The 111,405-nt window shown below is 73.3% G+C and carries 112 protein-coding genes and 1 pseudogene (1 of these 113 only partly in view); 48 read left to right on the top strand and 65 right to left on the bottom strand.

The window, feature by feature from the left end:
• Positions 1–1,381, top strand: partial view of a M6 family metalloprotease domain-containing protein gene (locus AB0N76_RS04080; RefSeq protein ID WP_363552896.1) — the 3' portion only. 32 nt of this gene lie to the left of the window's left edge; 1,381 of the gene's 1,413 nt are visible here — the last part of the coding sequence; its start codon lies off the left edge, out of view; the stop codon is at positions 1,379–1,381.
• A gap of 142 nt (positions 1,382–1,523) precedes the next feature.
• Here AB0N76_RS04080 and AB0N76_RS04075 read toward each other — a convergent pair whose 3' ends face one another.
• The gene (locus AB0N76_RS04075) at positions 1,524–2,450 is read right to left on the bottom strand and encodes an oxidoreductase (RefSeq protein WP_363552894.1); all 927 of its coding nucleotides are present in this window, start codon (positions 2,448–2,450) and stop codon (positions 1,524–1,526) included.
• A gap of 80 nt (positions 2,451–2,530) precedes the next feature.
• Between AB0N76_RS04075 and AB0N76_RS04070 the strand changes: the two genes are divergently transcribed.
• Positions 2,531–3,220, top strand: coding sequence for a TetR family transcriptional regulator (locus AB0N76_RS04070; protein WP_363552892.1), 690 nt, complete (start codon positions 2,531–2,533; stop codon positions 3,218–3,220).
• A 3-nt stretch (positions 3,221–3,223) separates the two neighbouring features.
• On the opposite strand, the gene AB0N76_RS04065 is transcribed toward AB0N76_RS04070, so the two are convergent.
• Positions 3,224–3,844 (bottom strand): TetR/AcrR family transcriptional regulator, encoded by a 621-nt coding sequence (locus AB0N76_RS04065; RefSeq protein ID WP_363552890.1) that lies wholly within the window; start codon positions 3,842–3,844, stop codon positions 3,224–3,226.
• A 115-nt stretch (positions 3,845–3,959) separates the two neighbouring features.
• Between AB0N76_RS04065 and AB0N76_RS04060 the strand changes: the two genes are divergently transcribed.
• Positions 3,960–5,180 (top strand): FAD-dependent monooxygenase, encoded by a 1,221-nt coding sequence (locus tag AB0N76_RS04060; protein WP_363552888.1) that lies wholly within the window; start codon positions 3,960–3,962, stop codon positions 5,178–5,180.
• Between the two features lie 68 nt (positions 5,181–5,248).
• Here AB0N76_RS04060 and AB0N76_RS04055 read toward each other — a convergent pair whose 3' ends face one another.
• The gene (locus AB0N76_RS04055) at positions 5,249–6,253 is read right to left on the bottom strand and encodes a hypothetical protein (RefSeq protein ID WP_363552886.1); all 1,005 of its coding nucleotides are present in this window, start codon (positions 6,251–6,253) and stop codon (positions 5,249–5,251) included.
• A 503-nt stretch (positions 6,254–6,756) separates the two neighbouring features.
• Here AB0N76_RS04055 and AB0N76_RS04050 point away from each other — a divergent pair.
• Both AB0N76_RS04050 and AB0N76_RS04045 read left to right on the top strand, forming a co-directional pair.
• On the top strand, positions 6,757–7,569 hold the full coding sequence (locus AB0N76_RS04050; protein WP_363552884.1) for an arylamine N-acetyltransferase: 813 nt from the start codon (positions 6,757–6,759) through the stop codon (positions 7,567–7,569).
• A gap of 178 nt (positions 7,570–7,747) precedes the next feature.
• The gene (locus AB0N76_RS04045; RefSeq protein WP_363552882.1) at positions 7,748–7,909 is read left to right on the top strand and encodes a hypothetical protein; all 162 of its coding nucleotides are present in this window, start codon (positions 7,748–7,750) and stop codon (positions 7,907–7,909) included.
• 25 nt (positions 7,910–7,934) lie between these two features.
• On the opposite strand, the pseudogene AB0N76_RS04040 reads toward AB0N76_RS04045, so the two are convergent.
• From AB0N76_RS04040 to AB0N76_RS04000, 9 genes and pseudogenes are all read right to left on the bottom strand, one after another.
• Positions 7,935–8,162, bottom strand: a pseudogene (locus AB0N76_RS04040) (transposase family protein); the annotation flags it as partial.
• Positions 8,163–8,179: 17 nt separating this feature from the next.
• The gene (locus AB0N76_RS04035) at positions 8,180–9,574 is read right to left on the bottom strand and encodes a HAMP domain-containing sensor histidine kinase (protein ID WP_363552880.1); all 1,395 of its coding nucleotides are present in this window, start codon (positions 9,572–9,574) and stop codon (positions 8,180–8,182) included.
• Positions 9,571–10,314 carry a two-component system response regulator CseB gene (gene cseB / locus AB0N76_RS04030; protein WP_363552878.1) on the bottom strand — a complete coding sequence of 248 codons (744 nt, stop codon included), beginning with the start codon at positions 10,312–10,314 and terminating at the stop codon, positions 9,571–9,573. Before cseB ends, AB0N76_RS04035 begins: the two co-directional genes overlap by 4 nt.
• A complete protein-coding gene (locus AB0N76_RS04025) occupies positions 10,311–11,282 on the bottom strand; it encodes a hypothetical protein (protein WP_363552876.1) in 972 nt (323 codons plus the stop codon). Before AB0N76_RS04025 ends, cseB begins: the two co-directional genes overlap by 4 nt.
• A 155-nt stretch (positions 11,283–11,437) precedes the next feature.
• Positions 11,438–12,238: a class F sortase gene (locus AB0N76_RS04020; protein ID WP_363552874.1), complete on the bottom strand. Its 801-nt coding sequence runs from the start codon at positions 12,236–12,238 to the stop codon at positions 11,438–11,440.
• Positions 12,231–12,770, bottom strand: a complete 540-nt coding sequence (locus AB0N76_RS04015; protein WP_363552872.1) for a hypothetical protein — start codon at positions 12,768–12,770, stop codon at positions 12,231–12,233. Before AB0N76_RS04015 ends, AB0N76_RS04020 begins: the two co-directional genes overlap by 8 nt.
• Before the next feature lie 145 nt (positions 12,771–12,915).
• Positions 12,916–13,281 (bottom strand): hypothetical protein, encoded by a 366-nt coding sequence (locus tag AB0N76_RS04010; protein ID WP_363552870.1) that lies wholly within the window; start codon positions 13,279–13,281, stop codon positions 12,916–12,918.
• Positions 13,282–14,615: 1,334 nt separating this feature from the next.
• Positions 14,616–15,104 carry an NUDIX hydrolase gene (locus tag AB0N76_RS04005; protein ID WP_363552868.1) on the bottom strand — a complete coding sequence of 163 codons (489 nt, stop codon included), beginning with the start codon at positions 15,102–15,104 and terminating at the stop codon, positions 14,616–14,618.
• 222 nt (positions 15,105–15,326) lie between these two features.
• Entirely contained in the window at positions 15,327–15,581 is a 255-nt protein-coding gene (locus AB0N76_RS04000; protein ID WP_363552866.1) for a hypothetical protein, read from the bottom strand.
• 136 nt (positions 15,582–15,717) lie between these two features.
• Here AB0N76_RS04000 and AB0N76_RS03995 point away from each other — a divergent pair, with 136 nt between their 5' ends.
• From AB0N76_RS03995 to AB0N76_RS03985, 3 genes are all read left to right on the top strand, one after another.
• Positions 15,718–16,548 (top strand): helix-turn-helix transcriptional regulator, encoded by an 831-nt coding sequence (locus AB0N76_RS03995; RefSeq protein ID WP_363552864.1) that lies wholly within the window; start codon positions 15,718–15,720, stop codon positions 16,546–16,548.
• On the top strand, positions 16,545–16,757 hold the full coding sequence (locus tag AB0N76_RS03990) for a DUF397 domain-containing protein (protein WP_363552862.1): 213 nt from the start codon (positions 16,545–16,547) through the stop codon (positions 16,755–16,757). Before AB0N76_RS03995 ends, AB0N76_RS03990 begins: the two co-directional genes overlap by 4 nt.
• 135 nt (positions 16,758–16,892) lie before the next feature.
• Positions 16,893–17,174, top strand: coding sequence for a DUF397 domain-containing protein (locus AB0N76_RS03985; protein ID WP_363552860.1), 282 nt, complete (start codon positions 16,893–16,895; stop codon positions 17,172–17,174).
• Between the two features lie 65 nt (positions 17,175–17,239).
• Here the strand turns inward: AB0N76_RS03985 and AB0N76_RS03980 are convergent, their stop codons facing one another.
• The 4 genes from AB0N76_RS03980 to AB0N76_RS03965 all read right to left on the bottom strand — a co-directional run bounded on the left by AB0N76_RS03980 (position 17,240) and on the right by AB0N76_RS03965 (position 21,725).
• On the bottom strand, positions 17,240–17,782 hold the full coding sequence (locus AB0N76_RS03980) for an NUDIX hydrolase (RefSeq protein ID WP_363552858.1): 543 nt from the start codon (positions 17,780–17,782) through the stop codon (positions 17,240–17,242).
• A 93-nt stretch (positions 17,783–17,875) separates the two neighbouring features.
• A complete protein-coding gene (locus AB0N76_RS03975; protein WP_363552856.1) occupies positions 17,876–19,528 on the bottom strand; it encodes a hypothetical protein in 1,653 nt (550 codons plus the stop codon).
• Complete coding sequence (locus tag AB0N76_RS03970) at positions 19,525–21,009, bottom strand: hypothetical protein (RefSeq protein WP_363552854.1); 1,485 nt, start codon at positions 21,007–21,009, stop codon at positions 19,525–19,527. Before AB0N76_RS03970 ends, AB0N76_RS03975 begins: the two co-directional genes overlap by 4 nt.
• Positions 21,006–21,725, bottom strand: a complete 720-nt coding sequence (locus AB0N76_RS03965; RefSeq protein ID WP_363553048.1) for a hypothetical protein — start codon at positions 21,723–21,725, stop codon at positions 21,006–21,008. Before AB0N76_RS03965 ends, AB0N76_RS03970 begins: the two co-directional genes overlap by 4 nt.
• Before the next feature lie 134 nt (positions 21,726–21,859).
• On the opposite strand from AB0N76_RS03965, the gene AB0N76_RS03960 reads away from it, so the two are divergent.
• The gene (locus AB0N76_RS03960) at positions 21,860–23,101 is read left to right on the top strand and encodes a helix-turn-helix domain-containing protein (RefSeq protein ID WP_363552852.1); all 1,242 of its coding nucleotides are present in this window, start codon (positions 21,860–21,862) and stop codon (positions 23,099–23,101) included.
• A gap of 4 nt (positions 23,102–23,105) precedes the next feature.
• Here the strand turns inward: AB0N76_RS03960 and cutA are convergent, their stop codons facing one another.
• The 5 genes from cutA to AB0N76_RS03935 all read right to left on the bottom strand — a co-directional run bounded on the left by cutA (position 23,106) and on the right by AB0N76_RS03935 (position 27,843).
• Positions 23,106–23,432, bottom strand: a complete 327-nt coding sequence (gene cutA, locus AB0N76_RS03955) for a divalent-cation tolerance protein CutA (RefSeq protein ID WP_363552850.1) — start codon at positions 23,430–23,432, stop codon at positions 23,106–23,108.
• A 70-nt stretch (positions 23,433–23,502) separates the two neighbouring features.
• Positions 23,503–24,093, bottom strand: coding sequence for a hypothetical protein (locus AB0N76_RS03950; RefSeq protein WP_363552848.1), 591 nt, complete (start codon positions 24,091–24,093; stop codon positions 23,503–23,505).
• Between the two features lie 292 nt (positions 24,094–24,385).
• Entirely contained in the window at positions 24,386–25,051 is a 666-nt protein-coding gene (locus tag AB0N76_RS03945) for a VC0807 family protein (RefSeq protein ID WP_363552846.1), read from the bottom strand.
• Positions 25,052–25,198: 147 nt separating this feature from the next.
• Positions 25,199–25,861 carry a response regulator transcription factor gene (locus AB0N76_RS03940; RefSeq protein ID WP_363552844.1) on the bottom strand — a complete coding sequence of 221 codons (663 nt, stop codon included), beginning with the start codon at positions 25,859–25,861 and terminating at the stop codon, positions 25,199–25,201.
• Positions 25,825–27,843, bottom strand: coding sequence for a sensor domain-containing protein (locus tag AB0N76_RS03935; RefSeq protein WP_363552842.1), 2,019 nt, complete (start codon positions 27,841–27,843; stop codon positions 25,825–25,827). Before AB0N76_RS03935 ends, AB0N76_RS03940 begins: the two co-directional genes overlap by 37 nt.
• Positions 27,844–28,373: 530 nt before the next feature.
• Here AB0N76_RS03935 and AB0N76_RS03930 point away from each other — a divergent pair.
• The 5 genes from AB0N76_RS03930 to AB0N76_RS03910 all read left to right on the top strand — a co-directional run bounded on the left by AB0N76_RS03930 (position 28,374) and on the right by AB0N76_RS03910 (position 33,223).
• A complete protein-coding gene (locus AB0N76_RS03930; RefSeq protein WP_363552840.1) occupies positions 28,374–30,155 on the top strand; it encodes a hypothetical protein in 1,782 nt (593 codons plus the stop codon).
• Positions 30,156–30,286: 131 nt separating this feature from the next.
• Positions 30,287–30,484, top strand: a complete 198-nt coding sequence (locus AB0N76_RS03925) for a DUF397 domain-containing protein (RefSeq protein ID WP_363552838.1) — start codon at positions 30,287–30,289, stop codon at positions 30,482–30,484.
• Positions 30,485–30,600: 116 nt separating this feature from the next.
• Positions 30,601–31,182 carry a hypothetical protein gene (locus tag AB0N76_RS03920; protein ID WP_363552836.1) on the top strand — a complete coding sequence of 194 codons (582 nt, stop codon included), beginning with the start codon at positions 30,601–30,603 and terminating at the stop codon, positions 31,180–31,182.
• Between the two features lie 35 nt (positions 31,183–31,217).
• On the top strand, positions 31,218–31,961 hold the full coding sequence (locus AB0N76_RS03915) for an NUDIX hydrolase (protein WP_363552834.1): 744 nt from the start codon (positions 31,218–31,220) through the stop codon (positions 31,959–31,961).
• Between the two features lie 131 nt (positions 31,962–32,092).
• Positions 32,093–33,223 carry a hypothetical protein gene (locus AB0N76_RS03910; RefSeq protein ID WP_363552832.1) on the top strand — a complete coding sequence of 377 codons (1,131 nt, stop codon included), beginning with the start codon at positions 32,093–32,095 and terminating at the stop codon, positions 33,221–33,223.
• Positions 33,224–33,270: 47 nt separating this feature from the next.
• Here the strand turns inward: AB0N76_RS03910 and AB0N76_RS03905 are convergent, their stop codons facing one another.
• The 7 genes from AB0N76_RS03905 to AB0N76_RS03875 form a co-directional block, all read right to left on the bottom strand.
• Positions 33,271–33,789, bottom strand: coding sequence for a hypothetical protein (locus AB0N76_RS03905; protein WP_363552830.1), 519 nt, complete (start codon positions 33,787–33,789; stop codon positions 33,271–33,273).
• A gap of 98 nt (positions 33,790–33,887) precedes the next feature.
• On the bottom strand, positions 33,888–34,661 hold the full coding sequence (locus tag AB0N76_RS03900) for a hypothetical protein (protein ID WP_363552828.1): 774 nt from the start codon (positions 34,659–34,661) through the stop codon (positions 33,888–33,890).
• Between the two features lie 48 nt (positions 34,662–34,709).
• Complete coding sequence (locus tag AB0N76_RS03895) at positions 34,710–35,258, bottom strand: Uma2 family endonuclease (protein WP_363552826.1); 549 nt, start codon at positions 35,256–35,258, stop codon at positions 34,710–34,712.
• A gap of 31 nt (positions 35,259–35,289) precedes the next feature.
• Positions 35,290–36,066, bottom strand: a complete 777-nt coding sequence (locus tag AB0N76_RS03890; RefSeq protein ID WP_363552824.1) for a hypothetical protein — start codon at positions 36,064–36,066, stop codon at positions 35,290–35,292.
• 166 nt (positions 36,067–36,232) lie between these two features.
• Positions 36,233–37,270, bottom strand: coding sequence for a TolB-like translocation protein (locus tag AB0N76_RS03885; RefSeq protein WP_363552822.1), 1,038 nt, complete (start codon positions 37,268–37,270; stop codon positions 36,233–36,235).
• On the bottom strand, positions 37,267–38,691 hold the full coding sequence (locus AB0N76_RS03880; protein ID WP_363552820.1) for an MFS transporter: 1,425 nt from the start codon (positions 38,689–38,691) through the stop codon (positions 37,267–37,269). Before AB0N76_RS03880 ends, AB0N76_RS03885 begins: the two co-directional genes overlap by 4 nt.
• Positions 38,692–38,696: 5 nt before the next feature.
• Positions 38,697–39,611: an alkaline phosphatase family protein gene (locus tag AB0N76_RS03875; RefSeq protein WP_363552818.1), complete on the bottom strand. Its 915-nt coding sequence runs from the start codon at positions 39,609–39,611 to the stop codon at positions 38,697–38,699.
• A 659-nt stretch (positions 39,612–40,270) separates the two neighbouring features.
• Between AB0N76_RS03875 and AB0N76_RS03870 the strand changes: the two genes are divergently transcribed.
• Both AB0N76_RS03870 and cobC read left to right on the top strand, forming a co-directional pair.
• On the top strand, positions 40,271–40,690 hold the full coding sequence (locus tag AB0N76_RS03870; protein ID WP_363552816.1) for a cobalamin biosynthesis protein: 420 nt from the start codon (positions 40,271–40,273) through the stop codon (positions 40,688–40,690).
• The gene (cobC, locus tag AB0N76_RS03865) at positions 40,687–41,763 is read left to right on the top strand and encodes an Rv2231c family pyridoxal phosphate-dependent protein CobC (protein WP_363552814.1); all 1,077 of its coding nucleotides are present in this window, start codon (positions 40,687–40,689) and stop codon (positions 41,761–41,763) included. Before AB0N76_RS03870 ends, cobC begins: the two co-directional genes overlap by 4 nt.
• 188 nt (positions 41,764–41,951) lie before the next feature.
• Here the strand turns inward: cobC and AB0N76_RS03860 are convergent, their stop codons facing one another.
• The 3 genes from AB0N76_RS03860 to AB0N76_RS03850 form a co-directional block, all read right to left on the bottom strand.
• Positions 41,952–42,554, bottom strand: a complete 603-nt coding sequence (locus tag AB0N76_RS03860) for a hypothetical protein (RefSeq protein ID WP_363552812.1) — start codon at positions 42,552–42,554, stop codon at positions 41,952–41,954.
• 82 nt (positions 42,555–42,636) lie between these two features.
• Positions 42,637–43,527 (bottom strand): MOSC N-terminal beta barrel domain-containing protein, encoded by an 891-nt coding sequence (locus AB0N76_RS03855; RefSeq protein ID WP_363552810.1) that lies wholly within the window; start codon positions 43,525–43,527, stop codon positions 42,637–42,639.
• Complete coding sequence (locus tag AB0N76_RS03850; protein WP_363552808.1) at positions 43,524–44,063, bottom strand: hypothetical protein; 540 nt, start codon at positions 44,061–44,063, stop codon at positions 43,524–43,526. Before AB0N76_RS03850 ends, AB0N76_RS03855 begins: the two co-directional genes overlap by 4 nt.
• 161 nt (positions 44,064–44,224) lie before the next feature.
• Between AB0N76_RS03850 and AB0N76_RS03845 the strand changes: the two genes are divergently transcribed.
• The 3 genes from AB0N76_RS03845 to AB0N76_RS03835 all read left to right on the top strand — a co-directional run bounded on the left by AB0N76_RS03845 (position 44,225) and on the right by AB0N76_RS03835 (position 46,762).
• On the top strand, positions 44,225–44,860 hold the full coding sequence (locus tag AB0N76_RS03845) for a DUF4232 domain-containing protein (RefSeq protein ID WP_363552806.1): 636 nt from the start codon (positions 44,225–44,227) through the stop codon (positions 44,858–44,860).
• A gap of 183 nt (positions 44,861–45,043) precedes the next feature.
• Complete coding sequence (locus AB0N76_RS03840; RefSeq protein WP_363552804.1) at positions 45,044–46,255, top strand: hypothetical protein; 1,212 nt, start codon at positions 45,044–45,046, stop codon at positions 46,253–46,255.
• 75 nt (positions 46,256–46,330) lie between these two features.
• The gene (locus AB0N76_RS03835; protein WP_363552802.1) at positions 46,331–46,762 is read left to right on the top strand and encodes a GNAT family N-acetyltransferase; all 432 of its coding nucleotides are present in this window, start codon (positions 46,331–46,333) and stop codon (positions 46,760–46,762) included.
• 92 nt (positions 46,763–46,854) lie between these two features.
• Here AB0N76_RS03835 and AB0N76_RS03830 read toward each other — a convergent pair whose 3' ends face one another.
• The 6 genes from AB0N76_RS03830 to AB0N76_RS03805 form a co-directional block, all read right to left on the bottom strand.
• Positions 46,855–48,456, bottom strand: coding sequence for an alpha/beta hydrolase (locus tag AB0N76_RS03830; protein ID WP_363552800.1), 1,602 nt, complete (start codon positions 48,454–48,456; stop codon positions 46,855–46,857).
• A 105-nt stretch (positions 48,457–48,561) separates the two neighbouring features.
• Complete coding sequence (locus AB0N76_RS03825) at positions 48,562–49,659, bottom strand: LLM class flavin-dependent oxidoreductase (RefSeq protein ID WP_363552799.1); 1,098 nt, start codon at positions 49,657–49,659, stop codon at positions 48,562–48,564.
• Between the two features lie 292 nt (positions 49,660–49,951).
• Positions 49,952–50,974 (bottom strand): glutamine synthetase, encoded by a 1,023-nt coding sequence (gene glnII / locus AB0N76_RS03820; protein ID WP_363552797.1) that lies wholly within the window; start codon positions 50,972–50,974, stop codon positions 49,952–49,954.
• Positions 50,975–51,153: 179 nt separating this feature from the next.
• The gene (locus AB0N76_RS03815) at positions 51,154–52,242 is read right to left on the bottom strand and encodes an SCO1860 family LAETG-anchored protein (RefSeq protein WP_363552795.1); all 1,089 of its coding nucleotides are present in this window, start codon (positions 52,240–52,242) and stop codon (positions 51,154–51,156) included.
• Positions 52,243–52,371: 129 nt separating this feature from the next.
• Entirely contained in the window at positions 52,372–53,049 is a 678-nt protein-coding gene (locus tag AB0N76_RS03810; protein ID WP_363552793.1) for a uracil-DNA glycosylase, read from the bottom strand.
• 74 nt (positions 53,050–53,123) lie between these two features.
• Positions 53,124–54,227, bottom strand: coding sequence for an amidohydrolase family protein (locus AB0N76_RS03805; RefSeq protein WP_363552791.1), 1,104 nt, complete (start codon positions 54,225–54,227; stop codon positions 53,124–53,126).
• Positions 54,228–54,350: 123 nt separating this feature from the next.
• Here AB0N76_RS03805 and AB0N76_RS03800 point away from each other — a divergent pair, with 123 nt between their 5' ends.
• Positions 54,351–55,451 carry an aminotransferase class V-fold PLP-dependent enzyme gene (locus AB0N76_RS03800; protein ID WP_363552789.1) on the top strand — a complete coding sequence of 367 codons (1,101 nt, stop codon included), beginning with the start codon at positions 54,351–54,353 and terminating at the stop codon, positions 55,449–55,451.
• Positions 55,452–55,576: 125 nt separating this feature from the next.
• Here the strand turns inward: AB0N76_RS03800 and AB0N76_RS03795 are convergent, their stop codons facing one another.
• Positions 55,577–56,173, bottom strand: coding sequence for a hypothetical protein (locus AB0N76_RS03795; protein WP_363552787.1), 597 nt, complete (start codon positions 56,171–56,173; stop codon positions 55,577–55,579).
• Positions 56,174–56,375: 202 nt separating this feature from the next.
• Between AB0N76_RS03795 and AB0N76_RS03790 the strand changes: the two genes are divergently transcribed.
• Positions 56,376–57,983 (top strand): phosphonate degradation HD-domain oxygenase, encoded by a 1,608-nt coding sequence (locus tag AB0N76_RS03790; RefSeq protein WP_363552785.1) that lies wholly within the window; start codon positions 56,376–56,378, stop codon positions 57,981–57,983.
• Positions 57,984–58,025: 42 nt separating this feature from the next.
• Here the strand turns inward: AB0N76_RS03790 and AB0N76_RS03785 are convergent, their stop codons facing one another.
• Positions 58,026–58,808 carry a GntR family transcriptional regulator gene (locus AB0N76_RS03785; protein ID WP_363552783.1) on the bottom strand — a complete coding sequence of 261 codons (783 nt, stop codon included), beginning with the start codon at positions 58,806–58,808 and terminating at the stop codon, positions 58,026–58,028.
• A 344-nt stretch (positions 58,809–59,152) separates the two neighbouring features.
• Here AB0N76_RS03785 and AB0N76_RS03780 point away from each other — a divergent pair, with 344 nt between their 5' ends.
• Genes AB0N76_RS03780 through AB0N76_RS03755 form a run of 6 tightly spaced genes read left to right on the top strand, consistent with a single transcriptional unit; the run spans position 59,153 to position 64,343 of the window.
• Complete coding sequence (locus AB0N76_RS03780) at positions 59,153–60,322, top strand: ABC transporter substrate-binding protein (protein WP_363552781.1); 1,170 nt, start codon at positions 59,153–59,155, stop codon at positions 60,320–60,322.
• A 41-nt stretch (positions 60,323–60,363) separates the two neighbouring features.
• Positions 60,364–61,338 (top strand): ABC transporter permease subunit, encoded by a 975-nt coding sequence (locus AB0N76_RS03775; RefSeq protein WP_363552779.1) that lies wholly within the window; start codon positions 60,364–60,366, stop codon positions 61,336–61,338.
• Positions 61,326–62,171 (top strand): ABC transporter permease subunit, encoded by an 846-nt coding sequence (locus tag AB0N76_RS03770; RefSeq protein WP_363552777.1) that lies wholly within the window; start codon positions 61,326–61,328, stop codon positions 62,169–62,171. The genes AB0N76_RS03775 and AB0N76_RS03770 overlap by 13 nt, the downstream gene beginning before the upstream one ends.
• Positions 62,172–62,218: 47 nt before the next feature.
• Entirely contained in the window at positions 62,219–63,298 is a 1,080-nt protein-coding gene (locus tag AB0N76_RS03765) for an ABC transporter ATP-binding protein (protein WP_363552775.1), read from the top strand.
• 31 nt (positions 63,299–63,329) lie between these two features.
• A complete protein-coding gene (locus AB0N76_RS03760; protein WP_363552774.1) occupies positions 63,330–64,016 on the top strand; it encodes an HAD family phosphatase in 687 nt (228 codons plus the stop codon).
• Positions 64,017–64,022: 6 nt separating this feature from the next.
• The gene (locus AB0N76_RS03755; protein WP_363552772.1) at positions 64,023–64,343 is read left to right on the top strand and encodes a multidrug efflux SMR transporter; all 321 of its coding nucleotides are present in this window, start codon (positions 64,023–64,025) and stop codon (positions 64,341–64,343) included.
• Positions 64,344–64,402: 59 nt separating this feature from the next.
• On the opposite strand, the gene AB0N76_RS03750 is transcribed toward AB0N76_RS03755, so the two are convergent.
• Entirely contained in the window at positions 64,403–65,164 is a 762-nt protein-coding gene (locus AB0N76_RS03750) for an XRE family transcriptional regulator (protein ID WP_363552770.1), read from the bottom strand.
• A 185-nt stretch (positions 65,165–65,349) separates the two neighbouring features.
• Here AB0N76_RS03750 and AB0N76_RS03745 point away from each other — a divergent pair, with 185 nt between their 5' ends.
• From AB0N76_RS03745 to AB0N76_RS03735, 3 genes are read left to right on the top strand one after another with little or no spacing between them, the layout of a single operon-like run.
• Positions 65,350–65,577: a hypothetical protein gene (locus AB0N76_RS03745; RefSeq protein ID WP_363552768.1), complete on the top strand. Its 228-nt coding sequence runs from the start codon at positions 65,350–65,352 to the stop codon at positions 65,575–65,577.
• A complete protein-coding gene (locus AB0N76_RS03740) occupies positions 65,574–65,783 on the top strand; it encodes a hypothetical protein (RefSeq protein ID WP_363552766.1) in 210 nt (69 codons plus the stop codon). Before AB0N76_RS03745 ends, AB0N76_RS03740 begins: the two co-directional genes overlap by 4 nt.
• A gap of 24 nt (positions 65,784–65,807) precedes the next feature.
• Positions 65,808–66,014, top strand: coding sequence for a hypothetical protein (locus tag AB0N76_RS03735; RefSeq protein ID WP_363552764.1), 207 nt, complete (start codon positions 65,808–65,810; stop codon positions 66,012–66,014).
• 145 nt (positions 66,015–66,159) lie between these two features.
• Here AB0N76_RS03735 and AB0N76_RS03730 read toward each other — a convergent pair whose 3' ends face one another.
• On the bottom strand, positions 66,160–67,146 hold the full coding sequence (locus AB0N76_RS03730; RefSeq protein ID WP_363552762.1) for a formylglycine-generating enzyme family protein: 987 nt from the start codon (positions 67,144–67,146) through the stop codon (positions 66,160–66,162).
• Positions 67,147–67,215: 69 nt separating this feature from the next.
• Positions 67,216–68,658, bottom strand: coding sequence for a sulfatase (locus AB0N76_RS03725; RefSeq protein WP_363552760.1), 1,443 nt, complete (start codon positions 68,656–68,658; stop codon positions 67,216–67,218).
• A gap of 557 nt (positions 68,659–69,215) precedes the next feature.
• Here AB0N76_RS03725 and AB0N76_RS03720 point away from each other — a divergent pair.
• A complete protein-coding gene (locus tag AB0N76_RS03720; RefSeq protein ID WP_363553046.1) occupies positions 69,216–69,860 on the top strand; it encodes an HAD family hydrolase in 645 nt (214 codons plus the stop codon).
• Positions 69,861–69,904: 44 nt separating this feature from the next.
• Here the strand turns inward: AB0N76_RS03720 and AB0N76_RS03715 are convergent, their stop codons facing one another.
• The 6 genes from AB0N76_RS03715 to AB0N76_RS03690 form a co-directional block, all read right to left on the bottom strand.
• Complete coding sequence (locus tag AB0N76_RS03715) at positions 69,905–70,690, bottom strand: alpha/beta fold hydrolase (protein WP_363552758.1); 786 nt, start codon at positions 70,688–70,690, stop codon at positions 69,905–69,907.
• 133 nt (positions 70,691–70,823) lie between these two features.
• Positions 70,824–71,498 (bottom strand): phosphonatase-like hydrolase, encoded by a 675-nt coding sequence (locus AB0N76_RS03710; protein ID WP_363552756.1) that lies wholly within the window; start codon positions 71,496–71,498, stop codon positions 70,824–70,826.
• Positions 71,499–71,509: 11 nt separating this feature from the next.
• Positions 71,510–72,631 (bottom strand): TIGR03364 family FAD-dependent oxidoreductase, encoded by a 1,122-nt coding sequence (locus AB0N76_RS03705; RefSeq protein ID WP_363552754.1) that lies wholly within the window; start codon positions 72,629–72,631, stop codon positions 71,510–71,512.
• Between the two features lie 152 nt (positions 72,632–72,783).
• Complete coding sequence (locus AB0N76_RS03700; RefSeq protein ID WP_363552752.1) at positions 72,784–73,296, bottom strand: pyridoxamine 5'-phosphate oxidase family protein; 513 nt, start codon at positions 73,294–73,296, stop codon at positions 72,784–72,786.
• Between the two features lie 214 nt (positions 73,297–73,510).
• Entirely contained in the window at positions 73,511–74,215 is a 705-nt protein-coding gene (locus AB0N76_RS03695) for a phosphatase PAP2 family protein (protein ID WP_363552750.1), read from the bottom strand.
• The gene (locus AB0N76_RS03690) at positions 74,212–74,835 is read right to left on the bottom strand and encodes a DedA family protein (protein ID WP_363553044.1); all 624 of its coding nucleotides are present in this window, start codon (positions 74,833–74,835) and stop codon (positions 74,212–74,214) included. Before AB0N76_RS03690 ends, AB0N76_RS03695 begins: the two co-directional genes overlap by 4 nt.
• Before the next feature lie 233 nt (positions 74,836–75,068).
• Between AB0N76_RS03690 and AB0N76_RS03685 the strand changes: the two genes are divergently transcribed.
• From AB0N76_RS03685 to AB0N76_RS03675, 3 genes are all read left to right on the top strand, one after another.
• Positions 75,069–75,539 carry a BlaI/MecI/CopY family transcriptional regulator gene (locus AB0N76_RS03685; RefSeq protein WP_363552748.1) on the top strand — a complete coding sequence of 157 codons (471 nt, stop codon included), beginning with the start codon at positions 75,069–75,071 and terminating at the stop codon, positions 75,537–75,539.
• Positions 75,536–76,651: a M56 family metallopeptidase gene (locus tag AB0N76_RS03680; protein WP_363552746.1), complete on the top strand. Its 1,116-nt coding sequence runs from the start codon at positions 75,536–75,538 to the stop codon at positions 76,649–76,651. The genes AB0N76_RS03685 and AB0N76_RS03680 overlap by 4 nt, the downstream gene beginning before the upstream one ends.
• 446 nt (positions 76,652–77,097) lie before the next feature.
• Positions 77,098–78,672, top strand: a complete 1,575-nt coding sequence (locus AB0N76_RS03675) for a GAF domain-containing protein (RefSeq protein WP_363552744.1) — start codon at positions 77,098–77,100, stop codon at positions 78,670–78,672.
• Positions 78,673–78,730: 58 nt separating this feature from the next.
• Here AB0N76_RS03675 and AB0N76_RS03670 read toward each other — a convergent pair whose 3' ends face one another.
• A complete protein-coding gene (locus AB0N76_RS03670) occupies positions 78,731–79,138 on the bottom strand; it encodes an SsgA family sporulation/cell division regulator (RefSeq protein WP_363552742.1) in 408 nt (135 codons plus the stop codon).
• A 501-nt stretch (positions 79,139–79,639) separates the two neighbouring features.
• On the opposite strand from AB0N76_RS03670, the gene AB0N76_RS03665 reads away from it, so the two are divergent.
• The 3 genes from AB0N76_RS03665 (at position 79,640) to AB0N76_RS03655 (ending at position 83,237) form a co-directional block, all read left to right on the top strand.
• Complete coding sequence (locus tag AB0N76_RS03665; protein ID WP_363552740.1) at positions 79,640–81,175, top strand: hypothetical protein; 1,536 nt, start codon at positions 79,640–79,642, stop codon at positions 81,173–81,175.
• A 245-nt stretch (positions 81,176–81,420) separates the two neighbouring features.
• Positions 81,421–82,674: a TerD family protein gene (locus AB0N76_RS03660; RefSeq protein ID WP_363553042.1), complete on the top strand. Its 1,254-nt coding sequence runs from the start codon at positions 81,421–81,423 to the stop codon at positions 82,672–82,674.
• Positions 82,675–82,745: 71 nt separating this feature from the next.
• Positions 82,746–83,237 (top strand): GNAT family N-acetyltransferase, encoded by a 492-nt coding sequence (locus AB0N76_RS03655; RefSeq protein ID WP_363552738.1) that lies wholly within the window; start codon positions 82,746–82,748, stop codon positions 83,235–83,237.
• A gap of 18 nt (positions 83,238–83,255) precedes the next feature.
• Here AB0N76_RS03655 and AB0N76_RS03650 read toward each other — a convergent pair whose 3' ends face one another.
• The 6 genes from AB0N76_RS03650 to AB0N76_RS03625 all read right to left on the bottom strand — a co-directional run bounded on the left by AB0N76_RS03650 (position 83,256) and on the right by AB0N76_RS03625 (position 87,127).
• Entirely contained in the window at positions 83,256–83,951 is a 696-nt protein-coding gene (locus AB0N76_RS03650) for an RraA family protein (RefSeq protein ID WP_363552736.1), read from the bottom strand.
• An 83-nt stretch (positions 83,952–84,034) separates the two neighbouring features.
• Positions 84,035–84,754, bottom strand: a complete 720-nt coding sequence (locus AB0N76_RS03645) for a hypothetical protein (protein WP_363552734.1) — start codon at positions 84,752–84,754, stop codon at positions 84,035–84,037.
• A gap of 23 nt (positions 84,755–84,777) precedes the next feature.
• A complete protein-coding gene (locus tag AB0N76_RS03640) occupies positions 84,778–85,470 on the bottom strand; it encodes a pentapeptide repeat-containing protein (RefSeq protein WP_363552732.1) in 693 nt (230 codons plus the stop codon).
• A 70-nt stretch (positions 85,471–85,540) separates the two neighbouring features.
• Positions 85,541–85,720 carry a multiple cyclophane-containing RiPP AmcA gene (amcA, locus tag AB0N76_RS03635; RefSeq protein WP_363552730.1) on the bottom strand — a complete coding sequence of 60 codons (180 nt, stop codon included), beginning with the start codon at positions 85,718–85,720 and terminating at the stop codon, positions 85,541–85,543.
• The gene (gene amcB, locus AB0N76_RS03630) at positions 85,717–86,862 is read right to left on the bottom strand and encodes a cyclophane-forming radical SAM peptide maturase AmcB (RefSeq protein ID WP_363552728.1); all 1,146 of its coding nucleotides are present in this window, start codon (positions 86,860–86,862) and stop codon (positions 85,717–85,719) included. Before amcB ends, amcA begins: the two co-directional genes overlap by 4 nt.
• A gap of 37 nt (positions 86,863–86,899) precedes the next feature.
• Positions 86,900–87,127, bottom strand: coding sequence for a hypothetical protein (locus tag AB0N76_RS03625; protein WP_363552726.1), 228 nt, complete (start codon positions 87,125–87,127; stop codon positions 86,900–86,902).
• Between the two features lie 614 nt (positions 87,128–87,741).
• Between AB0N76_RS03625 and AB0N76_RS03620 the strand changes: the two genes are divergently transcribed.
• Positions 87,742–89,007 carry a transcriptional regulator gene (locus tag AB0N76_RS03620; RefSeq protein WP_363552724.1) on the top strand — a complete coding sequence of 422 codons (1,266 nt, stop codon included), beginning with the start codon at positions 87,742–87,744 and terminating at the stop codon, positions 89,005–89,007.
• On the opposite strand, the gene AB0N76_RS03615 is transcribed toward AB0N76_RS03620, so the two are convergent.
• The 3 genes from AB0N76_RS03615 to pruA all read right to left on the bottom strand — a co-directional run bounded on the left by AB0N76_RS03615 (position 88,988) and on the right by pruA (position 92,662).
• Entirely contained in the window at positions 88,988–89,647 is a 660-nt protein-coding gene (locus tag AB0N76_RS03615) for an HAD family hydrolase (protein ID WP_363552722.1), read from the bottom strand. The genes AB0N76_RS03620 and AB0N76_RS03615 overlap by 20 nt on opposite strands.
• Before the next feature lie 326 nt (positions 89,648–89,973).
• Entirely contained in the window at positions 89,974–90,903 is a 930-nt protein-coding gene (locus AB0N76_RS03610; protein WP_363552720.1) for a proline dehydrogenase family protein, read from the bottom strand.
• Between the two features lie 130 nt (positions 90,904–91,033).
• On the bottom strand, positions 91,034–92,662 hold the full coding sequence (pruA, locus tag AB0N76_RS03605) for an L-glutamate gamma-semialdehyde dehydrogenase (protein WP_363552718.1): 1,629 nt from the start codon (positions 92,660–92,662) through the stop codon (positions 91,034–91,036).
• 187 nt (positions 92,663–92,849) lie between these two features.
• Between pruA and AB0N76_RS03600 the strand changes: the two genes are divergently transcribed.
• Entirely contained in the window at positions 92,850–94,487 is a 1,638-nt protein-coding gene (locus tag AB0N76_RS03600) for a helix-turn-helix domain-containing protein (protein ID WP_363552716.1), read from the top strand.
• Positions 94,488–94,598: 111 nt separating this feature from the next.
• Here the strand turns inward: AB0N76_RS03600 and AB0N76_RS03595 are convergent, their stop codons facing one another.
• Positions 94,599–96,080: an alkaline phosphatase PhoX gene (locus AB0N76_RS03595; RefSeq protein ID WP_363552714.1), complete on the bottom strand. Its 1,482-nt coding sequence runs from the start codon at positions 96,078–96,080 to the stop codon at positions 94,599–94,601.
• A gap of 242 nt (positions 96,081–96,322) precedes the next feature.
• Positions 96,323–97,723, bottom strand: a complete 1,401-nt coding sequence (locus tag AB0N76_RS03590; protein ID WP_363552712.1) for a hypothetical protein — start codon at positions 97,721–97,723, stop codon at positions 96,323–96,325.
• A 191-nt stretch (positions 97,724–97,914) separates the two neighbouring features.
• Between AB0N76_RS03590 and AB0N76_RS03585 the strand changes: the two genes are divergently transcribed.
• The gene (locus AB0N76_RS03585; RefSeq protein WP_363552710.1) at positions 97,915–98,358 is read left to right on the top strand and encodes a VOC family protein; all 444 of its coding nucleotides are present in this window, start codon (positions 97,915–97,917) and stop codon (positions 98,356–98,358) included.
• Positions 98,359–98,407: 49 nt separating this feature from the next.
• Here AB0N76_RS03585 and AB0N76_RS03580 read toward each other — a convergent pair whose 3' ends face one another.
• The gene (locus AB0N76_RS03580; protein ID WP_363552708.1) at positions 98,408–100,048 is read right to left on the bottom strand and encodes a hypothetical protein; all 1,641 of its coding nucleotides are present in this window, start codon (positions 100,046–100,048) and stop codon (positions 98,408–98,410) included.
• A 327-nt stretch (positions 100,049–100,375) separates the two neighbouring features.
• On the opposite strand from AB0N76_RS03580, the gene AB0N76_RS03575 reads away from it, so the two are divergent.
• Complete coding sequence (locus AB0N76_RS03575; RefSeq protein ID WP_363552706.1) at positions 100,376–101,710, top strand: MFS transporter; 1,335 nt, start codon at positions 100,376–100,378, stop codon at positions 101,708–101,710.
• Positions 101,711–101,970: 260 nt separating this feature from the next.
• Positions 101,971–102,696, top strand: a complete 726-nt coding sequence (locus AB0N76_RS03570; protein WP_363552704.1) for a dienelactone hydrolase family protein — start codon at positions 101,971–101,973, stop codon at positions 102,694–102,696.
• 122 nt (positions 102,697–102,818) lie between these two features.
• On the opposite strand, the gene AB0N76_RS03565 is transcribed toward AB0N76_RS03570, so the two are convergent.
• From AB0N76_RS03565 to AB0N76_RS03555, 3 genes are read right to left on the bottom strand one after another with little or no spacing between them, the layout of a single operon-like run.
• On the bottom strand, positions 102,819–103,250 hold the full coding sequence (locus tag AB0N76_RS03565; RefSeq protein ID WP_363552702.1) for a VOC family protein: 432 nt from the start codon (positions 103,248–103,250) through the stop codon (positions 102,819–102,821).
• 59 nt (positions 103,251–103,309) lie between these two features.
• Positions 103,310–104,128 (bottom strand): class I SAM-dependent methyltransferase, encoded by an 819-nt coding sequence (locus AB0N76_RS03560; RefSeq protein ID WP_363552700.1) that lies wholly within the window; start codon positions 104,126–104,128, stop codon positions 103,310–103,312.
• A 32-nt stretch (positions 104,129–104,160) separates the two neighbouring features.
• Positions 104,161–105,438 carry a helix-turn-helix transcriptional regulator gene (locus AB0N76_RS03555; RefSeq protein WP_363552698.1) on the bottom strand — a complete coding sequence of 426 codons (1,278 nt, stop codon included), beginning with the start codon at positions 105,436–105,438 and terminating at the stop codon, positions 104,161–104,163.
• A 202-nt stretch (positions 105,439–105,640) separates the two neighbouring features.
• On the opposite strand from AB0N76_RS03555, the gene AB0N76_RS03550 reads away from it, so the two are divergent.
• From AB0N76_RS03550 to AB0N76_RS03525, 6 genes are all read left to right on the top strand, one after another.
• Complete coding sequence (locus AB0N76_RS03550) at positions 105,641–106,135, top strand: ATP-binding protein (RefSeq protein WP_363552696.1); 495 nt, start codon at positions 105,641–105,643, stop codon at positions 106,133–106,135.
• Positions 106,136–106,315: 180 nt separating this feature from the next.
• Positions 106,316–106,456, top strand: a complete 141-nt coding sequence (locus AB0N76_RS03545; protein ID WP_363552694.1) for a hypothetical protein — start codon at positions 106,316–106,318, stop codon at positions 106,454–106,456.
• 13 nt (positions 106,457–106,469) lie between these two features.
• On the top strand, positions 106,470–107,657 hold the full coding sequence (locus tag AB0N76_RS03540) for a cupin domain-containing protein (RefSeq protein WP_363552692.1): 1,188 nt from the start codon (positions 106,470–106,472) through the stop codon (positions 107,655–107,657).
• Entirely contained in the window at positions 107,654–108,550 is an 897-nt protein-coding gene (locus tag AB0N76_RS03535; RefSeq protein WP_363552690.1) for an aldo/keto reductase, read from the top strand. The genes AB0N76_RS03540 and AB0N76_RS03535 overlap by 4 nt, the downstream gene beginning before the upstream one ends.
• A gap of 220 nt (positions 108,551–108,770) precedes the next feature.
• Positions 108,771–109,367, top strand: coding sequence for a hypothetical protein (locus AB0N76_RS03530; RefSeq protein WP_363552688.1), 597 nt, complete (start codon positions 108,771–108,773; stop codon positions 109,365–109,367).
• Positions 109,368–109,607: 240 nt separating this feature from the next.
• Positions 109,608–110,039 (top strand): NUDIX domain-containing protein, encoded by a 432-nt coding sequence (locus AB0N76_RS03525; protein ID WP_363552686.1) that lies wholly within the window; start codon positions 109,608–109,610, stop codon positions 110,037–110,039.
• A 640-nt stretch (positions 110,040–110,679) separates the two neighbouring features.
• On the opposite strand, the gene AB0N76_RS03520 is transcribed toward AB0N76_RS03525, so the two are convergent.
• A complete protein-coding gene (locus AB0N76_RS03520; protein WP_363552684.1) occupies positions 110,680–111,213 on the bottom strand; it encodes an NUDIX domain-containing protein in 534 nt (177 codons plus the stop codon).
• Positions 111,214–111,405: the final 192 nt, after the last annotated feature.

Here is a 111,405-nt window from a genome sequence, read left to right as displayed (position 1 = left end):
CGAGTACGAGAGACTGATCGAGACCGGGCGGCTACCGAAGGACATCACCTTCGCGCAGTACTACCACGTCTGGCGTTCCCGGCGGCTCGGGGAGAACATCGTCGGACTCGACGACGGGGCCATCGTGCCCGGTCCCCGCACCGACGCCCAGCTGATCTCCCATCCGTCCCGGAAGCTCAAGGGCGTGGTCCGCACCCTGGTGCTGCTGGTCGACTTCCCCGACCTTCCGCACGACCCCGCCCACACCGCCGAGCACTTCGAGCAGCTGCTGTTCAGCACCAGCACCTTCCCGACCGGCTCGATGCGCGACTACTACCGGCAGATCAGCGGCTTCGACCCCGCCGCCCCGGACGACGGCGGGATCGACGTCCAGGGCGAGGTGTTCGGCTGGTTCCGGATGCCGAAGCCGATCTCGTTCTACGCCAACAACGAGTCCGGCAAGAACCCGAGTTCGTTCCCCAACAACGAGGTGAGCCTCGGTCTCGACACCCTGAAGGCCGCGAAGGACGCGAAGGTCCCCTTCCCCGAGGAGCTCGACGTCCTCGGCGAGGGCATCGTCACCGCGCTGTTCGTCGTCCACGCGGGCTCCGGCGCCGAGTCGATCGAGGACCCGGTCGACCAGCTGGCCGCCCTGTGGAGCGCCAAGTGGAGCTTCAAGCCGAGCGTCCCGGTCACACCGGGCCTGGCCGTGCAGACCTTCCTGACCGTTCCCGAGGACTGCGCGGTCGGTGTCTGCTGTCACGAGTGGGGCCATCTGGCCGCCCGTTGGGCCGACTTCTACGACACGGGGAAGGCGTTCGAGCGCATCTCCTCGGGCCTCGGCAGCTACTGCCTGATGGCCGCCGGCAACTGGGGCGGCCCGGACGACGCCCCGGGCAGCAGGCCGGTCTACCCGAACGGCATGCTGCGGATGTTCCAGGGCTGGACCGCGCCCCAGACGATCACCGAGACCACCGAGGACATCTCCCTGCGCCCCGTCTCCGAGGGCGGCGACATCCTCGTCATCACCAGCCCGCGGATGAAGCCGAAGCAGTACATCGTCGTCGAATACCGCCGCCGGACCGGCCTGGACGAGTTCCTGCCGTCCCAGGGCATCGCCGCCTACGTGGTGGACGAGGGCATCGACAACGTCAACGACGAACAGCACCTCGCCATCGAGCTGATGCAGGCCGACGGCAAGCGCCAACTGGCCGCCAGCATCGGCGGCAACCGCGGCGACAAGAACGACCTCTACCCGGCGCTCGGCAACAACCGCATCGGCGAGCACACCAAGCCGGCGCTGAACGAGCCCGACGACGGCCGCTGGAGCGGCGTCACCATCGAGGTCGGCGGCACCCCGGGGGACGACCACATGCAAGTGAGCGTGACCATCGAGGCGTGAGCACGCTCCCCTCAAGCTGATCGCCGCCCTGCCCGCCGCGCCGCGCGGCTCCGACGGTGGCTCCGGCGGAGCCGCGCCCGGCGCGGATGGTGAGGCCGGACCGGGCAGTGGCGGCGATCGGGACTTGCCGTCCGAGGTGGCGTCACCCCAGGCCGTACCGGACGCCGGTCAGCTCCTCCGACAGCGCCCAGAGGCGGCGGCCGGCCTCCACGTCGGTCGCCGTCGCGGCGAGCCGGACCGGGGTCGGCGCGCCGCGCAGTTCGCCACGGCCGTCCGGGCCGATGAACTCCCCGCCGCGCGCGGCCGGTTCGGTCGCCGCGTACAGCTGCGGCAGCGCGCCGTCTGCCGGGCGCTGGGCGAGCGGCCGCAGCAGGCCGCCGAAGAGCAGCCGGACCAGGCCGGTCGGCCCGTCGGTCTGCAGATCGGTGGCGGTGTACCCCGGGTGGGCGAGCAGACTGCGGACCCGGCTGCCGGACGCGGTCAGCCGGAGGTGGAGCTCGCGGCCGAAGAGCGCGTTGGCGAGCTTCGACTGGTCGTAGAAGGCCATCGGCTTGTACCCGCGCGCGCCGGTGAGGTCGTCGAAGCGGATCCGGCCCTTGCGGTGGTTGAGCGAGCTGACGGTGACCACGCGCGGGTCGCGGCCGGCCGCGAGGGCGTCCAGCAGGAGCCCGGTGAGCGCGAAGTGGCCGAGGTGGTTGACGGCGAACTGGAGTTCGTGGCCCTGCGGGCTGAGCGTACGGGGCGGGGCGAGCACGCCCGCGTTGTTGACCAGCACGTCCAGCCGGGGGTGGTCGGCGCGCAGCCGTCCGGCGAAGGCGCGGACGGAGTCCAGGTCGGCGAGGTCGAGGCGGCGGACGTCGAGGCGGGCGCCGGGGTGTTCGGCCTTGATCGCGGCGGCGGCCCGGCGGCCGCGCTCCTCGTCGCGGACGGCGAGGACCACGTGCGCGCCGCGCCGGGCGAGCGCCCGGGCGGTGGCGAGCCCGAGGCCGCTGTTCGCGCCGGTGACGACGCACACCCGGCCGGTCTGGTCGGGGATCCGGTCCGTGCTCCATTGCTCCGAAGGCTTCATGTGGCAGATGCTGCCGTCGGTGTCACTCGGTGTCAAGATGCCATCTGGTGTCGTGACCGGCATGGCGTTACCATCGACGGGTGACCTCCCGCCCCGCGCCCCGCCCTGCGCCCCGACCCGCCGTCAGCCTGGCCCAGCGCAAGCGCCAACTCGTCGTGGACGAGCTGACCGAGGCGGCGTTCCGGCTGCTCACCGCCCAGGGGTTCGACGCGGTCACGGTGGACGAGATCGCCGCCGACGCGGGCGTGTCCAAGCGGACCTTCTTCCGCTACTTCGCGTCCAAGGAGGACGTGATCGTCCGCTTCCTGGCCGAGCTGGGCACCGGCATCAGCGCCGAACTGGCCGCCCGCCCGGCCGCCGAGCCGCCGTCGACCGCCCTGCGGCACGCCGTCCTGGTCCCGCTCGTCGCCTGCGGCGAGCACGGCGACCGCGCGCTGCGCGCCGTCCAGCTGATCCTGCGCACGCCGGCGCTGCACGCCCGCCTGCTGGAGCGGCAGGCGCAGTGGTGCGAGGAGTTGGCGGCGGAGCTGGCACGCCGGACCGGGCGCGACGCGGGCCCCGGTTCCGACTCCGGCTCCGGTTCCGGCTCCAGCTCGGGCTCCGGCTCCGGTTCGGGCTCCGACCTCTACCCGCGGCTCGCCGCCGGGATGGCGCTCACCGCCTTCGGCGCGGTGCTGGAGCGCTGGAGCGACAGCGACGGCGCCGCCGACCCGGTGGCGCTCACCGGGCAGGCGTTCGCCGTCCTGGCCCCGGCGCTCGACGCGGCCTGACCGCTACTCGCCGGCGCCGTCCAGCAGGACGGTGAGGTAGCGCGCCACCTCCGCGCGCAGTTCGGCCGGTTCGGGGACGCGGCCGTAGCCGCTGCCGGCCGCGACGTTGAACAGCACCCCGTCCGCCCAGCGGACCAGCCGGCGGGCGTCCGCCTCGGGCGCGCGGGAGCCGCAACCGGTCAGCACGGTGACCGCGAAGTCGACGAAGCCCGCGCCCAACCGGTCGTAGACGGCGCGCAGTTCGGGGCGCCGGGTGGCTTCGAGCGCCAGCTCGAAGCGGGCCACGGTGAGCGCCCGTCCGGCGGTGAGCGCCTGGTGGACGGCGTCGGCCGCCACCTGGGCGAGCAGTTCGCGCGCCGCGCCGATGTCGGACGGCGCGGCGATCTCGGCCACCGCCCGGAACCCCGGCGCCTCCAGTTCCGCGATCCGGGTGATCGTCAGCTCCAGCAGGGCGGCCCGGGTGCGGGCGAGGTTGGAGGTGGAGCCGGTGGGCAGGCCGGCCGCCTCGTCGACCGCGCGGTGGGTGAGCCCGCGCAGGCCGCGTTCGGCGATCAGCGCGACGGCGGTGTCGGCGATCAGGGTCTGGCGCTGGGGGGCGGCGGGGGCGGCACTGGCGCTGGTCATGGCTCCGATCATCCAGGTTCTCGCGGACTGCTCCCAATCCACACTACAGCTGTAGTACGGTGGTGCACGAGGCCGAAACTACAGGTGTAGTTCGCAGCGTTCGAGAGGAACTCTCATGGACCGTCCCGTGCACCGTCCCGAGCAGCGCCCGCACCGCGCCGTCGTCATCGGCGGCGGCGTCGGCGGCCTGACCGCCGCCCTCGCCCTCCACCGCCAGGGCGTCCCGGTGACCGTCCACGAACGCGCCGCCTCGCTCGAACCCGTCGGCGCCGGCCTCGCCCTCGCCCCCAACGCCCTGCGCGCCCTCGACCGGCTCGGCATCGGCGACCGGCTGCGCGCCCTCGCCTCCCCGCACCCCGCCATCGGCGTCCGCCGCCCCTCCGGCCGCTGGCTCGCCCGCACCGGCAGCGACGCCGTCGAGGCCTACTTCGGCGACCCGGTGATCGCCGTCGCCCGCGCCGCCCTCATCGACGCCCTGGTCGACGCCCTGCCCGCCGGCACCGTCCACACCGACTCCCCCGCCGCACTGGTCGACCCGGGCAGCGCCGGCCAAGGCGGCGCCGACCGTCCGGCCGTGGTCAGCACCCCCGACGGCGAGCAGCCCGCCGACCTGGTGGTCGCCGCCGACGGCATCCGCTCCGCCACCCGGGCCGCCCTCTTCCCGTACCACCCCGGCCCGCGCTACTCCGGCTTCACCACCTGGCGCACCATCGTCGCCGACCCGCCCCGCCCGCCGTTCGCCGCCGGCGAGGTCTGGGGCCGCGGCCGGCTCGCGGGCGTCGTCCCGCTCTCCGACGGCCGGGTGTACGTGTACGGCGCCGCCCTCGCCCCGGCCGGCGCCCGGGCCGCCGACGGCGACGAGCGCGCCGAACTCCTCCGGCGCTACGGCGACTGGTGCGCGCCCGTCCCCGAACTGCTCGCCTCCGCCGACCCGGCCAAGGTGCTCCGCCACGACGTCTGGGAGATCGCCGACCCGCTCCCCGCCTACCACCACGGCCGGGTCGCCCTGCTCGGCGACGCCGCCCACGCGATGGTCCCGTTCCAGGGCCAGGGCGCCTGCCAGGCCATCGAGGACGCGGTCGTCCTCGCCGCCGCCGTCCCGTCCGCCGGCCTCCCCGCCTACACCACCGCCCGCCTCCCCCGCACCACCGCCATCGTCGCCGGCTCCCGCGCCGTCGGCACCCTGGTCGCCCGCCGCTCCCCCGCCGCCGTCCTCGCCCGCGACCTCGCCCTCACCGCCGCCGGCCTCCTCCCCACCCACCTCCTCCTCCACCGCGCCGCCCCCACCTACGCGTGGCAGCCCCCGCAGCTCACCGCCCTCGCCACGGCTACCTGACCGGGGCGAACGACGGCAAGGGCGGCTCCGGCCGCCGCCGGAACCGCCCTCCACTACCGCTGTCAGGCCTACTTGCCGGCCGTGCTGCCCTTGGTGCCGGGCACCGTCTTCACGGGCGGCTGCCCGTTCGTGCCCTTGGTGCCCTTGGCGCCCGGCGCGACGATCTGCACGGTGGCACCGGCGCCACAGCTGGTCGTCCCACGGAACGGGGTGGTCGGGCTCTCGTTGACGAACAGGCACTGCCCGAGCTTCGTCTGTCCGAGCGGGGTGGTGGTGTCGTACGACACCCGGACCCGGACGGTGGTCGTCGAGTTGGCACGGAGGCTGGAGTCACGCCCCTGCAGGTACACCCCCGGATTGTCGCCGGGAATACCGTCGTAGACCTTCTTCAGCGTGGTCCAGGTGCCATTCGGCTTGCGGACCTGAACGGTGGCGTGCGGGTCGACGAAGAGGACGTTGCCGACGTTGACGTAGTTCGACGGAGTGGAGTTCTTCACGACGGCGTCGAACTCGATGGGCGCACCACCGGCGACGGCGGTGGCCGGGACGCGGGACACCGAGGGCGAGGGGCTCTGGACCTTGATCGTCTTGCTCACCCGGTCCGCCGGGACCCCGTGGGCACCGCCTGCCACACCCGAGTCGAGGACCAGCGACGGGATCCCGCCGTTGGTGGCACCGGCGTGCGGGCGACCCATCGGCAGGCCGATCCGCAGCTTCACCGCCACACTGCGGTGCGCCGGAATCGCCAAGGCCTTGGGCAGCTCAGCCCCGTAGCCGGCGCCCCTCCCCTCGCCGAAACGCGACAGCTTGAGGGACTTCCACCCGCCGCCGGCCGGGTCACGGTAGTCGATGACGATGGCGTCCGAGGCCGGCAGGCCTTCACCAGTGATGGCATGCACGTAGAGGCGGTAATTCGTCTCCTTGGAGCCGGTGTTGGTGACGGTCTCGGTGAACTCGACCGGCTGCCCGGCGCTTCCGATCACAGCCGGGGCGTCGAGCTTCAGCTTCACCCGCGGCACGTCGTCCGCCGCGAAGGCCGCAGGCGCCGACAGCAGGGCGCTTCCGCCCGCCACCGCGGTCACGAGGACGGTGGCGGCGGCAGCCCGAGCGACCGTGCGGCTCGAACGGTTCCGACGGCCGGAAATTGTCGTGCGCATAGAAACTTACCCCCCATGTTTTTGCTGCGGACAGGCGGCGACAGCAAATGGTGACTGGAATGGACTATCCACGGACGTGCGGGCAAAACCCGACCGGCCCGGGAGTGACGTTTCGCCGGGCCTGAACCCCTCCTGGCCCGCGCAGTGGAGGCGTTCTCGCGCCTCACAGACAGTCAGACACGCGATCCGAGCGAACGGTTGCACACCCACTGAGAATTTTTTTCGGAGCTCCGAAGCTGGCCGTTCCACCCCTCCCGGAGGCCGACGAAAAGGGTGATTCGCCCCCTGACTCCCCACCGGGGGAAGGGACGACTCATGGGCGCCCGCGCATGACCGGGGCGGTCCTAGGACTCAAGGTCCAGGGCGTGCCGAACCGGGGGCGGAGGACCGGGGTGGGGGTAGGTCCGTACGGTGGCGGTATGAGTGTCGATCTCGACAAGTACTTCGCGCGGATCGGGTGGGGCGGGGAGCGGGGGCCCACCCTGGGGACGCTGCGGGGGTTGCAGCACGCGCATGTGCTGGGCATCCCGTTCGAGAACCTCGATGTGGTGGTGGGGGCGGTGCCGTCGCTGGAGCTCGCCGATCTGGAGGCGAAGCTGGTCCTGGGATCGCGCGGGGGGTACTGCTTCGAGCACAACACGCTGTTCGCGGACGTGCTGGAGCAGCTGGGCTTCGGGGTGACCCGGCTGACCGGGCGGGTGCGGGTGGGGGCGCGGCCCGGAGAGGTGCGGCCGCGTACGCATCTGGTGCTGGCCGTCCGGGTGCCGGGCTCGGACGGGGTGCCGCATCTCGTGGACGTCGGGTTCGGGTCGCCGGACGCGTTGCTGGAGCCGCTGCCGATGATCCCCGGGGTGGTCCGGGAGGGCCGGGGCCGCCGGCACCGGCTGGTGGTCGAGGAGCCGGACGGGCCCGCGCCCGTCCGGGTGCTCCAGGCGTGGTCCGGCGGGGGCTGGCTGGACCTGGTCGCCTTCACCCTCGCGCCGACCCTCGCCATCGACATCAAGGTGGCCAACTGGTACGTGGCCACCCACCCGCGCTCCCCGTTCCGCCGCCTCTTCGTGCAGCGCACCCTCCCAGCCGGCCACCTGCTCCTGGACGGGGCGACCCTCACCCGCACCGCCGCCGACGGCACGGCGACGGTGGAGGAGCTCGGCGGCGACGCGGAGATCGCGGCGCTGCTGGAGGCCGAGTTCGGGATCGCCCCGCCGCCCGGGACCCGCGCGGCGCGCTAGAGCTTGATGCAGAAGGCCTGGTGCGGGGCACTTCTCCGGTACGGGTGGGGTGCTTCGGACTGAGCCGGTCTGGGTGGAGGCGTTCACGGGTCTACGGCAACGCCTGTCCTTGCCCGGGCGGACGAGCTCAACGCCCACATCGCTCGGTTCCTCGAAAACTACGGCTAGGCTCGCAGGCATGGGAATTGACTGGGAGAACATACTCGACGCAAGCGGTAACGGCCTCGACGATGCCTACGACGGCGCGGTGTCCGCGGTCATGTACAGCGATGACCCGATGGAGGACCGTCGGCCATTCCCCATCGGCGAAGAGCACGACGACACAGACGGCTTGCGCTGAGCTGAGGAACGGCCCCGGCAAGGACCGTGGCCGTCGAGGCCCCGAACAGCGGGGCGAGCCGGCGCATCGTGAGGTTGATCCGGTAGTACACGGCGACCAGCAGGACCCGGTCGGGCAGCGGCAGGCACCAAGGCCTGCCGCCGCCCGCACCATTGCCGCCCCGCTCACGCACCACGCGCACCAAGCCCTCGAACTGCCGCGTCCGCAACCCCGTGAACGCCTCCACCCAGACCGGAGAAAAGCCCCGCTCCAGGCCTTCCGCAACAAGCTTCAGTCCGGGCGCCGTTCCGGGCTCTGGTCCGGGCTCTGGTCCGGGAGGACGAGGGTGGCGACGGCGCCGCCGTCGGGGTGGTTGGCGAAGCCGAGGGTGGCGCCGATGACGCGGGCGTGGCCCCGGGCGATGGTGAGGCCGAGGCCGTGGCCCTTGCCGCGTTCGCGGACGCTGGTGCGGAAACGCTGGGGCCCGTCGCGCAGGAGCTCCTCGGGGAAGCCGGGACCGTGGTCGCGGACGGTGATCCGGCGGCCGTCGACGTGCAGCCGGACGGTGCCGCCGCCGTCACCGCCGCCGTGGCGGTCGGCGTTGAGGAGGAGGTTGCCGAGGATCCGGTCGAGTCGGCGCAGGTCCGTGCGGACCGAGGTGTCGGCGAGGACGGTGACGTCGACGTCCAGGCCGGTGAGCGTCACGGTCCGGCGGACCGCGCGTTCCAGCGGCACCGCCGCGAGGTCCGGCGTCTCGACGTCCGCGTCCAGCCGGGACACCTCCAGCAGGTCCTCGACCAGCGAGCGCAGCGCCTGCACCCGGTTCTGCACGAGCTGGGTGGGCCGACCGGGCGGCAGCAGCTCGGCCGCCGTGACCAGCCCGGTGAGCGGGGTGCGCAGCTCGTGGGCGACGTCGGCGGTGAACCGCTGCTCGTCCTCCAGCCGCCGGTGCAGCGCGCGCGACATCTGGTCGACGGCCGCCGCGAGGTCGGCGACCTCGTCCCGGCCGTCGACCAGTTCGCCGATCCGGGCGTCGGTGCGCCCGGCCGCGATGCCCCGGGCGGCCGTCGCCGCTGTCCGCAGCCGCCGGCTGATCCGGTCCGCGACCAGCACTCCGACCAGCACGGTGATGAAGACCGACGCGACGACGGCGATCAGGATGATCCGGTCGAGGTCGGCGATCGCCGCGCGGTCCTGGGTGAAGTCGACCCGGACGGAGAGCACCCCGTCCTGGACGGCGCCGGCCGCCCACATCGACTCGCCGTCGCCCTGCGGGCCCGCCCCTGCCCCCGTCCCCGCCCCTGCCCCCGTCCCCGGTCCCAGCAGGGATCCGCGCCGTCCGGCCGCCGCGAGGGTGTGCAGTGCGGCGGGCAGCGCCGGGTCGTCCACGGCGGCGGTGCCGCCGGCGGGCTCGCCGCGCGCATAGGCGGCGAGGGCGGAGTCGAGCGCGGTGAGGGCGGAGCGGCGGGCCTGGTCGACGTGCTGGCGGACCATCGCCTGGTGGACCAGCAGGCCGACGGCCACCGCGACCAGGACGGAGATGGCGGCGACGGCGGTCGCGATCTGCCGGCGCAGGGTCAGGCGGCGCAGGGTCGGGCGGGGGAACTTCAGGCGGGAGAGCTTCAGGCGGGAGAACCTCGGACGGGAGAGCTTCAGGCGCGGGAGCTTCCCGCGGCGCGGCGTCATTCGGGGCGCCGCAGCTTGTAGCCGAAGCCGCGGACGGTCTCGATCCGGCCGCCGCCGATCTTGGCGCGCAGCCGCTGCACATGGACGTCGACGACCCGGGTGTCGGCGCCCCACTCGTAGTCCCACACCCGCTCCAGCAAGGTGGAACGTTCCAGCACGATGCCGGGCGCGGCGGTGAACTCCAGCAGCAGCCGCAGTTCGGTCGGGGTCAGCGGGACGAGCCGGCCGTGCACCCGGACCTCCATGGAGTCGGTGTCCACGTCCAGGCCGTCGAAGCTGCGCACGGTCGTCGCCGCCCGCGGCTCGGGGGGAGCCGGAGGGACGGGCGGGGCCTCGGCGGCCGGGACGACGCGGACCCGGCGCAGCACCGTCCGGATCCGGGCGACCAGCACCGCGCTCTCGAACGGCTTGACCACGTAGTCGTCCGCCCCCGCCTCCAGCCCGGACACCACGTCGACCGGGTCGGTGCGCGCCGACATCATCAGGATTGGCAGCTGGCTCTCCTCCCGGATCCGCCGGCAGAGCCCGACCCCGTCGAGCAGCGGCAGCATCACGTCGAGCAGCAGCAGGTCGGGCCGGACGGCGTGGAACACCTCCAGCCCCTCCAGCCCGTCGGCGGCCGTGGAGACGGGGAAGCCGTAACGTTCCAGGGCCATCCGGGTGGCCTCCCGGATCACCTCGTCGTCCTCGACGATCAGGATGTGCGGGTGGGTGGGGGCCGGTGCGGCGTGGTCGTTCAAGGCGTGGTCTCCGGGGGAACCGCGGTCGGGCGGACGGGCTGCGGGACGGGCGTGGCGGTGGGCGCGGCGGTACGGCCCGGGGCGGCGGGGAGGACGGGGGCGCCGGGGGCGGGAGGGGCGACGGGCGAGGCGCCGGTCTTCGGGCGGGCCGGCTCCGGCGACACCGAGGGGCGGCCGGCGGACGGCTTCGCCGTGGGGGCGGCCGGCGCCTCCGGGTCCGCGGTCGGCGTCTGGCTCGGGCCGGGGAGCGGGCCGACGTCCTGCGCCTTCCGTTCGAGCAGGCCGAGCCGCACGCCGTCCCAGCCGTAGTGACTGCTCGTGCGGGCCCAGACGCCGGTCGACTCGTGCAACCACAGGTCCGTGCCGACGGTCTCGGCGCTGAACGCGTTGAGCAGTGGGACGCGCAGGACGGGTATCAGGCGGTCGCCGGACAGGGTGTAGACGTGCAGCACGACCGGTCCGGCGCTGCCCGCGGTGCCGAGGGCGGTGATCAGTTCGGGGCGGCCGTCGCCGGTGAGGTCGCGGAACTCCGGGGCGCGGAGGGCGCAGGCCGTCGGGGTCCCCGGGGCCGCCGGGGCCGCCGGGGTCCCCGGGCACGAGTCGAGGGCGCGCCGCTCGTCCGGGCTGGTGTCCGGGTCCTTCGCCAGCAGGGCGCGGACGTCGACGGCGGTGATGTCCTGCCCAGGGGCGGTCACCTCGGGGACCGGTTGCGGCGACGCCTCCGGGGCGCGGCCGGACGCGGACGCGGGCGGGGTGGGCGCCGGGGCGGCGGCGAGGTCCGGCCAGAGCGGCTGGGGCTTCGGCGAGGGCGTCACGGGCGCGGCCGGACCGTGGTCGCTCAGCCCGCCGGAGGACGCGCAGCCGCTCAGCAGGGCGGCGGCGAGGACGGCGAGGACGGCGGCCGGTGCGAGGAGGGCGGCCGACGCGGGGCGGGCGGGGCGGGGGCGGGCTGGTGGTCGTGGTGCCACGGTCGGTGCTCGTCCTCCTGGTCTGCGGCTGCGGTGCTGCGCTGGTTCGTTCGTCCCCGGTGGTAGGTCGCCGGGAGGGTGGTCGGCGGTTCCGCCTGCCCGGTTCCGCCTAACGGGCCTGACCCGGGCAGGCGGAACCGCCTCACGCCCCCGCCTCAGGCCAGGTCCGCCAGGACGATGATGTTGTCGGTCCAGTGGCCGTCCGCGCCGATCCGCCCGCCGCAGGTGATCAGCCGCAGTTCGGGCGCCGCCGTGTCCCCGTAGACCGTGGCGGTCGGGAACTGGTCCTTGGCCGCCTGGAGCGAGGTGCGGACCCGGAAGTCCACCGTGCTGCCGTCCGCCCGCCGGACCTGGATCCGGTCGCCGGGCCGCAGCTTCGGCACGCCGCGGAAGACGGCCGGGCCGCGCGCGGTGTCGTAGTGCCCGATCAGGACGGCCGGGCCGGTCTCCCCCGGGGTCGGACCATTGCGGTACCAGCCGACCTCGTCGGCCCGTTCGGCCGTCGGCACCTCGACCGTGCCGTCCGGGTTCAGGCCGAGGCTGCCCACCGGGGCGTCGACGCCCGCCGCCGGGATCAGCAGGCGGGTCGGCGGCGAGGCCGCGAAGGGGCGGGGGGCGGTGGGGGTGGCGGCGCTGGTCGGGGCGGCGGCCGCCTGCGTCCCGGTGGTTCCGGCCTCGCGCGCGGAGGTCTCCACCCGGACCACCGGCGTCCGGGTGCCGGACAGCGCGACGGTGGTGCCGAGCACCAGGCAGAGCAGGCCCGCCGCGCCGAACGCCGTCCGGCGCAGCCCGTCGGCCAGCGGGTCTCGGGGGCGGCGGTGCCCCCGGGCGCCCCGGGCTCCCCGGCGGCCGTCGGCCGGCTCCCCGCCCCCGCCCCGTACCGACGACGCGGACGGGGCGGGGGCGGGGGCGGGGCCGGCGGAACCCGTGGAGGGCCCGGAGCCGGTGTCAGCCACGCGCACCGGAACGGCGGCGCAGCAGCGCGAAGCCGATCGCACCGGCGCCGACGGCCGCGACGGTGCCGCCACCGGCCAGCATGAGGCCGGAGTTGCCGGTCGAGCCGGACCCGTCACCGGCCTTGGCGGCACCCTTGGGGACCTCCCGGACCTGCGGCGCGCCCGTGCCCGTGGCCGGAGCCGGCGCCACGGCCGGGCTCCGCTCCGGGGCGACCGACGGCATCGCACCGCCCTTGGGGGCGACGGCCGGAGCGCCCGACGGGGTGGCGGTCGGCGGCACGACGACCTTCGCCGAGGGGTCCCCGGGCTGGGCCGGGGCGGCGGTCGGCTTCTGCGGGTCGGTCGGCTTCTGCGGCGCCGGCTCGGCGGCCCGGCTGACGCTCGGGTTCGGGGAGGCCGACGCGGGGGCGGCCGGGGCTCCGTCGGCCCACGCCTGCCCGCCGGACATCGCGGTCAGCAGGGCGGCACCGGACAGGGCGCAGACGGCCAGCACCCGACGGGCGGGCGAGCGGTGGGTACGGCGCGTGCTCATACGGGGTGTCTCCTTCGTCGCGACGCGGGGTCCGGCCGGTGCGGCCGGTGCGTCGGAAGTGACGCTAGGAGGGGCGTGTCGCGGTACCCGGCCGGCCGTGTCACGGTCGTCCGGCGGCTGTGTAACGGCCCTTCCGGGTCCGGGACTACGCGCCGAAATCGTCGATGAACTGCTCCAGCGGTAGGGACAGTTCCAGCGGTTCCAGGGTGCCGTCGAAGTCGATCCACCACACGGCGGGCACGCCGGGGGCGAGTTCGCCGAGGACGGTGTGCAACACGGTGAGCGCCGCCGACCACGGCTCGCGGTCGGCGAAGGAGAAGACCTTGTGCTCCTTGTGGAAGGACAGTTCGGCGACCTGGCCCGGCGCCACCTCGGCGTGGATCTCGACGAAGCGCTCGAAGACGTCGGACACGGTCGCTCCCGGCCAGTGCCGGGCGAGGGCGTCCGCCAACTGCTCCCGGGAGAACGCCCAGGGCGCCCCGGCGGCGCTGACGTAGAAGCTCGATCCCACGGGCGGTGTCTCCTTCTGCGGTTGCGGTGGCGGGTGCCATTCTGCGCCGCGGCCTGGGCCTGGCCAGTCGGAGCAATGGACGAGCGGGGTGCCGCGGGCCCTGGTGAGACTGGGCGCGAGGGTGCCCGAGCGCTCCGAACGGTTCCAGGGAAAGGCTTGCACCGTGTGTGGGAAAGACAGGCGGCTGATCGGTGCCGCGAGCGTGCTGACACTGGGCTTGAGCACGCTCTGCGGGTCACTGCCGGCGGCGGCGGCTCCTGCCGCGCCTTCGCTCGCGGCGAGCGGCTCCCAGGTCTTCGACCAGCCGCGGTTCTGGCGCTTCACGATCCCGGCGGGCGTGACGTCGCTGACGATCTCCGCCTGGGGCGCGGGCGGGTCCGGCGGGGGTGGCGGAGGCGGCGGGGGCGCGGGCGGGGGCGGCGGCGGGGAGGACGGCGGAACCTTCACGGGCGGGGCCAGCGGTGCGGGCGGCGGAGGGGGTGGGGGCGGAGGCGGCGGAGGGGGTGGCGGGGCCGGTTCGTTCGTCAGCTGTCAGGTCGACATCGGACGTCTGGGCCTCGGCGCCGGCGACGTCCTGGACCTCACCGTCGGTCGACCGGTGGGCGCGGTCGCCGGAGGGTCGGGCGGCACGGGTGGCACGGGTGGCGCGGGGGACAACGGCGACGGCGGGCGGGGCGGCAACGGCACTAACGGCCAGGAGAGGCTCTTTGCTCTGTTAGGGCCTGTAACTTCCGTGACCGCCAGGAAGCTTCTATTCCAGCAACTCGTGGAAGCAGGTGGGGGTAACGGCGGCCGGGCGGGCGGGCTCGGTCGCGGGGGCGCGGGTGGCCAGGGCTCGGGCGGCACCTTCGAGAGCTACGGTTCGGGTGGGTCGGGAGGGGGCGCGGGCAGCGGGGGCTCCGGTGCTCTCCCCTCTAGCCACTACAACTGCTTCGGCACGGTCATCCAGCAGACCACTGGGGCGAGCGGCGGCGAGGGCGGAACGGCGAACCCCGGCGGGGCCGGCGCCAACGGCGAGGGGCGGCTGAACGGTGGCGTCGGGAGACCCGGCGGCAAGGGCGGAAGCCCTGGCATCTCGGGCGGCGGCGGTGAGGGCGGCGCGGCCGTCACCTCCGGCGGCTACGCGTTCGGCGCCGGAGGCCGGGGCGGCGGCGGGTTCGGCGGCCGGGGCGGGACGGGAGGGGACGGCGGGACGGACGGGACCAACGGTGGCGCCGGATACGGTGGCGACGTCGGCGCGAGTGGTGAGAGCGGTACGGGCGGAGCCGCCGGCGGGGGCGGGGGCGTCCTCGTGGCGTGGTGACCGCACCGCTCACACAGGCGCGGACGCCCTTCTACTCGGCGGGGATGCCGCGGAGGAGGAAGGGGAGATGGGCGCCGCGGGCGAGGGCGTCGAGGGCCTGGGTGGTGCGGCGGTGCTGGACGGTGTCCATGGCGTCGCGGAGTTGGGCCTGGTGGAGCCAGTGGACGCCGGTGATGGTGTGCGGCGGGCGGTGGCGGGCGACGGTGGTCTCCTGGGCGGAGGTCAGGCGGCCGCCCCAGTAGACGAAGTTGACGCCCTCGGGGAGGAGCTGGGCGTCGACGTAGTCGGTGGCGAGGATTCTGCGGAGCGGGAGGACGAGGCCCGTCTCGGTCTCGGTGTGACGGCGCGCGGCGAGGTGGGGGAGCTCGTTGGCCTCGGCGCTGCCGCCGGGCATCATCAGCCCGGACTTGTAGGCGGTGCCGACGAGCAGGATCGCGCCGTCACGGTTGAGGATGAGCGCCTGGTGACCGAGTCGGCGGCGCGGCGGGTTGGTGAGGATCTCGGGCAGCTGGTTCAGCAAGGTGGGCTCCTTGGTTGGGAGTTGGGGTGGGTGGCGATGGCGGCGAGAGCCAGGTGAAGCAGGCTGGGAGCCCAGCGGAGATTCCGGTCGCCAGGATCAGCCCGAAGATGAGGAGTTGGGGCCCGAGCGGCCCGTTGCGGATCGGCCAGCAGACGAGCGCGGCCGCGAGGGCACTCAGGGTGGGGACGGCGAGGGCCGTGACGAGGAGCGAGAGCGAACGGCTCACGCCGCGTCGCCGGCGCGCGGCCGGCTGGGCTTCTGGACGGGGATGAAGCGGGGCTTGGGGAGAGCCTGGACGTGCTCGGGCTTGGTGGTCCACTCGCAGCCGCCGGCTTCGTGCCGGAGGTAGGCGAGCCCGGCGAGGTTGTCCATGTAGACCGCCTCGGTGGGCTGCCCGGAGGGGTTGCGGTGGCCGAGGTCGCGCACGACCTCGCCGACGGCGGGGGTGTAGATGGGCATACGGGGGCGCTTGGACATGGGGGCTCCATTGGTCGCGCAGGGTCCCCGATCTCTCACGGGGTGTAGCCATGGTGGACCTTGGCGCCCTACTATCGGAAGGCACCCCCACTCGACAGAATCCGCCGTGGGATTCAGTGATCGAAGAGGTCCGAGCATGCGCGAGACCGAACTTGACCCGTCGACATCTCCGGTGGCGGCCTTCGGTGTTCAACTCCGCAGGTCACGCAAGGCCGCCGGGTTGAACCAGGTTCAGCTCGGCGAGCTGACGAACTTGAGCGACAGCCAGGTTTCCAACCTCGAAAGAGGTACGCGCACTCCCACACTCGACTGGGTTCGGGCAACTGACCGAGTGTTGGCGACCGGTGGGACGCTAGAACTGATGTACTGGAGCCTCAGCGGCTCCTCCCTGCTGGAGGGATTTCCGGAGTACGTGGCGCATGAGGCCAAGGCCATTGAGCTGCGGATGTTCGAACTTGGTTTGATCCCCGGCCTGTTCCAGACGAAGGCCTACGCTCAGGCGTTGGCTGCGGCAGCCGTGCGACGCGGCACCATCACGGAGGAAGACGCCGAGGAGCGGGTCTCCTATCTCCTCGTCCGCCAACAGCGGCTGAGTCAGCCGACCGCGCCACTCGTTCACGCCGTGCTGGACGAGAGCTGCATTCTTCGGCAGGTCGGAGGCGCCGCCGTTATGCGGGAGCAACTTGACCACTTGGCGCAGCTGGCGGATCGCCCAAGGACGATCGTCCAGATCGCGCCCTTCTCCATGGGTGAGCGAAGGCCCTTTGTCGCGATGGTCTACCTGTTGACCATGGCTGACCGAAGCTACCGTGGATACACGGAGTCGCAGGAACGGGGCTTCCTCGCACGGGAATCCGAGCTGGTCACGAGATGGGCCAGGGAATACGATCGGCTTCAGGTGGGAGCCAGTTCGGAGGTGGCATCCCTCGAACGGATCCGCGCGGCTCGGAAGGAAGTCCGATCATGACTCGCTCGCTGCACCTCGCCGGGGCAAGGTGGTTCAAGTCGAGCCACAGCGACAACGGTGGGGCCTGCGTGGAGGTTGCCGCCGACTACCCCGGCCTCGTCCCCGTTCGTGACTCCAAGTACCCCGAGGGACCGGCGCTCGTCTTCCCCACCGACGCGTGGCGCTCCTTCGTCACCGCCGTCCAGGCCGGCGAGTTCGGCACCGTCTGAACCACCGCCGCCCGATGGCCCCGACCGCACGCCGGTCGGGGCCGTCGACATCTTCGCCAGGCTTTCTCCGCCATCCAACGGCGGAGCACCTACCGTGGACAGGGAACGGATCCACTCCCCACGGAAGGGTTCCCGATGCCGAACATCGACCTCACCACCACCCGCTGGCACAGGAGCACATACAGCCAGCAGGGCGGCAACTGCGTCGAAGTGGCACTCGACCTCACCTCAGCCCGCTGGCGCAAGAGCACCCACAGCCAGCAGGGCGGGGACTGCATCGAAATCGCGCCCGACTTCCCAGCCCTCGTCCCCGTCCGCGACTCCAAGGACCCCGCCGGACCCGCCCTCCTCTTCCCCTCCGCCGCCTGGCACTCCTTCGTCACCGCCATCCAAGCCGGCGAGTTCGGCACCGTCTGAACCCGTTGGCACGCCCGCATCGCGAGGGCGGCCCCGCAGCACAGCGCGGGGCCGCCCAGCACCTGTCAGATCCAGGTGTAGTTTTCGTTCGTGATCGCAGCCAACTCGAAACCGGTCACCGGGGCGTCCGGGGACGCGAGCTGCGACAGAGCCTCGCCGATCGGCGGGAACAGCGGCAGGTCGGCGGTCTTGCGGTAGTCGACCCACTCGACGTGCCCGACTTCGTGGCCGCCGTCGGGCAGCTCGTCGTACTCCTCGGTGGCGAGCTGTGCGCGGATCTCCGGGGTGATGTGCATCCGGTAGATCAGGTGCAGCTTGCGCGGGGACGGGGTCGGGCCGGGCCGCTCCAGCCGGGCATCCATCAGCCACAGCAACTCGGCGCCGGCCACGTGCTCGGGGTCGAGGTTGAGTTCCTCCTTCAGCTCGCGGGTGAGAGCGTCCGGGAGCGCCTCGCCGGGCAGCACGTTGCCGCCGACGGTGGTGTAGTGCACGGAGTTCGGGCGCTCGCGACGCAGCAGCGCGACCTCGGTGCCGCAGAAGACCAGGCCGCTGGTGCGGATCTTGATCTTGTCGAACGGCTTGGTGGTCGTCGCTTCGGTGGTGCTCATCGGGTGTTTCTCCTCGGCGGGTGGTGACGGCTGGGACTTTCCCAGCGTGGCCTCCCGGCCGGACGGCCGGGAGGAGTCGGCGAGTTGGCGTCTCTAGCGTGCCCCGGGGAAGCCGTGGTGGCTGCGGGCCTCGGCCTGGGGGACGTGCTCGATCTCGACGCCGGTGAGGGTGAAGCGACGCAGGCGGCACCCGGTGGCGCGCATGACCGGGGCGAGGTGACAGGGGTCCATCTCCTCGATGAGGACGGTGGGCCGGCCGGTGGTGGGGTTCTTCCGGCCGGTTGCTCCGCGCGGCAGGGGCACGGTGGCGTGCGGCAGGGGCGTGATGCGCCAGATCGGGCCCCGGATGGTGGAGAGGCTGGCCTGCCCGAACCCCCGCTCTTCGCGCAGGGTCATCGGCTCGCCGCTGGTGGCCGCGAGGCCGCGGAAGAGCTGCTGCGCGCGGCCCTGGTTGACGATCTGGCCGGTGTCAACGGTGAAGTCCCGGGAGAAGAACGTGGCGGGCGGGTACCCGGCCTTGAGCAGGGCGCGGGCGTGGACGCTGACCATGGGGAGGATCTGGCCGCGCAGGTGGGCGGCGGCGGCCTTGTCGACGTCATCGAGGTGGTGCGCGCGGACCCGGAGAGTGGCGAGGACGGCGTCGATGTCGGCGGCGGTGGCGTCCGGGAAGGGGTCGCGCCGGCCGAGTCCGCGGTCGGCCTTGTGGGCGAGGAGCGCGCCGAGGAAGTGCCGGGTGGCGTCGGTGTAGCCGGACACCTTGCGGAGGTCGGTGGCCGGGTACAAGTTGAGCGCGGTGAACCGGCCGTCGGGGTGGAAGTCCGGGTCGGCGCTGAAGTAGTCGCCATCGGCGTTGCGGAAGCGGTGGAGGCGGACGGCGGTGGCCGTGTGCGGTACGGCGAGGACGCCGTGCAGCGTGTCCCGGACGGTGCTCGGGCTGGGCGTGGCGCGGTCGCTGACCACATGCAGGTAGGGCGTGCCGGGCTGGTCGAGGACGGGCTGGCGTCGCTCGTCCAGCCGCTCGATCGCGGTGTACGGCAGCGGGGAGGTGCCGGGCTGCTGGGCGATCAGCAGGTGCGGCCCGCAGGCGAGGACGTGGTGGCCGTCGACGTGGGTATCGGTCAGCTCGGCGATGCCGACCAGCGGGGCGAACCGCATCTCGACGGCAGCGGTGGCGGCGCCGTGGCCGATCCGGTCGAGGAGCGGCCGGTAGGTGGCGAGGGCGTGCGCGAGGTCGTCGGTGTACTGGTCGCGTGAGGTGCCCGGGGCCTTGCCGACGAAGCCGGTCGCGTAAGGGGTGAGGGAGAAGCGGATGCCGTCGAAGACATCGCCGTACTCGGCGACCAGGCGCTCGTGCATCTGCGTCAACTCGGCGGAGCGGGAGGAGAACCCGACGGAGGACATGCGCATCTTGACGCCGAGGACGTCACGGGCGAGCGCCGCGTAGAGGTCCAGGTGCGGGTACGAGCCGATGTCGTTGTCCAAGTAAGGGAACACGACGCCGGGGCGGTGGATGCGGCCTTCTCCGATGCGCAGTCCCCGGGCGGTGGCCTCGTCGGCGAGCGCGTGCGCGAGGTCGGTGAGGCCGCGGCGGGTGAACCGCCACAGGTCACTGCCGGCGAACTGGCTGCACATCGCGCAGCGGTTGACGCATCCGACCTCGGGGGCGAGGTACTGGAGGCGGGTGAGGGCTTCGTCCGGCAGGGCGGCGAGCTGTTCGCGCAAGGGGCTGAGCGTCTCCGTGGTCACGGGGTGGTCCCTTCCGGTCGGGTGGCGGGGGTCAGGTGGTGGTCGAGGGCGGCGAGCAGCCTGCGGCCGGTCGCGCTGAGGGTGTGCGGGTCGGCGAACGGGCCGTCGTCAGCGGTGGTGATGGCCTCGGCGGTGCCGAGTTCCGCGCCGGGCAGGCACAGCACGTCGGGCGCGGGCAGGTTCGCGAGGAGTACCTGGCCGGGTCCTGCCTCGGCCGGGTGTGAGCCGGGCCCGACCCAGTGGAGTGAGCCGGCCGCCGGGCGGTAGATGCCGGGGCCGTGGAGACCGGTCAGGGTCACGGGGTGGGGGCCGCGGTGACGGAGCTTGAGGTAGTACGGGCCCGGGGCGCTGCTGGTGGCGGCATCGATCGTGGCCGTGTTGAACGCCTCGGGGTCGGGCAGCCACTCGGCCCGGCCGCCGAGCAGCACGACCAGGTGGGCGACGGCGAAGGGTGGCACTCCGCGGAGCTGCTGGTTGACGCCGGACACTTCGGTCGTGCCCTGGTTGCGGCAGTTGATCTCGTTGAGGACCACACGGCCGTCCTCGGTGAGCAGCGCGTCCACGCCGAACAGGCCGGCCATGCGGTGCTCGGCCCACGCCCACTCGGCGATGCGCACCGCGGCGTCGACCACGGCCTCGGCGGCCGGGCGGGGCCACGGGATGGACCAGATGTTGCCCGCGCTCTTGGCCGGGGCGATGCCCGCCTCGGGCACCCCGACGGCCTTGTGCGAGGGCCGGTCGACGTACACGCGCAGGGTGCCCTCCGGCCGGGGCGCGGACAGGATCGTGATGTTGGAGGACCAGCCGGTGACGAACGGGGTGACCCGGTACGGGCCTGGCATCGCGGCGGCCTGGGCGAGGTCGGCGTCGGTGTCGACGAACACGGTCCCCCGGCCCCCGGAGTCGGCCCCGGACTGCACGACGACCCTGTCCGAGGACACCGCCCGGCGCAGCTCCGCGAGCGAGGGCAGGGGCCCGTCGATGCGCACGCCCGCGAGGCGGACCGCTTCGGGGACTTCGGCGAGACGGAGGATCTGCCCGAACGCGGCTTTGTCCTCCAGGCGCTTGCGCAGGTCGGCGTCGATCGCGGAGACCAGACCGTCGGGGCCGGCCCAGGACCGGAGCTGCCTGGTGGAGTACCAGGCGGTGATCACTGGTCGGCGCCCAAGCCCGGCGACTGCGACCCGGGCGGCCTGGGCGATCTCGTTGGTCCAGGACCGCCGCTGCCCCACGCCGCGCACCGGGGCCGCGTCCTCGGCCGCGAGGGTGCGGCGGGCACTCGCGGACTCCCACGCGCGGTACGCGCCGATCGCGAGATCGGGCCGCAGGGCGGGCAGCGCGGCCGGCCCCGAGTAGGAGGTGCGCCCGGAGCTCGCGAACCGCTCGATGCTCACCAGCGCCCGCCCCGCGAGCAGCACCGCGACCTCTACCGAGGCGGCCTCGCCAACCGCTGCGTCGACCTTCACCGACGGCCCGCTCACGCGATCCTCCCGAACTCGGAGGCCCGTACGGCTTCGGCGCCCAGTGCGGCGGCGACCACGATCTCGGTCATGTGCTCCGGGCTGTGTTCGGAGGTGTCGAACACGATCAGGTTCCGGTGCCGCAGCCCCATCCCGTGTAGCAGGAAGGCGTTGAACCGGTGGGCGAACGCGGGGTCTTCGACACTGCGCCGGTCGACGGCGTCGATCTTCTCGCGGCCGGCCATCCGCTCCGCCCGGGTCTCCACGGGTGCATGCAGGTACACCGCGAGGTCGAACCGGGCGAACAGGTGCGCACACCGCAGCGCGAGAGCGGCAGAGAGGTACGGGCCGCCCGCCATGCCGAACGCCACCGTGCGGTCCACGTAGCCGTCCTGGACCAGGATCACGCCGGTGGGCTGCGGCGGATCCAGTCGGACGAGGGCAGCGTCCACGGCGTATCCGCCGAGCAGGTAGGCGGTGGTGATGAACGCACTGTCGGGCTGGCGGACGAGCTTGAGCCGCTTGAGGGCCTTCTTGACGGGGTGGTGCCCAGCGAGGAACCCGCGGTGGCGGGCGGCGGGATGGCCGAGTGCCTCGAAGGTGTCGACCAGGCTGGTGACGAGGGTGGTCTTGCCGGACATATCGAGTCCGTCAACGAGAATCCGCACAACAGGGCCTTCTCTGGCCGAGAAGGGGACCGGACCGCCCACAGGACCCCAAGACCCATTCGGGGCCATTTCCTGCGGACGGCGTGACCAGTAAGACACCGTCAGCTACGGTCTCCCAGAGCGGAGTTGAGGCGTCAATCAGGCATCTCCTGCGCACTCCCGCACGTGACCTGGGGAAACGCCATCCACGGACCGGGGGCAGCATGACGTCCAAGCGTGCACGGCTGGCGGAGCGCCGCGTGGTGCTGGGCTACAGTCAGGAACAGCTCGCCGAGGCGACCGGCGTGTCCGTGTCGACGGTCGTCCGCTGGGAGGCCGGCCGAGCCACCCCGCAGCCCTATCAACGACCTCGCCTCGCAAGGATCCTGCAGGTCACCCTGGCGGAGCTGGCAGGAATCCTGACACTGGAGATGGCGGCGGGCTCAGCCGCCTCCGCTCCGACTGCATTGCTGCCCGACGACGTGGACGCACCGGAGGACGACGTGGACAGGCGCACCTTTGCGATCGGCACCGCAGCGATCGTCGCCTCGACGGCGAGCGAGCCATGGGAGCGTCTGACAGCCGTTCTCGGCGGAAGCCGGGCTGACTCCGTAAGCACCATGGCGCTGCTGGGCGCCACCGCCTCGATGTTCAGCGCGGAGGAGCACACCCCCGCCCGGCTGCTCGCCTCGCAGCTCGGCGAGCACCTGAACGCCATCACCACGATGCTGCCCGCCTCCGGGGCGCACCAGCAGGCGCTCACCATCGCGGCGGGGGAGACCGCCGCGCTGGCCGGATGGACCTACTGGGACCTCGGCGACTACCGGCGGGCCCAGCAGTACTACCGCACGGCTCGGCAAGCCGCCGACATCTCCGGGCACGGACCGTTGCACGCACTCGTCCTCGGCTACGCCTCGTACGGCGTCGGAAGCACCCGGGCCCGGCACATGCTGGCCGCCGCACAGGGGTACGTCCGCGGTCGGGGCCACGCCGCAGCCCGTTCCTGGCTCGCCGCCCGCGAGGCGGAGGAGTGCGCGGCCAACGGCGACCGCGAGGGCGCGGTGCGCGCACTGGACCGGGCCGAGACCGCCTTCGACTATGCCGACCCGGCCACGCGACCGGCCTGGATGAGCTTCTTCGGGCGCGCCCGGCTCGGCTCGATGCAGGTCGCAGCCTACGCCCAGCTGCGCCACGAGGGCCTCGGCGCCGCCGCTGATCAGACCCTCGCCGACCTCGGCGAGGATGACAGAAAAGTGCGTGTTGCCATCCTTGGTGATGTCGCGGCCGGCTACCTGGCCGCCGGTGCCGTCGACCAGGCCGTTGACGTCGGGCGCCGGGCCCTGGCGGCAACGCTGGAGAGCGAGACGACCATGGGCACGGTCAGGCTGTCCGCGCTGGCCGGACGACTCCCGGAAACAGCGGCGGCCCGGCACCTCCGCGAGGAGATCCGGGCCGCACTCGGATGACCGCTCAGTCGTTGGTGGTCTCGCTGTTCACCCAGTCCAGGTAGGCGGTCGAGCCCGTCACCACTGGCACGCCGACGACCTCCGGCGTGTCGTAGGAGTGCCGCTCGGTGATGAACGTAGCCAGTCGGCCACCGAGATCTGCGCGGGTCTTGAAGTCGATGCGCCACTCGGCGGAGTCCTGGATCTCGCCGTCCCACCAGTACACCGACTGGATCGGGTACACCTGTGCACAGGCCGCCAGGCGCTCGCGTACCACCGCCGCGGCCAACTCCCGGGCCCCCGCCTCGTCGTCGTGCGTCGTGGTCACCACGAGGAAGTCACGATTCGTCATGACCCGACCCTAGCCGCCGCAGGCCGGGCAGGGAGAGTGCCAACGCACGCACGCCGCGCTTCGACCGATGTCACCCCTCCCCCACCTTCCAGCCGTGGGAGTACTCGACGTGCACCATGCCCGGTCGATCCTTCGGCGACCGGGCATGGCCATCCCCGCCATGCCGCAGGGTGATGCACTCGTGCGACCACGAGTACGCGGCCAGCACATGAGCCGGACCATCGGCGATCAGCGAATGAACCGCCGCCCCACTGATCCGGAACGCCGTAGCACTACCGGTCAGGAACAACGTCTCGGCGGCGAAGCCGAACCGCAGTTCGTCCCGCCACCCCTCGAACCCCCGGCGCTCGTGATCGATCTCGTCCTCACCCGGAAAGTCCGACTCGGGGATCTCTGCCGTGTGCAGTTCCCCCGCCCCCAGCCGACTCCGGACCGCCTTCCACCGCGACGGCGGAAACCCCAGACTGTGGTGCGCCAACACCAGATCCAGCGCAGCCCCGCGCCGCTCCCCCAACCCGGCGGGGCCCGCCGCATTCGCCCTCAGCGGCACGTACACCAGCGAACGCCGCGAGCGCGCCGCCAGCGCCCAGGCCACCGCGAGATCCTTCGCCGCCCCGAGATCGACGTACATGTCCAACGACCAGTCGTTGTCGTACAGCACCGCCCGCCCCGCCATCGGCGCGGCGTTGACGACCCGGTACTCCTCCCCACCATGCCGAACCCGGTGGACCGTGGTCCTCAACCTCACCGCTCACCCTGTTTTCTCATCACCCGGCAGTCCTACCCCAGGTGAGCGCACATCGTCGCGACCTGCGTGGACGTCACCGCCCTCCAGACCGGCGAGTTCGGCGACGTCTGACGCTTTCGGCAGGCCCAGCGCTGGACCGTCCGACGGCTCTCGAACGGGACCGACGGGAACAGGCCGGGGGCCCGCGGTTTCGGGTGTCAGCCCATCAGGTGAGCCGGGCCATCATGCGGCGGCCGTAGGACTTGCTGATCCTGACGATGGCCATCAGCATGCCGACGAGGAGCACGACCGAGAGGACGGGGACGAGGTCGACGGGGAGGGTGTAGGCCATGGCGATGCGAGCGGCGGAGTCGATGAGGAAGGCGGCACCCCAGGCGGCCGACATCCACCGCATGGCGGCGCGGAAGCTCGCGTGGCGTTCCCAGGAGGAGTACCAAGTACGGGCGGTCTCCTCGGGGAGCATCCTCACCATGGTGGTGAACATGAAGGGCCGCCGAGCGAGGAGGGTGCCGATCATCCACAGACCGAGCAGGCCGGTCAGGTAGCTCTCGCGGGCGAGCAGGAGGCGGGCGTCGCCGGTGAGGAGGGTGATGGCCGTGCCGCAAGCCATCACGCTGAGGGTGAAGAGGCTGACGGCGGAGACGCGGCGTTCGGCGGCGACGGTGTGGATCAGCCGGGCCAACGGTACGGCGCCGCTGACGAGCAGGGCGAGCCACTGGCCCAGGCCGGCCGCGCGCAGCCCGTAGTAGAGGCCGAGCGGTACGCCGACCTCCATGACGGCCGTGCGGATCAGGTCCGCCTTGGGGTTCCCCGGCTCGGTCGCGGCCGTCACCGGCGCCCGCTCGTCGATCCGCTGCGGCTCGGCCGTCATCACCGTCTGTTCTCCCTCGCCCGCGCCCGGGCCGTCGTCCTGGTCGGGCCGTTCGGCCCGCCGTACGGGTACGACGCTACGGCTACGGCCGGGGCGGCGGAATGCAGCTGTGAGCAGACCCGGGGTGCAGAAAACTGCACCCCCTCCTCAGTTCCTTGAGTTCTGGGGGGCGTTCAGGTAGGTGAGCACCGCCAGCACCCGGCGGTTGTCACTGGTGTCCTGGGCCAGATCCAGCTTGCCGAAGATGCTCGCGGAGTGCTTGCTGACGGCGCTGTCGCTCAGGTGCAGCTCCTGCGCGATGCCCGCGTTGGACCTCCCCTGTGCCATGAGCTCCAGTACCTGGAGTTCGCGCGCGCTCAGCGAGGCGAGCGGTCCACCGTGCTCACGCCGCGCCACCAGCTTGGAGATCACCTCGGGGTCCATCGCCGTCCCGCCGCCCGCCACCCGGCGCAGCGCGTCGGAGAACTCCTCGTCGCTGAAGACCCGGTCCTTCAGCAGGTACCCGATACCACCCTGGCCGTCCGCGAGCAGTTCGCGCGCATAGAGCTGCTCCACGTGCTGCGACAGGACCAGCACGGGCAGTCCCGGCACCTCCCGGCGGGCCGCCAGGGCCGCCTGCAGCCCCTCGTCGGTGAACGTCGGCGGCAGCCGCACGTCGACCAGGGCGATGTCGGGGCGGTACCGGGTCAGCGCCCGCGACAGCTCCGGTCCGTTGTCGACAGCCGCGACGACCTCGAAGTCGTACGACTCCAGCAGCCGCACCATTCCCTCCCTCAGGAGGAACTGGTCCTCGGCGAGGACAACGCGCATGGCAGCTCCATGGTCACCAGGGTCGGGCCGCCCACGGGGCTGCTCACGAACAGATCTCCGTCGAATGTACCGAGTCGGCGGCGCACGCCCGCCAGGCCGGTCCCGGCGGCCGGGTCGGCGCCGCCCCGGCCGTCGTCGCCGACCGTCATCGTCAGCAGACCGTCGAAGTGCCGCAGGGCGATGCGCACCCGGGAGGCCCCCGAGTGTTTGGCGGCGTTCGCGAGGACCTCGCACACCGCGAAGTACGCGCAGGCCTCCACCGGCGCCTGCGGCCGCCCGGGAACGTCCACCGCGACCTCGACGTCGAGCGGGTAGTCCAGCGCCACCGCGCGGATCGCGTCGCCCAGGCCCCGCTCCGCGAGGACGGGCGGGTGGATGCCCCGCACCAGGTCCCTCAGCTGCGACAGGGCCGCCGAGGACTGCCGACGGGCCTCGGCCACCAGCTCGCGCAGCTCCGGCGCCTCCTGCCCCAGCCTCCGCTCGACCAGTCGCAGCGTCATTCCGATCGCCACCAGTGTCACCTGGGCCCCGTCGTGCAGGTCGCGTTCGATGCGGCGCAACTCGGCCGCGTGCACCCCGGTGGCGTCCGCGCGGGCCTCCGTCAGCCGCTCGACCCGTCGGGCCAGTTGCGCGCGCCGGGTCGGGCGCAACAGCAACCGGGCGACGCGGGCGTGCGCCCGCAGCGCGTACGGCGCCGTCCACCACACCGCTGCCGCCAGCGCGGTGCCGACGGTGACCGCCGTCCAGGGGGCTCCCGCGAAGGGCCGTCCCCCCGGCAGCCGGTCCAGTACCGCGTCCCAGAAGCTGTAGGGGCCCGTCCCCTCCGTCACCAGGTTCAGGATGCCGGGCCCGACCAGCCCGAACAGCGAGAACCCGCCGACGGCCAGCGGCAGAGCCAGCAGCACCCCCGCCACGAACGGAGCGACCGCCGACCACAGCAGGTCGCGCCACACCGCCGGATCGCCGGCCGTGTGGCGCATCAGCTGCAGCGGCCGCACGAAGTGGGGGGTCCGGTACAGGCGCCGCCCGTACTGGTAGTAGCCGTCCGCGCCGCGCCGCACCGGCTCCGGCACGGGCAGGTAGGGGGCCCGGATCTCCACGCCCAGCAGACCCCCGGCCAGTCGCCGGCCCAGTACGGCGAAGGGGCGGGCCGACTCCACCGCCTTCGGGAAGAGTCCCACGAACCCGGTGCACGGTCCGGCCACCAGTGCCAGCAGCTGGACGGCGGCCAGCACCGGGCCGGCCGACGACAGCAGCGACAGCAGCACCCCCGCGCCCAGCAGCCGCAGGCGCCCGACCGGCTCGGCTCCGGCGGGCACCGCCGCGGGAGTGGCAGCGCGGGCCAGCAGCAGCCTCGTCCAGCGCCCGTGCGCCCGCAGCACCGGCGGTCCGGTCACCAGGCCCGCCGCCACCGCCGCGGCACCGACCCACGCCGTCCCCGGCAGGCCGGAGCCGCCGACCATCCGGCACAGGGTTGCGGCCGTCGCGTACAGGCCGCCGGCGGTCAGCGCGGCGGGAAGTGCTGCCAGGGGGACCCCGATGAGCGGGTCGAGCAGCAGGAAGGCCAGGTCCCGTCCCGTCGCCGGGTCCCGTCGCACCTGCCGTGCCCGCCTGCTGCGCAGCGCCGCTCCGTGCGAGGCGTACAGCCGCCTGCCGTCGCGGTACAGCCCGCCGTCACGCGGGCGGGGATCCGGCGGCCCGGGCACATAGGGGTCACCGACGGGAACCCCCGACCACCGGCCGGCCAGCTCGCGCCGCCACCGCGGAAGCCGACGGAACAGGTCCAGCGCGCCCGCCGAGCCCGTGCCCACCGCGACCACCGCCGGAGCCAGGGCCACCACCGGTCCCAGCAGGCCGAGGAGGGCGAGCACCGCACCGCGCAGCGGCGCCACCGCCACCGCCCACGCCCACGGGCCGGTCAGGGATCCTGCCGCTCCGGCGGGCTCCTCCCGTTTTTCCTTCCAGGCGTTCTGAGCGAGCATCCGGTCAGTTTCGCACGGCCGTTCCAGCACCGAGCGGGGCAGGTGGACAGCTGATCGACGAATGGTCATCCGGCAATGGTTCCGGCACGAGTTCCGTGAAAGCCGCTGGTCAGGGTGGAGCCAGGGCGGATCCGGGAGGAAGAGGTCCCATGACGGGCCTTCAAGGGCGATGGCGGTGAAACCGGCGCTGGGTACCGGGGGTTTCCCTACGCGGCTGCCGCGCAGCCTACCGTGGAGCACGGGTTCCACGCCCGGACCGTACCTCTTTCCTCATCGCAGCTCACCTACTCAACGGGGCGCCCCTCGGCCGGCCCGCCTCCTCGGCAACCGTCGCCGGGCCGATGTCACTCGACCTGGTGATCCACCGGCAACGAGCACCTGCCGACGAGGCCCGCTCCGGCATGGTCGGCCCTGTGAAGAACCATCTCGAACCATGGCGCCCCGCCGAACCCACCCTCTTCCCCCGCCACCGTCCGAGCCCCTTCCTCCCGGATCGCCTGGCATGGCACCCGGGCCACGTACTCGAACCGTTGGCGGAGCGCGTCCACTCCCACCACCGACCCCGCGCCGCCTCGGGCTTCAACCGGGGCCCGACCGGCCTGGGCACCTCCGCCGCCCGCGCGTTCACCCCACCGGCCACCGACCCCGCCGCGCCGCCCCGGCTGGACGTGCTCTGGACCCGCAAGCGCGCGGCCGGGTCCGTGCTGGCGGACCACGTCGCCGCCGTCCGCCGCCGCCTGGCCGACAGCCCGGGATCGCACCGGCCCGGCGGCTGGGTGTACGACCCGGAGGGCACCCTGGCCACGATGCGGCGCGAACCGGCCGCCTGGGGGCGGGAGTTCGCGCCCTGGACGGCGGAGTGCGGCGAGATGGTCGAGCACGGGCGGGCCCTGCTCGCCGAGGTCGGCGAAGTCCGCGGCCGGGGCGTCGGGTTCAGCGCCTCGGGGCGGGCCGGGCTGGTCCCGGTCGCCGTCGGCGCGGATCCGGTGGGGGCGCTGCTCACCCGGGCCCGGCTGGGGGAGAACGCGGGCCGGTCCACCAAGTCGCACCTGTCGACGTGTGGTTCAGCCGACTGGGCCGCGGTCATGGACGAGTTCGGGCTCCAGGGCGTGGCGGCGTACCCGAACTTCGCGGCGGGCGCCTGGGGCGGCGGCCTGATGCCGGACAGCTACGACGACTGGCGGCAGGACTACGTCGTCATCCTGATCTACGGGTTCTACCTCGAATACAACATCGACACCGCGTACGAGGAGGCGAGCGGCAACAGCCTGCAGCACGAGATCCTCGCCCTCTGGGACCTGCCGGAGCTCCCGCCCGACCTGGCGGCCCGACGCGCCCACGTGGCGGCCGACATGGCCTTCTTCGACGCCAAGCGGCGCGACGAGGCCGAAGCCCACGAGGCGGGCACGAGCGGCCTGGCCGCGTGGGTCTACCGCGACCGGGACACCTGGCGCGACATGAAGGCGGCGGACAGCGGCTACTTCACCTACTACCTGTCGTTCCTGCCCGGTTCCGCCGGCCGCGACGACATGATGCTGACCGGCCTGATCGCCGACTGGTCCGACATCGGCCCCGACCTCCGCTTCCAGGAGTGCGGGCAGTCCGTCCTCGCGCTGACCCGCGGCTCGGTCGTCATGGCCGACCTGCTGGACTGCTACGAGCGGACGGTGTGGATGTTCAACACGCACTGGACGGAGACCGCCGGCATCCGCCCCGAGCGCTACGCGGCGTGCACGGCCGTCCTGGCCGTCGGCCTCTGGCTGTTCGGGAACCACCGGCACGACGCGTGGCGCTACTACGCCCTCGCGGCCGACCTGTCCCACGTCGCTCAGCAACGGGACCTGTACGCCTCCGGCCAGCTCGCGGACTGCTACGCCGAGGACCTCACCCCGACGACGCCGACCGACCGGCCGCGGGTCGACGTCCCGAGGCGGGAGCTGCCGTTCGACGTCGAGATCGACGGCGTCCGGCACACCGGTGCCGTCCGGCTGCACACCGTGATCTGCGACGCCGCCGCGAGCGGCGTCCTGCCGATGAGCGTCATCGAGTACGAGTTCATCGTCCCGTGGCTGCTGCGGGAGGGGAGGATCCCGCCCGCGGCCTTCCTCGCGCACATGGACCGCGCCTACTGCCACCACTTCGCCCGGCTCATGCGGGCCGGGCACGAGAGCGACTTCGAGCGCGGCTTCAACGAACCGGTGTCGGCGCTGGTCATGGAGCAGTGGTGGCACGGCATGTTCTTCGCGATCGGCGCGGGCAGCCTGGTCGAGGCCCAGCCCGACCGGGTCGCCGGCGACCGGGCGCACTCCTGAGCCCTCCCGGTGTCCCTCGATGTCCCCGACCGCCGGCGCGGTCGGGGACATCGGCGTTTCACCCCCGGCTCGGCCTCCGCGCGCCTACCGTGGACGGGGACCGGATCCACTCCGCGCGGAAGGATTCTCACGTGGCCATCCACACCCACTGGGTGAAGTCCAGCTACAGCCGGAACGGCGGGGCCTGCGTCGAGATCGCGGCCGACTACCCCGTTCTCGTCCCCGTCCGCGACTCCAAGGACCCCGCCGGGCCCGCGCTGCACTTCTCCCCCGCCGCCTGGCACTCCTTCGTCGCCGCCATCCGGGCCGACGAGTTCGACATCCTCTGAATCCGTATCCGCTGATCCCTATCCGCTGGGCCGCATCCGCCGAGCCGTCCCGTCACACTCCTGTGCTGTACTACGCGTTCAACCGTTCGCCCACGTCTCAGGAGCCCGACCGTTCGATGAGTGCCGCCTGCCCGCAGTGCTCCGCGCCGGACCAGTCCGTCGCCGTTCCGCACGCCCTCGACCCCGCCGCCCAACCACCGCTCGACGAGCAGACGCGCGCGCTCCTCGCCCCGCCGCCGCCTCCGCAGCCCGCGCCGCACCGGATGGGCGGGGCCGCGATCTGCTTCTACTCGCTCGCCGGTGTCTTCGCCCTGCTCGCCGTCTTCGCCCTGACCCGCCCCCGGGTGGACGACCCCACCAGCTACGGCACCGCCTACGCCCTGGGCTACTTCATCGGCCCGTTCCTGCTCCCCGCGCTCTTCGCGGGCATCGCGGCGATCATCCACGCCGTGTCCAAGGGTCGGCACGGCCGCCGCGCCGCCGAGTCCCTCCCCCAGCAGCAGGCGTTCTGGCAGCGCAACCACGCCGTCTGGCAGGCCGCGTGGCTGTGCCGGCGCTGCCGGGTCGCGTTCTTCCCGGACGGCGTGCTCCGCAAGGACTTCGCCGCCTCCCCGCCGATACCGCTGGACCAGTTCCCGCTCTGGGTGGTGACCGCCGCCGAACGGGCCTACGGAGCCGCCGCCCCCGTCGCGCCGTAGTGACCGGCCGCCGCCTGCCCTGCCACGATGTGCGGATGCCCGGAACGCCGCCGCTCCCGCCCGCCGAGCTCCTCGACGTCCGCCGGCTCCGCCTGGTCGAGGTGGCCGCGCCGCGCCTGTCGGACGAGGAGCGGAGCGCCCGGGACCGCGCGTGGGCGGACGCGGTCCGGCGCAACCCCGCGCTGTTCGACGGCCCGGCGGTGGCCTGCGCGGGCGCGTCCTGGCACGGGCCCGGCGAACTGCTCGTCTCCTGGGCCCGGGTGACCTACCGGCACTACGCCCTGCGCTTCGTCCCGGGGTCGAAGGCCGCCACCGCGTCGCTGTCCGTCGGCGTGCTCCAACCCACCGAGGACGGCCGGCTGGTGGTCGGCCGGATGTCCCCGTCGACGTCCGCGCCCGGACGCTGGCAGCCACCGGGCGGCGGCGTCGAACCGCCCACCGACGGCGAGCCGTTGGATCTCGCCGCGCTGCGCCGCGAGGCCGCCCGCGAGCTGGCCGAGGAGACCGGGGTGGTCACCGCGCCGGACGACCTGGCGCTCTGGGCGGTCACCCGCGGCCGGTACGGGAGCGTGGGCGTGCTGTTCCGCGCACCCGCCCTCCCCGAGGCGGTGGTGCGCGAATGCTTCGCCGCGCTGGCGCCGCCGGAGCGGGAGCTGGTCGAGCTGGCGTTCGTCCGCTCACCCGATGAGCTGGCGCGCTTGGACGGCCCGCACGCCGACTACCTGGCCCAGCTCGTCCACCGCTTCGCCACCGGGCGGGCGGGCGGCGGTGCGGAGTAGGAAGTCGGCGGGTCCGACTTCCTACTCCGCGCCCACTCACGCCCGGCGCAGCAGGAACGTTTCCTCTCCCGCGCAGGAAGTCGGCCCGGCCGACTTCCTGCGCACGCCCGCCGCAGCGATAGCCTCCACAGATGATCGACGAAGCCGACGCCACCCCGTGGGCCGCCCTGTTCGAGGAACCGGGCCCGTCCGCGCCGCCCGCCAAGGCGTGGCTCCTGGGCCTGGGCGCCAACCGGGCCGCACCGGCCGACGTCCTGATCGGCGTCCTCGACACCGGCCACACCGACCTCCTGCTCCGCCGGGACCTCCCGCCCGGCGTGGTGGACGCCGCCGTGGACCACCCGGCCAGGCGCGTGTGGGGCGCGGCCGCCGAGCAGCATCCGCTCTCGCCCGCCCAGTGGGCGCGCTTGCTCGCCGCCCACGCCGGCACCGAAGTGCACGATCTGCTGGTCGAGTTGGCGGAGGAACAGGCCGCCCGACGCGAAGACCGGCCCCGCCCGCGCATCGGCATCGAACGCCCGCCGGCCCCGGACGCCCGGCCGCCCGCCACGCCCGAGGAGATCGCCGCCCGCGCCGACGCCGTCCCCGAGATCGGCCCGGCGGACCGGACGTACGCCCTGTGGTGGGTCGCCGAGCTCCACGACGACCCGGACGCCATGCGGCAGTTGGCGTCCTCCCCCAAGCTGTGGGTCCGCCGCAGCGTCGCCCGCGCACCGCACCTGCCCCCGGACGTCGTCGGACTCCTCGCCCGCGACGAGGACCACGCCGTCCGGCTTTTCCTCACCGAGTCCTGCGACGACGCCCCGGCCGACCTGCTCCTCACCCTGTGGGCGAACGGCCTGACCGGTACCCTGTCGTTCCCCGGCGGCCCCCGCGCCCACCCCAACTTCCCCCGGCACGACCTGCTGCGGTTCGCCGACGACCCCCGCCCGCGCGTGCGGCTGCTCGCGCTCGACGACCCGGCGTCCACCGCCGAACTCGTCGAACGCCTCGCCCGCGACCCCGACCCCGCCGTCCGCACCCGTGCGGCGGAGGACCCCCGGCTCTCCCCCGGCACCGCCACCGCCCTGACGGCGGACGCCGACCCCGACGTCCGCCGCGCCGCCCGGCGGCACCCTCACCTGCCGCCGACGCTGCTGGCGGCCCTGCTGCACGACGCCGACACCGCTGAGGAAGCCGCCGGCAACCCGGGCATCCCGGTGGCCGTCCTGCGCCGCATGGTCGCAGCTGCGGCGGCCGGGATCGGCCGACGCCCGGAGTAGGAAGTCGGACCCGCCGACTTCCCACTCCGGCGGCCCGGCCCGGCGGCTCAGTAGTCGACGACGTCCAGGTGGTAGGTGGTGTCGACCCAGAAGCCGCCGGCTTCGGCCTTGATCGTCAGGACGTACTGGCCGGGGACGAGCGGGTCGAGGGCGCACCAGAGGCCCCAGGCGACGCGCGGCATGCCGACGGCGAAGAAGCGCCTCGACGCGAACTCCTGCACCTTCAGCGGCACGCCGTTCAGGGTCGCCTCGGCGCGCGAGGCCTCGACGCGCCACGGCTCGGCGGAAAGCCCCAACGCCAACCGCTGGGTGTTGAACACCGGGAAGAACACCGGCCGCCCCGCCGCGATCGGACAGCGGCGCACCACCCGGCCCCCGTAGGTACCGGCGAGGAACCACACGTCCGAGGGCTGGCGCCAGCCCGCGAACTCGCCCGTGGTGTCGGCGACCGGGCTGCGCTCCTCCGGCGCCGACAGCGCCCACTTCCACCAGCGTGCCGCGAGTTGCCCGCCCCGGCGGGGGTCCACGGTATCGGCACCGGTCTCGGGGGACACGGCCTCGCCCACGTCGACTCCTTCGGCTCCACACGGGTACGTCACAACGGTTCGCCGTGACCCTATCCCGGCGCCGCAAGGGCTTCCGCGCCCGCCCCGGGCGGAGGCGGTCAGCCGTCGAGGCCGTCGAGGCGCCGGACGACGACCTCGTACTGGTCGACCGCGCCCTCCCACTGGACCACCAGGTTCGGATCGTCCCGGTCGTACAGGCAGAGGGCGAGGTCGTGGGACTCCGGGTCGCAGAAGGCGGCCAGGTAGTCGCGGAGCCCGGGGTCGGTGACGGCGGCGACGCGCTCGTGCGCCTCGTCGTCGACCTCGTCGGCGGAGGCGCCCAGGCCGGCGGGCACCTCGTCGGCGGAGGTCGCGCCGAGCAGGCCGGTGGCGGCGCGGAGGGCGTCGAGGAGGGTGTCGGCGGAGGCTATCCGGGCCTGCCAGAGCGTCCACGCCGTCGCGGGCAGGTCCGGCGCGGCGAGGTCGACGCCGTGCCGCTCCGCGAGCCGGCCGAGCTCGGCGCCCGGGACCACGCAGCCGTCGGCCAGCTCGGAGAGGTCGGCGGCCAGACCGGCGGGGAAGGCGGCCGGGTCGACCAGGTACAGCGAACGGCTCGCGTCGAAGACCGGCGACGGGTGGTCGAGGTCGCCGGGCGGGGTGAGCAGCAGGTACTCGAAGGTCAGCGTCGCCTCCCCCGCGAGCGCGGCCCGCCCCACCCACGCGCGGTCGCGGTCCAGCTCGCTCTCGGCGAGGAAGTTGCCACTGTAGAAGGCCCCGTACCGGGCCCCGGCGTCGTACGCGTCCAGCGGCCGCCCGAGCACCTCCCCGAAAGCCTGGGCGAGGGCGGCGATCCAGTCGGCGGTCAGCGGCGCGGTGCTGTGATCATGCGTCATGGTGCGAGTACAGCACGACCAACTGACACCCCGCGCACAGCTGTTGGCTCAGCGGCTGTAGTTCTTGAGGACCTCGGTGTCCAGGGTCACGTCCAGCCCGGGCAGGTCCACGCGCTCCCCGTAGTCGTAGCTCCGGATCTCGCGGTACCGCCCCTTGACCGGCTCGCTGTGGACGGTGACGGTGTCGCTGTCGCGGTCGACCAGGAGGTAGACCGGGATGCCGCTCTCGGCGTACGCCCTGGGCTTCTTGACCCGGTCCCGTTCGTCGGCCCGCCGGTCGAAGGAGGTGACCTCCGCGACCAGCAGGACGCCCCGCGCGTCGGCCCACTCCCCCTGGCCGGCGAAGTACTCGGCGGGTGCGAGGGTCCCGTCCGGGCGGGCGTCGCCGTTCTCGTACGAGGGGATCCGCAGGCCTTGCTCGGCGAAGAGCCAGAGGTCGGGGCGGTGTTGCAGGCAGGTCCGCTGAAGCCACGCGATGATCTGGCCGTGGTCGCCGTCGGGTGGGGGCTTGACGCCGATCTCACCGTCGAGGAATTCGAGCACGGTGCCGTGGCGGGCGGCGGCCTCGGCAATGGCTTCGAAGGTGTCGAGGCGCAACGGGGGCTCCTGAACGGACGGGCGGGTGCGGTCAGCCGGTGGCGCGGACGTAGATGTCGGCGGCGCCGGGGAGGCCGGTGGGGTCGGTGGCGATGTAGATGTGGCGGGCGGTGGGGGGATGGGGCGGGGTGGTGGTGACCACGACCACGGGGGTGGGGGTGGCTTCCGGGATGGTCGGGTCGGGGGTGGGGGGTGCGTCCTGGGTGACGGTGGTGGTGTCGGCGGGGGTGAGGACGGTGGGGGTGGGGGCCTCGGTCGGTTCCGGGTCCGGTTCGACGGTGGGCGTCGGCGTCGGGGTGGGGTCGTCGGTGGTCGGCGAGGCGGAAGGGGAAAGGGAAGGAGAAGGGGAAAGGGAAGGAGAAGGGGCGACCGCCGGCGCGTCGCCGAGTTCCGCGGCCTCGGCCGGCTCGTCGCCGCCGAGCGCCTCCGCGAGGTCCGTCGGCAGTGCCGTGACCGGGCCCGGGGCGGGCAGGTCGTAGGTGCGCAGGAAGTCGCCGATGCCGACCTCGCGCCCGCCCGCCAGCCGGTAGTGCAGGTACGCGACGGGCGCGCCGGTGGTGGTGTGCGTGTACACCGCGCCGACCGGGACGTAGTAGCGGCCCGCGCCGGGGTGCTGGGAGGGGTGGAGGCCGGCGAGCAGCTCGGCGCGGTCGCGGTCGGTCTCGATGACGCCGCGCCCGAGCGTGAGCGCGTTGATGCCGCGGACGGCCAGCGCGGCCAGCACCGCGACGCACAGCACCAGCCCCATCGCCACGGTGCGGCGCAGCACGGGGCGGCCGTGCAGGGCCGGCCACGAGTCGCTGGGCATGCGGTCCGGCGACAGCCCTCCGTCGGGCCCTCGTTGCCTCACTGTTCCTGTTCCCCCGGTCTGTGGTCGTGGCGGCCCGGCACCGGGAACGGCCACTCGTAGTCCTCGACGTGGACCCTACGCTCGAAGTTCCGGGTGGGACCAACCAGCCCGATGACCGCCGGGCTCAGCCCAGGTACGCCGGGGCGAGCGCGGAGTCCATCAGCCGCCGGGCGGCGCCGCTGCCGTCGGCGGGGACGGTCCACAGGTCGGTGCCGAAGTCGCCGGGGAGGGCGTAGACCAGGGTGCCGTCGTCGGACCAGAGGGCCTGGTCGTCGATGTTGCGCTGCTCGGCGGTGGCGGTCTCGGTCATGGTGGCGAGGTCGAGGACGTAGAGCCGCCAGGGGGCGTCCTCGGGGGCGCCGGGGGCGCGCTTCTTGTAGGCGACCCGGGTGCCGTCCGGGGAGAGGGACGGGCACTCGACGTTCTGGTGGAGGGTGGTGAGGGTGCGGGCGCCGAGGTCGCCGCGGACCAGGTGGGTCTGGCCGCCGGTGGCGACGGTGGCGTAGAAGGTGTTGTCGTCGGCGAAGGTCACGCCCCAGATGTTGAGGTCGGGCGCGCGGTACGGCTTGCCGTCCTTGATCACGTCGAAGGTCTCCAGGTTGTCCCGGAGGTTCCAGTCGCGGACGTCGACGATCGAGGTGCGGGTGGAGAAGTTCGTGCCGGCGTACGAGTCGCCGCTGACGAAGACCGTCCAGGCGGCGAGGTGGCCGGAGGGCGAGACCCGGGAGCGGGTGGGGATGCCGGCGGCCGGGAAGGAGCGCAGTTCGCGCAGGTGGTCGTCGAGGACGACGGCCCGGTAGGTGTCCTGGACGGCGCCGCGGTCGGCCTGGAGGCAGATGCCGGTGCCGGCGGCGGCGTGGAAGCGCAGGCACTGGACGCCGGAGGAGGTGCGCGGGCCGTCGGGGTGGTCGGCCGGGACGGTGGCGATCTCGTCGCGGTGCGGGCCCCAGGCCATGTTGCGGACGACGAGCTGCCGGGTGGCGGGGGTGCGGAGGGAGACCGGGCCGGGGGTGACGACGGGGCCGCCGGCCTGGACGCGGTCGCGTTCGGCGGAGCGGTCGGCGGCCCACAGGACGGCGCCGGTGCCGACCCCGCCGAGGAGGAGGACGGCGACCAGCAGGATCAGCACCCGGGTGCGGTTCGGGAGGGGGGCGGTGGTCACGGGCGCACCTCGGGGTCGGCAGGTTCTTCGGAAACGGGAGGTTCGGGGACGGACGCGGCGGCGGGCTCGCGCAGCACGACGGCGGCCCCGGCGACGCAGCCGGCCAGCGCCAGCGCCGACCAGGTGAGCGCGGTGGTGCCGCCGACCGCGCTCCACAGCGCGCCGAACCCCAGCGAGCAGGTGAACCGGGCGAGCGCCTGCCCGGTGCCGACCAGGGCGAGCCCGGCGCCGCGCTGTCCGGCGGGGACGGTGTCGGCCGCGGCGGCGGCGAGGACGCCGTCGGTCGCGGCGTAGAACGCGCCGTGCAGCAGCAGCACCCCGCACACCACCGGCAGCCCGCTGAGCGGCGAGAGCAGCAGACCGTAGGCGAGCAGCAGGACGCCGTGGCCGGCCAGGAACAGCTTTCGGCGGCCGATCCGGTCGGCCAGCGCGCCGAGCGGCACGGCGAGGAGCAGGAAGGCGGCGGCGGTGCCGAGCGGGAGCAGCGGGAAGTACTCGGTGGCGAGGCCGAGCCGGCGCTGCACGAGGAGGTAGAGGAAGGAGTCGCTGACGGTGGTGAGGCCGAGCAGCACGGCGCAGAGGGTGAGCCGGCGCAGGCCGGGGGTGCGGAGCAGGGCCAGCCCGTCCCGCAGCCGCGGCTGTCCGCCCGTCGCCGAGCCGTCGGTCCCGGCGGGTTCGGTGAGCCGGTTCGGGACGAAGAGCAGCAGGACCAGCACGCCGAGCACCGCGACGCACGCGCTGACCGCGAACACCGCGTGGTAGCCCTGCTGTTGGCCGCCGTCGGCGAGCAGCGGGCCGCCCGCCATCCGCAGCACCAGGAAGGCGGTGAGCGGTCCGAGCAGGGCGCCGGCCGTGTCCATCGCCCGGTGGACGCCGAACGCCCGGCCCCGGTGGGCGGGTTCGGTGGCGAGCGAGATCATCGCGTCGCGCGGGGCGGTGCGCAGGCCCTTGCCGGTGCGGTCGACGGCGAGCACGGCGCCGATCAGCGGCACCGTGTGGACGAGCAGCAGCAGCGGTTTGCAGAGTGCCGACAGGCCGTAGCCGACGGCGGCGATCGCCTTGTGCCGGGGCGCGCCGTCGCGGCCGCGCCGGTCGGCGAGGTGGCCGCCGGCCAGCCGGACGAGGGCGCTGAAGCCGTTCTGGATGCCGTCCAGCAGGCCGAAGCCGAGCGGGGAGAGGCCGAGGCCGGTGAGCAGGTAGAGCGGCAGGACGGCGCTGACCATCTCGGAGGAGACGTCGGTGACCAGGCTGACGGTGCCCAGGACCAGCACGGTGCCGGGCACGGCGGCCCGGACGGCCTTGCCGCCGGCGCCGGGGGCTTCGGCGGTCGGCGCGCCGGGATCACCGGCGGCCTCCCGCCGCCCCGGCCGGGTGGCCGGGGCGACGGGGGCCTTGGAGCTGCGGGAGTCCGCGACGTACACGGGCGTCAGTTCCAGATGCCGGTGATGGTGGCGGCGGTGGCGGCGTTGCCCGCGTGGGTGGTCAGACCGGCGAGGTCCTCCAGCGTGCGCAGCACGTTGTAGTGGTTGTAGGTGGTGGCGGTGGAGGAGCCCGGGGTGACGTGGGCGCCGTAGAAGATGGTGGGGATGCGGTTGCCGGAGTTGCGGTTGTCCTCGTCGAAGGTCAGGACGAGGATGCTGTTGTTGTTCTTGGCCCAGGTCGCGTAGGCGCCGAGCTTGTTCTGGACCCAGGTGTCACCGGTGGACACCGAGCAGTCGTGCATGTCGTTGCACAGGTCCGGCACGACGAAGGAGACCTTCGGGAGGGTGGCGAAGTTCGTCGGGAACTGCGTCATGGTGAACGCGGTGTTGGTCGGCACGTTGCTGAAGCCGAACCACGGGTTGTGCTTCTGCGCGTACTTGCCGCTGGAGCAGACGGTCGAGCCCTGACTCGGCAGGCCCTCGTTGTAGCTGCCCCAGGTCTTGCCGGCGGCGATCAGCTCGGAGCCGAGGTTGGCGGCGCCGATGGAGCCGACCGGCACGCAGCTGTCGTCCGTGCGGCCCTGGTTGGAGCCGGAGAACAGCTGGTAGTAGTTGGGCTCGCTGGGGTGGGTGATGCCGAACGACTGGGTGAGGTTGGCGCCGCCGGCCTTGAGGGTGTTGTTGATGTACGGCGCGCTGGAGCTGCCGATGATCTGGGTGTAGGCGTGGTTCTCCAGGACGACGACGACCACGTGGTCGGGGGCCGGCAGGGCGGCGGCGGACGCGGTGGTGCCGGTGGCGGCCCAGAGGCCGAGCGAGCCGGCGACCATGCCGAGGCCGGCGGCCAGGGCGGTCAGGGTGCGACGACGGGGGCGGCTGGGGGTTGCGGCGCCCTCGACTGCAGGGGTAGTGGCGCTCATGTCAACAGTGTCGGGGGTTTCGGGCATGGTGTCCTCCGTACGTCGGGTACGGCCGGGTCGGGGAGGCGGCCCGGCTGCGGGGAACTGCCGGATGGGGAGAGGACCGCCGACCGGCGGGACCGGCGGTTTCCGAGCGCCGCAAACAGTAGGAGCGGGCCGGTGGCGAGTGCCTCGTCGGCAACATGAAGAGGAGGCGAACAGCGATCGCTGGCCGAGGATGGCTGTCGGGCGCGGGTCACGAGCGTCCCGATTGACCCGTCCGTCGCGGGCGTGGTGGGATTCCGGCAGCCCCGATCGGCCCGGAATCCGCCCTGACCTGGGGATTCGCGGGGCAGCGGACGGGCGGGGGCCGGTCGGCCGTCGGACGTCCGTCGGACGTTTTCGGACGCCCGGGGTGACCGCCGGACGATGTCGGCCCGCGGCCGGGTGTCGGGCGGGTGACATGGAGGAGCGAGACGTGAGCGGGGCGTGAGCTGGGCGTGAGGGGTCCGGACGGGAACGGTTCGGGTGGCCCGGGATCGGGCGCGTTGGGCGGTTCGGGTGACGGCGGACGCGCCGGGACGCGGGCGTGCGCGCCCGCGGGGCGCGCCGGTGGCGCGGGTTCCGGTACCCGTTCCGACACCCGTTCCGACGCCGGGTGGCTGGTCGTCGGGGTGGGCGTGCGCGGGTCGGCCACGGCCGCGGAACTGCTCGCGCTGATCCGGCGGACGCTCGCCGGGGCCGGGCTGCCGTCCGCCGCCGTCACCGCGCTCGCGACCCTCGCGGGGAAGGCCGACCACCCCGCCGTCCGCGCGGCGGCGGCCGCACTCGGGGGTGCACATGGCGGCGTGCCGGTGGTCGAGTACCCGGCCGTGGTCCTGGCGGCCGTGCCCGTGCCGAACCCGTCCGATGCCGTCGGCGGCGCGGTCGGCACACTCAGCGTGGCCGAGGCGGCGGCGCTCGCGGGTGCGGCGTCCGTGGGCGCAGCCGACGCCGTGCTCGTCGTCCCCAAGCGGAAGTCACCGGCCGCCACCGTCGCCGTCGCCCGCGTTCCACTCCACCCCCTCGAAGCCCCCGCGAACCCAGGAGACCAGCCGTGAGCCCCACACCCCCCACTTCGCCCGAGCCCGAATCCGAGCCCGACCTGCGCCACCACGGGGACGCCGAGGTGCGCGCCGACGGGGCCGGCCTGGTCGACCTCGCCGTCAACGTCCGCACCGGCACGCCCCCGCAGTGGCTGCGCGACCACCTCGCCGCCACCCTCGCCGACCTCGCCGCCTACCCCGACGGCACCGCCGCCCGCGCCGCCGTCGCGGCCCGGCACGCCCGCCCGGCGGACGAGGTGCTGCTCACCGCCGGCGCCGCCGAGGCCTTCGTGCTGCTCGCCCGGGTTCTGGCGCCACGTCACGTCGCCGTCGTCCACCCTCAGTTCACCGAACCGGAGGCCGCCCTGCGGGACGCCGGACACGACGTGCGACGGGTCCTGCTCTCCCCCGCCGACGGCTTCCGGCTGACCGACGGCGCCGTGCCGGAGAGCGCCGACCTGGTCGTGCTCGGCAACCCCACCAACCCCACCTCCGTCCTCCACCCGGCCGCCGTCGTCGCCGCCCTCGCCCGCCCCGGGCGCACCCTGGTGATCGACGAGGCGTTCATGGACACCGTGCCCGGCGAGACCGAATCCCTCGCCTCCGCAAGGGACTTGCCCGGCCGGGTGGTCGTACTGCGCAGCCTCACCAAGACCTGGGGGCTGGCCGGCCTGCGGATCGGTTACGTGCTCGGCCCCGCCCCGCTGATCGCCGCGCTCGCCGCCGCCCAACCGCTCTGGCCCGTCTCCACCCCGGCGCTGGCCGCCGCCGAGGCCTGCTCCACCCCGGCCGCGCTCGCCGAGGCCGAGCAGGCCGCGCGCGAACTCGCGCTCTGGCGCGACCACTTGCTGAAGGGCTTGGCCGCCTTCCCGGACGTCCGGGTGCACGGCGACCCGGCGGCGTCCTTCGTGCTGATCGAACTGCCGGGCGCGGACGCCGTCCGGGCCCGGCTGCGCGAGCACGGCTTCGCCGTCCGCCGGGGCGACACCTTCCCCGGCCTCGGCCCGGACTGGCTCCGCATCGCCGTCCGGGACGAGCCCACCACCGACCGCCTGCTGGCCGCCCTGGGCGCGGTGCTCGCGCGCTGACGCCGGGGGGCGGGCCGGCCGGGGGCCGACTGCGCCCGGGCCTACGCCTCGCTCCCGGCCCGGCGGCCACGGGGCACCCCCGGGCCCGGTCCGTGTCGGGCCCGGCGCCGTACTCGCGGGCCGACGCCCGGGGTTCGCCCCGGGGCCGAACCCCGGCACCCACGGCTGCCCCGGCCCCACCGGGCCGCCTACTCGCAGATCCGCTCCTCGGCGGTCGGTTCGAGCAGGACCGGCCCGGGGAGGTAGCCGGGTGCCTCGAAGCGGAGCCGGTCTGGCGCGGTGAGGGTCGCGTAGCCGGGCAGCACCGGCGGGCCCGAGCCGGCCCCGCGCGGGCCGGGGAGGCCGGACGGCAGGGCCGGCGGCCACGGGGCCTTCCAGGTCCGCCCCGCGAAGCGCAGGTGCGCGAGGTCGCAGTGGGCGCTCCAGTCGACCGGGTACGGGCGCCCGACGACGGCCGCCGGACCGGGGTCGGCGGGCGTCACCCCCGGGGTCACCTCGCGGCGCGGCGGCCCGGCCACCGACAGCACGACGTCACCGTCACCGTCGGCGGCGACGGCCAGGGACGGCGCCGTCGCGGTCGCGGGCCCGGGCGCCGTCGCCGGTGTCCTGGTGACCGTCACGACCACCGACCGGCCGGCCCCTCCCCCGTCGCCCGAGGTGGCCAGCACCACCGCCAGGGCGGCCCCGGCCACCCCCACCACCGTCCACCGGGCCGCCCAGACCCGCCGCCGGCTCGCGGCGGGGTCGTCCGTCCCGGCGTGTTCCTGGTAACCGTCCTGGTAACCGCCCATCCCGGTCGCCTCCTCAGACTCCGTCCTGGTGCAGCTTGGACCCCTCGGCCCCGCAACCGGTTCCCGCCCCCGGGTACGGGACTCAGGACCGCAGCACCACCGCGTCCCCGACCCGCACCCGGCCGGGCGCCAGCACCCGGGCGTACACGCCGATGCACGGCAGGGCCGGCATGCCCGGCAGCGGCACCAGCCGGTTGCGCTCCCCGAGGGTGCGCAGCGCGGCCGTGGCCCGTGGCAACGGGCCGTGCGCGAGGGTGGGGACGGCGCACCGCGGCGTCGCGGTGACCACGTGCAGGCGCAGCTCCGCGCCGACCGCCAACTCCCGTTCCACCCAGCCGTTCTCGACGAAGCCCTCCGCCGCTCCGGCAGTCCGGATCACCAGGTTCGGCCGGTACCGCTCCGCCGCCACGCCGTCCACCTCCGCGCCCACCTCCGCGCCCACCTCCGCGCCGTCCGCCGCCGCGCCGTCCGCCGCCGCGCCGTCCGCCGCCGCGCCGTCCGCCGCCGCGAGCCCGGCCGTGCTGAGCAGGTGCAGCGGCGCGAAGTCGAAGAACGTGCCGGGCGGCGCGCCGCGTCCCAGCTCGTTGACGGTGAAGTCGACCTCGGCCTCGATGCCGCGCGCCAACACCTCGTCCGGCACCGAGCGTTGGATGGTCGCGCCCTCCGGCGGCTCGGACACCAACCGGACCTTGCGGCCCAGCCGTTCCGAGAGGTCGCCCTCGTCGACGGCGCCGCCGTCCGCGCCGGTGAGCGCCACTGTGCCGTCCGCCGCGGTCGCCGCCGTGAACCCGAGCATGCCCGCCCACAGCCGCGGGTGCTTCGCGCTCACCACCCGGCCGGTCTCGGCGTCCAGCAGCGCGTACGCGCGGTCGCCGGTGATGCCGCGCTCCGTCACGGCGGCCTCGCGCAGCTCCTCGCCGAGCATGGACTTCACCGGGTAGCGGCGCAGGCGCTCGACCGTGCCCACTCTCACGCGGCGGCCGCCCACTCCCGCAGCGCCGCGAAGTCCACGTCCCGCAGGCCTATTTCGGGATCGATCCAGTGGGTGAGCGCCGGGCCGGGGTGGTGGGCGGCGATCCACTCGGTGTCCTGCGGCCGCAACTCGTCGTCCACCCAGACGAACGGGCGGCCGTCCGCCCAGGCGACCAGGGCGCGAGTCTTCCAGTGCAGGCCTTCGGGGTCGCCCTGGTGCATCCGCGGCCAGACGATGAAGGGCAGTTCGGGCAGGCCGACGAGCGGGGAGATCCAGGTGTTGGCCTCGCCCATCCAGGCCGTTGCCCACACCAACTCATAGGGCAGTGCGAGGAGTTCGGCGCCGTGGCCGGGGTTGAGCCAGAGGTGGAGCGGCTTCACCTCGCCGGGCGGCTGCTCGGGGAAGCGGGCGATCCAGGATTCCGGCTTGACGCTGTGGGACTCGTAACCGGCGGGCCGCGGGCGCGGCTTGCCGTCGTACGGGTGGGGATTGAGCGGACCGTCGACGTCGAGGAGGAGCAGGGGTGGCCTCGTCATGGGGGAAATGGTGCCGCGCGCGGCGGCACTTGGCCATCCCCGTGCCGCGACACTTTCTGCGACAGGATCGGGATATTTCCCGAACCGGCCCGTGAACGACCCCGGCATACCGTCGTCCTGCCGGTGATTCGCACCGGCAGGAACACCTGGGGGAATCCGTCATGAGTGCGCGCCGTCTCGCCCTCGCCGCCGTCGCCGTCGCGGCGCTCGCCGTCACCGCCACCGCCTGCGGGCCGGAGAACTCCGACTCCACCACCGCGAGCCCGGCGGCCACGGCCCCGGCCACGGCCACCGCACCGGCCACGACGGCTGCCACCACCGCCCCCGCCCCGGCACCCAGCAAGCCGGCCGCCTCCACCCCCGCCGCCACCCCCGCGCCCACCAAGGCCGCCGCCCCGGCCGGCACCTGCGGCGCCAAGGACCTCGTCCTCACCGCCAAGGCGGAGTCCCAGGCCGGCGGCTACATCCTGATCGCGGCCAAGGCGAAGCCGGGCACCACCTGCACCCTGCCCGCCGCCCACCCGGTCATCGCCTTCGGCTCCGGCGGCATCGAGGCCGCCAACGCCGAACAGTCCGCCGGCACCCCGATCACCCTCACCGGCGCCACCACCGCCTACGCGGGCGTCAACCCGAAGAGCACCAAGGGCAACCAGGCGGTGGAGTTCACGGACGTCATCGTCGGCATCACCACCCCCGACCCGGACCCGGCCGGCCTCCCGATCGGCCCGACCAAGGTCGACAAGCCGGTCGTCACCAACTGGCACACCATCCCGAAGGACGCCATTCCCGGCCTCTGACGGTCAGAAAACAAGCATTCCGATCGCCCGCCGAAACTCTTCCATCACCCCATGGATCCCGGGCCAGGGGGCGATTCCCGGATTCGAGGACCACGCACGAGAAGCCCCGGCGTAAATCCCGAGCGCGCTCACCCCGGCCAGGCATATCGTCGACCCGATCGATGGGCTCCACGAGAGGACGATGTGCGCTTCGAGGACACCACCTGGGCGTGGCGGCGGGACATCCCGCTCAGGTATCTCCTGGTCGGCCAGGAATGGGACGGCGGGCAGGAACTCTGGGCGAAGTGCGGGGACGCCGCCGGCCTGTTCGTCGATCCGGTGCCCGTGCGCGAAACCCTGACCTTCGTCACTTGCGCCCCGACCGGGCGGCTGCTCAAGGCGGTCGAACGGTCCGCCCGGGAGCCGGTCCGCCTCGGCCACCTCGCCGTCACCGTCGACTTCCCGGACGACCACCCGGACTCGTGGGGCGGGTACTGGTGCCACTACTGGCAGCTCGACGAGGCCGTCGTCCTCGGCAGCCGCCCGGCCGCCACCGATCCGCGTCTCCTCGACGTGCTCGTCGAGGCCGAGGTCACCGGCCCCGCGGAGCCCATGTACCGGCCGGGCCCCGTCATCGAACCCGAGGACTGCGAGGTCCGCGTCCAGAACGGCACCGGTGCCGTGATCGGCAAGTGCCGCCGCATCGCCGGTCTCTACGACGACAGCCGCCCCGGCCCCGACCCCGCGCCGCCCATCCGCCTCGTCGGCGTCGAACCCGGCGCACCCCTGCTCGACCGTCTCGTCCGCCCGACAACGCCCGGATCCGAGGTCGAGCTGTGGGTCCTGGACCACACCGGCCGGGTGATCCACTCCGAGGACGGCCTGTTCCTCGACATCGAAGGCACCCGCCCGTCCGCCCTCGGCGGCGCCCTCGTCGACATCGCCCTCGGCCGGGCACTCCCGTACCCACCGGGCTCGGCCGCCCACGCGGTCTGGGAGGAGTGGTTCACGGGCGGTTCACCGACCGCCCCCGGTCGGTGGGCCCGCTTCCCGACCGCCGGTCGCCAGGAGTGGCTCCGGCTCTGCGCTCCCGGCCTCGGCGACGTCCCGGCCGGTGACACCCGCCGGCTCGACGGCCGCCACGTCACCGACGTCCCCGGCCTCAAATGCGCCCTCGGCGAGGCGGTCATCGGCCCCGGCCACCGCTTCGACCTCTGCTGGGGCATGCTCCAGGGCTGCTCCTGCGGTGGTGACACCCTCCCCGGCGGCCCGTTCACCCTCGTCTGGCACGACAGCGAGGTCGCTCGCCGGGCCCTGGCGAGCGACCTCGGCGTCGACCCGACCGGCGAACTCGACTTCTTCGAGGCCACCCTGAAGTACCTCCGCCGGCTCGGCATCACCGTCGTCCTCCGCTGACCCGGCCGGCCGCCGATCCGCTCCTCGGGATTTCCCCTGGCCAGGCGGGTGCGACCTCTGCTTGGATCTCGGGACATGACAAACGATCTTCCCGCCGGATACGAGATCTCCACCGACCCCGCGCGGCTCGATGCCGCGCTGATCCATCAGTGGCTGGCCGAGGACGCCTACTGGGCGCGCGGGCGCAGTCGGGAGAAGCAGGACCGGGCGATCGCCTGCTCGCTCAACTTCGGCGTGTACGACGAGGCGTCCGGCGCCCAGGTCGGGTACGCCCGGGTGGTCACCGACGAGTCGACCTTCGCCTGGCTCTGTGACGTCTACATCGCCCCCGTCGCCCGGGCCAAGGGCCTCGGCACCGCGCTCGCCGGCGCCGTCCGCGACCACCTGGCGCCGTTCGGCCTCCGCCGCGTCATGCTCGCCACCGCCGACGCGCACGGCGTCTACGCCAAGGTCGGCTTCGACCCGCTCGCCACGCCCGAGAAGTGGATGGTCCTCGGCGAGCAGTAGCCGTGCGGACCCCGCCGCCCCTCCCTTCGCGGCCCCGGCACCCCTGCTGGGGCCGCGAAGGACGGCTCATCGGGGCTGGAATTGCGCCTACGTCACTTCGCGCAGGTCACGTCCTCCGACGGCAGGACTCCCGTGGCGAGGTACGCGTTGACGGCGGTGTCGACGCAGGCGTTGCCGTACATGCCGTAGAGGGCGTGGCGGTTGGCGCCCTGGAGGGTGAGCAGGCGGGAGGACGGCAGCAGGCCGCGCAGGGCGACGCTGCCGGGGTACGGGGTGCGCGGGTCGCCGGTGGCGGCGACGATCAGGGCCGGGGCGTCCCGGCGGACCTCGGTGCGCGGTTCGCGCGGGCGGTCCCAGAAGGCGCACGGGCTGATGTTGTTGAACGCCGGTCCCAGCAGCGGGTGTTCGGTCCGGCTGCGTTCGACGTCCCGCCAGTACGTCTCGGGGTCGCGGGGCGCCTCGCCGTCCGCGCACAGGGTCGCCTGCTGGGAGCTGGCGGAGGCCGAACCCGCGCCCGTGAAGAAGGTCCGCAGCGTGGCGGTGAACGACGGCGAGGGCCGGGTCGGCCGGCCGGCGGCCGCCTCGGTGAGCAGGGCGGCGTTCTCCGCCAGGGCCGTGCGCGAGTCGTCCGTGTCGTCGGCCAGACCGGCGAACAGCAGCAGCGGCACCTGGGTGTCGTCGAGCCGGAACGCCTCGGGCCCGGTGCCCACGGTCAGCGGGCCGCGCGCCGCCGCCGCGACGATCCCCCGCAGACCGGCGACGACCTCCTCGGGCGTCCGGCCGAGCCGGTGGGTGTCGTGGCGGGCCGCCGCCCAGGCCGCCCAGTCGGCGAGCGCCCGCTCGTTCGACGCCAGCAGGGTCGGCAGCATCCGCGGCCCGTAGACGCGCGGGTCGAGCGCCCCGTCGAGGACCACCCGGTCGTAGCGGCCCGGGAACATCTGGGTGTAGACGGTGCCGAGGTAGGTGCCGTAGGAGACGCCGAGGTAGGAGATCCTCCGCTCGCCGAGCGCGCCGCGGATGACGTCCATGTCGCGCGCCGTGTTGCGGGTGCCCGCGAACGGCAGCACGTCCGCGGCGGCGGCCCGGCACTTGGCCGCCAGGCCCTTGTGCAGGGCGACCTGCCGGTCGAAGGCGGAGCGGTCGGTGCCCGCCGAGAGCAGGGCGGTGCCGACCGGCCAGCCGCAGTTGAGCGGGGTGCTGCGGCCGACGAAGCGCGGGTCCACGCCCACCACGTCGTACCGGCCGGCGACGTCCTTGAGCGCCGCGTGGACGCGCGGCGGGGTGTCGAGGGTGGCGCCGCCCGGGCCGCCGTCGTTGAGCAGCAGCGCGCCGATCCGGTGGCGGGTGTCGGTGGCCCGGATCCGGGAGATCGCCACGGTGATGCTGCGGCCCCGGGGGTCGGCGTAGTCGAGCGGCACGGTGACGTCGGCGCACCGGGCGCCCGCCCGCTCCAGCTCGGCGCCGGTGGCGTCGTCCGGGCCCTGGAGGCAGCTGCGCCAGTCGAGGCGCTGGTGGTAGTAGCGGCTCAGGCCCGGCGGCGCGCCGGAGCGGTCGCTGTCGGGCGTCGCGGTCGCGGCGGGCGCCGTGGCGGCGCAGGCCGCGGCGACCGCGAGGGCGAGGACGGCGGTGCGGCGGGCCGTGACCCTTCCGCCGCCCATGGCGGGCGCGGCAGAGGGGATGTGATGAGGTGTCATGTCGCCCACGCTATGAACTCCTCCGCCGGAGTTCACGGCGGTACGCCCCCGGATCCGGCCGGGGGACATCCCCACCCCGGGGGTCGGGCCAGCACCCCGCACCCGCTACGACCGCCGCCACAGGTTGCGTGCGGCGAGCAGCGGCAGCACGCCCTCCCCGAACCAGTACGCCTCCTCCAGGTGCGGCATCCCGCTGAGCACGAACTCCTCGATCCCCAGCTCGTGGTACTCGGTGATGAGGTCCGCCACCTCCCGGTGGCTGCCCACCAGCGCCGTCCCGGCCCCGCCGCGCAGCAGGCCGATGCCCGCCCACAGGCCCGGGTGGACCTCCAGCCGCTCCGCCGAGCCGCCGTGCAGCGCGAGCATCCGGCGCTGGCCCTCCGACTCGCTCTCCGCGAGCGCCCGCTGGGTCTCCCGGATCCGCGCCGGGTCCATCGCCGCCAGCAGCCGCTCGGTCTCCGCCCAGGCCTGCGCCGAGGTGTCCCGGCTGATCACGTGCAGCCGGATCCCGAACCGCACCACCCGCCCCTGGGCGGCGGCCAGTTCGCGGACCCACGCCAGCTTCTCCCGGACCTGCGCGGGCGGTTCGCCCCAGGTGAGGTAGACGTCCGCGTACCGGGCCGCGACGTCGCCGGCGGCGGGCGAGGAGCCGCCGAAGTACACCGGCGGGACCGGGTCCGGCAGCCGGTTCAACCTCGCCCGCTCGACCCGCAGATGGGGTCCGTCGTGGTCGACGGTCTCCCCCGCCCAGAGCCGGCGGGTGATCGACAGGAACTCCCCGGTGCGGGCGTAGCGCGCGTCCTTGTCCAGGAAGTCCCCGTACGCGCGCTGCTCCGCCGACTCGCCGCCCGTCACCACGTTGAGCAACAGCCGTCCGCCGGACTGCCGTTGGTAGGTGGCCGCCATCTGCGCGGCCAGCGTCGGGGAGATCTGCCCGGGCCGGAAGGCGACCAGGTATTTGAGCCGCTCGGTCACCTGGGTGAGCATCGCGGTCGTCAGCCACGCGTCCTCGCACCACGCGCCGGTCGGCGTCAGCACCCCCTCGAACCCCAACTGCTCGGCGCTGCGGGCGATCTGGCCCAGGTAGGCGACGGACGGCGGCCGGTCGGACCCGGCCGTGCCGGGTGTCGAACCGTGGCCGCCGCCGACGACGTGCCGGCTGTCACCGTTGGTGGGCAGGAACCAGTGGAAGGTCAGGGACACGAGCGCACACTCCGCTGCCGGAAGGAAGGACCGCCTGGGGGAACACGTCGGGGACACTCACCGACGTCGACAGGCGGCCGCGCACACCCGCGCCAGGTCCACGTGCAGGCGTCGCACGAGGCCCCCGGTGGCGGCGGCGGAAGCGGTCATGGGCGCGATTATCCGCCCCCGACCAGCGGCGATCAAGGGCGCCGGGGCAACGTCGAGGCAACACGGCGGCGCCCGCCGGGGCCGCCCCCCGTGTGGTGAGGGGGCGGCCCGGCGGGCGCGCGTCAGGCTGTGGTGCCTCGGATCAGACCTGGCCGGCCTTCTCCAGGGCGGCGCAGCAGGTGTTGATCAGCAGGCGGGTGACCACGTACGGGTCGACGTTCGCGTTCGGGCGACGGTCCTCGATGTAGCCCTTCTGCTCCACCTCGACCTGCCACGGGATGCGGACCGAGGCGCCGCGGTTGGACACGCCGTAGGAGTAGACGTTCCACGGGGCGGTCTCGTGCTTGCCGGTCAGGCGGGACTCGATGTCGGCGCCGTACTGGGTGACGTGCTCCAGGACCTTCTCCTGGGAGGTGCCGAGCGACTCGCACGCGGTGATGATCGCGTCGTAGCCCTCGCGCATCGCCTTGGTGGAGAAGTTGGTGTGCGCACCCGCACCGTTCCAGTCGCCGCGGGCCGGCTTCGCGTCGAGGGTGGCGTCGATGCCGAACTCCTCGGCGGTGCGGTAGAGCAGGTAGCGGGCGATCCACATGTCGTCGGAGACGGTCAGGGCGTCGACCGGGCCGATCTGGAACTCCCACTGGCCGGGCATGACCTCGGCGTTGATGCCGCAGATCGCCAGGCCGGCGTCGATGCAGCGGTCGAGGTGCAGCTCGACGATCTCGCGGCCGAAGACCTCCTCGGCGCCGACACCGCAGTAGTAGCCACCCTGCGGGGCCGGGAAGCCGCCCTCGGGGAAGCCGAGCGGACGCGAGCCCTTGAAGAAGGTGTACTCCTGCTCGATGCCGAAGATCGACTCCTGCGCCGCGTACTGCTCGGCGACGGAGCGCAGCAGGGCGCGGGTGTTGGACTCGTGCGGGGTGCCGTCGGTCTCGTTGACCTCGCAGAGGACGAGGATGTGGTCGCCGCCGCGGATCGGGTCCTTCACGACCCGGACCGGCTCCAGCACGCGGTCGGAGGCGTGGCCCTCGGCCTGGTTGGTCGAGGAACCGTCGAAGCCCCAGGTGGGGATCTTGTCCGCGTTCGGCAGGACCCGAGTCTTGGAGCGGAGCTTGGCGGTCGGCTTGGTGCCGTCGATCCAGATGTACTCGGCCTTGATTGCCACGGCGGTGTACCTCGCAAACTGGGTGGTGGGTGCCCGCGTAGCGTTGCAAGCCGCCGTTTCCCGGTTGTTCCTCTCATGTAACGCGCATGTGAACCAACCGTCCGCATTGGCACGGTCACGGTGCGGGAGTGCCGCAGGTGGCACTCCCGCAGCCGAGAGAACGGACTGCGGTGCCGCGTTCAGCGCCGGCGGGCGTGGCTCGCGGTGGCGGCCCGGCGGCGGCGGGTCGCCCAGAGGGCGCAGGCGCCGCCGGCGACCAGGGCCGCAGCGCCGACGGCGAGCGGGGTGGTGGCGCTGCTGCCGCCGGTGGCGGCGAGGCTGTCCGGGGCGGTCTTGGGCGCGGCCGCGGACGCCGGGCGGTGGGTGGCCGGGGCCCCGGTCGCGGCCGGCGGGACGGCCGCGCCCTTGCCGGTGGGGGCCGCGGACGGGGTGGTGTCCGCGACCGGCTGGGCGGACGGGGTCTCCGTCGGGGCGACGGCGGCGGCGGACGTCGGCACCGTCGTGGGCGCGGGCGTGCCGGGGCCCGGGACCGGCTTCTCGCAGCTCACCGAGGCGACCGTGATGGTGCCGGTCACCTTGGCGACGTTGAGGTTCAGCGGGTTCACCGCCACCTGGACCTCCAGTGCCGAGGCGGCGGCCGTCCTGGAGGTGGTGGTCTTCTTCGAGAACTCCACCGACACGCTCCCGACCAGCGGTACGTCCACCTTGGTCGGCCCGTACAGGCTCAGGGTGACCGGCTTGCCGAGGACGGTGAGCTTGGCGGGCGCGACCACGTCGGCGGTCGGCTGCCCGTCGACCGGGCAGGTGGCGGTGGCGCTGAGCGCCTCCAGGCCGAGCAGGGTGGTCGCGGGCAGGCCGGGGGCGTGCACATCGGCGTCGGCGAGCGTGACGGAGGCGGTGGCGCCCTTGGCGTCGACCTTGGTCACCGACTTGCCGACCTCCGCCTTGACCAGGGTGACCGGGCCGGTCTGGTCGACCCCGTCGACCTTGGCGGTGAGCAGGGTGCCCTCGCGCTGCGCCGGGGACTCGACCTTGTTGAGCGCGAGGTCGACCGGGACGTCGACGGCTTTGTTCAACAGGCTGACGTCCAGGTCGAGTTCGGCGGTGACGGCGCGCGCCTTGCCGGGCGAGCCGGCCGGTGCCGGAGCCGGTGCGGCCGGCGTCGGCTCGGCAGCGTGCGCGGACGGGACGGTGAGCAGGGTGCAGGCCGCGACGGCGGCGGCTGCGGAAACGATTCGGCGAGAAGAGCGAGCAGACCGAGAAGACATGGCGGAACCCCCACGGCTCAGACGATGCGATGAGCCGCCAGTCTTCTCGTACGATCCGTCACACGAGCAACACAGAACGTCATTTCACCCGTTGGAGTGAGATTGACGCTCTTTGCTGACACCGATCTGCTACGGCAGCCGCCAGTCGACCGGCTGCGCCCCCTGCCGCGCCAGCAGCTCGTTGGCCCGGCTGAACGGCCGCGAGCCGAAGAAGCCGCTGCTCGCCGAGTACGGGCTCGGGTGCGCCGACTCGATCGCCGGCACCTCGCCCAGCAGCGGGCGCAGGTTGCGCGCGTCGCGCCCCCAGAGGATCGCCACCAGCGGGCCGCCGCGCGCCACCAGGGCGCGGATCGCCTGCTCGGTGACCTCCTCCCAGCCCTTGCCCCGGTGGGCGGCGGGCTTGCGCGGGGCGGTGGTGAGGGCGCGGTTCAGCAGCAGCACGCCCTGCCGCGTCCACGGCGTGAGGTCGCCGTTGGACGGCTGCGGCAGGCCGAGGTCGGTGCCGTACTCCTGGAAGATGTTGATCAGGCTCGCCGGGATCGGCCGGACGTCCGCCGCCACCGAGAAGCTGAGCCCGACGGCGTGGCCCGGGGTGGGGTACGGGTCCTGGCCGACGATCAGCACCCGGACGTCCGCGAAGGGCTGCTGGAACGCGCGCAGCACGTTCGGCCCCGAGGGCAGGTAGGTGCGGCCGGCGGCCAGCTCGGTGCGGAGGAAGTCGCCCATCGCGGCGACCCGCCCGGCCACCGGCTCCAGCGCGGTGGCCCAACCGGGCTCGACGATCTCGTTCAGTGGACGCGGTGCCATGGGCGTAACCCTATCGGCCTACACCGACAGCCCGTTCACCGAGATGATCATCGCACGAGCCCCCGGCCGGGCCCTCACGCCACCGGGCGCCCGCGCAGCACCACCAGCCGCGGATCGGCCAGCACCCGGACGTCGGCGCGCGGGTCCTCCGCGTACACCACGAAGTCCGCCGGCGCGCCCTCCTCCAGGCCGGGGCGCCCCAGCCACTCGCGCGCCCCCCAGCTCGCCGCCGACAGCGCCTCGGCCGGGCTCAGCCCGGCCCGGACCAGCTCCGCGACCTCCTCCGCGACCAGGCCGTGGGCCAGCGAGCCGCCCGCGTCCGTCCCCACGAAGATCGGGACGCCGGCGTCGTGCGCCGCGCCCACCGTGTCGTAGCGGCGCTCGTGCAGCCGGCGCATGTGCGCGGCCCAGGCCGGGAACTTGCCCTCGCCGCCCGCGGCCAGCCCCGGGAAGGTGGCGATGTTGACCAGGGTCGGCACGATCGCCACTCCGCGCTCGGCGAAGGCCGGGATCAGCTCCTCGGTCAGGCCGGTGGCGTGCTCGATGCAGTCGATGCCGGCGGCCAGCAGGTCCGGCAGGGACTCGGCGGCGAAGCAGTGCGCGGTGACCCGCGCGCCCTCCTCGTGCGCCGCCGCGATCGCCTCGGTGAGCGCGTCGCCGGGCCAGCAGGCGGCGAGGTCGCCGCGCTCGCGGTCGATCCAGTCGCCGACCAGCTTGACCCAGCCGTCGCCGCGCCGGGCCTCGGCGCGGACGTAGGCGGCGAGGTCGCCGGGCTCGATCTCGTGCGCGTAGTTGCGGATGTAGCGGCGGGTGCGGGCGATGTGCCGGCCGGCCCGGATGATCCGGGGCAGGTCCTCCCGGTCGTCGATCCAGCGGGTGTCGGCGGCCGAACCGGCGTCGCGGATCAGCAGGGTGCCGGTGTCCCGGTCGGTGATCGCCTGCTTCTCGCTGGTGGCCTCGTCGACGGCGCCGTGCGCGTCCAGGCCGACGTGGCAGTGCGCGTCGACCAGACCGGGCAGCACCCAGCCGTCCACCGTCCGGACGTCCGCCGCGCCGGACCCGGCCGCCGTGGGGCGGGAGAAGGTCACCCGCCCGTCCACCACCCAGAGTTCGTCCCGGACGTCCTCCGGACCGACCAGCACCCGACCCCGCACGTGCAGCACCGCGCCATCGCTCATGGCCCGCACTCTACCGACGGGGACGATCCTTGTAAGCACCGAAAATGGGGCAGACTCGTTCCGCCCACCCAGCTCGTCCCCGTCCCCGCCCCGCTGCCCCCGCGACGAAAGGCCCCCGCCACCGTGAGCCCCTTCCTCGACCTCCCCCCGCTCAGCGCCGCCGACTTCGCGGCCATCGAGGACAAGGTCGCCGCGCTGCTGCGCACCACCGCCGACGTGATCGTCACCCAGGGCGAGGCGCTGCTGCCGCTGGAGGCCGCGATCCGCGGCGCCGCGCACCCGGGCTCCACCGCGCTCAACATCGTCACCGGGCCGTACGGGCAGACCTTCGGCAACTGGCTGCGCGACTGCGGCGCCAAGGTCGTCGACCTCGCCGTGCCGTTCGACAGCGCGGTCACCGCCGACCAGGTCGCCGAGGCCCTCGCGGCCGACCCGACGATCGACTTCGTCTCCCTGGTGCACGCCGAGGCCGCCACCGGCAACACCAACCCGGTCGCCGCGATCGCCGCCGTGGTGCGCGAGCACGGGGCGCTGCTGATGCTGGACGCGGTCGCCTCGGTCGCCGCCGAGCCGCTGCTCACCGACGAGTGGGGCGTCGACCTGTGCGTGATCGGCGGGCAGAAGGCGATGGGCGGACCGGCCGGCGTCTCCGCCGTCTCCGTCTCGACCCGGGCCTGGGAGCGGATCACCGCCAACCCGGCCGCCCCGCGCCGCTCCTACCTCTCGCTGCTCGACTGGAAGGAGCGCTGGACGGACGCCGGACGCACCGCACTGCCGCACGCGCCCGCCCAGTTGGAGATGCTCGCGCTCGGCGCCTGCCTGGACCGGATCGCGGCGGACGGCCTGCCCGCCGTCATCGCCCGCCACCGCGCGGCGGCCGCCGCCACCCGGGCCGGCGTCCGGGCGCTCGGCACGCTCACCCCGTTCGTCCCCGAGGACGCGCACGCGGCGCCGGTCGCCACCACCCTGCGCACCCCGGCGGGCACGCACGCCGCGACGCTCGCCGCCGAGGTGCTCCGGCTGGACCCGTCGCTGCCCGTCCAGGCCGGCGGCGGCGCGCTGGCCGCCGAGATGATCCGCGTCAACCACTACGGCCCCGCGGCCACCCCGGACACCGTCCGCGCCACCCTCACCGCCCTGGCCACCGCCACCGGCGCCGCCCCCGCCCCGGCCCTGACCGCCGCGGACGCGGCCTGGGCCGCCGCCCTCACCCCCGCCGGATAGCGGACAGCGGGCCGGCGGGACCGGGGCCGGCTCAGCCGGGGCCGTCACCCACCCCCACCCGGCAGCCTTCCGACGGGCGCGGCCCGGCCCGGCCCGGCCGAGGGGTGTCCCCGGCCGGGCACGCGCTACCCCGCCGGGACCTCGGCGAGGCGGCGGAAGTCGCGGGCGCGGTCGGCGAGGGTGTCGGGGTCGACGGTCGCGCCGTCCAGGAGCTCGGCGAAGGACGACCACATGCTGCCGTCGGCCCAGGTGCACAGGGCCAGTTCGCCGTCCTCGAAGGCGGCCCGGCCGCACTTCATCACGCCGCCGCGCTCGCCCGGGTCGACGTCGTGCAGGCCGGCGAAGGTGAAGCCGTTCCGCTGCTGGACGGCGATCGCCTCGTCGAGCTGCGAGGCGGGCAGGAAGATGTGCATCTCGGTGGCGGTCACCGAGATCAGGCGCCTGCCGTCGGTGCTGCGGTAGGTGGTGGCGGAGACGCCGGAGTCGCCGCGGAGCCGGAACGGCTGCTTCCCGCGCGAGGCGTCCGGGTCGAGCGACAGCCCCTGGAACTCCTTCGGCGGGCTGTAGCGGTAGGCCCCGAGGGCGGCGAAGTTGTCGGCGAAGGCCACCCCGAAGGCGGTGGCGCCGACGACCGCCGCGGCGGCGAGGCCGAGCCAGAGCCGACGACGGGAGCGCGGGGCGGCCGGCGCCTCAGCGGCGGGGGTCACATCGGCGGGGGGCACGTCGGCAATCGGTTGATCATGTTCGAGCACCGGCACATCCGAGCAGGTCAGCGCCCTGGACGCAAGGGGCTCCGGGGCTCCGTCCGGACACCGTTCCCGAATCGTTCATCTCCCCGGCACCCCGATCTCACCCCGCCCCGGCAGGCTCCTGCTCACGGCAAGTTGGCTATACAACTTTGCCAGGCCGAGGAGGGAGAACCCCATGGAGACACCCGCGTCCGAGCCGTCGCCGGCGGCGTCGCTGTCGCCGTACTGGCTGCGCGACAACTGCCCCTGCGCCGAGTGCCGCGACCCGCGCAACGGGCAGAAGCTGTTCCAGATCACCGACCTGCCGGACGACCTGACGATCGCCGCGCACACCGAGGCGGACGGCCGGCTGGAGGTGCTCTGGTCCGACGGGCACCGCTCGCGCTACCCGTCCGGCCCGCCCGCGCAGGAGGGCGGCGACGGCCGGACCGAGGCGGACAAGCGGCTCTGGACGGCCGCCGACTTCGCCCGCGGCATCCCCGAGGCCGACTGGGAGGCCTACCTCGCCGACCCGGCCGAGCGGGCCGCCGTGCTGACCGCCGTCCGCCGCTCCGGCTTCGCCGTGCTGCGCGGCGTCCCGACGGTGGACCGGCAGGTGCTCCGGGTCGCCGAGACCTTCGGCCACGTCCGGGTCACCAACTACGGCGAGCTGTTCGACGTCCGGGTCGAGCCGGACCCCAACAACCTGGCCTTCACCAGCGTCGCGATCACCCCGCACACCGACAACCCGTACCGGGACCCGGTGCCCACCCTCCAACTCCTGCACTGCCTGGAGAACTCGGCGACCGGCGGGGACTCCGGCCTGGTCGACGGCTTCCGGGCGGCCGCGCTGCTGCGCGCCGAGGCCCCGGACGCCTTCGCCGTGCTCACCCGCACCCTCGTCCCGTTCGTCTTCCGCGACCGGAACACCGAACTGCGCGCCGACCGCCCGCTGATCGACGTCGACCCGCTCGGCCGGATCCGCGAGGTCCGGTTCAACAACCGCTCGATCGCCACCCTGCGCGGCTCCGCCGAGGAGCTGGACGCGTTCTACGCCGCCTACCGCGCGTTCGCCGCGATCACCCTGCGCCCGGAGCTCCAGCTGGAGTTCCGGCTCGACCCGGGCGACTGCCTGATCTTCGACAACGTCCGTCTGCTGCACGCCCGCACGGCCTTCGAGCAGGACGGCCGCCGCCACCTCCAGGGCTGCTACGCCGACCTGGACTCACTCGCCTCCACCCTCGCCGTGCTGCACCGCCGCACCGCCGCGCTGGACGAACTCGCCGCCCTGTTCGCGGGCGAGGGCGCCGGCGAGTACCTGGGCGAGGCGGTCACCATGGCCGAGCACATGCTCCAGGCGGGTGCCCTGGCCGAGGCCGCGGGCGCGCCCCCGCACCTGGTCGCGGCGGCCCTGCTGCACGACGTCGGCCACTTCCAAGGAGCCTTGCACGGACGCGATCTGATGCAGGGTCAGGACAACCGGCACAGCGACACCGGCGCCGACTGGCTGGCCCGCTGGTTCGGCCCGGAGGTCACCGAGCCGATCCGCCTGCACGTGGCCGCCAAGCGCTACCTCTGCGCCGTCGAACCGGCCTACCGGGCCCGCCTCTCCGAGGCCTCCGAGTACACCCTCCAGGTCCAGGGCGGCCCGATGAGCCCCGCCCAGGCCACCGCCTTCGCCGCCCACCCCGCCGCCACCGACGCGGTCGCCGTCCGCCGCTGGGACGACGAGGCCAAGACCGCCGACGCCACCACCCCGGACTTCGCCCACTTCCGCCCCCTCCTGGCGGCCCTGATGACGTGAGCCCGCCGGGGCGGCCCGGCCGCCCGGGTCCCCGCCCCGGACTCAGTCACCCTCCCGGGCGTGCCGGGAAAGGGCGGAGGTGGCAAGGGAGTTGTGGATGCTGAAGGCCACCGTGCCGGGGAGGTAGCGGTCCTGGGACCACTCCACCGGGGTGCCGGTGGGGTCGGTGGTGCGGCGGCGCTCGCGCAGCAGGGGGCCGCCGCGGCGGCAGCCGAGCAGGCGGGCGTCGTCGCCGTTGGCGGCCACGATGTCGATGGTGTGGTCGGCGTCGGTGAACAGGATGCCGTGCTCGCGCAGGACTTCGGTGTGCGAGACGACGTCCGGCGGCAGTTCGGCGACGATCTCGCCGACCCGGGGCGGGTAGATGGTCCGCTCGACCATCACCGGCTTGCCGGACAGCGTCCGCAGCCGGACGGTCACGTAGACGTCGGCGCCCGGTTCGAGGCGCAGCTGCTCGCGTTCGGCGGCGTCGGCCGGGCGGCGGACCAGCGAGTCCAGGATGCCGCCGGGCTCCTCGCCCATCGAGTACGCCCAGTGGGTGAAGCTGAGCAGCTCGGAGAAGCTCTGCACCCGGGCGGTGCCGAGCACCACCCGGCGGGTGCCGCGCCGCGAGGTGACCAGGCCGTCGGAGCGCAGCACGGCGAGCGCCTGGCGGACGGTGCCGCGCGAGACGCCGTACTGCTCGGCGAGCGCGCCCTCCGCCGGGAGCCGGCCGGCCTCGCCGAACGCGCCGGTGGTGATCGCCTCGCGCAGGTCGGCGGCGACCTTGCGGTAGAGCGAGCCGGCGGCCGGGCGGGCCTCGGGGCGCTCGGGCTCCAGTGCCACGTCAGTCAATGTCCCTCCTGGGCGGTGTCCTGCGCAGCCCGGAGCGGCACGGACAGCCCGACCTTATCCCGCTGCGCCGTTGAAGCATGGCACTCCGGCGATCTTCCGTCGGCGACCTGATTCGACCGTTCCCGCAGCCGACCCCGGTTCTGGGCCATCCGTTCACCTTCCCGTCACCGGGCTCCGGCGTACTTACCCCCGTCAGCGAAGTTGGCTAGTCAACTCGGACGACGTCGATCGGCCGCTCACCCGGCCGGGCCGCCGCCCTTCGCGAGACGCAGCGCCGCGGACTCCCCCGCGGTACGCCCCCTCGCAGTACGCCCCCTGATTCAGGAGACTGACCCGTGACCGTGCACCGTGCCCGCGCCGCCGCCTTCGCGGCCGTTCTGACCGCTGCCGCGCTCTCCCTCACCGCCTGCGGCTCCGCCGGTTCGAGCGCCAAGGCCGGCGACGCCGCCAAGGCCGGCGCCAAGGACGCCAAGGAGGCCACCTCCGCCGCCGACTTCGGCGGGATGGACGCCCTGGTGGCCGCCGCCAAGAAGGAGGGCAAGCTGCACGTCATCACGCTGCCCAAGGACTGGGCGAACTACGGCAAGATCATGGACTCGTTCAAGGCCAAGTACGGCATCGAGATCGAGGACGAGAACCCGGACGGTTCCAGCCAGGACGAGATCAACGCGGTCACCTCCCGCAAGGGCCAGGACCGCGCCCCCGACGTCGTCGACCTGGGCAGCGCCTTCGCCCTCCAGGCGGTCAAGGACGGCCTGCTCGCCCCCTACAAGGTGGCCACCTTCGACAAGGTGCCGGACACCATGAAGGACCCGAGCGGCGCCCGCGTCAACGACTACGGCGGCTACATCTCGATCGGCTGCGACGCCAAGAAGGTCGCCAACTGCCCGAAGACCTTCGCCGACCTGCTCAAGCCCGAGTACAAGGGCCAGGTCGCCCTCAACGGCAACCCGACCAAGTCCGGCTCGGCGTTCGGCGGCGTCTACGCGGCCGCGCTCGCCAACGGCGGTTCGCTGGACAACATCCAGCCCGGCATCGACTTCTTCGCCAAGCTGAAGCAGTCCGGCAACTTCAACCCGGTCGAGTCGACCCCGGCCACCATCGAGAAGGGCGAGACCCCGATCTCGATCGACTGGTCCTACCTGAACGCCGGCTACACCGACGAGTTCAAGGACAAGGGCGTCGACTGGAAGGTCTCCGTCCCCAACGACGGCTCCTACGCCCAGTTCTACAACCAGGGCATCAACAAGTGGGCCCCGCACCCGGCGGCCGCCCGCCTGTGGCAGGAGTACCTGTTCAGCGCCGAGGGCCAGAACCTCTTCCTCGGCGGCTACGCCACCCCCGCCACCTTCGAGGCCCTGAAGAAGGACGGCACCCTGGACACCGCGGCCGCCGCCAAGCTGCCCGCCGTCGAGAAGCCGTTCACCACCTTCCCGACCCAGGACCAGATCACGGCCGCCAAGAAGACCGTGACCGAGAACTGGACCAAGGCCATCGCGGGCTGACGAACCAGTCGGCACAACTCGAACGGGCTGAGAAAGCACTCATGACCACGGCTCCCACCCCGGTGCCGACCACCCCCGCCGCCACCGACCTCGGTGGCGGCGCGGGGGCGTCCACCGCCACCGCCACGACCACCACCCCCACGGCCACCCCCGGCCGGCGTGCCCGCCGGCGCCTCGCCGGCGCCTCCTGGCTCGCCACCGTCCCGCTGCTGCTGTTCTTCCTGGTCGGCTTCGGCCTGCCCACCGTCGCCATCGTGATCGGCGCGTTCACCACCTCGACCGACGCGGAGGGCGGGGGCGGCCAGTTCACCTTCGACAACATCACCGCCTCGGTCCAGGGCGCCTACTGGACGGCCATGCTGAGCAGCCTCAAGCTGTCCGGGCTGACCGCGCTGCTCGCCACCGTGATCGGCCTGCCGATCGCCCAGGCGGTCGTCACCTCCCGGCACGGCTGGCTGCGCCAGGCGGTGCTCACCGCGTCCGGCGTGCTCGCCAACTTCGGCGGACTGCCGCTCGCCTTCGCCTTCGTCGCCACCCTCGGCAACGCCGGTGAGGTCACCAAGCTGCTGCACCTCACCGACCACGGCTGGACGCTCTACTCGTTCACCGGCCTGACCATCGTCTACCTGTACTTCCTGATCCCGCTGATGGTGCTCACCATCACCCCGGCCCTGGACGGCCTGCGGGTGCAGTGGCGCGAGGCGGCCCAGAACAACCGGGCCACCACCGTCCAGTACTGGCGGTACGTCGCGCTGCCGATCCTGCTGCCCTCGCTGCTCGGCGGCTTCGTGCTGCTGTTCGGCAGCGCCTTCGCCGCTTACGCCACCGCCGCCGCCATGGTCGGCGCGACCGTCCCGCTGGTCAGCCGCTCGATCGCGGACGCGCTCTCCGGCAACGTGCTGGTCGGCCAGGGCAACCTCGCCCTCGCCCTCAGCCTCAACATGATCATCGTGGCCGTCCTGGTGATGGCCGTGTACCTCCCCCTCCAGCGCCGGAGCGCCCGATGGCTCAGCTGACCACCCCCGCCCGTGCCCTCTCCCGCCGGCCGAAGGTGCGCTGGTGGCGCGGCGCCGTCCTGCTGATCGCCGGCGTCTACTTCGTGGTCCCGCTCGCGGCCGCCGCGTACTTCTCCATCGACGACCCCAAGGGCTACTCCTTCGAGGCCTACACCGGGCTGCTCTCCGCCCCCGGCTTCCTCGACAGCCTCTGGCTGACCCTCGGGCTCGCCCTCGCCACCGTGCTGGTGCTGCTGCTCCTGCTGGTCCCGGCGCTGATCGCGGTCCGGCTCGGCGCGCCCAAGCTGCGCCCGGTCATCGACGTGCTCTGCACCCTGCCGCTGGTCGTCCCGCCGGTCGCGCTCACCGCCGGCCTGATCGGCGTGCTCCGCTGGGGCCCGGACTACCTGATGGACACGCCGTTCTTCCAGACCTTCGTGTTCCTCCAGGACCCGGACTTCCCGCCGGTGCTGGTCATCGCGTACGTGCTGATGTCGCTGCCGCTCGCCTACCGGGCGCTCGACGCCGGCCTGCGCGCCGTCGACCTGCGCACCCTGGTCGAGGCCGCCCGCAACTGCGGCGCCAGCTGGCCGCGCGCGGTGTTCACGGTGGTCCTGCCCAACCTGCGCGGCGCCCTGCTGAACGCCTCCTTCCTCACCCTGGCCCTGGTGCTCGGCGAGTTCACCGCCGCCTCCATCCTCGGCTACCAGCCCTTCCCGGTCTGGATCTACTCGGTCGGCAACAGCCAGGCCCACATGTCGGTCGCGGTCTCCATCCTGAGCCTGCTGATCACCTGGCTGCTGCTGCTCCTGCTGGCCACCCTCGGCCGCGAGCGCGGCCGCAAGACCTCCTGACCTCCCCGCTCCCTTCACTCCCCCGCACCGCCATCCGGAGAACTCCCGTGACCTCCCTCGCCGTTGAGAAGACCGCCACCCGCTCGGGCGGCGCCACCGTCGAATTCCGTTCGCTGCGCCGCACGTTCGGCGCCACCACCGCGCTGGACGGCCTCGACCTCACCGTCCAGCCGGGCGAACTCCTCGCCCTGCTCGGCCCGTCCGGCTGCGGCAAGACCACCGCGCTGCGCATCCTGGCCGGCTTCGAGCAGCACGACTCCGGACAGGTCCTGGTCGACGGCAAGGACATCACCGCGATCCCCGCGCACAAGCGCGACGCCGGCATGGTGTTCCAGTCCTACAGCCTCTTCCCGCACCTCACCGCCGCCGACAACGTCGCCTTCGGGATGCGGATGCGCGGCACCGGCAAGGCCGAACGCCTGCGCCGCGCCAAGGAGTTGCTGGAGCTCGTCGGCCTGCCGCAGCACGCCGACCGCTACCCGCACCAGATGTCCGGCGGCCAGCAGCAGCGCATCGCGCTCGCCCGCGCGCTCGCCCTGCAGCCGCGCGTGCTGCTGCTCGACGAGCCGCTGTCCGCGCTCGACGCCAAGGTGCGGCTCTCGCTGCGCGAGGAGATCCGGCGCCTGCAGCAGGAGCTGGGGATCACCACGCTGTTCGTCACGCACGACCAGGAGGAGGCGCTGTCGATGGCCGACCGGGTCGCCGTGCTGCGGTCCGGCCGCCTGGAGCAGTGCGCCGCCCCGGCCGAGCTCTACGCCCGCCCGGCCACCGCGTTCGTCGCCGAGTTCGTCGGGACGATGAGCCGCATCCCGTGCGTGCGCTCCGGCGACGGCGTCGAGGTCCTCGGCCGCCGCCACGCCGTCGACGGCGCGCTGCCGGCGGACGGCTCGCTGGACGTGCTGGTCCGGCCCGAGAACGTGATCCTCACGCCGTCCCCGAACGGTCCCGCCCAGGTCGTCTCCGCGTCCTTCCTCGGCGCCGTCACCCGCCTCACCGTCCGTCTCACCGACGGCACCGAGGTCAAGGCCGACCTGCCGACCGAGACCGCCGCCACCCTCCCGGTAGGCTCCGACGCCGCGCTCACCCTCCCGGACCGCCCGGTCCTGGTCGACCGCCGTACCGTCTGACCTGCCCTGCCGAACCACCGAAGGTACCGCCATGCCTGACTCCGTAGCCCCCGCCGCCGTCCCCGCCGCCGTCCTCTTCGACATGGACGGAACCCTCGTCGACACCGAGCACCTCTGGGTGCAGGCCACCGCCGAACTCGCCGACGAACTGCGCCACCCGCTCACCGACGCCGACCTCCCCGAGGTGCTCGGCCAGGCCATCGAGCACACCGCCGCCCACCTCCACCGGGTCAGCGGCACCTCGTTGAGCGAGGACGAGCTCGCCACCCGCCTCGGCGACTCCTTCGCCGGCAAGGTCGCGGCCGAGACCATCCCCCGCCCCGGCGCGCTCGCCCTGCTGGCCTCCCTCCGGGACGCCCGGGTGCCCACCGCGCTGGTCTCGGCCTCCCCGCGCCGAGTCGTCGACCTGGTCCTCGGCACCCTCGGCCGGGACTGGTTCACCGTGACCCTGGCCGCCGAGGACACCCCGCGCACCAAGCCCGCCCCGGACCCCTACCTGGCCGCCGCCGCCCACCTCGGCCTGGACCCGGCCACCTGCGTCGCCGTCGAGGACACCCCCACCGGCGTGGCCTCCGCCACCGCCGCCGGCTGCGCCGTGCTGGCCGTCCCGTCCAGCGACGTCGCCATCCCCGACGGCTCCCGGGTCACCCTGCTGGACAGCCTGGAACACGCCGACCTGGCACTGCTCGGGAAGCTCACCGCGACGCCCGGGGTTTGATCCCCCATGCCCTACGTACTCCTCGCCCTGGCGATCCTCAGTGAAGTCTGCGCCACCAGCTGCCTCAAGCTGACCGAGGGCTTCAGCAGACTCTGGCCGAGCGTCGGGGTCGCGATCGGCTACGTGCTCTCCTTCGTCCTGCTGGGCCGGGCCCTGAAGCACATCCCGGTCTCGATCGCCTACGCGGTGTGGTCCGGCGCCGGCACCGCGGCGGTCGCCGGCATCGGCGTCGTCGCCTTCGGCGAGTCCCTGGGCCGGGTGCAGTGGCTCGGCATCGCCCTGATCATCGTCGGCGTCGTCGTCCTCAACCTCCGCGGCAGCCACTGAGCCCCCGCGTGGAGTGGGAAGTCGGCCGATCCGACTTCCCACTCCACACGTCCTGAAGATCAGCTCTCGGATGTCGGCGGCGCGCTGAACCGCGCGAGCGTCGCTTCCGCCGTGGACCGGTCGAGAAGGCGAAGCTCCCACGGCCCCGTGTTCACCTCGAACTCCTTGCCGAACCCGACCCACTTGCCCGCCATACGTCGACCGGTCGGATCGATGAGCAGCTGGATCGCCCCGTGGTAGCGGGCCCCCTGGTAGTAGCCGTCCTGCGCGGTCTGCTCGACCCACGTCCCGGTGACGACGTTGCGATCGACAGTGAGGTCGAAGGAGAGCGGCGAGTCCGGGTTGGAGGAGCCGCCGGGCAGCGACCGGCCGATCAGGCGGTTCCCACGCTGCGACAGCAGCACATGGTGCAGCCCGGCGAACGTGTTCTCCCTGCTACTGCTGAAGTACTCGTAGTGGCTCAACCACACCCCCGAGAGATCCTCTCCGGCCGGTGGAGGAGCTTCGGCCACAGAAGTCTCGGGCCCATTGCTGATCATGTCGTGACCTCCTGCCCTGTCGGCACTGACCCGGGGCGGCAACTTCAGCGACTCGAAGCCGAGCCGCTCGATGGACACCTTGGTCACCGCCTCAAGGGCACGAACGTACACCGGCCGGGGATACCTCACCTCGCCGGATTCCCAACGCTGGACCAGGCGTTTGCTGGCGTCGTTGGGCTCCCCCAGATCATCACCGGCACCCCGGAGGCGCTTGGCGAACTCGTCCTGACTGAGGCGCAGGCCAAGGCGCACCGCCCGGAACGTCTCGTTCGGCATCGTCATACAACCCAGATTAGGGCGAATCTCCGTAGAACGACACCGAAATGACGTCTTGCCAGGACGCCGACATGACACCTCAACGACATCGCGAGAGCCGGGAGAGGTGGGACACCATCTAGCCAGGCGCGGGGGCGGCATTCAACCGCTCCACTGACACCCCTCGCATGTTGCTGGAGGAGCGACCTCCCATGACTTCCATGCTCAGCAAGGCCACCGAGGAGATCCGCCGGGAAGCCGCCGACGTCTACGAGGACCTCGTGGCTACGCTCGCGGTTGCCGAGATCCCCCTCCCGTCCGTCGCCGTCGACTGGCAGGCCGCCTACACGACCGGTGTCGTCCTCATCGACCTCGGGGCGGCGCCACCGCAGGTGATCCGCAGACTGGTCGAGGTGATCCGCAAGGGCGTGCGGGCATGAACGACGTGCCCGTCCCCTGGGCGCCCCTGGTCGGCGAAGTCGTCGCCATCGTGCCGCCGGACTGGGAGATCACCACTCCGTGGGCTCCCCGGATTCCCGCCGAGGTCGTCCACATCGCCGACAACCTCGTCACCCTCTCCGTCGACGGCAACCTCCGCCTCCGCCGACTCCACCAGATCGCGCCGTGGACCGAGGCCCCGCGCTGAGCACCAAGGAAAGGGGCGATCGCCATGAGCGACCCCACCCCGTACACCCCCATGCCCGGCGAGCTGGTCCACGATCACCGCACGAACCGCACCGGCGTCCTCATGGACACCATCGCCGGGAAGTTGTACCTCCGGCCGCCCGGGGGCGGCATCGAGTGGACCGCCCATCCCACGCACATCGGCCGGCCGATGTCGCCGCCCGGATCGGTGGAGCGGCCCTCGGCGTCCTGATCAGCGTCGGGCTGGCGGCCATTGCCAGCCATCCGCTTCGGGCGGGCTTTCCCGGGGCGGCCAACTTCCTCTTCCTCGTCATCCTCTGCGTCAGCTCGGTATTGCTGACCACGGCCATCGGCAGGCGCGCCGGGCGGTGAGGCCCTCAGTGGGGCGCCCGGTCGGCCGCCACCCGGAAGCCGATGTTGCCGGCCGAGCTGTCGGGGGTGTTGGAGCTGCGGGCGGCCACCCGGTAGCGGTTGCAGTAGGAGTCGTGGCACAGGTGGGAACCGCCGCGCATCACCCGCGCCGTGCCGTCCGGCGGGCCGACGGGGTCGTGGCGCGGGCCGGTGCGGTGGAAGCCGGCGCTGAACCAGTCGGCGCACCATTCCCACACGTTGCCGACCACGTTGTAAAGCCCGAAGCCGTTCGGCCGGAACGCCGTCACCGGGGCCGTTCCCCGGTGACCGTCCGCCGCCGTGTTCACGGTCGGGAAGACGCCCTGCCAGATGTTGCACAAGTGCCGTCCGTCCGAGGTGAGTTCGTCGCCCCACGGGTAGCGGCGCTGCTCCAGCCCGCCGCGGGCGGCGTACTCCCACTCGGCCTCGGTCGGCAGCCGGGTGCCGGACCAGGCGCAGTAGGCCTGCGCGTCGTGCCAGGAGACGTGCACGACGGGGTGGTTCTGCCGGGTCGTGACGGAGGAGCCCGGCCCCTCCGGCGCCCGCCAGGTCGCCCCGGCCACCGCCCGCCACCACGGGACGGCGGCCACCGCGGGCGAGGAGGCGACCAACTCCCTCGACAGGAAGCCCTCGAAGACGTAGGAGAAGCCGAAGGTCTCGGCCTCGGTGCGGTGGCCGGTGGCCTTGACAAAGGTCGCGAAGGCGGCGTTGGTCACCGTGGTCGGGGCGATCCGGAACGGGCTCAACTCGACGGCACGGACCGGCCCTTCGCCGTCGGCGGGGTAGCCGGTCCGGTCGTCGGTGCCCATCAGGAACCGCCCGCCGGGCAGGTGGGTGAGCTGCCGGGCGACCCGCGAGACCGGCGGGGCCTGAGGGGCCCGAGGGGCGGCGAGCGCCACCGCGACGGGGCCGGCGGGGCCGGCGGGGCCGTCCGCCCCTCGACCGGGGGTGCAGCAGGATTTGGTGGTTGCCACAGGGATTCCTCGTGATTCGCAGGATGGTGGGGCGGCGGCGGCCACCGCCGCCCCACCGCCGTCAGCCGGTCAGGCGACCCGGTCGGCGTTCAACTGCGCCGCCAGGCCCGGGATCCCGAGCGCCTGCTCCTGCTGCTGCGTCGCCTGGTACAGCAGGTTGCTGAGCTGGTACGGGTCGCCCGCCAGGTCGTAGTACTCGCGGAACTTCACCTCCCCCGTGCCGGACACCGTGCCGTTCGCGTCGGTGTGCAGCGCGTAGTACTCGGTGTACTGCTTGTCCTTGGCCACGTACGAGGACCAGGTGGGCGGGCCGCCCGCCGCCGTCCCCTGCTTCCACCACTCCACCAGCAGGTGGTCCCTGCTGTACGCGGTCAGCAGCGAGTGCCCGTCCTGTGGGGTGTCGGGCGTGATGCCGACGGCGTCGAGGATGGTCGGGGCGATGTCGATGTTGGCGACGACCCGGTTGTCGACGGTGCCCGCGCCGAGCCCGCCGGCCGGCCAGGAGAGGTAGAACGGCACCTCGTGCGCCGGGGAGTAGGGCACGGACTTCTTCAGCCAGCCGTGGTCGGCCCAGGTGTAGCCGTTGTCGCCGATGTAGATGACGAGGGTGTTCTCCAGCTGGCCGAGCGCGACCAGCTTGTCGTGGATGGCCTGCACGGCGTCGTCGACGGAGAGCAGGGTGCGCAGCTCCCGCTGCCGCACGGCCTGGCCGTCGGCCAGGGTGGCGGTGGCGTTCTGGATGTAGGCGGGCTTGTCGCTGCGGTCGTTCTCGGGCACCGAGGGGCGCCCGTTCCACGGCGGGACGACCGTGTTGGCGTACTGGGCCGCCGGGGTGTTGGGCTCGTGCGAGGCGTACGGGGTGACGTAGGCGAACCACGGTCGGGTGTCGGTGGCGGCCTTGTCGAGGAAGGACAGGGCGCGGTTCTTGATGATGTTGGTGGTGTAGCCGGGGAGGGTCTGGACGGCGCCGTTGATGTTCCAGTTGGCGTCCACGTACGCGGGCTGGAGCAGCGCCCACTCCTCGAAGTGCGGCGGATTGTCCGCCAGCGTCCAGGAGTTGAGGTACTTGCCGAACAGCCCGGTGCGGTAGCCGGCCTGCTTGAGGTAGCGCTGCACGGTGGTGTGCTGGTCCAGGCTGTACGAGGCGCCGTTGTTGCGGACGCCGTGGTTGTGCGCGTAGCGGCCGGAGAAGACGGACGACCGCGAGGGCGCGCAGAGCGGCGTGGTGACGTGGCCGTTGGTGAAGCGGACGCCGTGGCCGGCGATCCAGTCGACGATCTGCGGGGTGGCCCACTCGGTGTGCTTGGGCTGGTCGTCGGTGACGATCAGCAGGATGTTGGGCCGGGCGGCGGTGCCGGCCGCGGCCGCGGGGCCCGCGCCGGCCAGCTGGAGCGCCGTCGGGACGGCGGCGGTGGCGGCGACGGCCGCAGCAGCCCCGAGGAAGCCGCGCCGGCCGACCCGGGGCGAACCGTCCGCCGTCGAATCGTTCGTGGATTCACTGGTCTCGCTCATCGAATTCCCTCCATGCTTTTTCGCTGGTTCCGGCTCCGGCCGCCCCGGCGCAATCCCGGGACAGCAGATCGGGAACCCTTTACCGGGAAGCGGAAATCCGGCCCACAATGCGTCGACGCCCGTACCCCGGACAGCACTCACGGGCGCGCGAGTCACCGGCATTCCGCCTGAAAGGAACCGGGGTGCCCCGCCGACCTGCACGAACCGTGCGGGTACGGGTCACCCCGAGGTGTTCGGCGCGGTCCGGCCGTCCCCGTCCATCCCGCCGGGAACGGCCGTCCGACTCACGCCGGTTCGGCTGTACAGAGGGCGCTCGCCTGCCGTCCGAAATCGACGTGCCGGCGAGCAGCCAGGAACTCTCCAGCTGCCATGCGTGCGACTTTAGGAGTGTGCGGGAAGTGCTGGCAATACCCCGGCGCATTTGTGTCGGCGGTATGTCGGATATCGGGCCGCACGTTTCTCCGTGTCAACGCCGGTCACCTCCGGCTATCCTGCCGGTCGTGATCACTTCAACGGGAACTTCAACGGAAGCTTCGACGGAAGCCTCAACGGAACCGATACGACTCGTCATCTTTGACTGCGACGGCGTCCTGGTGGACAGCGAGCGGATCGCCGCCCGCGTGCAGGTCGCCCTCGGCGCCGAGTTCGGCTGGCCGCTCACCGAGGCCGAGGTGATCGAGCGGTTCATCGGCCGCTCCCAGGCGTCCATCCAGGAGCAGATCGCCGACCGGCTCGGCGCGGAGACCGCCGACCGCTGGTGGGCCGAGTTCGTCCGGCACCACACCGAGGCGGTGGACACCGGCCTCACCGCCGTCGACGGCCTGCCGGAGGCGCTCGACGCGATCACCCTGCCGACCTGCGTCGCGTCCAGCGGCTCGCACTCGAAGATGGCGCACACCCTCGGCCGGACCGGCCTGCACCACCGCTTCGCCGGCCGGATCTTCAGCGCCACCGAGGTCGCCCGCGGCAAGCCGGCCCCGGACCTCTTCCTGCACGCGCCGCAGCGGATGGGCGTGCCGCCGTCCGCGTGCGCCGTCGTCGAGGACAGCGCGCCGGGCGTGCAGGCCGCGCGCGCCGCCGGCATGCGCGCCTTCGGCTACGCCGGTGGCCTCACCCCGGCGGACCGCCTGGCCGGTCCGGGCACCGTCGTCTTCGACGACATGCGCGACCTGCCCGCCCTGCTCACGGCCGCCGCCGCCTGAGCCGTGTCCCCCGCCCCGCCTTCCTCGCGGGGGCGTCGGCCCGCTCAGCTCGCCGCCGCGTGCACGTCCCCGATCAGGCGGGTGACGGCGTCCGGCTCGCGCAGCGTCGGGTAGTGGTCGGACCCCGCGAGCCGGACCAGCCGGCAGCCGGGGATGCCGGCCGCCGTCTCCTCGTTGCAGCGCCGCACCTCGGGCCGGTCCAGTTCGCCCAGGGCCAGCGCGGCGGGCACGGCGATCTCGCCGAGCCGGTCGAGGGCGGACGGCTCGGCCTCCTGGCGCCCGACGGCGGCGAACCAGGCCGGCAGGGCGCCCCTGAGCAGGGCGGCAGCGACCGGATCGGCCTCGGGGGTGCCGCCGCCGGCCGCGCCCCACTGGCCCAGCCCGTAGCGGACGATGCCCTCCAGGTCGCCGGCCTCGGCCAGCCGGCCGATCTCGGCGTACATCTCGGGGGTGGTCAGGTCGACCCCGTTCACCCCGGGGACGATCAGCGCGAGGCCGGCCACCCGCTCGGGGGCGTCCAGGGCCAGGCTGATCGAGGTGGCGCCGCCCATGCTGCTGCCGACCAGCACCGCCCGCTCCAGGGCGAAGTGGTCGAGGACCGCGGCGAGGTCCCTGACCAGGGAGTACGCGGCGGTGGGCAGGGGCGAGCGCCCGAAGCCGCGGGCGTCATAGCGGATCACCCGGTGGCGCGCGGCGAGCGCCGGCCGGACCGGGTCCCAGATCTCGGAGTCGCCGACGCCCGGATGGACCAGGACCAGCGGCAGTCCGTCCCCGCCGCCCGAATCCTCCGCCCAGACCTCACCGCCGTCGACCTTCACCATGGTTTCCATGCCTCCAGTCTGACGGGGCGACGGCCACGCACAAGTGCGCGAACGCGCGACGGCGGGGCGGGCCACCAAGGCCCACCCCGCCGTCGCGCGTTCCGTCCGGTCTGATCGACCCAGGCCGACCGGGCCCCGCCCGTCAGCCCAGCAGTGCGGGCAGCTCGGCGATCGAGGCGAGCACGTGGGTCGCCCCGTCCGCGCGCAGGCGCTCCGCGCCGTGGGCGCCGGTGAGGACGCCGGCCACCACCGAGGCCCCGGCACGCGAGCCGGTCAGCATGTCGTAACCGGTGTCGCCGGCCACCGCGATCTGGCGGACCGAGTCCGTCCCGGTGCGCAGCAGCGCGGTGAGCGCGAGGTCGGGGTACGGGCGGCCGCGGCCGGCCTCGGCGGGGCACAGGGTGAGGTCGGCGACGGACTGCCAGCCGAGCGCGGCGAGGATGCGGTCCTGGGTGGACCGGGAGAAGCCGGTGGTGAGGACCACCTTCCGGCCCTGGCCGCGGAGTTCGGCGATGGCCTCGGCCGCGCCGGGCAGCGCGGCGCAGTGGCCCGCGTCGACGAGGTCGTGGTAGGCGGCCTCGAAGGCGGTGTTCGCCCGCTGGGCCTTCTCCTCCTCGCCGAACAGGTGCCGGAAGACGGAGATCTTGGACTCGCCCATGGTGGCCCGGACGTGCTCCAGCATGCGGGCGTGCTCGGGGCTGCCGGCCTCGACGCCGAGCGTGCCGGCGGCGGCCTGGAAGGCCTGCTCGACCAGGCCGTCGTCGGCCACGGTGGTGCCGGCCATGTCCAGGACGACCAGGCGGATGTCGAACGACATGTCAGTTTTCCTTAGAGGTTGGCGAGTTCGGCGGTGGTCTCGGCGATGGCGGGCGAGCAGGTCATGCCGCGGCCGCCCGGGCCGGTGACCAGCCAGACGCCGTCGCGGACGCGTTCGCGGTGAACAACCCTGGTGGTGTCGACGCACTGCGCGTACACCCCGGCCCAGCGGCGGCGGATCCGGGGCAGCGGCCGGCCGAGCAACTCCTCGGCGACGCCGACCAGGTGGTCGTACGGGTCCTCGACCACGTCGAAGCCGAACGGCTGGTCGTACTCGTGGGTGTCGCCGATGGTCAGGCCGCCGTCCCGGCGCTGGACCATCAGCAGCTGCATCTTGTGCTCGGCGGCGACCGGCGGCTGCGGCTGGACGTCCTTGAGCCGCTCCAGCGCGTCGCCCGCGAAGGCCGGGTAGTAGCGGAAGGAGTCGCCGTCGGCGACCGAGGTGGTCAGCGGCTCGTCCAGCGGGTCGGTCTGCATCATCTGCAACCGCACCTTGCGGAGCGGGAGTTCGGGGGCGAGCTCACGGACCAGCCCGCCCAGCCAGGCGCCGGTGCAGAGAATGACGAGGTCGCCGGTGTGGACGTCGCCGTGGTCGTCCCGCACCGCGTTCTCGCCGATGACGTCGCGGACCTCGCGTCCGGGCAGGAAGGTGTACCGGCCGGTGGCGGACAGCGCGGCGCGCAGGGCGGGCTGGGCGGTGCGCGGCTCGACGGCGGCGTCCCGCTCGCACCACAGGGCGCCGAGCAGCTTGCCGCGCAGGGCCGGGTTGGCGGCGCGGGTCTGCTCCGGGTCGAGCAGCCGGTAGCCGCGGGCGGCGGCGTCGGGCAGGGTCAACGCCTGTTCGGCGACGGCGAGTTCGGCCTCGCTGCGGATCGCGGTGAGCGAGCCGTTGGCGCGGAAGCCGAGGTCGGGCACCTGGCCGCCGATCCGCTCCCACAGTTCGCGGGCGCGCAGCGCGGTGTCCAGCTCCTCGCCCTGCGCCCGGCCGCTGACCCAGACCAGGCCGAAGTTGCGCACGGAGGCGCCGCGCGCCTCCGCCTCGCGCTCCAGGTGGACGACCTCGTGGCCGCGTTCGACGGCCTGCCAGGCGTGCATGGTGCCGAGCACGCCTGCTCCTACGACGATGACTCTCATGCGGCCAGGCTGATGCCGCCAGGTGTCCGACGGGAGTCCGAACGGCGGCCCGGAGATGAACCGGTCGAAAAGTTGTACAGCCAACCTGGCCGCTGGGCCTGCGGGCCCCGGGGGAAGGCGGGCCCGCCTCCGCCAGCGCCGGACGGTCGCCGTCAGCGCCGGACTGTCGCCCGCAGGTAGTGCCGACGGCCGAACTTCGGCTCGTCCACCGCCGTCAGCTCCTCCACCTGGAACCGGTACAGCGCCGCCGCCCCGCCCCCGGTCAGGAACTGCCGCCGCACCTCCTCGTCCTGCGCGAAGGCCGGGTACCGCCCCTGGTAGGCGTCCAGCGCCGCCTCCGCCTGCCGCCCCCACGCCTCGCCCGCGCTGCCGGCCAGCTGCAGGCCGCGCAACTGCTCGCCGAAGACCGGCGGCGGCAGGAACACGGTGGCCGCCGCCCGCGCCTCCTCCGCCAGGTGGTGGCTGTGCCGGGTGGCGCGCTCGCTGACGAAGTAGAGGACGAGGTCGTCGTCGTAGGCGAAGAACGCCAGGTTGGCGTGCGGGCCGTGCTCGTGGCCGGCCGTCGCGAGGGTGAGCACCATCGCCTCGGCCAGCAGTCCCTCGACGCCCTTGCCGAGCTCCTCGGCCGGCCAGTCCCCCTGGGTGATGTCGAGTCCGTACGGCATGAGCAGCACTTCCCTCCACTGGCTGGCCCGGCGCACGCGGCACCCCGGCCATGGCACGACTGAGCCGGGCGGACGTCCCCTTTCGAGGGGGCGCCGCGCCCGGCTCACATGCTCTACCTGCCTCCCCGGCCACACAAGGCCCGGGACGACACCCGGCCGCCGCCGGGTCCTGGTGCCGGATCCTGGTGCCGGGTCCTGGTGCTCAGCCCGCCGGTCAGTCCCGCCGGACGGCGACCGGTGCGTAGGGGGCCGCCGCGAGGACGGCGGAACCGGCGCCGAGCAACGGCCGCAGCGGACCGCTGCGGGCCCGGTCGACCAGCGGCCCGGCCCGGCCGGCCACGAGCACCAGCGGCACCGCGGCCAGGACCCCGACCACCGCGCCGACCAGCACGTCGTGCGGGTAGTGCACGCCGACCCACACCCGGGAGGCCCCCATCAGCACGGCCGCGACCCCGGCGACCGCCCCGATCCGCCGGTCGGCGAACCAGAGCGCCGCGGCGGCCGCGAAGGCGATCACCGTGTGGTTGCTCGGGAAGGACCAGTCACCGGCGCCCGGGCAGGCCTCCAGGGTGTCGCGCACACCGAGCTGGGCGCACGGCCGGACCTCTTCGACCACGCCCTTGAACCCGGAGTTCACCGCGTACGCGACCACCACGATCAGCGGCGAGGCCAGCACCCGGGCCATCACCGCCGGGGCCGCGCCGCGCGCCCGCCACCAGGCGGCGAGCATCAGCAGCGCGAACAGGCCGAGGCCCAGCAGCGACCAGACCTCCACCACCTGGTTGAACCAGTGCGGGGCGGCGTCGGCCCAGCCGACCACCCGGCTGTACAGGCCGCCGTCGATGCCGCTGCCGTCGAAGGCGGCCAGTTCGCGGGCGGGCTCTTGGGCGACCGGGACCACCGGGACCAGTGCCGTCATCGACCGTCACCACCATGACGCCGGGCCCGCCGGGCGCGGAACACTTCGAGAACAATCGGAAGCATGGAGACAACTACTACCAGACCGACGATCGGTAGCAGATAACGGTCGATATCGGGTACGGACGAGCCGAGCCCGTACCCGGCGAGCACCACCCCGACGGTCCACAGCGCGCCGCCCGCCACCTGCCAGAAGGTGAACGAGCGGAGGGGCACGTCGAGCACGCCGCAGAGCGGGTTCAGTACGGTCCGGACCACCGGGACGAACCGGGCCAGCACGATCGCCTTGCCGTGCCCGTACCGGGCGAGCAGTTCCTCGGCGCGCACCACGCCCTCCTGGAGGCTGCGCCGCCGCGACCGGCGGAGCAGCGCCCGTCCGCCGCGCCGCCCGATCAGGTACCCGACCTGCGCTCCGGCCAGCGCCCCGACGAGCGCGGCCGGCAGCACCTGGGCGAGCTCCAGCCGCGGGCCCCCGGTGGCGCCGGGAACGCAGAGCAGGCCGGCGGTGAAGAGCAGCGAGTCGCCGGGGAGGAAGAAGCCGACCAGCAGCCCGGTCTCGGCGAACAGGACGACCGCGATGCCGAGCGCGCCGAAGGCGGCGAGCAGCGAGGAGGCGTCCAGCGGATTGACGGCGAGCGGGGCGGCGGCGGCGAGTGCGGGGCCGGCGAGCGGGGTACCGGCGGGCGCCGCTCCGCCGATGAGGGCGGGTGCGAACGCCAGAACGGCGGATGGCTGGAGCAAGGCTGGCGGACCTCCCGTACGTTGGTGGGCGGCACCGCTGGGCACGCCCCGACCGTCTACAATCACGTAGACGGTCTACATGACTGTAGACGAAACCTGGAGGAACCGTCGCAATGTCCGACGTACCGTCCGCCCGCCGGCCCGCCGGGGAGCTGGAGGCCGAGGTACTCGCCGCCCTCTGGGCCGCGGACCGGCCACTGACGCCGCAGGACATCCAGGCCGCCCTCGGCGCCGACCTCGCCCGGACCACGGTCGCGACGATCCTGGCCCGGCTGCACGACAAGGGGACGGTGCACCGCACCCGCGCCGGACGCGGCTACGCGTACACGCCCGCCGTCGCGGACCCGGCCGGACTGGCCGCCCGCCGGATGCACGCCGAGCTGGGACGGGAGACCGACCGCTCGACCGTGCTGGCCCGGTTCGTCTCCGACCTCTCGGCCGAGGACGAGCGGCTGCTGCGCGACCTGCTCGGGGACGAGGCCGCCGCGCCGGGCGTCAGCCCCCCGGCCCCGACTCCGACCCCGGCCCCGGCCCCGGCCCCGGCCGCCGGTGGGCCGGGCGCGGACGGACGGACCGCGCGGTGATCGTCGCGGTCTGGGCGCCGCTGCTGCTGCCGTTCCTCGCCGTGCTGCCCGCCCGCCGGCTCGCCGAGGCGCTGCCACCCCGGGCCGCCGCCTGGACGCTGGCCGGCACGGTGGCCGTACTGGCCGGCGGGACGCTCTGCTCGCTCGGACTGCTCACCGCCGCCGGACTCCTCCGCCTGCCGCCGGTCGCCGCCCTCGGCCACCTCTCGCTGCCCTGGCTGACCGCTGCCACCCCGCGCGTCGCCGGACCGGCCGCCGCACTGGCGGCCCTCGCGCTGACCGTCCTCGCGGCGCTGGCCCTCCGTGCCGCGCGGCACCGCCGGCACGACCTGCGCACCGCCCGCGCCGCCGTCGAAGCCGCCACCGCCACCGCCACCGCCCCGGACGCCACCCCGGATGCCCGCCCCACCCCCACCGCTGACCAGCATCCGGACACGCGCCCCCGACACGCATCCATGCGCCGGGCGCGCACCCCGTGGACCCAGCGCACCCGACTGCGGCTCACCACCCCACCCCCGACCGCACTCGCCGTGCTGCCCGACGAGCGCGCCGACGCCTTCGCCCTGCCCGGCCGACTCCCGCACCCCGGGCGACCCGCCGAACCGGGCCGGATCGTGGTCACCACCGGCATGCTCCGCGTGCTGGACGGCCCCGAACGCGCGGCGCTGCTCGCCCACGAACGCGCCCACCTGACCGCCCGCCACCACCTCTTCCTCTCGCTCGCCGCCCACGCCGCCGCCGTCCACCCGGCCCTGCGGGTGCTGCGCGCACCGCTGGGCTTCCACCTGGAGCGGTGGGCGGACGAGTCTGCCGCCGCCCGGGTCGGCGACCGCGCGGTGACCGCCCGCGCGGTCGGGCGGGCCGCGCTCGCCGCCGGACGTTCGCCCTGGCCGGACCGCCCCCGGCACGCCCCGGCGGCCCACGGCGGACCGGTCCCCCGCCGGGTCGCCGCACTGCTCCACCCGCGCCCCGCGCACCTCACCGCCGCCCGCCGGATCGCGGCCGTGGCGCTGGCCGGCTGCCTCGCCCTCACCGCGGCCGCCAGCCTGGACGCCACCGCCGACCTGCACCACACCGTCGAAGCCGCCCAGCGCGAGACCCCCACCCCCTGAGCCCCGCCCGCCGAGCCGCGCCCGCGCCCCGCAACCCCGCCCACCTCGGGCCGACCCCGAACCGCTCCCGGACCGCCCCCGAAAAATATGTAGACCGATCTACTTATGTAGACCGGTCTGCCGATAAAAAATATACCGACCGGTCTACATAAACTGCCCGCCTCGCCCGAAAATCTACCGATCGGTCTACATATTCCACCCGCCCCCTCCCTCACCCCACCCCCACTCGACCCTCACCCCACCCCCACTCGACCCCCACTCCACTCCCGCTCCATCCCCACCCCACACCTACACCCCCATGGCCATAACTGATTGGCATGTCCATTCTCATACCGCCAAGTATTCCGACTTGGCAGACCCCATCCCCAGGAACCGGTAGCGCCCGTACTCTTTCGTCAGCGCGTCGGCCCCGGCGCGCCCTCGGACGGCGGCGAGGAGCGAACCGAGTGCGGCAGCCAGCACGGCAGACCCGACGACCCGAACGTCGAACCCCGCAGACCGCGGCCGAGTCGGCCAAGGTCCGCGAGCGCGCCCTCGCCGACACCCCCGCCCACGGCAGCGCCCGGGACGCCGCCTCCCCCGACGACCCGCCGCTCTTCCACGCCCGCCCCGAGATCACCGACTCCTGGGCCCGCCTGCGCCGCCTCGGCCTCGACCCGGACGCCGGCGCCGTCGCCGTCAACCTCGGCCCCGCCGAGCTCGAACACCGCCGCCGCAGCAGCGGCCTCGACCCGCTCCTCCCCGTCCTCCGCGACACCCTGCTCGAACAGGTCGGCCAGCTCCCGCTGATCCTCGCCATCGCCGACGCCGAAGGCCACGTCCTCTGGCAGGAAGGCGAGCGCGCCCTGCGTCGCGGCGCCGACCGGATCGGCTTCCACACCGGCGCCCGCTGGGTCGAGGAGAGCGTCGGCACCAACGGCATCGCCGCCACGCTGCGCGCCCAGCGCCCGATGCACGTCCACTCCGCCGAGCACTACCTGCGCAGCCACCACACCTGGACCTGCGTCGCCGCCCCGGTGCACGACCCGGGCACCGGCCGGCTGATCGGCGCGATCAACCTCAGCGCGCCCGCCCACACCGTCCGCCCCTACCTGCTGCAGCTGACCATCACCGCCGCCAAGCTCGCCGAGACCGAGCTGCGCGCCCGCCGGCTCGAATCCCTGCACCACCTGCGCACCCTCGCCGCCCCGTTGCTGGCCCGGGTGAACGGCCCGGCCCTGGTGGTGGACGCGGCCGGCTGGACGGCCGCCGCCGCCGGTCTGCCGCCACCACCCAGGCTGCGCCTGCCCGCCGAGGGCTGGAGCTCGGCGGCCGTGCACTGGCTGCCGAGCCTGGGCGAGTGCGTGATCGAACCGCTCGCGGACGGCTGGCTGGTCCGCCCGATCCGGCCGCAGGACACCGCCCTGGCGTCCTCCGACTGCCCGGGCGGCCGGGGCGACGGTCCGGACGACGGCACCGTCGGCGGCCGCCGCACCGACGACCGGCTCGGCGGCGGCCTGCTCGCCGAGCAGGCCGCGGGCGCCCGGCTCCGGCTCGACCTGCGCCGCGCCGGCAGCCCCCAGCTGTCGGTGCGCGGCGCGGCGGGCAGCTGGTCGCACGCGCTCAGCCCGCGCCACGCCGAGCTGCTGCTCCTGCTCGCCACCGAGCGCGACGGCCTCAGCGCGGCGCAGCTGGCGGACGCGCTGTTCGGCGACCCGGCCCGGACGGTGACGGTGCGGGCCGAACTGTCCCGGCTCCGCCGCTACCTGGGCGGTCTGCTGGCGCACCGGCCGTATCGTTTCGCCGAGTCGGTGCTGGTCACCGTGGCAGGGCCGGAGGATCCGTACGACCTGCTGCCGACCTCCTCGGCACCGGCCGTGCGCAGGCTCCGCGCGGGGCTGCTCGGCGGCACCGTCCGACTGCCCGGCACGCCTCCGTTACCGGGCCCGCGCGCCCCGGGCGACGAGTCCGTGCCCCGTTCCCGGCCGGCCCGCACCGGTCCACCCCGGAGCCCCGTACCCGCCCACCCGACCGGCCACTGACCCCGTCACCCGTCCGACCTACGCAGGCCCGGGCGACCCCGAATCAGGCGACAGCGACTCAGGCGCCGCCGGCCAGCAGCTCGGACAGCTGGGCGTCGGTCGGCCCGAAGGCGCGCTCGGCCTCCTCCGACACCAGCGCGTAGGTCCGGTCCAGCCAGGACTGGACCTTCGGCTTGGACACCTCCAGCAGCGCGCTGCCGTGCGGCGATTCCAGCGCCAGGTGCAACGTCGAGCCGTGGCACGGACAGTAGGCCGGCCACAGCTTGACGTCGCCCTGACCGCTCAACGAGCACAGGCCGTCGCGCAGCAGTTCACGCGAGAACACCCAGTCGGCCTCGTCCGGCCGACCCAGGTGGAACGTCAGCAGCACTTCGTAAGGGCGCTCGGCGTCGAACCGGAACCGGGTGCGAACCTCTCCGACGACCTCCTCGCCCAACGAGATCCGCAGCGGCAGCACCTCCTCCACCGCCGCCGGAGCGGCGGTGGAGCCTGCCTCTTCGCCGCCCGTGGGGGTAGCGGCGAGAGGGGCACTGGAGGGTGCTGACAGCGGGTCGGGCGGCATGACGGTCTCTCCGGGACGGCGTGGGATGCCCTCAGACTGCGCCACGGACAACGGGTCGGCAAGGGTTGCAAGGAGGTTGCAACCACCCCCGGACCGGCCGCCGGACCCACCCCCTCGCCTTGTCGGACGGACCGTCAACTTCCGTTCGTCAAAGGGTTGTCCACGGATCGGATCGAATCGGTCCGAGGGCTGGCCACCGCCCGGGCGGCCGCTGGTACGCTCGTCCCCCTGCCGGCGCGCGCCCGCGCGCGAGTCCGGCGGACCCCGCACGCGCAGCCCCGGACGGTGCCCGGCCCGGCGGGCCGTCCGCCCGGTCGCCGGTGGCACCAGCGGCACCGGCGCCGCCGTCGGTACGTGGGAGAATGCGACGACCGCAACGGCGACTTCAGGGGAGGGAGGGGTCCGGTGGCTCTGTCCGAGGACACCGGGCAGGACGCGGCGTACGCGCACGACCGGCACCGCGAGCGGCACGGCCGGCACAGCCGCCCCAGGCCCTTCGGCGGCCGCCTCCGACTGCCCACGCTGCGGTTCTCCGGTGCCGCGATGGCGATGTCCACCGTGGTCGGCATCAGCATCGCCACCACCCTCCTGCTCAACGAACAGCAGGGCGTGGGACGGCGCGCCGGGGTCGCCCGGGTCGGTTCCAGCGCGCCCCCGCCCAGTTCGGCGGCCACGCCTGACAGCGGGTCCGGCACCGCGTCCGGCCACGGCACCACCGGCACCACCGGATCCACCGAGGCGGGGGGCCGCCCCGCGACCACCCCGCCCGCGCCGCACGGGACGGCGGGCACGTCCGGCGCCGCCGGTTCGCCCGGCCCGCACACGTCCGCCCCGGCCACGCCCCACCCGGGCGGCGCGCCGTCCGGGTTCCCGCTCGCCGAGGGCCCGGTGACCAAGCACGGCACCACCGACGAACCGTCCGACCGTCAGCCCGGCACCGGCATCCCAGGCAGCGGCACCTCCGGCACCGGCGCGGAGACCCTCGCCGACGGCCGACCGAACCGCCCCCGCCCCACCGACCAGCAGGCCGCCGGACAGCCCGCCGTCGGGCAGCCCCCTGTCGGCCAACCGGCCACCGAGCCGTACGCCGCCGACCAGCAGACGACGGCCGACCAGCCCGGCGCCCAGCCGTCCCCCTCCGCACCGGCCCCGTCGCCGTCCGCGTCCGTGCCCGCCCCCGCGCCGACCGCGCCCAAGCCGTTCGTTCCGGTGCCGAGCACCCCGACGCCCCCGCGCGACTGGAGCGGCGACACCCTCGGCTCCGCGACCGACGCCGGGGCCACCGGAACCACCGGGACCAGTGCCAAGGGCAACCCTGGCCCCACCGACGGCGCCCCCGTCGACAAGGGCAACCCGAACCCCCGCCCGTCCGCAACCGACGGCACCAACGCCACCGACACCGGCACCGGCACCAACACCACCGGCACCGCCGACGGAACCGACGCCACCGACCGGACCGACGACCAGGCCCTCGTCGGCGCCGCCCTGGTCCAGCCGCTCGGCCGCGACGGCACCCGGCACCTGCTCGCCCTCACCGTCACCGAGCCGCTCACCGCCCTGCAGGCCGAGTTCCGGCTCGCGCCCGGCACGCTGGCCCCCGGCTCCGGCACCGCCTGGACGGACCTCACCGGCGCCGTGGTCACCACCCACCAGGAGCGCGGTTCGGCGGTCTACCGCTTCACCACCCCGCCCGGCACGGACGTCCACCCCGGCCGCTACACCTTCGCCGTCCGCGGCTCCCGGAGCACCACCCCCGTCTCGGCCTCCCGGAGCAGCGCGCCCCAGGCCTCCGAGTCCTGGAACGCCGCCGCCTTCGGCATCGACCGCCCGCGCGCCGTCGCCGCCCTCGGCTCCTTCCCGGCCCCCGCCGCCACCTCGCCGAGCGCCAAGGCCCCGACCCCGGCGTCCCCGGCCCCCCGCACCACCGCGCCGACCCGCTGATCCACTGCCCCACCGCCCCATCTGCCCCACCCCTCCCGCGCCCCGACGCGCCCCTCCCGCGTCCCCAGCTCGTCCCCGGTCCGTCCCAAGTCCGCCACCGGTCCGACAACCCGACAGGTCAGCGCCCCGTTCGGGCTCATCCCGACCGGCTCGTTCGTTACTGTGGTCGCCAGTCGGCACAGCCGCCCCACCGCCGGGGCCGGCGCCGCACCACCGCATCCCAGGAGGAGTTCGTGTCCACGGTCCTGACCCAAGGCGGCAACGCCCCGCTGACCGCCACACGGGTGACCGTCGAGGTCACCGCACCCAAGGCACTGGACGTCTCGGGCCTGCTGCTGACCGATGCCGGAAAGGTCCGCTCGGACGCCGACTTCGTCTTCTACAACGCCCCGAACGGGCCCGGCGTGACCCACCGCCCGGCCTCCGCCGGTACCCCGGACGCCATCACCATCGACACCGCCGCCGTCCCGGCCGGCATCACCAAGATCGTGGTGACCGCCAGCCCCGACGAGGCCGGCGCGACCTTCGCGGGCATCGAGCCGACCGCGACCGTCCGGGACAGCGCCACCGGCGCGGTGCTGGTCACCTTCACCCCGCCGCCGCTCAGCCGGGAGACCGCGCTGGTCGTGGTCGAGGTCTACCAGCGCAACGGCGCCTGGAAGGTCCGCGCGGTCGGCCAGGGGTACGCCAACGGCCTGGCGGGCATCGCCACCGACTTCGGCGTCAGCGTCGACGACCAGCCGGCCCCGGCCCAGACCCCGGCCGCCGCCCCCGTCGCGCCCACCCCGCCCCCGGCGCCGGCCGCCTCGACCCCGCCGCCCGTCGACCCCCGGGTCGCCCTGGCCGCCGGCACCCCGCCGATGCCCCAGGCCGCACCCCCGGCCGCCCCGCCGGCCCCGCCTGCCGCCGCCCCGTCCCTCACCAAGGTCACCCTGGACAAGGGCCGGGTCAGCCTCACCAAGGGCGGCTCGGTCTCGCTGGAGAAGAACGGCAAGCCCTTCCTCTCCTCCGTCCGGATGGGCCTCGGCTGGGAGCCGGCCGGCCACGGCCGCAACATCGACCTCGACGCCTCCTGCATCGCCTTCGACGCCAAGCGCGAGAAGCTGGACACCGCCTGGTTCATGAAGCTGGGCATCTTCAACGGCGCCATCGCCCACTCCGGCGACAACCTGACCGGCGAGGGCGGCGGCGACGACGAGTCGATCACCGTCCACCTGAACGGCCTGCCGCCGGAGGTCTGCGGCCTGGTCTTCGTCGTGAACTCCTTCTCCGGCCAGAAGTTCACCGAGGTCAAGAACGCCTACTGCCGCCTGATGGACGCGTCCACCGGCCAGGAGCTGGTCCGTTTCGACCTCACCCAGTCCGAGGCCCACACCGGCGTGGTGATGTGCAAGCTGGTCCGCCAGTACTCGGGCGAGTGGGTGATGACCGCGATCGGCGAGTACGTCGACGCCAAGACCGCCCGCGCCATGGTCAAGCCGGCCGCCTCGATGCTCTGACGCACCGGCAGCCCGGCCGGGCCACGCGAAAACCGTTGGTGTTCTCGTGGCCCGGCCCGCATCATGTCCGGATGCTGATCAGGGAAGCCACCACCCAGGACTGGCCCGCCATCTGGGCCTTCTTCCACCCCATCGTCACCGCCGGCGAGACCTACACCTACCCGCTCGACCTCTCCTACGAGGACGGACAGGCCTGGTGGCTGCTCCCCGAGCCCAACCGCACGGTGGTCGCCGTCGACGAGACCACCGGCGCCGTGCTCGGCACCGCCAAGATGAACCGCAACCACATGGGCAACAGCGCGCACATCGCCAGCGCCAGCTACATGGTGGACCCGGCCCACGGCGGCCGCGGCGTCGGCCGCGCGCTCGCCGAGCACACCATCGACTGGGCGCGGCAATCCGGTTACCGCGCCATGCAGTTCAACGCGGTGGTCGCCTCCAACGAGCACGCGGTGAAGCTGTACGAATCCCTCGGCTTCACCATCACCGGCACCATCCCCGAGGGCTTCCACCACCCGGTGCACGGCTACGTCGGCCTCCACATCATGCACCGCCCCCTCTGACGCCACCCCCTGCTCCCCTCACTCCTCGATCGCGCCGCCGACCCTGCGCAAGTGCTGCCGAAAGCTGTAGCCGGGGTCGGCAGCACGCCGCTCCAGATAGTCATCGAACGCGGTCTGCCGCCGCAGCGTGTCCCCCGAGGTGATCCGCTCCGCCTGCGCCCGCTCGGTCCGCGCGATCGCAACAGCCGTCTCCACCACCTCCTCCACCCGCCCCGCCGGCACGAACAGCACCCCGTCCGCGTCCGCGAACACCACGTCCTCGGCACTCACCAGGTGCGGCCCGAACCGGGCCACCGTCAGCGCCTCCGGCTCCCGCTCGTCCAACCGCATCGGACCGAGCGGCAGCGCGCCGTAGCTGAACACCGGGAGCCCGATCTCCACCAGCTCCGCCGTGTCCCGGTGCAGCCCCCACACCACCACCCCGGCCACCCCGGCCGCCCGCGCCTCCAGCACGGCCAGGTCCCCGATGCACGCCTCGTCGACCCGCCCCCCGTTGTCGATCACCAACACATCCCCGGCCTCGGCCGCCCCGTACGCCTCCAGGAACACATCCACACTCCCGTAGTGCCGCACCGGCAACACCCGCCCCGCGACCCGCCCCCCGGCCACCACCCCGGACACCCCCACCGGCGCCGCCCGCAACCCCACCCCCACCCGCACACACGCATCCGCCACCAACGCCGTCGACAACTCCGCAAACCGCTTCAGTACCATGCCAACTCCTCGCTTCTTCAGCCCAGTTCACCGATCGGAATCCTACGCTCGACCCCCCTCCACACCGGCCGATCGACCCACGGTCAGACCATGCTCGGGAGCACTCCGCGTGGCCAGTGGCCGAGCCAGAAGGCGGCGGTCGACGGCTCGGGCTGGCCTTCGGTGGAGCCGTCGTGCGGCAGGAACTCCGTGGGGGCGAGGTAGCCCTCGCCCGGCTCCAGACGGAGGCGGTAGACGCGCATCCGGTGGCCGCCCGCGATGTAGGCGCGCAGGTCGTCCGTGTGCGGGTAGCGGGTGCCGGGGCTGGGGTGGACGGTGCGGCAGATCGTCCGAATGTCGGTGTCGCCGAGCAGCAGGTACCGGGTACCGGGCCCGAGGTTGACGCAGAGGCGGCGTCGTCCGAGGTGCTTGGCCTCGAAGGCCAGCTTGTCCCAGTTGTCGACGTGTAGGCCGATCCGCCGACCGTCGCGGTAGTTCGGAGTGGTGGTGAGGGACTTCGCCGGGCTGGATGCCCGGCCGAGGTGGACGGCCTCCGAGTCACCCAACGGATCGGCCAGCGAACCAAGGCCGGTCGGCACCGCCGGTCCATCCGGCAGCTTCACCAGCTCGACCAGCGTGCTGTCACGGGTGCGCGCGGTTGGCCGGAGCCGCCGCGCGAGATCAGCGGCGAGCGGCTCCCAGGCGCCGTGGGGTAGGACGGCTCCGTCCTCGTAGTCCGGATCGCCGTGGACGGCACGTACGCCGGCGACGTCGCACCGCGCGATGAGGGCGACAGGGCTCTGGTGGGCGATGGCGAGGTTCATTCCGGACTCCTCCCCGGTTGGGCTCATCGGCGGTCGTCGAGGGTGTCCGCGAACGTCACGTCCAGCTCGGCGACCAGGGCTTCGGCAAGCTCGCCCTGCTGGGCCCGGCCGATGATGACCTTGCTCAGGTTGGCCGTGCCCCGGACGCTTCTCAGATCGTTTCCGCGCAGATCGAGGTCCTGGTACTTGCCCCGGCCGAACTCGGTCAGCCGCAGACCGCAGGCGTCGACGACGGCCCGGCCGAGGTCGCAACCCCTGAACGTCGCCTCGTTCAGAACACACTTCGAGAAGGCGAGCGGGCCGGTGGCCCGCACCTGCTCGAAGGTGCTGTAGTCGAGCTTGCAACTCTCGAACAACACGTTGTCCAGGGTCACGCCGGTGAGCCGAGCACCCATCACTTTGCAGTTGCGGAAGACGACACGGGAGAACCTGGCATCAGCGATGCGAGCGTTGGCGAGATCACAGGTGTCGAACTCGACAGAGTCGAGACGGACTTCGTCGAGCCGGACGCGGTCGGCGCGGAGCCCGGTGACGCGCCCGGTGATGAGGCTGGCATCGGCGAGGTCCAGCTCCCGCAAGTCCGCGTCGGCGTACTGGAAGTCCTGGACGAGGCCCCGAGTGGAGTCGAGCGTGCTGACGTTGGACAGATAGAAGCCGGGCTCGCTCAGGTTCGGCAGGGCCACGGTGACGCGGCCGAAGGTGACGCTGCTGTCCACGGGGGCTTGCTCCGCTCTCTCGATTCCGAAGGCCCGGGCCCGCACCGCGCCGGTGCGGGCCCGGGCATCACTACTTCTTGCTCTTCTTCGACCAGTTGTCCCAGGTCGGCCGGTTGTCGAACGACGATCCGGCGTTGTCCCAGGTGGGTCGGTTGTCGAACTTGGCGGCCGCAGTGTCGGCAACGGTCCCGGCGGTCAGGTCGGCGACCACCGGGACGTCGGCGGCGGCCAGCAGTTCGAGAAGGGTCATCCGGTTTGTTCCTCTCGGACGGTATCGGACAGTGCGGTGACAAGGGCCTGCCTGGACACCCGGCAGTAGTCGGTCTCGGTGGTGTCCAGGCGACCGTTCTCGAAGTAGCGATTGCCGGCCTGCGCTCCCCGGCAGAAGCCGTAGAACTCACAGCCGGCCTCGCACTCGTCCAGGCCGGCCAGGAACTCACGCACGTACCGCAGTTCGTGCGCGCGCTCCAGCATGGAGCCGATGCTCAGCTCCAGGACGTTCCCGGCCCGGAAGTCCTCGTACGCCGGGTCCTTGATCCCGGCGAGCTCGGGCGACAGCAGTACGACGTCTCCGGCCGAGGAAACGGTCGGAATCGGGTCGATCAGCAGCTCGTCCCAGGCAGCCGGGCCGTCGGAGCGGACAGCCCGTAGGTAGCTGCCCAACCGGTCGACCTCGCGGACGGTCAGGACTCGGTGTCGGCGCGACCAGGCGATGGTGCGGCGCCAGAACTCGCGGGCCTGTTCGGCGGAGGGCACCGGGCGGTCGGTGTTGACGCCCTCCCGCTCCTCCATGTTGAGGCCGACCGTGTGGCAGCCTAGGTCAGCCATGAAGTCCAGCAGGCCCTCCGGGTCGCCGATGCTCCCCACGCCGACGACCGCGATCGCGGAGAACGGCACACCGTGGTCGCGCAGGCGGCCGATGCCCTTCATGATCCGGTCGAAGGCGGGGCGCCCGGCCCAGTCGACACGCTGGCGGTTGAGCACGGCCGGGCCGTCGATACTCACGCCGACCCGGAAGCCGTACGCGCTCAGGAAGTCGCACCACGCCGGAGTGATCAGGACGGCGTTGGTCTGCACCGAGTGCAGAACCAGCCCAACACGCCGAAGCGACTCGAACGGCGCCAACAGCTCGGCGAAGCGGCGGCGGCCGATGGCCAGCGGCTCACCGGCATGCCAGACGATCTCGACCGGCACCGCGGCGGAGGCGGCGTCGGCGAACTCGACGACCGACCGCGCCACCGCCTCGGCCACCTCGACGGACATCGGCGCACGCCGGTGCCGGTCAGGCAGGTAGCAGTATGTGCACTTGAGGTTGCAGAAGCCGTCCGGCTGGACGACGACCACCGTCGGGCGGTGGGCGATGCGGCGCTGATAGTGGGCCAGGGTCTGCATGGTGCGGACTCCTTCGCGAGCTCGGATGGATGAGGTCTCAACGCCAGACCGTGAGCAGCAGGACGCACACGATCACCAGAGCGGCGACCGAGACGGCGAACGCCGCCGCGAGTCGCACCGGATCGCGCTCGCCATGCCGCTCCGGCACCATCAGGCAACCCGGGTGCTCCACCAGGGCGATGTGCGGCGTCAGGTCCGCCAGGAACCTGCCGCGCAGCCAGGCCCCACAGTCCGGACAGCGTCCGAGCTCGATGTGCTCGCCCACGGCCGCCGGGCTCATGAACCGACCTCTGTGGAACGCCTGTTGCACGAGCAGCCGCGGGCGGAGCAGCAACAGCCCAGCGCGGCCGATCGCGCCTCGACCCGCAGTCCACCAGGGCATCCCCAGTGGGCGCCGAACAAGCACTCCGCACTGATGTAGCGGCCACCCCGGCGGGTGTCGAGGTGAACGACGCCACCGGTCGGCGCGTCCGGTCTCGCGACAACGACGGTCACTGTTCCTCCTCTGGAGCGGTTGAACAGGCAGGGTGCGCGACGACCGACCAGCCGAGCCCCGGCAGGTCCGGGAGGCAGACGTGGCCGTCCGGGACGAGCTCGCCGTCCCTGCCCTCACAGGCGATGCACGCGCGGCCGTCCTTCTGGGCCCGGCTGAACGGCACCGGCGCTGGGCGCACAGCTTTCCCCCTGCTCGCGGTAGGCCTTTGACGCCGGTCGGCGACAGAGACAATCGTCGTCCGCGATGCGGACTCCCTGAAGGCCCTACGGAGGACTCCTTCAGGACTCTTTTAGGACCTAGAGTCAGTCAGATGATCAGAGAGCCCCCCAAGAGGACGCTATAGCTCTAGAGTTGAGTCACCATCGGTACCTGCGGAGGACACCGTGCCCAACACCGCGCTGAAAGCCGCAAGGCAGGCCGCCGGCCACGCCAGCCAACAGGCCTTCGCCGACGCCCTCAGCAAAGCCGCCCGCCAGCTCGGCCTTCCCATCGTGGTGAGCGTCCGCCAGGTCAGGCGGTGGGAGTCCGACTCCCCACCCTGGCCGCAGGAGGACTACCAGCGACTCCTCACCCACGTTCTTCACCAGAGCGTTGAGGACCTCGGGTTCCGACCGCCGTGGGACAGGGGCACTCACCAGGGATCGACGCGCCCGAGCACCACCCCTGTCACACCGTCGGCGCCGACCGCACTCCGGGGTTCGCTGCCGCGACCGGTCGGCCTCGCTGGATCTCAGCCCGGCACCATCGGCGCCGACTACGCGATAGTCACCGAGGCCCACCGCCGCCTCTACCTCTCCGTCGCACCGGCCGTGCTCCACCGCGCCGTCGCGGAACACGCCGGTCTCGGCACCGCACTCCTCGGCGAGACGGCCGGAGTCGCCCGTCGCGTCCTCGCGTCCGCACTGGCCGAGTCGCTGCTGCTGCTGGGGCGGATCGAGTTCTTCGACCTACGGCAGCCGGAGGCCGCCGACTCCACGCTCGTACGCGCGCTCCAAGCCGCCGGCGAGGCGGACGACAGCCTCCTCGGCGCGGCCGTCCTCGCCCACAGTGCCTTCATCCCCGGATGGGTCGGCCGTCTGGCGGAGGCCCGTGAGCGAATGCTGGCGGCCCGCACCTACGCACGCCGGGCGCCCACCAGCGCCGACGTCCTCGCCTGGCTCGACGCGGTGGAAGCCGAATGTCTCAGTCGCTGCGGCGACCATCGTGGAGCGCTCGCCCTTCTGCGCCGCGCGGAGGACATCCTCGCAGCCGGAGGCGATGCGCTCAGCCCCGATTGGTTCACCTGGTTCTCGCCCGTCCGCCTGCACGCCTTCCGGGGCAACACGGAGTTGCTCGCCGGCCTGATCCCGCAGGCCCGCACCACCCTGGAGGGAGCGCTTGCCGAGCTCCCCAAGACCGACGGGAAGCAGCGTACGGTCCTCCTCGCGGACCTGGCTGCCGTCGAGGCCTCGGCCCGACATCCCGAGACGGCGTGCGCGCTTCTTGAGCAGGCGCTCGATCAGCTTGCCGTCACGTGGTACGCCACCGGCATGGAGCGCGTGCGCGACGCCCGTCGGGCGCTCACCCCGTGGCAGGACACGGCGGCCGTCCAGCGAGTGGACGACCGCCTCTACTCGTGGTCCGCGACCCTCAGCTCCCTGCAGCGTTGAACTTGCCGATCAGGTCAGGCAGTTCCGCCAGCGAGTCGATCCGGAAGGTGGCCTCGCCGGCGGCGGCGTCTTGCTGTTGGATCCAGCCCCACGGCCCGCGCCGGATCAACGCCGTCCGCATCCCCGCCCGTGCGGCGGGGAGCACATCGTTGTCGAGCCGGTCACCGACGTACAGGATCTCGCCCGGCTCGGCCGGCGCAACCTCAGCGACGCGCTCGAAGAACAGCGGGTCAGGCTTGCTGGCGCCCCAGTCGTCGCTGGTGCCGATCAGGTCGACATCGGTGGCGAACAGCGCGCGCAGGATCACACCCGCCCGGACGGTCTGGTTGCCCGCGATCGCCAGCCACAGGCCGTCCGCTCGCAGCTGAGCGAAGGCGGGCCGGACGTCGGGGTACAGGTCCTCCTCGCCGAAGGTCTCCGGCCGCCCTGCCGCGGCGCGCTTCTCCCGCTCCTCATACAGGTCGAAGCCGGGCCGGAACACCTGGAACGTCTCCCGGTAATCGCGCCCCTGCGCGATCACCGCGCCGAACTGGGCGACGAAGGTGTGTCTCGGCACCTGCAGCCAGTCCGCCCAAGTGCCGTACTCCCGCGTCTCGTCGACCAGGCACTCCCCGACGTCGAACACCACCGCACGAATCATGTCCGCAGCCTAGCTTCGGCTTTCGCAGGTCACGGCACAATTGATACGGCCAGCGGTGGAGCTGTTCAGCTCCGCCGCTGGCCGTCTGCCCTCGATGTCCCCGAGCCTGCAAGAGGCCGATACGGGGGCTTTCCGCAGCGTGGGAGATTCGGGCCACCAACTCGCACACGCGTGCGGAAGCCCGGCGACGGGAGCGGAGTGGCATCGCGCGGGCCAGCCACTGACCCGCCCCCGCGCCACGATTCCGCTCCGCCTCGCGCAAAACGCCACCGGCCCGCGTCCCCTCCCACACGGGGGGCGCGGGCCGTCGGGCCTGGGCGCGCGGGTCAGCCGCGGGTGGCCATGGCGCGGAGGAAGAAGGTGAGGTTGGCCGGGCGCTCGGCAAGGCGGCGCATGAAGTAGCCGTACCACTCCTGGCCGTACGGGAGGTACACGCGCATGGTGTTGCCCTCCTCGGCGAGGCGGAGCTGCTCCTCGGGGCGGATGCCGAAGAGCATCTGGTACTCGAAGGAGTCGCGCTTGCGGCCGTTCCACTGGGCCAGCTGGCCGGCGATCTTGATCATGTTGGGGTCGTGCGAGGCGATCATCGGGTAGCCCTCGCCGGCCATCAGGACCTTGAGCGCGCGGACGTACGCGAGGTCGACCTCGTGCTTGCCCTGGAAGGCGACCGACTCGGGCTCCTTGTAGGCGCCCTTGCACAGGCGCACGCGGGAGCCGGCGCCGGAGAACTCGCGGCAGTCGGCCTCGGTGCGGCGCAGGTAGGCCTGGAGGACGACGCCCAGCCAGGGGTAGTCGGCCCGCAGCTCGCGCGCGATGGCGAGGGTGGAGTCGGTGGTGGTGTGGTCCTCCATGTCGAGGGTCACCGTGGTGCCGGCGTCGGCGGCGGCGGCGCAGATGCGGCGGGCGTTCTCCAGCGCGATCTTCTCGCCGTCCACCGGGAGGAACTGGCCGACGGCCGAGAGCTTGACCGAGACCTCGGCGCCGGCGGCCAGGCCGGTCTCCTTGAGCGCCTTGAGCAGGTGCTCGTAGGCCTCGGCGGTGCCGGCGGCCTGGGCGGCGTCCTGGGTGTCCTCGCCGAGGTGGTCGAGGGTGACCTTGCGGCCGGTGGCGACCAGGTCGTCGCAGGCGGTGACGGCGTCGTCGAGGGCCTCGCCGGCGACGAAGCGCTCGACTATGGCGTGGGTCGGCGGGAACTTCTCGACCACGGTGCGGACCTGCGGGGAGCGGGAGGCCGCGAGGAGGGCGGAACGGAGCATCGTGACTCCTGGAGCTGGTGCTTCTAAGGGTGGCAGAAAGACGGGCGGCGGACCGGAAGGGTGGGGTCCGCCGCCCGTGAGGACGCCCGGCTGCGGGACCGGGGCGTCAGGGACCAAAAGTCCGGGGCACTCAGCCCATGTGCGGGTAGCGGTAGTCCGTCGGCGGGACGAAGGTCTCCTTGACCGAGCGGGTCGAGGTCCAACGGGCCAGGTTCTGCTTGGCGCCGGCCTTGTCGTTGGTGCCCGAGGCCCGGCCGCCGCCGAAGGGCTGCTGGCCGACGACGGCGCCGGTCGGCTTGTCGTTGATGTAGAAGTTGCCGGCGGCGTTGCGCAGCTTGCGCATCGCGTGCTGCACGGCCTCGCGGTCCTGGGAGATGATCGCGCCGGTCAGGCCGTAGGCCGACACCGACTCCATCTGGGTCAGCATCTCCTCGTACTTCTCGTCCTCGTAGACGTACACGGCCAGGATCGGGCCGAAGTACTCGTCGCGGAAGTACTCGCTCGCCGGGTCCTCGCAGACCAGGACGGTCGGGCGGACGAAGTAGCCGACGCTGTCGTCGTAGCTGCCGCCGGCCAGGACCTCGACCCGCGGGTCGGCCTGGGCGCGGTCGATCGCGGCCTTGTTCTTGGCGAAGGCGCGGTCGTCGATGACGGCCGACATGAAGTTCGACAGGTCGGTGACGTCGCCCATGGTGAGGCCGTCGACCTCGTCGCGGAACTCGTCCTTCAGCTCGGCCCAGATCGAGGCCGGGACGTAGGCGCGGGACAGCGCGGAACACTTCTGGCCCTGGAACTCGAAGGCGCCGCGGGTCATGGCGGTCTTCAGCACGGCCTTGTCGGCGGACGGGTGGGCGACCAGGAAGTCCTTGCCGCCGGTCTCGCCGACGATCCGCGGGTAGGTGCGGTAGCCGGCGATGTTGTTGCCGACCTCGCGCCACAGGTGCTGGAAGGTGGCGGTGGAGCCGGTGAAGTGGATGCCGGCCAGCTCCGGGTGCTTCAGCGCGACGGCGGAGACGTCCAGGCCGTCACCGGTCACCATGTTGATGACGCCCTTGGGCAGGCCGGCGGCCTCCAGCAGCTGCATCAGCAGGTGCGCGGAGAACTGCTGGGTCGGCGACGGCTTCCACAGCACCACGTTGCCCATCAGCGCCGGCGCGGTCGGCAGGTTGCCGGCGATGGCGGTGAAGTTGAACGGGGTGATCGCGTAGACGAAGCCCTCCAGCGGGCGGTGGTCGCTGCGGTTCCACACGCCGTCCGAGGAGACCGGCTGCTCGGCCATGATCTGGCGGGCGAAGTGCACGTTGAAGCGCAGGAAGTCGACCAGCTCGCAGGGGGTGTCGATCTCGGCCTGCTGGGCGGTCTTCGACTGGCCGAGCATGGTGGCGGCGGCCAGGGTCTCGCGCCAGGGGCCGGCCAGCAGGTCGGCGGCGCGCAGGAAGATCGCGGCGCGGGAGTCGAAGGAGAGCGCCTGCCAGGCCGGAGCCGCGGCCAGGGCAGTGTCGATGGCCTCCTGCGCGTCCGCCTGGGTGGCGTTGCGCAGGGTGCCGAGCCTCGCCGCGTGGTTGTGCGGCTGGACGACGTGGAACTCGGTGCCGCCGCCCATCCGGCGCTCACCGTTGATCGTCATGGTCAGCTGGACCGGCTCCTGGCCGCCCAGCTCCTTCAGCTTGGCCTCCAGACGGGCCCGTTCCGGGCTGCCCGGGGCGTAGCTGTGGACCGGCTCGTTCACCGGCGCGGGGACCTGGGTCACAGCATCCATGAGCGCACGCTCTCCTTCGTTTCTTGCGGGGGGATGTCGTCGCGGGTCGCACGACGGCCACAGGACGAACGCTATTCCTGCACCGGGGCCCGCTTGATTGGCCGGACGGCTAAAATCATCCGGACGGCGTTGTCCAAGTGGATGAACAGCCCGGGACGAACCCGGCAGAACGCCCCAGGAGGCCCAGATGACCACCCCCGGCCTCCCACCCGTCCCCGGGTTCCCGCCCGCCTCCGGGCTCCCGCTCCGGCAGCTGCTGATGTCGCTCGGCGAGCCGCTGGTCGAGCTCCAGGCCGCCCCGCACGGCCTCGACGTCCCGGTCCGCGACGTCGCCATCCTGGACCCCGAGGACCCGCCCACCGCCGCCGCCGGCGAACTCGTGCTCGCCATCGGCGCCCGCGGCCGGGCCGCCCTCCCCGCCCTGCGCGCCGCCGGCCGGGCCGGCGCGGCCGCCGTCGCCGTCAAGCTGGACGCCCCCGGCCAGGCCGACGCGCTGCGCGAGGCGGCCACCGAGGCCGGCGTGGCGCTGCTCTCGGTCCGCCGGGAGACCCGCTGGGAGCACCTCGACTCGCTCGCCCGCGCGATCATCGCCGGACCGGACGCCCCGGACACCCCCGGCACCCCCGAGCACAACGCCGGCGACCTCTTCTCGCTCGCCCAGACCGTCGCCGTCCTCACCAACGGCATCGTCTCCATCGAGGACACCTCCAGCCGGGTGCTCGCCTACTCCCGCTCCTCCGACTCGGACGAGGTCGACGACCTGCGCCGGCTCTCCATCCTCGGCTGGCAGGGCCCCGAGCCGTACCTCTCCAAGCTCCGCGAGTGGGGCGTGTTCCAGCACCTGCGCGGCTCGGACACCGCCATCACCATCGACCCGCACCCGGAGCTCGGCCTGCGCCGCCGGCTGGCGATCGGCATCCGGGCCGGGGCGCAGCCGCTCGGCACCATCTGGGTCCAGGAGGGGGCCCAGCCGCTCGCGCCGCTGGCGGAGCAGGCGCTGGTCGGCGCGGCCCGCGTGGCGGCCGCCCAACTGGTCCGGCGCAGGCGGGAGTTGTCGGCGGACGTCCGGCTCACCCGGACCCTGCTGACCGGGCTGCTGGAGGGTTCCACCGGTCCGCAGTCGCTCGCCACCCACCTCGGGCTGGACCTGCGCCGGCCGGCCACCGTGCTCGCGTACAGCGCCGGGACCACCGAGGAGCTGACCCAGGCCGAGGTGACCGGCCTCATCTCGGTGCACACCGCCGCCCGGCACCGCGCCGCGCTGCTCGCCCCGATCGAGTCCCGGGTGTACGTGCTGCTGCCGGAGCTGCCCGCCAACCTGCCGATGACCACCGTGCGCGGCTGGGCCCAGGAGGTGATCGAGGCGGCCCGGGACCACCTGGGCGTCCCGCTGCGCGCGGCGATCGGCTCGACGGTGGACGGCCTGGCCCAGGTGCCCGAGTCGCGGGCGCAGGCGGACCGGATCCTGGACGCGATGGGCCGCGGCGGGGTGGAGCTGGAGGTCGCGGCGCTGATCGACGTCCAGGCCGAGGTGCTGGTCAGCGAGGTGCTGGCGCTGCTCCAGGAGCGCGGCGGACTGCGCGACCCGCGACTGACCGCGCTCACCGCGTACGACCGCCGGCACGGCACCCGGCTCGCCGAGTCGGTGCTGGCCTGGCTGGACGCGCTGGGCGAGGTCCGGGTGGCGGCGGACGCCCTGCACATCCACCCCAACACCCTGCGCTACCGGGTCCGCCGGGCCGAGCAGCTGACCGGCATCGACCTGGCGCAGCCGCAGCAGCGCCTGCTCGCCATGCTCCAGCTGCGGCTGCCGGCGGACATGTGAGAACGGGCATGTGCAAGACGGACATGTGCAAGAGGGACATGTGAAAGAGGGGCCCGCTCCATCGAGCGGGCCCCTCACTCACCTGCGGTCAGTCAGCCGCGGTCAGTCAGCTCACTCGCCGTAGCCCTGGCCGCGCTTGTGCTCGTTCAGACGGTGCCACGGGCCGGTGATGGCCAGCTGGATGCCCGGCTCCTGGATGTTGGCGAAGAGGGTCTTGCCGTCGTCCGAGAAGGTCACCCCGGTGAACTCGCTGAACTCGGGCTTGGCGGCGGTGCCGATGTTCAGCTCGTTGCGGGCGATCGCGTAGGTCAGACCGTCCTCGGTGGCGCCGAACAGGTGCTGCACGCCCTCGCCGTCCTCGGCGATCACGACGCCGCCGTACGGCGACACGGTGATGTTGTCCGGGCCGTCGTAGTTGTCGTGGTCGCCCAGCACGTCGGTGTTGACGCCGAGCAGGACCTTCAGGGTGATGGTGCGGCGGACCGGGTTGTAGAACCAGACCTGGCCGTCGTGCTGCAGCGGGCTCTCCGAGCGGGCGAAGCTGGAGACGAAGTAGAAGCCGCCGTCACCCCACCACATGCCCTCCAGCTTGCGGGCGCGGGTGACCTCGCCCTCCTTGAACTGCTTGCGGACGGAGACGGTGCGGGCGTCGCGGTCCTGGACCTTGACCCAGTCGACGCCGTAGACGGTGCCGACCGTGGTGGCGCGGGAGAGGTCGTCGACGAACTTGCCCTGGGCGTCGAAGACCTTGAAGGCCTCCAGCACACCGGCGTCGGCGGCCAGCTTGCGCAGCTGGTAGCGGCCGTGCTTGAAGCCGGCCGGCGGGGTCCAGCGGTAGAGCAGGCCGTTCGGGCCGCCCGCGTCCTCGGTCAGGTAGACGTGGCCGCGCTTCTTGTCGACGACGACGGCCTCGTGCGCGTACCGGCCGAAGGCCTTGATCGGCTGCGGGTTCTCGTTGTACTCGTCGTCGAACGGGTCGACCTCGAAGATGTAGCCGTGGTCCTTGGTCATGCCGTTCTGGCCGGCCTTGTCCTCGGTCTCCTCACCGGAGAGCCAGGTGCCCCACGGGGAGACGCCACCGGCGCAGTTGGTGGAGGTGCCCGCGATGCCGACCCACTGCTCGACGGTGCCGTTGGCCTTGGCGTGCACGATGGTGCAGCCGCCGGCCGCGCCCGGGTCGTAGACGTGACCCTCGGTCAGCGGGACCGGGTTGGGCCAGTTGGCGCGCGGGCCGCGCAGCTCGTGGTTGGTGACCAGCAGGTTGCCGCCGCGCTCGTCCTCGAACGCCGAGGTGCCGTCGTGGTTGCTCGGGGTGAACTCGCCGGTCTTCAGCTTGGTCTGGCCGGCCCGGTTCAGGACGGTGTACTTGAAGCCCTTGGGCAGCGCCAGCAGGCCGGCCGGGTCGGCGACCAGCGGGCCGTAGCCGACGGCCACCCGCTCGGCCTCGGCGGCCGCGGCCACCGGCGCCTCGCCACCGGCCGGGGCGGCGATCGCGCCCGGCGCGCTGGCCAGGGCCTCGGCGCTGCCGGCGATCAGAACACCGGCCCCGACGAGGGTGGAACGGTTGACGAAGTCCCGGCGGGACAGCGACATGGCAGTCACTCCTGAGGGGTGGGCCGCCGACCGGGACCGTGCCCGGTGCGTGGCGTGCGAGGTGTCGAGGCTGGTCGTCGACGCCCAGCAGACTCCGCCCGTTCCGTGAACGCACGGTGAAGCGGACGCCACGTCAGGGTGGTCATTTGCCGACCGTATTCGAACCCATGACCCATCTTTTGCCTCCTTACCACAGGCGACACCACAGGTCACACGCCCGTCCGACGCAGGTCACCCCCCGTTCAGCGGCCTGCCCGGGCCGCCCGCCACTGCTCCCAGGCCGCCAGCCACAGCTGCTCGCAGATCCGGTGCTCCTCGCCCTCCCCCTGCCCGACCGGACGGCCCGTCACACCCGGGCCCGCGACACCCGCGCCGGGCCCGCCCCCGTCCGCTCCCGCCACCGCCGCGCCGCCCGCATCCGCACGGCCCGCCGTCCGGCCGCGCCGGACCTGCTGCCAGGCCCGCTGCGCCGGCACGCTCGCCACCTCGCTGGCGAACACCGCGTACCGGATCGACTCCTCGACCGCGGCCTCCCCCTCCGGCGTCCCCACCACCCAGTGGGTCAGCTGGGAGAGCCGGCTCAGCTGCTCGACCAGCGCCGTCACCGCCTCGCGCGCCTCCTCCCGGGTCTCCGTGGCGAGCCGCATCTGCTGCCGCACCGCCGCCTCCCAGCGCACCGCGCCCGCCTCCGCGCGCGCCCCGCGCGGCGGCCGGGGCGGGCGGCCGGCCCGTACCCGCGCCTCGACCGCGGCGGCCTCGCCGATGCCGTGCGTGATCACCGCCCGGTGCGCCTCCAGGCCCACCGCCGGCGCCAGTTCGCGCCGCTCCACCGGCAGGTGCCGGCCGCGCCGGGTGGCCAGCTCGCGCAGCAGCGCGGTACGGCCGCGCAGGTAGCGCTCGTGGTCGCCGATCCGGGCCAGCTCGACGCCGCCCGGCGACACCCCGCGCCCGCAGACGGTGACGGTCAGCCCGCCGATCCGGAACCGGCCCGCCCACACCGGCTCGGCCCCGCCGATCGGGCAGCAGCCGGGCAGTGCCGCGCCGGACCAGAGCCCGCGCCGGTCCTCGTGCACCTCGATCGGGTAGGGCTCGCCGTCGACGGTTATCCACTCGCGCAGTGCCCGGACCCGGCCGGGCGCGTCGCCCTCGTCCACGCCGAGCTGCTCGTACACCCGGTCGCGCTCGTCCTCGACCACGTCCTCCAGCTCGGGCAGCGGCTCGTACCGGTCGGCGCCGGGCCGGTGCGTGCGCACGGTGACGTAGGGGCCGGCCGGCGCGGCCCAGTCGCCGGAGCCGACCTCGACCCAGCCGGGCGCGCCGTCCAGGGCGCTGCCGCCGCCCGTCCCGTAGCCGACCAGCGCACCCCCGACCGGCGTACCCCCGGCCGGCGCGCCCCCGACCGGCGCCGCCCCGACCGGCGCAGGCCCACCCGATCCCGACGGGGGCGCGGGCGCGACGCCGAACACCGGGAAGTCGGCCGCGACGAGGGTGCGGCGGGCGAGGTCCTCCTGGACGGCCAGGAACTCCTCCAGACCGCCGGCCGACCAATCCTCCGAGGGGTCCTCCGGGCGCTCGCACCGGTCCACCGTCCCCGCGCCGTCCCCGTACCGGCCGTCCCACCCGCCACCGCTCGCCCGCGTCATCCCGCGCCGCACCCCCTGTCGTGCCGTCTGTCCTCGCCGTGCCGTCGACTCCGGGCAACGATACGTGGCCCGACCTGCCGGGTCATCAGGACCATTGCGCACCGGGCGGATCCGCCCGAACCGCCGGGCCGGCGCCCCGGACGGGCGCGTCCGGGGCGCCGCTGTCGGTCCCCCTCCCTACGCTGGCCGACATGACCACCACCACGGAGTTCCCCGCCCGGATCAGCATCGTCACCCTCGGCGTGACCGACCTCGACACCAGCGCCCGCTTCTACGAGGCGCTCGGCTGGCGCCGCTCCACCCTCTCCAGCCCGGAGATCGTCTGGTTCCGCACCGCCGACTCGGTGCTCGGCCTCTTCCCGCACGACGAGCTGGCCGCCGACGCGGGCATCCCGGAGGCCGGCGAGCCCGCGTTCCGCGGCGTCACCCTCGCGGTGAACCTGGAGTCCCCCGCGCTGGTGGACGCCGCGCTGGCCACCGCGGTGGCGGCCGGCGCCGTCGTGGTGAAGCCGCCGACGACGACGAGCTGGGGCGGCTACTCGGGCTACTTCGAGGACCCGGACGGCCACCTCTGGGAGCTGGCCCACAACCCCTTCATCCCGTTCGCCGAGGACGGCTCACTGGACCTGCCGTAAGCCCCCGAGCCCTCAGCCCCCGCCCCTTCGCCCCTCAGCCCTTCGCCCCTCAGCCCTTCGACCGCGCCTTGAACGCCGCCTTGCGGGCCTCCTTCGCCACCGCCCGGTCCGGGTGCAGCTCGCCGACCGCCTCCAGGACGTCCGCCGTGTACGGGTGGTCGACCCGCCACAGCTCGGTGAAGTAGGCCGCGGGCTCCTCCGTCACCGGCAGGTCCGCGATCAGCTCGCGCAGCTGCTCCGGGTCGCCGCCGGTGTCCAGCAGCTGGGCGGCGAAGGTGTCGACCACCGTCCAGAGCGCCATCGTCCGGTCCGGCGCGGGCACGTCCGCCGCCCCGAGCGCGGCCAGCCAGGCCCGCGCGCCGCCGCCCAGCTCCGGGTCGTCCAGCACCTCGCGGACGGCGGGCTCGGCGGGCGCGCCGAGCAGCGCCAGCGCCGAGTGGCAGAGCATCCGGCGCATCGGCGCGTACGCGTCGATGCCGCGCGCGGCCGCCAGCAGCTCGCGCGCCGCCGCCAGCGGCTCCCGGCCGGCGACCCAGACCCGCAGCTCCTCCTCGGGCAGCACGTTGGCGGCCTCGCTGACGCCGCGGAGCAGCTCCGCCGCGTCGCCCCGGGCCAGGTCGCCGACCAGCGGCGCGTCGTAGCCGTCCTCCAGCAGCCACTGCCGGATGCCGTACTGGCCCAGCGGGGTGAGCCGGACCAGCCCGAACCGGGCGGACTCCGCCTCGTCCAGCTCCGCCGGCTCCTCCGGGGCGGGCCCGTCGCCCTCCCCGTCCTCCTCCTCGTCGAACAGCTCCGGGTCGATCGGCCGGTAGTCGAGCAGGCCCAGCTCGGCCAGGTCGGCCAGCATCGGGTCCAGCGAGACCATCACATCGGTGATGTCACCGAGCAGCTCCTCGCTCGGCTCCTCGCCCTCCGGCACCACCAGCAGCGCCGCCAGCACCCCGAGCGGCACCGTCTCCTGACCCGGCTCGGCGAACGCGGTGGCCTCGTACAGCACCTGCAGGGCCTCGTCGAGCAGCTCGGCGGCCGCGTCGCGGGCCTCCTCGACCTCGCTGAGCCGCGCCTCGTCCGCCTCGTCGTCGTCGGACTCGTCCTCCGCGCCACCGGGGGCGGCGCCCTCCAGCTCCTGCGAGTCCGCCTCGGCGGCCAGCTCGCGGACGATCCCGGCGGCCGTCAGCCACAGCTCCAGGACGGTCTCCGGGTCCCCCTCCTCGGCGGCCTCCAGGTCCGGACCGGGAATCGCGACGTGCTCCCCGGCCGCCGTGGTGCCGATCTCGACCAGGTCCAGGTCGCAGGCCAGCGACCAGGCCCGCATCGCCTCGACCACCGCCTCCTCCGGCGCGTCCCCCTCCTCGGGGGCGAGGCCGAGCAGCCGGGCGGCGGGCGCCCGGTCCGGGCCGGTGAGGTCGCCGAACTCGTCCACCACGCGGTGCGGGGCCGTCCAGCGGGCCAGCCGCAGCGCCCAGCCGATCATCGGCACGGCCTTCGCCTGGGCGGTCAGCTCCTCCTCGGACGGCAGCCGCACCGGCGGCACCAGCACGGCGGCGTCGTCCAGGTCGTCCTCGTCCAGCCCGTGCGCGGCGAACGCCCCGTACAGGTCCTGCAGCTCCAGGTCGGCGGGCAGCACGGCGCCCTCACCCGGCGTGCCCGCTGCCGAGCTACCGGCGCTCTTACGACGTCGTGCGGCCATCGGTGTGCGTTCTCCCTACGCCGAGCGGTCAACCGGGCCGGGCCGCGAACATCAGCTCCGCGTACCGGTCCACCACCTCAGCGTATAGGCCGGGCACCCCCGATGCCCGGCCGCGAGGGGCGCGCGCCGCAGCCGTGCGCCCACCCCTTATCCTTCGAAGTCGGTACCGCGCACACCCCGCGCGCGCCGACGGGCAACGAAGCCCCCTCTCACCTCACCCGCTCCACCAGGGAGCCCGCACCGAGGCCACCACCACAGCGCCCCCGGACGGGCGCGCCGGCACACCCCGCCGACCCCGGTGGCGCCCGGCCACAGGAGATCCCTGCCGTGACGGACCTCTCCCCTGCCGGCACCGTCCTGCGCGGCGCGCAGCTCGACGGGCGCCGACTGTCGGAGGCCCTGCTTCCCCTGGAGCTCGCGCCCCGCGCCCAGCTCCGGCTCTCCGCCGTCAGCCGCTGGAACGCGCTGCGCGGAGTGCGCGTCGGCCTCGTCGCCGCCGCCCTCCTCCTCATGCTGATCGGCGCCAACCTGGCCACGCCGATCTACCCCCTGCTCCAGCAGCAGCTCGGGCTCGGCCCGCTCGACACCACGATCCTCTTCACGATCTACGTGTTCGCGCTGGTCCCGGTGCTGGCCGTGGTCGGCCACTGGTCCGACCACCTCGGCCGACGCGCCCTGATCCTGCCCGCCGTCGCGCTGGCCGCGGCCGGCGACGTCGTGTTCGCCACCTCCGGCAGCTTCTGGCAGCTGGCGGCCGGCCGGGCCGTCCAGGGCATCGCCGTCGGCCTGTCCACCGGCGCCGCCGGGGCCGCCCTCGGCGACCTGCTGCCCGACCACCCGACGCTCGCCGCCAAGCTCACCCTGGCCTGTTCCGCGGGCGGCGTCGCCCTCGGCCCGATCGTCGGCGCGCTGCTCTCCGGCGGCGCCGACCCGCTGCTCACGCCCTTCCTGCTGCACGCGATCGCGCTGCTGGCGCTGTGCGTGCCGCTGGCCCTGGTGCACCCGCGGATGCCCGGCCGCAACCGGCCGCCGGCCACCCCGCCCCGGATCACCACCCCGGCCCACCTGCGCCCGCGCCGGCTCGCCCTGCCCCGCACCGGCCGCCGCGAGTTCCTGCTCGCCGCCTCGGCGGGCTTCATCTCGTACGCGGTGTTCGGCGTCTACCTGGCGCTCGCCCCGGCGTTCTCCGCCAAGCTGCTGCACACCTCCTCGCACCTGACCGGCGCGGTCGTCGCGGCGCTGCTGCTCGGCTCCTCGGCCGCCGCCCAGCTGATCGTCCCGCCGACCGCCGACCGCCTGGTCATCGCCCTCGGCATGACCGGCCTGGCCGCCGGCCTCGGCCTGGTGGTCACCGCCCAGTACACGGAGACCCCGGCGCTGCTCTTCATCGGCAGCGTCCTCGGCGGCATCTGCCAGGGCGTGGCCTTCCGCTCACTGTTCACCACCGCGGTCGCGGCGATGAACCCGGAACGCCGCGGCTCCGAGCTGAGCTCCCTGTGGATCATCGTCTACCTCGGCAGCTCCGCCCCGATCATCGCGGTCGGCGCCCTCGTCCAGGCCTACGGCCTGCTCCCGGCCACCAGCGGCTTCGCCATCATCGCGGCCACCCTCTGCACCGCCCTCGCGATAGCCGTCGCCCGCAAGCCCAAGCAGCCCGCCTGACCGGAACACCAGAACGCCGCCGCCCGGTACGGACCCCGTACCGGGCGGCGGCGTCTTCACACCCGCGCATCCTCCGCTCCGTCAAGCAGTTCCACCGCCGTTCCCCACCATCCACCCCCCACCCCGGGCCTCGCCGTGTGCCGCCCGGCCAGGCGGCACACGGCATTGATCGGACAGGGCGATGCAGTCGGGACGGACCGCTGTCTGCCATAGGTGAACAGCACCCCGGGCGGGCGCAACGTTCATTACCGTCCAGTCGCATGACGACGGTGACAACCCGTACGGTCGAATACCCGGCCGACAACCTGACGATGATCGGACACCTCGCGCTCCCGGCCGGCGCCGAGCGCCGGCCCGCGGTCCTGATCGGACCCGAGGGGATGGGGCTCAGCGATGTCGAGCGCCGCCGGGCCGAGGCGCTGGCCGAGCTGGGGTACGTGGCGCTGGCCTTCGACCTCCACGGCGGGCGCTACTTGGCAGACCCGGAGGAAATGCTGGGCCGTTGCCTGCCGCTGCTCGCCGATCCCGACCGCATGCGAGGAATCGGTCACGCCGCACTCGACGTGCTGCGTGCCGAACCACGGGCCGACCCCGACCGGACCGCCGCCATCGGCTACGGCACCGGGGGCGCGGTCGCGCTGGAACTCGGTCGCGACGGAGCCGACCTGCGCGCGATCGGCACCGTCAACGCACTGACCACCGGCCGACCGGGCGAGGCGGCCCGCATTCGCTGCCCGGTCTGGGCCGGAGTCGGGTCGGAAGACCCGATCATGCCGCCCGCGCAACGGGAGGCGTTCACCGCGGAGATGCAGGCCGCGGGCGTCGACTGGCGCCTCGTGGTCTACGGAGGAGCCTTGCACGCCTTCCACCACCCACCGGTCGACCACACCACGGTCCCCGGCGTCGGCTACCACCCACGGCACGCACAGCGAGCCTGGCGCGACATCGTCGCGCTGCTCGCCGAGTGCCTGCCCGTCACGGATTGATCGGCCACCGTTCCCCACCATCCACCCCACCCGCCTTCCAGCGGGTGCCCGCCCCGGGCCCGGCCGAGTGCCACCCCGGTTTCCGGGAGACGGCTCCCCACCTCTCAGTCCCGGCGGTGGAATCAGGCGAGGCAGAACTCGTTGCCCTCGATGTCCTGCATCGTGATGCAGGACTCGTTGACGCCATCGGCGCGCTGCGTCAGCACGTGCTTCCCGCCGAGCGCCATCAGCCGTGCACACTCGGCCTCAAGCGTGGCCAGCCGCTCGTCACCCACGAGCCCGACACCGGCCCGCACATCGAGATGCACCCGGTTCTTGACGACCTTGCCCTCGGGAACCCGCTGGAAGAGCAGGCGCGGGGCCACACCCGCGGGATCGGTGCACGCGAAGTAGACCGTATCCTCGGGCGGCAGCGAGGCGAAACACTCCTCCCACGTGGCATGGCCCTCCGGGACCGGAGGCAGGACGTACCCCAGCACCTCGCACCAGAAGTTGGCGAGGCGCACCGGCTCCGCGCAGTCGAAGGTCACCTGGATCTGCTTGATCGTTGACATCGGCGCACCATAGCAGGGGCCCTCCGCTGCTCATCTCCCCAGGTCGGAAGGTCCGCACGTCACAAGCGGCACACCAGGACTCCACCCAGGCACCTGATCGTGAAAGCGCCTTCGGCCCGTACGGTGGCGGCAGCGATCTCGGCTGCTCGGCTGACGGTCTCGTGGAACGGGACACCGCATTGGTCGGCCCACGCCTCGTAAGAGGCAAGGTGAGCAACGATCGGTGCGGGGTCGGTGATCTCGATGGTGCCGGGCAGTTCCCGCACGCGGATGCTCCTGAATACCGATCCGAGATAACCGGGGGCCTGCTCCAGGGAGAAACGAGAGCTGAGGGAGACCCGCGCCGGCCCCTCGGGAATCCCGAGTACGTCGCCTGCCGCCCGGGACCAGAGCTGGTCCAACTCCCGCTTGTCGGTGTCGCTGTTGGTCGAGGCGATGATCACGCCGCCAGGGCGGAGGACGCGGGCCAATTCCTTGATCGTGGCCTCGATGTCGCTGACGTGGTACAGCATGTGCAGGGCCAGTACGGCGTCGACGCTGTTGTCGGCGAAGGGCAGGGCCTGAGCGTCGGCCACCAGGACCGGCTTCTCGACGTCGGCGAGGATGCCCGCCGAAATGTCCATCCCGACGACCTGAAGGTCCGGACGGTCCTTGTGCAGGCGGCTGATGAACTTGCCGTTGCCGCAGCCGACGTCGAGGACGATCCCGCTTGTGTCGGCCAGTTCTTCGACGACGATCCCGGGCAGATCGTACTGCGGCTGCTGCCACCGGTAGATCGACTGGCGGGCGGCCAGGTGGCGTCCGTCGGCATAGGCGCTGTTCGCGAGAATGGACTTGTCGGCGACTGCGGCATCCTGCTGTGCGGTGTTGCTCGTCACTGTGGCAGCTCCGGGGAGTTCGTGAGTGCGGCTCAAGAGCAGGCTTCTCTGACATTCTCACGGAGACTCAAGACGATCGGGGAGCCTGCATAGGCTGGCTCAGCGAGACGAGTGCTCAACGCCCGGAGACGGCTGGAGATGCTCGCTGTTCGCCGGTCCGGTGCGGCGTCCAACACCACCGAGAGCTTCTCCCGCACGCCGTCGAGGTCGCCGCGGGCGAGATGGGCGTTGGCGAGGTCAAGGCGGGCGGCCAGTAGATCGCCGGAGGACTGCTCCTGCTGCGGTGCGGACTCGTACAGGGCGATGGCCCTGGAGGACGCCTCGATGGCGCGGTTCACGTAGCGCTGGCCGCCCAGGGAAAGGAGGGCGGTGCCGGCGTAGGTCCACTGCTTGGCCATAGGGAACGTGAATACACCGGGAAGATCCACGTCCGTTGCTGTGCTCCGCGCCGCCTCGGCAGCTTCCACAGCTCGTAGTGCGCTCGCACTGTCGCCGAGCGCGGCGGCGGCCCGTGCTTCGAGGCTGAGCAGACGGGCTGCAATCGTCCCACTGTCTGCGTACGGAAGTCCGGCCCTGGCCAGTTCGGCGGCCTGGCAGTGGTCCTGCTGCCAGTAGGCGATCAGGGACTGGACGGATCGGATCCAGGCCCGGAGACCGTTGTGGCCGGCCGACTCCGCGCAACGCCAGGCCGTCCGCGATTGCGTGGCCGCAGCCGTGTACTGGCCGAGGTCGAGGGCGACGTGGGTGGCCAGACCGCAGAGGCGTCCGGCCTGCAGATAGAGATGACTTGTCTGGTAAGGCTGCTGGCGTCCTCGGAGTAAGAGGAACACTCCTCGCCGGAGGGTTCCGATGTCGTGGAAGAGTTCGGACAGCGGCTTGCTGACATAGTCCGACGCCAGCCTCTCGATGTCCGCGTCAATCTGTTCGAGCAGCGTTTCGTCCACGTTGGACGCGCTCGCGAAGCGAAGGAAGAGCGCGGACTCCGCCGAGTCGGCTGCCACGGCCACTACGAGATCGTCGTCGCGTTCCGTACGCCGATCAGGCACGGGAGGCGCGGCCTCGCCGACACTGCTGGGCGGTGGAACTGCTTCGGCGGCTGCAGGGGGTGCTGTCAGCAGGTCGGCCAACTGGCCGACCGAGAGTTCCAGAGCACGGGCGAGCTTCGGCCGCATCCAGGGGCGTGGGGCACCCCTGCCGCTCTCCCATCGCCCCACGGTCGTGCGGTCCACATCGAGGGCTTCAGCCAGGGATTCCTGGGTGTGGCCAACCGCCTCCCTGCGCTGGATCAGCCGGGACCTCCTGGATGCCATTCCGCGTCCTCCAGAGGAACGTCAGTTCGTCTGCAGCCGTAACAGGCCAGGTCATGCCCGGGTTTGCAGCACGGATGCCTCATTGCCACCTCAATTCTGCTCTGGTTCACCCGCGTTGGAGGCGGTTCTGTAGATACCGCCGGGTGAATCCCGGCGCGAATCGGCCCGCTGCCGACCTCGTCCCGGTGAAAGGTCCGCGCTCATGTCCGTCGCCACCCGCCGAGCCATTACCCCCGCCCCGTTCGGCTTTCGCGTGCTGCCCAGTGCCGAGGCCGTGCCGAACGCCCGGCGGCGGGTGATACAGGCCGTGCGCGATTGGGGCCTGCCGCTCGCGGAGGACGCGCTCCGCGATGTCGAGTTGCTGTCCAGCGAGCTGATCACCAACGCCGTGTGCCACACCCATGCCCCGTGCGTCGTCTGGGTGTCCTGGGACAGTGACCGGCTGCGCGTCGAGGTGACGGACGTCGGCCACGAACTGCCGGCTGCCGGCGGGATCGATGTCGACGCCACCGACGGGCGAGGGCTGTTCCTGGTGGCAGCGCTCGCGACGGACTGGGGCACCGAGCCGGACCCCGCCGGCAAGCGGATCTGGTTCGAGGTCGGCATCGCCGCTGCCGTCTCGGGCGAAGAGCGACTCACCGCGCTGGTGAGGGCCGCGGACTCGAAGGCACAGGACGTCGTCCCGACCAGTGCCTGAAAAGACTTCCTCCCGCCCCGACGCGGGCTCGGGGGATGCAGGTGGCCGCGCTGGTCAACAACCACGCGGCAAACGCACCTGAGGTTCCTTGCCAACGGCTTGCCCTGGCTACGGATCCATCGCTGCACCCACGGCGGGGCTGGGCAGTCGGCCCGTCCCATGAAACCGAAGGAGTTCTTCATGCCCGAGAACCTGACCACCGGCACCGAGGTGGAGGGCGACGGCCTGCTGGTCGCCCGTACGAAGGTCGCCGCGGCCCGCTCGCGTGGCGAGCAGCCGTCGGACGGCGGCTCCACCGGCCGAACCGACACCAACGACTGACGGCTGCAGCACGATGACCGCCGAGCACTTCTCGGTGGTCGAGCGTCTGGGCGGGGATGACTTCCTCACCCGGACGCTCGGCCGCAGCTTCAAAGTCGCACGCGGTGAAGCCGCGTCGCTCGCCGGGCTGATGAGCTGGGATGACCTCAACGCCATCCTGACCCACCACCGGTTCGAACCCCCTCGCTTCCGCCTCGCCGCCAACGGCGAGCAGGTGCCCGCGCACACCTACTCCCGGCCGATCATCACCCGGCGGAGCACCGTCTGGCACCAGCTCCAGCCCTCCGAGTTGCACAAACGTCTCGCCGAGGGTGCCACGCTCGTCCTGGACGCCATCGACGAACTCCACCCCGGTATCGGCACTCTGGCCGGCCAGCTGGAGCGCTGGCTGCGAACCGGCGTGCAGGTCAACCTTTACGCCTCCTGGACCGGCACCGAGGGCTTCGGCGTCCACTGGGACGACCACGACGTGGTCGTCGTCCAGCTCGACGGTGCGAAGCGCTGGCGCATCCACGGTCCCACCCGCACGGTGCCGATGCACCGCGACGTCGAGACCCCCGAGCCGCCGCCCGAGGAACCGGTCGCCGATCTGGTCCTCACCGCCGGCGACGTGCTCTACCTGCCTCGGGGCTGGTGGCACGCCGTCGCCGCCTCCGAGGGCGAGCACTCGCTGCACGTCACGTGCGGGCTGCAGAGCACGACGGGCGCCGACCTGATCACCTGGCTGTCGGAGATGCTCCGCGCCCACGAAGCCGTCCGGGCGGACATCCCACGCTTCGGGGCCAACGAGACGCAGCGCGCCTTCCTCGACACGATCGGCAAGCTCATCGCGACCGAATTGGAGAGCGACGACCTGATCGCCCGCTTCTCCTCCGCCCGCGACGCCACCGAGCGCGCCCGGCTCGCACCGTCGTTGCCCCACATCACTGCGGCCCCACCGGATGCCGACCTTCAGGTTCGCCTGGTCACCACGCGGCCCGCGCTCGCGGCCACGCCCGACGGCACCGTCCGGTTTACCGCCGGAGGCGAGGAGTGGACGTTTGCTGCCAAGGCCGAACCGATGCTCGCGCTCCTCGCCGACGGAGAACCTCACCGGCTCGCCGATCTCGCACAGGCAGCAGGCATCACTCTCGGCCAGGCGGCCGGTGTCGTGACGGAGTTGGTCGACGGCCAGGCCGCCGCGATCGGAGGCCCACGATGACCGCCCGGCTGGGTCTCGGCACCTACCGCTGCCTCGATGTGGCCGAGGCCGCGCTGATGGCCGCCTGCCGAGGTGCCGACTGGGTGGACACAGCGCCCAACTACGCAGGCGGCCACGCGGAGACGTCTCTCACCGTGATTCTGGCTGCCTACCCGGATCTGTGCGTCTCCACGAAGGTGGGCTTCGTACCGGCCGGCACCAGGCACATCGGTGTGCGAGCCGGTGCCCTGTCCGCAGCGGACGCCGAACGCGGGCACTGCCTCGCCCCGGACTACATCGCCTGGCAGCTCGCGCGCAGCCGGCTCATGCTCGGCCGGGTACCCGACCTGGTGTTCGTGCACAACCCCGAGCACGCCTGCCCGGACGGCGAGATCACCGGGTGGCTCTACAACGCCTTCGTGGCTCTGGAGGAGGCGTGCAGTCAACAGATCATCAGCGCCTACGGAATGGCGACCTGGAGTGGCTTCAGCAGCGACCTCTTCGACGTACCCACGCTGATCGAACTCGCGACCATGGCCGGCGGGCCGAATCATCACCTGCGGGCCATCCAGCTCCCGGTTTCCCTCGTCCACCTCGCGCCCGTCGCCCAGGCTCTCAACGGACGCGGCCCGTTGGCCGATGCCCTGGCAGCGGGACTCGAGGTGTTCGCCTCCGCCCCGCTCCACGGCGGCGAGATCCCCGGTCTGGTGACCCCGGAACTGTCCGAGCTGATCGCTCCCGGCCAGACCCCTGCCGAGACCGCCCTCTCCGTCGTTGCTTCAGCCCCAGGGGTGAAGCGCGTACTCCTGTCGACGGGCAACCCGGAACACTGGACGGAGGCCACGGAAGCCGTCGGCCGACCGTCATTGTCTCCGGACGTACTCCGAAGGGTCGTTGATGTACTCGGAACCTGAGCCGGACACCACCAGGCGGATGCGCGGGATGCACGCCACTGCCGCAGCGGCGTTCGACGCGACGCCGATCGGCTCGCGTGAAGCGTGGGGCTGGCGCGGACGCACCCTCGGTCGCGCGGTCGCCACGGCGTCCGGCGAGGGCTGGCTTCGCCTGGTATCGGCCCCGGCAGACAAGGCCGGCGGAAAGCTCTGGGAGGGACCGCAGGAGGCGGAACGGCTCATGCCTCCCACGGTACCGAGGCCGCACCTGCGGGAGCGGCGCACCTGGACCGAGGACGGGCACGGCTACCTGGCGGAGCTGTACGACAAGGTCACCGCCGCCACCATCACCACCGACGAGCCGACCCTCCGGGAAGCACCCGACCTGGACGACGCCTGGTGGGACGGGCTCAGCACCGCCCTCGACGCCATTGCCACCGTTCCCAGCGACCGGGTGGCGGTCCGGCAGGAATACCTGGACCGCGCCATGCCCCAGTACCTGGGCCGCTCGATCGACACCAAGGCGCCCGCCTGGACGACCGCCCACGGTGACCTGCACTGGGCCAACCTCACCAGCCCGGCCCTCACCGTGCTCGACTGGGAAGGCTGGGGCGTCGCACCCGCCGGGTACGACGCGGCGCTGTTGTACTCGTACAGCCTCCTCGTGCCGGACACCGCCGCCCGGGTCCGCCGCCGACTCGCCCACATCCTCGACACGCCAGCCGGGCAGTTCGCCGAACTGGTCGTGATCACCGAACTGCTGCAGACCATCACACGAGGCGACAACCTCGACCTCGAGGGGGCTCTGCGAAAGCGGCTCTCCGCGATCACCGGATGATCGGTCCTCGACCCCCTGGTCGAGGACTACGGGTCGGATCGTGACCGGCGTTGAGCAGACCGCGCAGCTCGAAAGCACGAACACGTCATCGACACGGGGCTCATCAAGTCCTGATGTCAGCTGCCACTTAGCCTGATGTGCGGTCACGTCGCCCTCCGTTGCCGCACTCAACCGGCAAGACAAGCGGCAGTCGGCTCCTCCGCTGACCGGCCCGTCCCACCGAACAGGAAGCAGGCCACCATGAAGCACCGCGTCCGCGCCGTCCTCCTCACCCCGAACAACACCCTGCTGCTGATCAAGCGCGTCCGCCCGGGCATCGACCCGTACTGGGTGATCGTCGGCGGCAAGATCGAGCCCACCGACGCCAGCCCCGAGGAGGCCCTGCTGCGCGAGGTCCGCGAGGAGATCGCCGGCGAGGCTCAGATCGTCAGGCACCTCCACACCGTCGAAACCGACACCGACCACGAGGACTTCTACCTCGCCACCATCGAGAAGTGGAGCTTCGAGGACCGCACCGGCCCGGAGTTCGACCAGGAGGGTCGAGGTGAGTACCTCCTCGAAGAGGTCCCCCTGACCGCCGAAGCCATCGAAGCGATCAACCTCCTGCCCCAGGAGATCGCCGCGGTTCTCCGCGAGGCCGTCGAACGCGGTGAGCTCCTCGCCGCCAGGTAGCCGCGGACCGCCAGCCGGGTCCGTGCGCGGGACCCGGCGCCGGGCGCCAGAACGGCCTCACGCTGCGTCAAATGACGTGATACGTGCCGCGCTCAAAGAGAAAGGGCGAGGCCGAAGCGCGCGAACTCGCTCCGCTGGTCACCCAATGGCTCGCTCGCGGCAGCACCCCGGCCGACCTCGCCCATGCCCTGCTGCCGGGCCTGCCCACCCCGATGCACTCGGCGGCCGCCGTGCTCCGCTACCGCCTGGAGCACAAGATGCCGCCCGCCCGGCCCGCCGCCCGGCCACCGGCCCGGTACGCGGAGTGTGCCAAGTGCCACGACCCCGTGCCCCGACCGGGCATCTGCCGCCCGTGCGCCGGCCTGACACTCGGCACTCCCACGACCGGCCAGGGGGTGAACGTGGCAACCGCAGGCGCCGCCCGAGTCCGAACCGCTCTACGCTCCGCGATGACCGGCGGTCGGCCGGCACACCTCGCCGCCTGAGACAGGTCGTCCCACCGGTCGGAAGGGGCTCCGGCGGAGAACTCAGCTCCAGCGGCGGCAGCTCGAGTTGGCCTGCGCGACCGCCACCGAAGCCCTATCGAACCAATGCCTCGGTAGCGACGTTGGCCGACCGGATCACCAGTGCGGCCGGCTGATCAAAGGCCGGCCTCGTCCAGCAGCAGGTAGAGCACGCCCACGAGCGTGCCACTGCTGACGATCTCGCGACGGTCGATCATGCCGCGCAGCTCGGACAGGGAGATCCACTCGATCCGGTCGGACTCGTTGCGCTCGGTCGGCGGTCCCACGTACTCGATCGCATCGGCCCGGAAGACGAAGTGTTCGGAGTCGGTGATCCCGTTCGCCGGCTGGGCGTAGATCAGCGGCTTGACCTCACCGACCTTCCAGCCTGTCTCCTCCAACGCCTCACGGGCCGCCGCCTCCGCCGGGGTCTCGCCCGGTTCGATCAGCCCCATCGGGAGTTCCCAGGCCCAGGTGTCGGTGATGAAGCGGTGCCGCCACATCATGAGGACCTGCTTCTCACTGTTCACGATGGCGGCCACGGCCAGGTGCCGGAGCTTGACCACGTGGTGTTCCCAACGGTGGCCGTCGGGCTGTTCGACGTCAGCCAGCCACAGGTTCACCCAAGGGTTCTCATAGATCGGACGTTCCCCATGAATCTTCCACTGCATCGCTGCGGGCCCCTCTCGCTGGGGCTCCAGCGTGTCAGACCACCAAGGCCGGCGAGCCGGTTCCGGCTAATTTGTGTCAGTCTGACGAAATCCAGGAGCCGGCCCGCTGGCTGGAGTCGGCCCGAGAGCTCAGGCATCTCGCTCTGCTCCATCAACGCCGCGCGCCGCCCGGCCAGGCGGCGCGCGACAAGG

Source organism: Kitasatospora sp. NPDC093806, assembly GCF_040683335.1.
In the GTDB taxonomy this organism is placed as follows: Bacteria; Actinomycetota; Actinomycetes; order Streptomycetales; family Streptomycetaceae; genus Kitasatospora.
Note: the sequence above shows the minus strand (reverse complement) of the source record. Positions and strands in the feature narration are given on the sequence as shown.

Coding starts and splice junctions, on each gene's coding strand:
- AB0N76_RS04075 (WP_363552894.1), bottom strand. CDS start 2,450: ATGAAGCCTTCGGAGCAATGGAGCACGGACCGGATCCCCGACCAGACC.
- AB0N76_RS04065 (WP_363552890.1), bottom strand. CDS start 3,844: ATGACCAGCGCCAGTGCCGCCCCCGCCGCCCCCCAGCGCCAGACCCTG.
- AB0N76_RS04060 (WP_363552888.1), top strand. CDS start 3,960: ATGGACCGTCCCGTGCACCGTCCCGAGCAGCGCCCGCACCGCGCCGTC.
- AB0N76_RS04050 (WP_363552884.1), top strand. CDS start 6,757: ATGAGTGTCGATCTCGACAAGTACTTCGCGCGGATCGGGTGGGGCGGG.
- AB0N76_RS04045 (WP_363552882.1), top strand. CDS start 7,748: ATGGGAATTGACTGGGAGAACATACTCGACGCAAGCGGTAACGGCCTC.
- AB0N76_RS04035 (WP_363552880.1), bottom strand. CDS start 9,574: ATGACGCCGCGCCGCGGGAAGCTCCCGCGCCTGAAGCTCTCCCGTCCG.
- AB0N76_RS04015 (WP_363552872.1), bottom strand. CDS start 12,770: ATGAGCACGCGCCGTACCCACCGCTCGCCCGCCCGTCGGGTGCTGGCC.
- AB0N76_RS04000 (WP_363552866.1), bottom strand. CDS start 15,581: ATGTCCAAGCGCCCCCGTATGCCCATCTACACCCCCGCCGTCGGCGAG.
- AB0N76_RS03995 (WP_363552864.1), top strand. CDS start 15,718: ATGCGCGAGACCGAACTTGACCCGTCGACATCTCCGGTGGCGGCCTTC.
- AB0N76_RS03990 (WP_363552862.1), top strand. CDS start 16,545: ATGACTCGCTCGCTGCACCTCGCCGGGGCAAGGTGGTTCAAGTCGAGC.
- AB0N76_RS03985 (WP_363552860.1), top strand. CDS start 16,893: ATGCCGAACATCGACCTCACCACCACCCGCTGGCACAGGAGCACATAC.
- AB0N76_RS03980 (WP_363552858.1), bottom strand. CDS start 17,782: ATGAGCACCACCGAAGCGACGACCACCAAGCCGTTCGACAAGATCAAG.
- AB0N76_RS03965 (WP_363553048.1), bottom strand. CDS start 21,725: ATGGCCCCGAATGGGTCTTGGGGTCCTGTGGGCGGTCCGGTCCCCTTC.
- AB0N76_RS03960 (WP_363552852.1), top strand. CDS start 21,860: ATGACGTCCAAGCGTGCACGGCTGGCGGAGCGCCGCGTGGTGCTGGGC.
- cutA (WP_363552850.1), bottom strand. CDS start 23,432: ATGACGAATCGTGACTTCCTCGTGGTGACCACGACGCACGACGACGAG.
- AB0N76_RS03945 (WP_363552846.1), bottom strand. CDS start 25,051: ATGACGGCCGAGCCGCAGCGGATCGACGAGCGGGCGCCGGTGACGGCC.
- AB0N76_RS03940 (WP_363552844.1), bottom strand. CDS start 25,861: ATGCGCGTTGTCCTCGCCGAGGACCAGTTCCTCCTGAGGGAGGGAATG.
- AB0N76_RS03935 (WP_363552842.1), bottom strand. CDS start 27,843: ATGCTCGCTCAGAACGCCTGGAAGGAAAAACGGGAGGAGCCCGCCGGA.
- AB0N76_RS03920 (WP_363552836.1), top strand. CDS start 30,601: ATGAGTGCCGCCTGCCCGCAGTGCTCCGCGCCGGACCAGTCCGTCGCC.
- AB0N76_RS03915 (WP_363552834.1), top strand. CDS start 31,218: ATGCCCGGAACGCCGCCGCTCCCGCCCGCCGAGCTCCTCGACGTCCGC.
- AB0N76_RS03910 (WP_363552832.1), top strand. CDS start 32,093: ATGATCGACGAAGCCGACGCCACCCCGTGGGCCGCCCTGTTCGAGGAA.
- AB0N76_RS03900 (WP_363552828.1), bottom strand. CDS start 34,661: ATGACGCATGATCACAGCACCGCGCCGCTGACCGCCGACTGGATCGCC.
- AB0N76_RS03890 (WP_363552824.1), bottom strand. CDS start 36,066: ATGCCCAGCGACTCGTGGCCGGCCCTGCACGGCCGCCCCGTGCTGCGC.
- AB0N76_RS03875 (WP_363552818.1), bottom strand. CDS start 39,611: ATGAGCGCCACTACCCCTGCAGTCGAGGGCGCCGCAACCCCCAGCCGC.
- AB0N76_RS03860 (WP_363552812.1), bottom strand. CDS start 42,554: ATGGGCGGTTACCAGGACGGTTACCAGGAACACGCCGGGACGGACGAC.
- AB0N76_RS03850 (WP_363552808.1), bottom strand. CDS start 44,063: ATGACGAGGCCACCCCTGCTCCTCCTCGACGTCGACGGTCCGCTCAAT.
- AB0N76_RS03845 (WP_363552806.1), top strand. CDS start 44,225: ATGAGTGCGCGCCGTCTCGCCCTCGCCGCCGTCGCCGTCGCGGCGCTC.
- AB0N76_RS03835 (WP_363552802.1), top strand. CDS start 46,331: ATGACAAACGATCTTCCCGCCGGATACGAGATCTCCACCGACCCCGCG.
- AB0N76_RS03830 (WP_363552800.1), bottom strand. CDS start 48,456: ATGACACCTCATCACATCCCCTCTGCCGCGCCCGCCATGGGCGGCGGA.
- AB0N76_RS03815 (WP_363552795.1), bottom strand. CDS start 52,242: ATGTCTTCTCGGTCTGCTCGCTCTTCTCGCCGAATCGTTTCCGCAGCC.
- AB0N76_RS03810 (WP_363552793.1), bottom strand. CDS start 53,049: ATGGCACCGCGTCCACTGAACGAGATCGTCGAGCCCGGTTGGGCCACC.
- AB0N76_RS03805 (WP_363552791.1), bottom strand. CDS start 54,227: ATGAGCGATGGCGCGGTGCTGCACGTGCGGGGTCGGGTGCTGGTCGGT.
- AB0N76_RS03790 (WP_363552785.1), top strand. CDS start 56,376: ATGGAGACACCCGCGTCCGAGCCGTCGCCGGCGGCGTCGCTGTCGCCG.
- AB0N76_RS03775 (WP_363552779.1), top strand. CDS start 60,364: ATGACCACGGCTCCCACCCCGGTGCCGACCACCCCCGCCGCCACCGAC.
- AB0N76_RS03770 (WP_363552777.1), top strand. CDS start 61,326: ATGGCTCAGCTGACCACCCCCGCCCGTGCCCTCTCCCGCCGGCCGAAG.
- AB0N76_RS03760 (WP_363552774.1), top strand. CDS start 63,330: ATGCCTGACTCCGTAGCCCCCGCCGCCGTCCCCGCCGCCGTCCTCTTC.
- AB0N76_RS03755 (WP_363552772.1), top strand. CDS start 64,023: ATGCCCTACGTACTCCTCGCCCTGGCGATCCTCAGTGAAGTCTGCGCC.
- AB0N76_RS03750 (WP_363552770.1), bottom strand. CDS start 65,164: ATGACGATGCCGAACGAGACGTTCCGGGCGGTGCGCCTTGGCCTGCGC.
- AB0N76_RS03745 (WP_363552768.1), top strand. CDS start 65,350: ATGACTTCCATGCTCAGCAAGGCCACCGAGGAGATCCGCCGGGAAGCC.
- AB0N76_RS03740 (WP_363552766.1), top strand. CDS start 65,574: ATGAACGACGTGCCCGTCCCCTGGGCGCCCCTGGTCGGCGAAGTCGTC.
- AB0N76_RS03735 (WP_363552764.1), top strand. CDS start 65,808: ATGAGCGACCCCACCCCGTACACCCCCATGCCCGGCGAGCTGGTCCAC.
- AB0N76_RS03725 (WP_363552760.1), bottom strand. CDS start 68,658: ATGAGCGAGACCAGTGAATCCACGAACGATTCGACGGCGGACGGTTCG.
- AB0N76_RS03715 (WP_363552758.1), bottom strand. CDS start 70,690: ATGGAAACCATGGTGAAGGTCGACGGCGGTGAGGTCTGGGCGGAGGAT.
- AB0N76_RS03710 (WP_363552756.1), bottom strand. CDS start 71,498: ATGTCGTTCGACATCCGCCTGGTCGTCCTGGACATGGCCGGCACCACC.
- AB0N76_RS03705 (WP_363552754.1), bottom strand. CDS start 72,631: ATGAGAGTCATCGTCGTAGGAGCAGGCGTGCTCGGCACCATGCACGCC.
- AB0N76_RS03700 (WP_363552752.1), bottom strand. CDS start 73,296: ATGCCGTACGGACTCGACATCACCCAGGGGGACTGGCCGGCCGAGGAG.
- AB0N76_RS03695 (WP_363552750.1), bottom strand. CDS start 74,215: ATGACGGCACTGGTCCCGGTGGTCCCGGTCGCCCAAGAGCCCGCCCGC.
- AB0N76_RS03685 (WP_363552748.1), top strand. CDS start 75,069: ATGTCCGACGTACCGTCCGCCCGCCGGCCCGCCGGGGAGCTGGAGGCC.
- AB0N76_RS03655 (WP_363552738.1), top strand. CDS start 82,746: ATGCTGATCAGGGAAGCCACCACCCAGGACTGGCCCGCCATCTGGGCC.
- AB0N76_RS03650 (WP_363552736.1), bottom strand. CDS start 83,951: ATGGTACTGAAGCGGTTTGCGGAGTTGTCGACGGCGTTGGTGGCGGAT.
- AB0N76_RS03645 (WP_363552734.1), bottom strand. CDS start 84,754: ATGAACCTCGCCATCGCCCACCAGAGCCCTGTCGCCCTCATCGCGCGG.
- amcA (WP_363552730.1), bottom strand. CDS start 85,720: ATGACCCTTCTCGAACTGCTGGCCGCCGCCGACGTCCCGGTGGTCGCC.
- amcB (WP_363552728.1), bottom strand. CDS start 86,862: ATGCAGACCCTGGCCCACTATCAGCGCCGCATCGCCCACCGCCCGACG.
- AB0N76_RS03615 (WP_363552722.1), bottom strand. CDS start 89,647: ATGATTCGTGCGGTGGTGTTCGACGTCGGGGAGTGCCTGGTCGACGAG.
- AB0N76_RS03610 (WP_363552720.1), bottom strand. CDS start 90,903: ATGCTCCGTTCCGCCCTCCTCGCGGCCTCCCGCTCCCCGCAGGTCCGC.
- pruA (WP_363552718.1), bottom strand. CDS start 92,662: ATGGATGCTGTGACCCAGGTCCCCGCGCCGGTGAACGAGCCGGTCCAC.
- AB0N76_RS03600 (WP_363552716.1), top strand. CDS start 92,850: ATGACCACCCCCGGCCTCCCACCCGTCCCCGGGTTCCCGCCCGCCTCC.
- AB0N76_RS03595 (WP_363552714.1), bottom strand. CDS start 96,080: ATGTCGCTGTCCCGCCGGGACTTCGTCAACCGTTCCACCCTCGTCGGG.
- AB0N76_RS03590 (WP_363552712.1), bottom strand. CDS start 97,723: ATGACGCGGGCGAGCGGTGGCGGGTGGGACGGCCGGTACGGGGACGGC.
- AB0N76_RS03585 (WP_363552710.1), top strand. CDS start 97,915: ATGACCACCACCACGGAGTTCCCCGCCCGGATCAGCATCGTCACCCTC.
- AB0N76_RS03580 (WP_363552708.1), bottom strand. CDS start 100,048: ATGGCCGCACGACGTCGTAAGAGCGCCGGTAGCTCGGCAGCGGGCACG.
- AB0N76_RS03570 (WP_363552704.1), top strand. CDS start 101,971: ATGACGACGGTGACAACCCGTACGGTCGAATACCCGGCCGACAACCTG.
- AB0N76_RS03565 (WP_363552702.1), bottom strand. CDS start 103,250: ATGTCAACGATCAAGCAGATCCAGGTGACCTTCGACTGCGCGGAGCCG.
- AB0N76_RS03555 (WP_363552698.1), bottom strand. CDS start 105,438: ATGGCATCCAGGAGGTCCCGGCTGATCCAGCGCAGGGAGGCGGTTGGC.
- AB0N76_RS03550 (WP_363552696.1), top strand. CDS start 105,641: ATGTCCGTCGCCACCCGCCGAGCCATTACCCCCGCCCCGTTCGGCTTT.
- AB0N76_RS03545 (WP_363552694.1), top strand. CDS start 106,316: ATGCCCGAGAACCTGACCACCGGCACCGAGGTGGAGGGCGACGGCCTG.
- AB0N76_RS03540 (WP_363552692.1), top strand. CDS start 106,470: ATGACCGCCGAGCACTTCTCGGTGGTCGAGCGTCTGGGCGGGGATGAC.
- AB0N76_RS03535 (WP_363552690.1), top strand. CDS start 107,654: ATGACCGCCCGGCTGGGTCTCGGCACCTACCGCTGCCTCGATGTGGCC.
- AB0N76_RS03530 (WP_363552688.1), top strand. CDS start 108,771: ATGCCTCCCACGGTACCGAGGCCGCACCTGCGGGAGCGGCGCACCTGG.
- AB0N76_RS03525 (WP_363552686.1), top strand. CDS start 109,608: ATGAAGCACCGCGTCCGCGCCGTCCTCCTCACCCCGAACAACACCCTG.
- AB0N76_RS03520 (WP_363552684.1), bottom strand. CDS start 111,213: ATGCAGTGGAAGATTCATGGGGAACGTCCGATCTATGAGAACCCTTGG.